This window comes from Streptomyces sp. NPDC051217, from assembly GCF_044455465.1.
Lineage (GTDB): Bacteria > Actinomycetota > Actinomycetes > Streptomycetales > Streptomycetaceae > Streptomyces.
In genome coordinates this window covers 591,701-706,761 of record NZ_JBITEV010000002.1, presented here as the reverse complement: position 1 = coordinate 706,761, position 115,061 = coordinate 591,701, and the positions used below count along the sequence as shown (strand labels likewise).

The 115,061-nt window shown below is 70.8% G+C and carries 93 protein-coding genes and 1 pseudogene (2 of these 94 running past the window's edge); 49 read left to right on the top strand and 45 right to left on the bottom strand.

Annotated elements, in window-relative coordinates; genetic code table 11:
* Positions 1–7,676 carry the 5' end (the start) of an SDR family NAD(P)-dependent oxidoreductase gene (locus tag ACIBBB_RS08200; protein WP_398979992.1) on the bottom strand. Its footprint begins 11,473 nt before the window's first position, so only the first 7,676 of its 19,149 coding nucleotides appear in the window; its start codon is at positions 7,674–7,676; the stop codon falls past the left edge of the window.
* Between the two features lie 214 nt (positions 7,677–7,890).
* Positions 7,891–10,746, bottom strand: coding sequence for an AAA family ATPase (locus ACIBBB_RS08195; protein ID WP_398979990.1), 2,856 nt, complete (start codon positions 10,744–10,746; stop codon positions 7,891–7,893).
* Positions 10,747–12,626: 1,880 nt separating this feature from the next.
* Here ACIBBB_RS08195 and ACIBBB_RS08190 point away from each other — a divergent pair.
* From ACIBBB_RS08190 to ACIBBB_RS08165, 6 genes are all read left to right on the top strand, one after another.
* The gene (locus ACIBBB_RS08190; RefSeq protein ID WP_398979988.1) at positions 12,627–13,265 is read left to right on the top strand and encodes a hypothetical protein; all 639 of its coding nucleotides are present in this window, start codon (positions 12,627–12,629) and stop codon (positions 13,263–13,265) included.
* A gap of 189 nt (positions 13,266–13,454) precedes the next feature.
* Positions 13,455–14,024 carry a hypothetical protein gene (locus tag ACIBBB_RS08185; protein ID WP_398979986.1) on the top strand — a complete coding sequence of 190 codons (570 nt, stop codon included), beginning with the start codon at positions 13,455–13,457 and terminating at the stop codon, positions 14,022–14,024.
* Between the two features lie 38 nt (positions 14,025–14,062).
* Positions 14,063–14,470 (top strand): cupredoxin domain-containing protein, encoded by a 408-nt coding sequence (locus ACIBBB_RS08180; RefSeq protein ID WP_398979984.1) that lies wholly within the window; start codon positions 14,063–14,065, stop codon positions 14,468–14,470.
* A 44-nt stretch (positions 14,471–14,514) separates the two neighbouring features.
* Positions 14,515–14,973: a hypothetical protein gene (locus ACIBBB_RS08175; RefSeq protein WP_398979982.1), complete on the top strand. Its 459-nt coding sequence runs from the start codon at positions 14,515–14,517 to the stop codon at positions 14,971–14,973.
* Between the two features lie 129 nt (positions 14,974–15,102).
* Positions 15,103–15,324: a hypothetical protein gene (locus ACIBBB_RS08170; protein ID WP_189109429.1), complete on the top strand. Its 222-nt coding sequence runs from the start codon at positions 15,103–15,105 to the stop codon at positions 15,322–15,324.
* A 70-nt stretch (positions 15,325–15,394) separates the two neighbouring features.
* Positions 15,395–16,555: an SPFH domain-containing protein gene (locus ACIBBB_RS08165; RefSeq protein ID WP_398979979.1), complete on the top strand. Its 1,161-nt coding sequence runs from the start codon at positions 15,395–15,397 to the stop codon at positions 16,553–16,555.
* 87 nt (positions 16,556–16,642) lie between these two features.
* Here the strand turns inward: ACIBBB_RS08165 and rpmG are convergent, their stop codons facing one another.
* Complete coding sequence (rpmG, locus tag ACIBBB_RS08160; RefSeq protein ID WP_398979977.1) at positions 16,643–16,807, bottom strand: 50S ribosomal protein L33; 165 nt, start codon at positions 16,805–16,807, stop codon at positions 16,643–16,645.
* Between the two features lie 72 nt (positions 16,808–16,879).
* A complete protein-coding gene (locus tag ACIBBB_RS08155; RefSeq protein ID WP_398979975.1) occupies positions 16,880–17,383 on the bottom strand; it encodes an Lrp/AsnC family transcriptional regulator in 504 nt (167 codons plus the stop codon).
* Between the two features lie 73 nt (positions 17,384–17,456).
* Between ACIBBB_RS08155 and ACIBBB_RS08150 the strand changes: the two genes are divergently transcribed.
* Positions 17,457–17,930, top strand: coding sequence for a DUF2000 domain-containing protein (locus ACIBBB_RS08150; RefSeq protein ID WP_398979973.1), 474 nt, complete (start codon positions 17,457–17,459; stop codon positions 17,928–17,930).
* 7 nt (positions 17,931–17,937) lie between these two features.
* Here ACIBBB_RS08150 and ACIBBB_RS08145 read toward each other — a convergent pair whose 3' ends face one another.
* Positions 17,938–18,909 (bottom strand): NADP-dependent oxidoreductase, encoded by a 972-nt coding sequence (locus tag ACIBBB_RS08145; protein WP_398979971.1) that lies wholly within the window; start codon positions 18,907–18,909, stop codon positions 17,938–17,940.
* Positions 18,910–19,043: 134 nt separating this feature from the next.
* Here ACIBBB_RS08145 and ACIBBB_RS08140 point away from each other — a divergent pair, with 134 nt between their 5' ends.
* Positions 19,044–19,484 (top strand): winged helix-turn-helix transcriptional regulator, encoded by a 441-nt coding sequence (locus ACIBBB_RS08140; protein WP_398979969.1) that lies wholly within the window; start codon positions 19,044–19,046, stop codon positions 19,482–19,484.
* 45 nt (positions 19,485–19,529) lie between these two features.
* Here ACIBBB_RS08140 and ACIBBB_RS08135 read toward each other — a convergent pair whose 3' ends face one another.
* The 11 genes from ACIBBB_RS08135 to ACIBBB_RS08085 all read right to left on the bottom strand — a co-directional run bounded on the left by ACIBBB_RS08135 (position 19,530) and on the right by ACIBBB_RS08085 (position 31,731).
* Positions 19,530–19,694, bottom strand: a complete 165-nt coding sequence (locus ACIBBB_RS08135; protein ID WP_189109423.1) for a hypothetical protein — start codon at positions 19,692–19,694, stop codon at positions 19,530–19,532.
* A 67-nt stretch (positions 19,695–19,761) separates the two neighbouring features.
* The gene (locus ACIBBB_RS08130; protein WP_398979967.1) at positions 19,762–20,712 is read right to left on the bottom strand and encodes a cytochrome c oxidase assembly protein; all 951 of its coding nucleotides are present in this window, start codon (positions 20,710–20,712) and stop codon (positions 19,762–19,764) included.
* A gap of 148 nt (positions 20,713–20,860) precedes the next feature.
* A complete protein-coding gene (locus ACIBBB_RS08125) occupies positions 20,861–21,886 on the bottom strand; it encodes a 6-phosphofructokinase (RefSeq protein WP_398979966.1) in 1,026 nt (341 codons plus the stop codon).
* Between the two features lie 138 nt (positions 21,887–22,024).
* Positions 22,025–22,753: a type 1 glutamine amidotransferase gene (locus ACIBBB_RS08120; protein WP_398979963.1), complete on the bottom strand. Its 729-nt coding sequence runs from the start codon at positions 22,751–22,753 to the stop codon at positions 22,025–22,027.
* Between the two features lie 32 nt (positions 22,754–22,785).
* Complete coding sequence (locus tag ACIBBB_RS08115; protein ID WP_398979961.1) at positions 22,786–24,024, bottom strand: MurT ligase domain-containing protein; 1,239 nt, start codon at positions 24,022–24,024, stop codon at positions 22,786–22,788.
* 368 nt (positions 24,025–24,392) lie between these two features.
* The gene (gene nagA / locus ACIBBB_RS08110) at positions 24,393–25,598 is read right to left on the bottom strand and encodes an N-acetylglucosamine-6-phosphate deacetylase (RefSeq protein WP_398979959.1); all 1,206 of its coding nucleotides are present in this window, start codon (positions 25,596–25,598) and stop codon (positions 24,393–24,395) included.
* 197 nt (positions 25,599–25,795) lie between these two features.
* Entirely contained in the window at positions 25,796–27,265 is a 1,470-nt protein-coding gene (locus tag ACIBBB_RS08105; protein ID WP_398979957.1) for a glycoside hydrolase family 3 protein, read from the bottom strand.
* Between the two features lie 66 nt (positions 27,266–27,331).
* Entirely contained in the window at positions 27,332–28,159 is an 828-nt protein-coding gene (locus tag ACIBBB_RS08100) for a carbohydrate ABC transporter permease (RefSeq protein WP_398979955.1), read from the bottom strand.
* Entirely contained in the window at positions 28,156–29,130 is a 975-nt protein-coding gene (locus ACIBBB_RS08095) for a carbohydrate ABC transporter permease (protein WP_398979953.1), read from the bottom strand. The genes ACIBBB_RS08100 and ACIBBB_RS08095 overlap by 4 nt, the downstream gene beginning before the upstream one ends.
* A 16-nt stretch (positions 29,131–29,146) precedes the next feature.
* A complete protein-coding gene (locus ACIBBB_RS08090) occupies positions 29,147–30,436 on the bottom strand; it encodes an extracellular solute-binding protein (RefSeq protein WP_398979951.1) in 1,290 nt (429 codons plus the stop codon).
* A 5-nt stretch (positions 30,437–30,441) separates the two neighbouring features.
* Positions 30,442–31,731, bottom strand: a complete 1,290-nt coding sequence (locus ACIBBB_RS08085; RefSeq protein ID WP_398979949.1) for an ROK family protein — start codon at positions 31,729–31,731, stop codon at positions 30,442–30,444.
* A 277-nt stretch (positions 31,732–32,008) separates the two neighbouring features.
* On the opposite strand from ACIBBB_RS08085, the gene def reads away from it, so the two are divergent.
* Complete coding sequence (gene def, locus ACIBBB_RS08080; RefSeq protein ID WP_398979947.1) at positions 32,009–32,545, top strand: peptide deformylase; 537 nt, start codon at positions 32,009–32,011, stop codon at positions 32,543–32,545.
* A gap of 34 nt (positions 32,546–32,579) precedes the next feature.
* Here the strand turns inward: def and ACIBBB_RS08075 are convergent, their stop codons facing one another.
* On the bottom strand, positions 32,580–33,224 hold the full coding sequence (locus ACIBBB_RS08075; protein WP_329390915.1) for a TetR family transcriptional regulator: 645 nt from the start codon (positions 33,222–33,224) through the stop codon (positions 32,580–32,582).
* Between the two features lie 153 nt (positions 33,225–33,377).
* Here ACIBBB_RS08075 and ACIBBB_RS08070 point away from each other — a divergent pair, with 153 nt between their 5' ends.
* Positions 33,378–34,628, top strand: coding sequence for an acyl-CoA dehydrogenase family protein (locus tag ACIBBB_RS08070; protein ID WP_398979944.1), 1,251 nt, complete (start codon positions 33,378–33,380; stop codon positions 34,626–34,628).
* A 20-nt stretch (positions 34,629–34,648) separates the two neighbouring features.
* Here ACIBBB_RS08070 and ACIBBB_RS08065 read toward each other — a convergent pair whose 3' ends face one another.
* From ACIBBB_RS08065 to ACIBBB_RS08050, 4 genes are all read right to left on the bottom strand, one after another.
* Positions 34,649–35,158, bottom strand: coding sequence for an excalibur calcium-binding domain-containing protein (locus ACIBBB_RS08065; protein ID WP_398979942.1), 510 nt, complete (start codon positions 35,156–35,158; stop codon positions 34,649–34,651).
* A gap of 193 nt (positions 35,159–35,351) precedes the next feature.
* Positions 35,352–35,840 carry a glutathione peroxidase gene (locus ACIBBB_RS08060; RefSeq protein ID WP_398979940.1) on the bottom strand — a complete coding sequence of 163 codons (489 nt, stop codon included), beginning with the start codon at positions 35,838–35,840 and terminating at the stop codon, positions 35,352–35,354.
* 51 nt (positions 35,841–35,891) lie between these two features.
* A complete protein-coding gene (locus tag ACIBBB_RS08055) occupies positions 35,892–36,764 on the bottom strand; it encodes an acyl-CoA thioesterase (RefSeq protein WP_398979938.1) in 873 nt (290 codons plus the stop codon).
* A gap of 40 nt (positions 36,765–36,804) precedes the next feature.
* Positions 36,805–39,327, bottom strand: a complete 2,523-nt coding sequence (locus tag ACIBBB_RS08050; protein ID WP_398979936.1) for a DEAD/DEAH box helicase — start codon at positions 39,325–39,327, stop codon at positions 36,805–36,807.
* A 167-nt stretch (positions 39,328–39,494) separates the two neighbouring features.
* Here ACIBBB_RS08050 and ACIBBB_RS08045 point away from each other — a divergent pair, with 167 nt between their 5' ends.
* Complete coding sequence (locus ACIBBB_RS08045; RefSeq protein WP_398979934.1) at positions 39,495–40,286, top strand: metal-dependent hydrolase; 792 nt, start codon at positions 39,495–39,497, stop codon at positions 40,284–40,286.
* A 253-nt stretch (positions 40,287–40,539) separates the two neighbouring features.
* Here the strand turns inward: ACIBBB_RS08045 and ACIBBB_RS08040 are convergent, their stop codons facing one another.
* The 4 genes from ACIBBB_RS08040 to ACIBBB_RS08025 all read right to left on the bottom strand — a co-directional run bounded on the left by ACIBBB_RS08040 (position 40,540) and on the right by ACIBBB_RS08025 (position 46,565).
* The gene (locus tag ACIBBB_RS08040; RefSeq protein WP_398979932.1) at positions 40,540–42,330 is read right to left on the bottom strand and encodes an ABC transporter ATP-binding protein; all 1,791 of its coding nucleotides are present in this window, start codon (positions 42,328–42,330) and stop codon (positions 40,540–40,542) included.
* Positions 42,327–44,207 (bottom strand): ABC transporter transmembrane domain-containing protein, encoded by a 1,881-nt coding sequence (locus tag ACIBBB_RS08035; RefSeq protein ID WP_398979930.1) that lies wholly within the window; start codon positions 44,205–44,207, stop codon positions 42,327–42,329. Before ACIBBB_RS08035 ends, ACIBBB_RS08040 begins: the two co-directional genes overlap by 4 nt.
* A gap of 196 nt (positions 44,208–44,403) precedes the next feature.
* On the bottom strand, positions 44,404–45,906 hold the full coding sequence (locus ACIBBB_RS08030; RefSeq protein WP_398979928.1) for a Gfo/Idh/MocA family protein: 1,503 nt from the start codon (positions 45,904–45,906) through the stop codon (positions 44,404–44,406).
* A 203-nt stretch (positions 45,907–46,109) separates the two neighbouring features.
* Positions 46,110–46,565, bottom strand: coding sequence for a MarR family winged helix-turn-helix transcriptional regulator (locus tag ACIBBB_RS08025; protein ID WP_398979926.1), 456 nt, complete (start codon positions 46,563–46,565; stop codon positions 46,110–46,112).
* 129 nt (positions 46,566–46,694) lie between these two features.
* Between ACIBBB_RS08025 and ACIBBB_RS08020 the strand changes: the two genes are divergently transcribed.
* Complete coding sequence (locus ACIBBB_RS08020; RefSeq protein ID WP_398979924.1) at positions 46,695–48,554, top strand: ABC transporter ATP-binding protein; 1,860 nt, start codon at positions 46,695–46,697, stop codon at positions 48,552–48,554.
* Between the two features lie 36 nt (positions 48,555–48,590).
* Positions 48,591–49,439, top strand: a complete 849-nt coding sequence (gene mltG, locus ACIBBB_RS08015; RefSeq protein WP_398979922.1) for an endolytic transglycosylase MltG — start codon at positions 48,591–48,593, stop codon at positions 49,437–49,439.
* A gap of 64 nt (positions 49,440–49,503) precedes the next feature.
* Here the strand turns inward: mltG and ACIBBB_RS08010 are convergent, their stop codons facing one another.
* Positions 49,504–50,604 (bottom strand): NAD(P)-binding domain-containing protein, encoded by a 1,101-nt coding sequence (locus ACIBBB_RS08010; protein ID WP_398979920.1) that lies wholly within the window; start codon positions 50,602–50,604, stop codon positions 49,504–49,506.
* A gap of 73 nt (positions 50,605–50,677) precedes the next feature.
* Between ACIBBB_RS08010 and ACIBBB_RS08005 the strand changes: the two genes are divergently transcribed.
* Complete coding sequence (locus ACIBBB_RS08005) at positions 50,678–51,100, top strand: YjbQ family protein (RefSeq protein ID WP_398979918.1); 423 nt, start codon at positions 50,678–50,680, stop codon at positions 51,098–51,100.
* A gap of 33 nt (positions 51,101–51,133) precedes the next feature.
* On the opposite strand, the gene ACIBBB_RS08000 is transcribed toward ACIBBB_RS08005, so the two are convergent.
* A complete protein-coding gene (locus tag ACIBBB_RS08000; protein WP_398979916.1) occupies positions 51,134–51,979 on the bottom strand; it encodes a hypothetical protein in 846 nt (281 codons plus the stop codon).
* Positions 51,980–52,100: 121 nt separating this feature from the next.
* Positions 52,101–53,639: an FAD-binding oxidoreductase gene (locus ACIBBB_RS07995; protein ID WP_398979914.1), complete on the bottom strand. Its 1,539-nt coding sequence runs from the start codon at positions 53,637–53,639 to the stop codon at positions 52,101–52,103.
* 162 nt (positions 53,640–53,801) lie between these two features.
* Here ACIBBB_RS07995 and ACIBBB_RS07990 point away from each other — a divergent pair, with 162 nt between their 5' ends.
* Positions 53,802–54,758: a GlxA family transcriptional regulator gene (locus ACIBBB_RS07990; RefSeq protein ID WP_398979912.1), complete on the top strand. Its 957-nt coding sequence runs from the start codon at positions 53,802–53,804 to the stop codon at positions 54,756–54,758.
* Between the two features lie 112 nt (positions 54,759–54,870).
* Entirely contained in the window at positions 54,871–55,863 is a 993-nt protein-coding gene (gap, locus tag ACIBBB_RS07985) for a type I glyceraldehyde-3-phosphate dehydrogenase (protein WP_398979910.1), read from the top strand.
* 39 nt (positions 55,864–55,902) lie between these two features.
* Here gap and ACIBBB_RS07980 read toward each other — a convergent pair whose 3' ends face one another.
* A complete protein-coding gene (locus ACIBBB_RS07980) occupies positions 55,903–58,152 on the bottom strand; it encodes an Ig-like domain-containing protein (RefSeq protein WP_398979908.1) in 2,250 nt (749 codons plus the stop codon).
* 250 nt (positions 58,153–58,402) lie between these two features.
* Here ACIBBB_RS07980 and ACIBBB_RS07975 point away from each other — a divergent pair, with 250 nt between their 5' ends.
* The 6 genes from ACIBBB_RS07975 (at position 58,403) to ACIBBB_RS07950 (ending at position 68,352) form a co-directional block, all read left to right on the top strand.
* The gene (locus ACIBBB_RS07975; RefSeq protein ID WP_398979906.1) at positions 58,403–59,404 is read left to right on the top strand and encodes a LacI family DNA-binding transcriptional regulator; all 1,002 of its coding nucleotides are present in this window, start codon (positions 58,403–58,405) and stop codon (positions 59,402–59,404) included.
* 214 nt (positions 59,405–59,618) lie between these two features.
* Entirely contained in the window at positions 59,619–60,908 is a 1,290-nt protein-coding gene (locus tag ACIBBB_RS07970; RefSeq protein ID WP_398979904.1) for an extracellular solute-binding protein, read from the top strand.
* On the top strand, positions 60,905–61,876 hold the full coding sequence (locus tag ACIBBB_RS07965; protein WP_398979902.1) for a carbohydrate ABC transporter permease: 972 nt from the start codon (positions 60,905–60,907) through the stop codon (positions 61,874–61,876). The genes ACIBBB_RS07970 and ACIBBB_RS07965 overlap by 4 nt, the downstream gene beginning before the upstream one ends.
* Positions 61,873–62,694, top strand: a complete 822-nt coding sequence (locus tag ACIBBB_RS07960) for a carbohydrate ABC transporter permease (protein ID WP_398979900.1) — start codon at positions 61,873–61,875, stop codon at positions 62,692–62,694. The genes ACIBBB_RS07965 and ACIBBB_RS07960 overlap by 4 nt, the downstream gene beginning before the upstream one ends.
* Before the next feature lie 10 nt (positions 62,695–62,704).
* Complete coding sequence (locus ACIBBB_RS07955) at positions 62,705–65,599, top strand: glycoside hydrolase family 2 TIM barrel-domain containing protein (protein ID WP_398979898.1); 2,895 nt, start codon at positions 62,705–62,707, stop codon at positions 65,597–65,599.
* Positions 65,596–68,352, top strand: coding sequence for an alpha-mannosidase (locus tag ACIBBB_RS07950; protein WP_398979896.1), 2,757 nt, complete (start codon positions 65,596–65,598; stop codon positions 68,350–68,352). Before ACIBBB_RS07955 ends, ACIBBB_RS07950 begins: the two co-directional genes overlap by 4 nt.
* 127 nt (positions 68,353–68,479) lie before the next feature.
* On the opposite strand, the gene ACIBBB_RS07945 is transcribed toward ACIBBB_RS07950, so the two are convergent.
* From ACIBBB_RS07945 to ACIBBB_RS07930, 4 genes are all read right to left on the bottom strand, one after another.
* A complete protein-coding gene (locus tag ACIBBB_RS07945) occupies positions 68,480–68,722 on the bottom strand; it encodes a hypothetical protein (protein WP_398979893.1) in 243 nt (80 codons plus the stop codon).
* Between the two features lie 39 nt (positions 68,723–68,761).
* Positions 68,762–70,060 carry a VWA-like domain-containing protein gene (locus tag ACIBBB_RS07940; protein WP_398979891.1) on the bottom strand — a complete coding sequence of 433 codons (1,299 nt, stop codon included), beginning with the start codon at positions 70,058–70,060 and terminating at the stop codon, positions 68,762–68,764.
* The gene (locus ACIBBB_RS07935) at positions 70,057–71,322 is read right to left on the bottom strand and encodes an AAA family ATPase (RefSeq protein WP_398979889.1); all 1,266 of its coding nucleotides are present in this window, start codon (positions 71,320–71,322) and stop codon (positions 70,057–70,059) included. The genes ACIBBB_RS07940 and ACIBBB_RS07935 overlap by 4 nt, the downstream gene beginning before the upstream one ends.
* Positions 71,323–71,426: 104 nt before the next feature.
* Positions 71,427–72,869 (bottom strand): hypothetical protein, encoded by a 1,443-nt coding sequence (locus ACIBBB_RS07930; RefSeq protein ID WP_398979887.1) that lies wholly within the window; start codon positions 72,867–72,869, stop codon positions 71,427–71,429.
* Positions 72,870–72,968: 99 nt separating this feature from the next.
* On the opposite strand from ACIBBB_RS07930, the gene ACIBBB_RS07925 reads away from it, so the two are divergent.
* Positions 72,969–73,796, top strand: a complete 828-nt coding sequence (locus tag ACIBBB_RS07925) for an endo alpha-1,4 polygalactosaminidase (protein ID WP_398979885.1) — start codon at positions 72,969–72,971, stop codon at positions 73,794–73,796.
* Between the two features lie 16 nt (positions 73,797–73,812).
* On the opposite strand, the gene ACIBBB_RS07920 is transcribed toward ACIBBB_RS07925, so the two are convergent.
* Positions 73,813–74,571: a dienelactone hydrolase family protein gene (locus ACIBBB_RS07920; protein WP_398979883.1), complete on the bottom strand. Its 759-nt coding sequence runs from the start codon at positions 74,569–74,571 to the stop codon at positions 73,813–73,815.
* 62 nt (positions 74,572–74,633) lie between these two features.
* Positions 74,634–74,894, bottom strand: a complete 261-nt coding sequence (locus tag ACIBBB_RS07915) for a hypothetical protein (RefSeq protein WP_398979881.1) — start codon at positions 74,892–74,894, stop codon at positions 74,634–74,636.
* A gap of 390 nt (positions 74,895–75,284) precedes the next feature.
* Between ACIBBB_RS07915 and ACIBBB_RS07910 the strand changes: the two genes are divergently transcribed.
* Both ACIBBB_RS07910 and ACIBBB_RS07905 read left to right on the top strand, forming a co-directional pair.
* Positions 75,285–75,512: a DUF397 domain-containing protein gene (locus ACIBBB_RS07910; RefSeq protein ID WP_398979879.1), complete on the top strand. Its 228-nt coding sequence runs from the start codon at positions 75,285–75,287 to the stop codon at positions 75,510–75,512.
* A gap of 77 nt (positions 75,513–75,589) precedes the next feature.
* Positions 75,590–76,471 (top strand): annotated as a pseudogene (locus ACIBBB_RS07905) (helix-turn-helix domain-containing protein); the annotation flags it as partial.
* A gap of 22 nt (positions 76,472–76,493) precedes the next feature.
* Here ACIBBB_RS07905 and ACIBBB_RS07900 read toward each other — a convergent pair.
* Both ACIBBB_RS07900 and ACIBBB_RS07895 read right to left on the bottom strand, forming a co-directional pair.
* Positions 76,494–77,285 (bottom strand): SAM-dependent methyltransferase, encoded by a 792-nt coding sequence (locus tag ACIBBB_RS07900; RefSeq protein WP_398980074.1) that lies wholly within the window; start codon positions 77,283–77,285, stop codon positions 76,494–76,496.
* 182 nt (positions 77,286–77,467) lie between these two features.
* Positions 77,468–78,019 (bottom strand): hypothetical protein, encoded by a 552-nt coding sequence (locus tag ACIBBB_RS07895; RefSeq protein ID WP_398979877.1) that lies wholly within the window; start codon positions 78,017–78,019, stop codon positions 77,468–77,470.
* Positions 78,020–78,405: 386 nt separating this feature from the next.
* On the opposite strand from ACIBBB_RS07895, the gene ACIBBB_RS07890 reads away from it, so the two are divergent.
* Entirely contained in the window at positions 78,406–80,913 is a 2,508-nt protein-coding gene (locus ACIBBB_RS07890; protein WP_398979875.1) for an alpha-L-fucosidase, read from the top strand.
* A 28-nt stretch (positions 80,914–80,941) separates the two neighbouring features.
* Here ACIBBB_RS07890 and hypB read toward each other — a convergent pair whose 3' ends face one another.
* Together hypB and ACIBBB_RS07880 are read right to left on the bottom strand one after the other, a co-directional pair.
* On the bottom strand, positions 80,942–81,796 hold the full coding sequence (hypB, locus tag ACIBBB_RS07885) for a hydrogenase nickel incorporation protein HypB (RefSeq protein WP_398979873.1): 855 nt from the start codon (positions 81,794–81,796) through the stop codon (positions 80,942–80,944).
* A gap of 3 nt (positions 81,797–81,799) precedes the next feature.
* Positions 81,800–82,183: a hydrogenase maturation nickel metallochaperone HypA gene (locus tag ACIBBB_RS07880; RefSeq protein WP_398979871.1), complete on the bottom strand. Its 384-nt coding sequence runs from the start codon at positions 82,181–82,183 to the stop codon at positions 81,800–81,802.
* 133 nt (positions 82,184–82,316) lie between these two features.
* Between ACIBBB_RS07880 and ACIBBB_RS07875 the strand changes: the two genes are divergently transcribed.
* The 15 genes from ACIBBB_RS07875 (at position 82,317) to ACIBBB_RS07805 (ending at position 96,348) form a co-directional block, all read left to right on the top strand.
* A complete protein-coding gene (locus ACIBBB_RS07875; protein WP_398979869.1) occupies positions 82,317–83,372 on the top strand; it encodes a hydrogenase expression protein HypE in 1,056 nt (351 codons plus the stop codon).
* A 113-nt stretch (positions 83,373–83,485) separates the two neighbouring features.
* On the top strand, positions 83,486–85,258 hold the full coding sequence (locus tag ACIBBB_RS07870; protein ID WP_398979867.1) for a nickel-dependent hydrogenase large subunit: 1,773 nt from the start codon (positions 83,486–83,488) through the stop codon (positions 85,256–85,258).
* Between the two features lie 19 nt (positions 85,259–85,277).
* Complete coding sequence (locus tag ACIBBB_RS07865) at positions 85,278–86,243, top strand: NifU family protein (protein WP_398979865.1); 966 nt, start codon at positions 85,278–85,280, stop codon at positions 86,241–86,243.
* Positions 86,240–86,974, top strand: a complete 735-nt coding sequence (locus tag ACIBBB_RS07860) for a DUF5947 family protein (protein ID WP_398979863.1) — start codon at positions 86,240–86,242, stop codon at positions 86,972–86,974. The genes ACIBBB_RS07865 and ACIBBB_RS07860 overlap by 4 nt, the downstream gene beginning before the upstream one ends.
* Positions 86,971–87,669 (top strand): DUF6084 family protein, encoded by a 699-nt coding sequence (locus ACIBBB_RS07855; protein WP_398979861.1) that lies wholly within the window; start codon positions 86,971–86,973, stop codon positions 87,667–87,669. The genes ACIBBB_RS07860 and ACIBBB_RS07855 overlap by 4 nt, the downstream gene beginning before the upstream one ends.
* The gene (locus tag ACIBBB_RS07850) at positions 87,666–89,171 is read left to right on the top strand and encodes a hypothetical protein (RefSeq protein WP_398979858.1); all 1,506 of its coding nucleotides are present in this window, start codon (positions 87,666–87,668) and stop codon (positions 89,169–89,171) included. The genes ACIBBB_RS07855 and ACIBBB_RS07850 overlap by 4 nt, the downstream gene beginning before the upstream one ends.
* Positions 89,168–89,287, top strand: a complete 120-nt coding sequence (locus tag ACIBBB_RS07845) for a DUF6893 family small protein (protein WP_398979856.1) — start codon at positions 89,168–89,170, stop codon at positions 89,285–89,287. The genes ACIBBB_RS07850 and ACIBBB_RS07845 overlap by 4 nt, the downstream gene beginning before the upstream one ends.
* A 28-nt stretch (positions 89,288–89,315) precedes the next feature.
* Complete coding sequence (locus ACIBBB_RS07840; protein WP_398979854.1) at positions 89,316–89,522, top strand: hypothetical protein; 207 nt, start codon at positions 89,316–89,318, stop codon at positions 89,520–89,522.
* Positions 89,523–89,594: 72 nt separating this feature from the next.
* Complete coding sequence (locus ACIBBB_RS07835) at positions 89,595–89,915, top strand: hypothetical protein (protein ID WP_398979852.1); 321 nt, start codon at positions 89,595–89,597, stop codon at positions 89,913–89,915.
* A gap of 1 nt (position 89,916) precedes the next feature.
* On the top strand, positions 89,917–90,468 hold the full coding sequence (locus ACIBBB_RS07830; protein WP_398979850.1) for a hydrogenase maturation protease: 552 nt from the start codon (positions 89,917–89,919) through the stop codon (positions 90,466–90,468).
* Positions 90,469–90,470: 2 nt separating this feature from the next.
* Entirely contained in the window at positions 90,471–93,053 is a 2,583-nt protein-coding gene (gene hypF, locus ACIBBB_RS07825; RefSeq protein ID WP_398979848.1) for a carbamoyltransferase HypF, read from the top strand.
* A gap of 43 nt (positions 93,054–93,096) precedes the next feature.
* Positions 93,097–93,393 (top strand): HypC/HybG/HupF family hydrogenase formation chaperone, encoded by a 297-nt coding sequence (locus ACIBBB_RS07820; protein WP_398979846.1) that lies wholly within the window; start codon positions 93,097–93,099, stop codon positions 93,391–93,393.
* Positions 93,390–94,493, top strand: a complete 1,104-nt coding sequence (hypD, locus tag ACIBBB_RS07815) for a hydrogenase formation protein HypD (protein WP_398979844.1) — start codon at positions 93,390–93,392, stop codon at positions 94,491–94,493. The genes ACIBBB_RS07820 and hypD overlap by 4 nt, the downstream gene beginning before the upstream one ends.
* A gap of 128 nt (positions 94,494–94,621) precedes the next feature.
* Positions 94,622–95,614: a hydrogenase expression/formation protein HypE gene (hypE, locus tag ACIBBB_RS07810; RefSeq protein ID WP_398980073.1), complete on the top strand. Its 993-nt coding sequence runs from the start codon at positions 94,622–94,624 to the stop codon at positions 95,612–95,614.
* Between the two features lie 11 nt (positions 95,615–95,625).
* A complete protein-coding gene (locus tag ACIBBB_RS07805; RefSeq protein ID WP_398979842.1) occupies positions 95,626–96,348 on the top strand; it encodes a DUF6390 family protein in 723 nt (240 codons plus the stop codon).
* A gap of 23 nt (positions 96,349–96,371) precedes the next feature.
* Here the strand turns inward: ACIBBB_RS07805 and bla are convergent, their stop codons facing one another.
* On the bottom strand, positions 96,372–97,343 hold the full coding sequence (bla, locus tag ACIBBB_RS07800; protein ID WP_398979840.1) for a class A beta-lactamase: 972 nt from the start codon (positions 97,341–97,343) through the stop codon (positions 96,372–96,374).
* A 165-nt stretch (positions 97,344–97,508) separates the two neighbouring features.
* Here bla and ACIBBB_RS07795 point away from each other — a divergent pair, with 165 nt between their 5' ends.
* The 3 genes from ACIBBB_RS07795 to ACIBBB_RS07785 all read left to right on the top strand — a co-directional run bounded on the left by ACIBBB_RS07795 (position 97,509) and on the right by ACIBBB_RS07785 (position 100,543).
* Entirely contained in the window at positions 97,509–98,462 is a 954-nt protein-coding gene (locus ACIBBB_RS07795; protein WP_398979838.1) for a LysR family transcriptional regulator, read from the top strand.
* Positions 98,459–99,391, top strand: coding sequence for a serine hydrolase (locus ACIBBB_RS07790; RefSeq protein ID WP_398979836.1), 933 nt, complete (start codon positions 98,459–98,461; stop codon positions 99,389–99,391). Before ACIBBB_RS07795 ends, ACIBBB_RS07790 begins: the two co-directional genes overlap by 4 nt.
* A 135-nt stretch (positions 99,392–99,526) precedes the next feature.
* A complete protein-coding gene (locus ACIBBB_RS07785) occupies positions 99,527–100,543 on the top strand; it encodes a hypothetical protein (RefSeq protein WP_398979834.1) in 1,017 nt (338 codons plus the stop codon).
* Positions 100,544–100,549: 6 nt separating this feature from the next.
* On the opposite strand, the gene ACIBBB_RS07780 is transcribed toward ACIBBB_RS07785, so the two are convergent.
* The 4 genes from ACIBBB_RS07780 to ACIBBB_RS07765 all read right to left on the bottom strand — a co-directional run bounded on the left by ACIBBB_RS07780 (position 100,550) and on the right by ACIBBB_RS07765 (position 106,497).
* Positions 100,550–101,281, bottom strand: a complete 732-nt coding sequence (locus ACIBBB_RS07780) for a beta-glucanase (protein WP_398979832.1) — start codon at positions 101,279–101,281, stop codon at positions 100,550–100,552.
* A 79-nt stretch (positions 101,282–101,360) separates the two neighbouring features.
* On the bottom strand, positions 101,361–103,472 hold the full coding sequence (locus ACIBBB_RS07775) for a bifunctional serine/threonine-protein kinase/ABC transporter substrate-binding protein (RefSeq protein ID WP_398979830.1): 2,112 nt from the start codon (positions 103,470–103,472) through the stop codon (positions 101,361–101,363).
* Positions 103,472–105,634: a bifunctional serine/threonine-protein kinase/ABC transporter substrate-binding protein gene (locus ACIBBB_RS07770; RefSeq protein WP_398979828.1), complete on the bottom strand. Its 2,163-nt coding sequence runs from the start codon at positions 105,632–105,634 to the stop codon at positions 103,472–103,474. Before ACIBBB_RS07770 ends, ACIBBB_RS07775 begins: the two co-directional genes overlap by 1 nt.
* Positions 105,631–106,497 carry a hypothetical protein gene (locus ACIBBB_RS07765; RefSeq protein WP_398979826.1) on the bottom strand — a complete coding sequence of 289 codons (867 nt, stop codon included), beginning with the start codon at positions 106,495–106,497 and terminating at the stop codon, positions 105,631–105,633. The genes ACIBBB_RS07770 and ACIBBB_RS07765 overlap by 4 nt, the downstream gene beginning before the upstream one ends.
* A 384-nt stretch (positions 106,498–106,881) precedes the next feature.
* Here ACIBBB_RS07765 and ACIBBB_RS07760 point away from each other — a divergent pair, with 384 nt between their 5' ends.
* From ACIBBB_RS07760 to ACIBBB_RS07740, 5 genes are all read left to right on the top strand, one after another.
* Positions 106,882–108,390, top strand: coding sequence for a PHB depolymerase family esterase (locus tag ACIBBB_RS07760; RefSeq protein ID WP_398979824.1), 1,509 nt, complete (start codon positions 106,882–106,884; stop codon positions 108,388–108,390).
* 67 nt (positions 108,391–108,457) lie between these two features.
* Complete coding sequence (locus tag ACIBBB_RS07755) at positions 108,458–109,996, top strand: 3-hydroxybutyrate oligomer hydrolase family protein (protein ID WP_398979822.1); 1,539 nt, start codon at positions 108,458–108,460, stop codon at positions 109,994–109,996.
* 131 nt (positions 109,997–110,127) lie between these two features.
* Positions 110,128–110,925 carry a 3-hydroxybutyrate dehydrogenase gene (locus tag ACIBBB_RS07750; protein ID WP_398979820.1) on the top strand — a complete coding sequence of 266 codons (798 nt, stop codon included), beginning with the start codon at positions 110,128–110,130 and terminating at the stop codon, positions 110,923–110,925.
* Positions 110,926–111,079: 154 nt separating this feature from the next.
* A complete protein-coding gene (locus ACIBBB_RS07745) occupies positions 111,080–112,525 on the top strand; it encodes an MFS transporter (RefSeq protein WP_398979819.1) in 1,446 nt (481 codons plus the stop codon).
* Positions 112,526–112,590: 65 nt separating this feature from the next.
* Positions 112,591–114,531, top strand: a complete 1,941-nt coding sequence (locus ACIBBB_RS07740; protein WP_398979817.1) for a helix-turn-helix domain-containing protein — start codon at positions 112,591–112,593, stop codon at positions 114,529–114,531.
* A gap of 50 nt (positions 114,532–114,581) precedes the next feature.
* Here the strand turns inward: ACIBBB_RS07740 and ACIBBB_RS07735 are convergent, their stop codons facing one another.
* On the bottom strand, positions 114,582–115,061 hold the 3' portion of the coding sequence (locus tag ACIBBB_RS07735; RefSeq protein WP_398979815.1) for a phosphoesterase. 1,029 nt of this gene lie beyond the right edge of the window; the window shows 480 of its 1,509 coding nt (coding positions 1,030–1,509); its start codon lies beyond the right edge, outside the window; it ends in the stop codon at positions 114,582–114,584.

Here is a 115,061-nt window from a genome sequence, read left to right as displayed (position 1 = left end):
TTGGCGGCGGCGTAGTTGGCCTGTCCGGGAGAGCCCAGGACACCGACCACCGACGAGAACATGACGAAGGCTTCCAGGTCCATGTCCTGGGTCAGCTCGTGCAGGTTCCACGCGCCGTCCACCTTCGGACGGAGCACCGTGTCCAGCCGATCCGCGGTGAGTTCCGTGACCACGCCGTCGTCCAGGACACCGGCGCAGTGGACCACCGCGCCGAGCGGGTGCTCCTCCGGGAGACCCGCGAGCAGGGCTTCGAGCGACTGCCGGTCGGCCGCGTCGCAGGCCGCGACCGTGACCTCGGCGCCGAGTCCGGCCAGCTCCGCTGTGAGGGTGCTGTCCGCCGGACGGCCGCTCCGGCTGGTCAGCAGCAGCTTCCTGACGCCGTGCCGGGTGACCAGGTGGCGCGCGAGGATGGAGCCGAGGGCGCCGGTTCCTCCGGTGATGAGCACGGTGCGCCGCGCGTCGAACGTCGCGGGAACCGCGCCCGGGGTCAGCCGGGCGAGGCGCGGTACGAAGAACCGCCCCTCCCGCACGGCCAGTTGGCGCTCTCCGGTGGAGAGGGCGGCCACGACTGCCTCGTCGGAGGCCCGCGAGCCGTCGACGTCGACGAGCGTGAACCGGTCCGGGTGCTCGGACTGGGACGACCGGATCAGTCCCCAGACGGCCGCACCGGCCATGTCGGCCGACGCGTCGCCGGTTCCGGTGGACATCGCGTTCTCGGTGAGGATCACCAGACGCGAGTCCGGCGCTCCGTCGGCCAGGACCGTCTGGAGCAGGTGCAGTGCGTCGCGTGTCCGGGCGTGTGCCGCCTCGACCGGGTCGGCGCCGCCGGTGGCGAAGCGGGCGACGACCGTCGAGGGCCGGGCCGCGCCGGCTCGCTGCGAAGCGCGCAGCGCCTCGGCGTCCGGGTATGACTCGGCCGCGGAACCGAGCGCCGCGAGTACGGCGGCGAGGCGCGGATCACGGGTGTCTCCGACCACGGCCCAGCCGGCGCCGTCGGGGCGGGAGGCGGCGCGCGGCGGCGCGGGTACCGCGCGCCAGGCGACCTCGTGGAGCGCGCCGTCGCGGTCGGGCCTGGCCGCTTCGAGCTGCTCGGAGCGGACCCCGCGCATGGCGAGGGAGTCCACGGTCAGGACCGGTGCACCGGACGGGTCGGTCACCGTCAGGGCGACCGTCTCCGGCGTCGAGCGTACGAGCTGGACCCGCAGGGCGCGGGCGCCGTTCGCGTGGAGGGCCACGCCGCTCCAGGAGAACGGCACCAGGAGCGTGCCGTCCGTCCGGGTCGAGGCCAGGGCGATCGGGTGGAGCGCGGAGTCGAGCAGGCCGGGGTGGACGCCGTACGAGCCCGGGGCGGTCCCCGCGGGCAGGGCAACCTCGGCGTACAGCGTGTCGCCGTCCTCCCAGGCGGCGCCGAGCCCCTGGAAGACCCCGTTGTAACCGAATCCGGCCTCGGCGATCCGCCGGTAGAAGCCGTCGGTGTCCAGAGCCTCGGCGGAGGCCGGGGGCCAGGCCGCGTCCGCCGCCGGAAGGGCCGGCGGTACGGCGGGGGCCGTGCCGAGCGCACCGGTGGCGTGGCAGGTCCAGTCGGCGCCCAGCGGGGCGTCCTCGGGCCGTGAGTGGACGGCGAAGGTCCGGCGTCCGGAGTCGTCCGCCGGCCGGACGACGACCCTCAGCTGGAGGGCGCCGTGCTCCGGCAGGGCCAGGAAGACATGATGGGTGAGCTCCTCGATACGGGGGCGCCCCACCAGGGCCGCGGCGTGCAGCAGCATGTCGACGAAGGCCACGCCCGGCATGACCGGGGTCCCGAAGACGGCGTGGTCCGCCGCCCACGAAGGCGCGGAGGCGTTCACCCGGCCGGTCAGCAGGAGCCCGCCCGGGTCGGGAAGCTCGGCGGCGGTGGTCAGCACCGGGTGCCCGGTGGCGGTCAGCCCCGCCGAACTCACGTCCCCCGTGGCAGCGGGGGCCGTGAGCCAGTAGCGCTGGCGCTGGAAGGGATACGTGGGGAGGTCGGGCCGGCTGTCGGGGATGGGGAGGTGGGTGGTGAGGTTCGCCGGGGCGCCTGCCGTGTGCGCGGTGGCGAGGGCGGTGAGGAGCGTGGTGGCCTCGGGGTGGCCCTTGCGGAGCAGGGCCGTGGGGCTGGTGGTGCGACGAGACTTGGTGAGGGTTTCGTTGACCAGGGTGGTGAGGACCGGGTCGGGTCCGAGTTCGAGGTAGTGGCGGGTGCCGAGCCCGTCGAGGGTGGTGATGGTGTCGGCGAAGCGCACGGCGTCGCGGACGTGCTGGACCCAGTACCGCGGGGTGGTGATGCGGTGATCGGCGAGCTCTCCCGTGACGGCGGAGACGATCGGGAGGGTCGGGCTGTGGTACGTCAGATCCGTGGCGACGAGTTCGAACTCCTCCAGCATGGGGTCCATGTGGGGCGAGTGGAACGCGTGGGAGACCGTCAGGCGCTTGGTCTTGACACCGGTTTCGGCGAGGGCGTCGGCGATCTGGGTGGCTGCCTTCTCGTCGCCGGAGATGACGACCGAGGTCGGCCCGTTCACGGCCGCGATGGTGACGTGGTGCTCGTGGCCTTCGAGGAGCGGGAGGATCTGTTCCTCGGTGGCGCGCAGGGAGATCATGGCGCCGTTGCCCGGGAGGGCCTGCATCAGTGAACCGCGGGCGGCGACGAGTCGGCAGGCGTCGTTCAGCGTGAAGATGCCGGCGGCGTGCGCGGCGGTGATCTCACCGATCGAGTGTCCGGCGAGGTGGTGCGGCGTGACGCCGAACGACTCGACGAGCCGGTACAGCGCGGTCTCGACGGCGAAGAGCGCGGACTGGGTGTACCGGGTCTGGTTCAGAAGTGCCGGGTCGTCGGCGAACACGACGTCCTTGACCGGGACTTCGGCGTTCAGGTGCCGGTCGAGCGTCGTGCAGACCTCGTCGAACGTGTCCCGGAACACCGGGTAGGTGTCGTACAGCTCACGTCCCATACCGGCCCGCTGCGCACCCTGCCCGGTGAACAGGAACGCGGTCGTGCCTTCCCGTGCCGTTCCGGTGACGACCGCGCGGGAGGACTCGTCGTTGCTCAGCGAGCGCAGACCCGCGAGGAGTTCGTCACGACCCTCACCGACGACCACGGCACGGTGCTGGAACCGCGCACGGGTCGCGGTGAGCGCCTGACCGATGTGCGCGGGGTGGAGTTCGGGCTGCGCGGTGACGTGGTCGAGCAGCTGCCGCGCCTGGTCGCGAAGCGACTGTTCCGTCTTGGCCGAGAGGAACCAGGGCACGAGGCCCGCCTCGGGCGTGTCCCGCTCCTGGTCGTCCTCGGCGGGCTCCGGCGTGAGCGGGGGCTGCTCGATGATGAGGTGGGCGTTGGTGCCGCTGATGCCGAAAGAGGAGACCGCGGCCCGGCGGGGATGATCCGTCTCGGGCCAGGCACGGGCCTCGGTGAGGAGCCGCACATTGCCGGACGCCCAGTCGATGTGCGGGCTGGGCTCGTCCACGTGGAGCGTCCGCGGCAGGGTGCCGTGGCGCATGGCCTGGATCATCTTGATGACCCCGCCGATACCGGCGGCCGCCTGCGTGTGCCCGATGTTGGACTTCAACGACCCGAGCCACAGGGGCTCTTCACGGTTCTGCCCGTACGTCGCGAGAAGCGCCTGGGCCTCGATCGGGTCACCGAGAGGCGTTCCCGTGCCGTGCGCCTCGACCGCGTCGACCTGGTCGGCGGTCAGACCCGCGCCGGCCAGAGCCGCGTTGATGACACGCTGCTGGGACGGACCGTTCGGGGCGGTGAGGCCGTTGCTCGCGCCGTCCTGGTTGACCGCCGAGCCGCGGATGACGGCGAGCACCGTGTGTCCGTTGGCCTTGGCGTCCGACAGGCGCTCCATGAGCACCATGCCCGCGCCCTCGGCCCAGATGGTGCCGTCGGCAGCGCCCGCGAACGACTTGCACCGGCCGTCGGGCGCCAGTCCGCGCTGCTGCCCGAACTCCACGAACATGCCGGGGGTCGCCATGACCGCGACGCCGCCCGCCAGGGCCAGCGAGCAGTCACCGACACGCAGCGCCTGCGCGGCCTGGTGCATCGCGACGAGGGATGACGAGCACGCCGTGTCGACCGTGACCGCCGGGCCCTCCAGACCGAAGGTGTACGAGATACGCCCGGAGACGACGCTCGCGGTGTTGCCGGTGAGCAGATAGCCGCCCAGCCCGTCGTCGCCCTCGTGCAGCCGCGGGCCGTACTCCTGCGACATCGCGCCCACGAACACACCGGTGCTGCTGCCCTGGAGACCGTCCGGGTCGATCCCGGCGCGCTCCAGCGCCTCCCAGGTGACCTGGAGGAGCACCCGCTGCTGCGGGTCCATCGCCGTGGCCTCGCGCGGGCTGATGCCGAAGAACTCGGTGTCGAACTCGGCGGCCTCGTCGAGGAATCCGCCGTGCCGCGTGTACGTCTTGCCGCGCACCCCGGGCTCGGGGTCGTACAGGGCTTCCAGGTCCCAGCCGCGGTCGGTGGGGAAGCCCGAGATCGCGCTCACCCCGTCGTCGACGAGCCGCCACAGCTCGTCCGGCGTGCTGGCGCCGCCGGGGTAGCGGCAGGCCATGCCGACGATCACGATCGGGTCGTCGGCGTCCAGCACCGATCCCGACCGCGACAGCGCGGACGCGGCCGACGAGATGTCGTCGCCCAGGGCCAGCTCTATCAGCCGCCGGGCGAGCCGGGACGGGCTCGGGTGGTCGAAGACGACCGTCTCCGGCAGGTTCAGCCCGGTGATGTCCACGAGGTTCTGACGGAGCTGGACCGCCATGGTGGAGTCCATGCCCAGCTCACGGAAGGCCTGCCCGACCTCGACCGTGTCCGTGCTCAGGTGGCCGAGGACGATCGCGGTACGCAGCCGGACGAGCTCCAGCGCCACACGGGCGCGCTCGTCCGCCGGAAGACCGGCTATCCGTCCCGCCCATGACGAACGTGCCGCAGGGGTCTTCTCCGGTACTGCTTCGGGGAGTTGGGCGGTGCTCCGGGTGCCGGGCTCGAACGCGGTCGAGACGTCCGGCCAGTAGCTCTCGCGCTGGAACGCGTACGTCGGCAGCGCCACACGGCCGGGCGCCCGGCCGGCGAAGACGGCGGACCAGTCCACGGGCAGACCGCGAACGTGCAGCTCCGCCAGCGAGGTCAGCAGCTGCGGCCACGGAGTCTCGTTGCGGCGCAGCGAGTCCACGACGACCGCGTCCGGCAGCGTCGCGCGCAGTCCGACCGTGAGTACGGGGTGCGGGCTCGACTCCACGAACGTGCCGAACCCGTCCTCGGCCATGGCCCGGAGGGTCGACTCGAAGAGGACGGGCCGACGAAGGTTGGAGAACCAGTACTCGGCGTCGAGCCCCGCCGTGTCGATGGCGCCCGCGGCGACCGTCGAGTAGAACGCGATGTCGCACGAACGCGGCGTCACTCCGGCGAACTGCTCCAGCAGCCGGTCCTTGATGGCGTCCATGTGCGGCGAGTGGGAGGCGAAGTCCACGGCGGAGACGGCCTTCGCGCGGATCCCGTCGCTCTCGCAGCGGGCCAGCAACTCGGCGACCGCCTCGGGGGTTCCGGCCACGACCGTGGTGCTGGGCCCGTTGACGACAGCGATGCTCAGCGCGTCGCCGAAGGGCTCGATGTACTCGGCGACCCGGTCGGCCGCCAGCGGCACCGACGCCATCGCTCCGGTACCCGCCAGCGTCATGATCGTCTGGCTGCGCAGGGCCACGATCCTGGCGGCGTCCGCCAGGTCGAGCGCGCCCGCGATGTGCGCCGCGGCGATCTCGCCCTGCGAGTGACCGATGACCGCGTCGGGCCGTACGCCCAGCGACTCCCACACCCTGGCGAGCGAGACCATCACCGCGAACAGCACCGGCTGGACGACGTCCGCGCGGTCGAGGGCCGTCGCGCCGGACTCGGCCGTGAGGGTGTCCAGCAGCGACCAGTCGACGTACGGGGCGAGGGCTTCGTGGCACGCCTCGATCGACGCGCGGAAGACCGCCGACGTGCGCATCAGCTCGCGCGCCATGCCTTCCCACTGCGAGCCCTGCCCCGGGAAGACCAGCGCGATCTTCCCGTGCTCGCCGGTGACGCCGGTGACGAGCCCCGGCACCTCGGCGCCGGTCCTCAGCGCCTCCAACTGCGCGTCGTGGTCGAGCCCGAGGGCGACGGCGCGGTGTTCGAAGTGGGTACGTGTGCCGGCCAGCGACCGGCCGATGTCGAACGCGTCGGCGTCCCCGGTCCGCCGCTCCAGCAGCCGCCCGGCCTGGGCGCGCAGAGCGGCCTCGGTACGCCCGGACACCAGCCACGGGGCCAGCGGCATCTCGGGCTCGTCGGCCCCCGGCGCGGCCTCGGGCGCGGCCCGCTCGGGCGCCTCGGCGAGGACGACGTGGCAGTTCGTTCCGCCGACGCCGAAGGAGCTCACACCGGCAAGCAGCGGCGCGTCCGGCCAGGGGCCGGACGCGGTCTGGACGCGCAGATTGAGCGCCTCGGGATCGATGCGCGGGTTCGGCGTCTCGTAGTTGAGGCTCGCCGGGATCTCCCGGTGCCGGATGCTCAGCGCCGTCTTGATCAGGCCGACGATGCCCGCCGCGCCTTCCAGGTGCCCGACGTTGGTCTTGGCGGAGCCGACGAGGACGGGTGAGCCCGCGGGGCGCGCGCTGCCGTACGTGGCGCCGATACCGGCCGCCTCCAGCGGGTCGCCGGTCGGGGTGCCCGTACCGTGGAGTTCCACGTAACGGACCTCGGCCGGGTCCACGCCCGCGTCCTCGCACGCCTGGCGCAGCACCGTCGCCTGCGCCTCGGCGCTGGGCACGGTGAGTCCGTCGGTGGAGCCGTCGTTGTTGACCGCGCTGCCGCGGATGACGCCGTACACCGTGTCGCCGTCGCGCACCGCGTCCGCGAGCGGCTTCAGTACGACGACGCCGCCGCCCTCACCGCGTACGTAGCCGTTGGCGCGTGCGTCGAAGGTGAAGCAGCGTCCGTCGGGCGACAACCCGCCGAACATCCCGGCGACTTCGGCGCTCTCGGGCGCGAAGTTCAGCGCCACACCGCCCGCCAGCGCCAGGGTGCTCTCGCCCTTGCGCAGGCTCTCCACCGCCAGGTGCACCGCCACGAGGGACGACGACTGGGCCGAGTCGACCGCCATGCTCGGGCCGTTGAGGCCCAGCGCGTAGGAGACCCGGTTGGCGATGACGCCGCGGTTCAGACCCGGCAGCGAGTGCTGCGTGATCGCGCCGCCCCGGTGGGCCAGCGCGGCGTAGTCACCGGCGATCGCGCCGACGATGACGGCGGTCGCGGTGGACCGCAGCGTCTCCGGGACGATGCCCGCGTCTTCCAGCGCCTCCCAGGCCAGCTCGGCGAAGAGCCGCTGCTGGGGGTCGATCGCCACGGCCTCGCGCGGTGAGATCCCGAAGAACGCCGCGTCGAACTGGTCGACGCGGTCGAGGAACCCGCCGTGACGCAGCGCGGCGCGGTGCCGCTCCGGCGAGTCCGGCAGCACCTCGTCCGGGTCCCAACGGTCCTGTGGTACCTCGCCGATCGCACTCCGGCCCGACCGCAGCAGCTCCCAGAAGGCGCTGGCGTCGGGTGCCTGGGGGAGGCGGCATGACATGCCGGTGATAGCGATTGCATCCGTACCGTGAACAAGATCACTCGACATGATGGCGAGTGCCTCCCTCATCGCGCGCTTCGAAAACGCCGGGCAGGCGTTCGTCTTGAGGGAACGATCATCATCTCCGCCGCTCGCCCCCAGCTACCCGTAGAGCCCCCTAGGACGGCTTTGGCAGGGGTACCCCTGGAAACCGTCCCCCTCTCGGCCCTCCGTACAGACAGAAGTCCGCCTGCCCGTTGGAGAACGGGCAGGCGGACGGGGCCCCTTGCGGGGATGGTAAGGATCAGACGGACTCGTAGCTGACCGCGTGCGCTCCCTGGAGGAGCTGCTCGCGGTTCCTGATGCCCATCTTGCGGTAGACGCGGGTCAGATGCTGCTCCACGGTGCTGACCGTGATGAACAGCCTCTCGGCGATCTCACGGTTGGCGTACCCCTGGGCGGCCAGCATCGCGACGCGTCGTTCGGACTCGCTGAGGGTGCCGAAGCTGTCCTGCGCCACGCGCTCGGGGCCGCGGGACCCCTCGGCCGGCCTCGTCTCCATGCTCTGCGGCATGGACGTCGGCAGCAGGGCCTGGCAGAGGGACTCCGCCTGGCAGCTCTTGGCGAGCCGCCACGCCCGCCGCGCGGTCGGCCGCGCCCGCTTGTCGCCCAACTGCTGGTAGGCGCGGCTGAGATCGGCCAGCACGGCGGCGGCCTCGTAACGCGCCCCGCTCGCCTCCAGCAGCCGGAAGGCGTCGCGCAGGATCGGCGGCTGCTTGGCGGTCGCCTGGACCAGCGCCAGGGTGTGCAGGGTCATCCCTCGCGAGCGTGTGAGCCCGGTGTCGGGATTGGTGAGCTGCTTCTCGATGAGCCGGGCCGCCTGCTCCCGGTCGCCCAGCCGCAGCCACACCTCGGCCTCTCCGAGCCGCCAGGGCGCCAGGGAGGGGGAGTCGATGTTCCAGCGCCGCATCAGCGTGCCGCACTCCTGGAAGTCCGACAGGGCGAGATAGGTGTTGCCGGTCGCGAGGTGGTGACGGCCGCGCGCGTAAAGGTAGTGCAGCCCCGCGCGGGTGAGGAACAGCGCGGGCGGCGGCTCGGCCGCCAAGTGCTTGGCCGCGGCCTGGTGGTTGCCCATGGCTGTGTGGGCCTCGACGAGTACGGTCAGCGCCAGCGCGCTGCTGACGTTCCACCTCGGCCCGGACAGCCGGGCGTAGGCGGTCTCCGCCTGGCGTACGGCGTCCGCCAGACGTCCGCGCCGCAGCGACAGGAGCGCTCCGACGCTTTCGATCTGGGCGCGCCAGCCGGGGGCGTCATGGCCTTCCATCTCGGCCGCGATCAGCTCGTACCACGTCGCGGCGGAGTCGAGTTGATCCGCGTAGCACAGGGCCAGCAGTGCCTTCGGCAGGCCGCTGAGCCTCGATGTCGGCCGGCTCTGGCTGCCCTGGAACACCTGCTCCGCCAGCGCGATGGCGTACTTGTCGGCGCCGTTCTCCAGGACGAGGGCGAGGGCGTGGCGTGCTCTTAATTCCGCGTGGGACGTCGCCGGGGCGGTCGTCGCCGGGAGCGGGCGGCTCAGCCGTTCGAGCAGGCCGGGCACCTCCGCGGCCATGAGCATCCGGGTGCTGTGGAGTGCGTTCGACAGCTCCTCGTCGCCGGTGTTGATGTGGTCGATGACTTCCAGGGCCTCGTCGAAGTTGAGGTGGAACAGCATCCCCTCGGCGACCCACAGGGCGTCGTTGCCCGCGAGCTTCCCTTCGAGGATGGGGCCCTTGAGCGCGCGGAAGTGCGGGCCGGACTCGGAGGGTCTGAGCTGCCACTGGCCGTACGCGTAGAGCGACTTCGCCGACAGACGCTGTCCCTCGTCCGAGGAGCACTCGCAGGCCAGCTCCAGATACCGGATGCCCTGCGGTACGTCCCCGTCCTCCATGGCGTGGGAGGCGGCCTCCTGTAGTACGGGCAGCACCCATCCGTCGTGCAGCGGACCGACGCTGAGCAGGTGCATGGCGACGGCTTGCGGCGGCGCCCCGCCCTCGTTCAGCAGGCAGGCGGCGCGATACCGCTGCTGGGTCGCCTCGCCGTGCGGCATCTCACCGAGGACCGCTTGCCGTACGCCCGCGTGCCGCAGCCGCGCGCCGTCCAGCACGCCCATGCTGGTGAACAGCCGTACATAACGTTTCAGCAGTTCGGGGTCGATGCCGCTCAAGCGGCTCAGCAGAAGGGGTGTGGTCGACTCGTCCAGCAGGGCGACGCACCGGGCGAGACGGACCGCGCGCGGACCGAGCCGGTGCAGATAGGCGAGGACCGCCTGGTAGAAGACGGGGCCGATCGACGCTCCACCCTCGGTGGTCGTCTGGCGGCCGGGACCCTCGGTCGTCTGCTGGGGGACCGGCCCAGGGACGGACTCGGACGCGGCGCGCAGCCGGTGCTCCTCGATGAGCGCCAGCGCGAGCAGCGGATTGCCGCCGCTCAGCCGGTGGATCTCCACGATGAGCCGGTCCGAGGGCAGGACCGGGAGCCGGCTCGCGGCCAGCCCCATCAGGTCCACGCGCGAGAGCGGCTCCAGATGGAAGTGGCGCGCGCTGGTCCGGTACAGGAGGTCGTCCAGGATGCGAGCCGGCTGCTCGTCGACGGAGACCCCGTGCGTGAAGACGAGCGTGAGCGAGAGCTGGGTGAGCCGCTGCGCCAGGTGGCGCAGGCAGGTCAGGGTGGCCGTGTCGGTGTGCTGGATGTCGTCCACGGTGATGAGCACGGGACGCCAGGTGGTCAGTTCGGCGATGACCTGGTAGGTCCGCCGAGCGACGGTGAGTGGATCGTCGTGTGTCCCGGGCGGCGCGAGCGCGGCCGCCACATCAGCCTGCCTGCCGGTACGGAGGCTCCCCGGGCCTCCGTTGCCCGGACCTTCGGTGGCGACGCACTGAGCTTCGATCGAGTGCAGCAGCTGCGCGAGCGCGCTGTACGGCACCTCGCGCTCGTGGGGCGAACTCACCACGCTGAGCACCGTGCTGCCCGCCGAAGTCGCCCGCTCCGCGAGCGCGTTGAGTGTCGTGGTCTTCCCGACCGCGGTCGAACCACTGATCGCGGCGATGGCCCCCCTGCCTCGCGTGGACTGGATCAGCAGATCGTCGAGCTGTTCGAGTATCTTGTCCCGTTCCTTCAACACTACGAGCCTTCCCCCCCTGTTTACACCTTTTGGTCGTGCACCTGGACTCCGTTTCCGGCGCAGCCGGAAACGGAACCCAGTCGTCAATATGAGAAGCATGGTGACCGTATTCGGTCACCACCCGGCGATAGGATAATCGCTGTCGCGCTAGGGAGTGGTAAGAGCCGCTGTGCGAAATCTCCTAGTAACCTCAGCGGCGATTACCGGCTCGTAGGGGAACTTTCGAGGGCCCGCGGAGCCTGGTCTGGTGCCGTACGGGGCGAATTGCGAGGGTGCCGACGCCTGGAGTCGGCCGCTTCACGGGGCGCCTGTACTACGATACGGTCCTCACCGTCGGTCGCGGTTACCAAAAAACGTACTGTCGTCGATTCAAGCGCGTCGGCTTGCTTTCGGCCAAAACCCGAAGACCAGCGATGATCTGGCCCCGGCGACCAAGACGGAATCCATACGCGAAGGGTTCCGGTCGTGACGTGTTCATCACCCGGATAGGTGAACTCGGTGTTACCGGTGAGTTCGTACGGCCCGAGCGGCGCAGCCGCGACGCGGCCCCCGGTGCGCACGTGCGGAGGCCGCCGCGGCGGGGCCGACAGGAGCCGGGCGGAGCCGCGGGACGGCCGACGCCGGTTGCGGGGAACGGAGTTGAGGACGCCGTAATCCACCGTTGCCTGTGCGGTGACCGTGCGGCGCCTATCACACCACGGATGCGCGACGACGGTGCGAACACCCTGGTGGGGGTGGCTGGACGGTCGGTCCCAGGTCCTGGGTTCTGGCTGTGCGGTCCCGGTGGACACCGGGCGGCGCGCGGCCGGCGCACCACGCGCACAAACGCGCCGATCATGCCCCCTTGGCAAATCGACCTGCCTCGGGTTCGGACATCCCGGCGCGCTTTTCTTGCAAGATGATGACGGATCGAAGCGTGCGGCAGACGGACCCTTTGGGCGCACGGGATGAACGGCTGTCGGCCTTAAGGTGCCCAGACCGCATGCCCCTGGTCGGTGAACTGCCCGGTCTCCGGCATTCCGTTTGCCACGGATAGTGCGGTGGGCGCGGGGCCGACGGGAGCTGCGTGGCGCGAAATTAAGATAGCAGGCGCACGGGGGCGCGAGCAGCGCGCGGCTGAGCTGTTTACCTTGCTGTTGAAAAACAATAGGTACGCCTTTTCCCTCGCGCCATAGTCCACACCGGTCAGGGGATACCGGTCACGTGCGGGTACTTGCGGGCGACGAGGCGGCCCGTTCGGGCAAGGGCGCTCCTGCGGTGAAAACATAGCGCATGGCCGTTGTGGAACTCGCCGAGTTCCGCACCCTCGAACAGCGCCCCGCAGGTGGACTGTCGGGTCCGGCCTCCGCCACCGGGTCGGGCAGCCGCGGCAGCGCCGCGAGACCGGTCAGGGACCGGCCTCCGCCCTTCGCTCCCCCAGACCGGAACCCGCCCGTCAGGATGGGCCGCGGCCTCAACTGGAACCGAAATAGGGGTCGGAAAATAGGGGTGAATAAATAGGGGGTGAGTAGGGGGCGTATCCGTACGGGCCGGCTCGCGCCCAGGTCGAATCGCGCGCCGTCGGTGCCTCAACACATGGACGCGAGTCTCGATCCCCGGGCCCCGCCCATACCCCCCGGCCGGGGGTGCCGGGGCCTCGTCGCGCACCTCACGAGCCGTCAGGTCCCGCCGTACGGTGCCGTCTTGGAGATCCGCACGGGAGTCCGGACGCGACCTCGGCGTACCGGCCGGCATGCCCGACGCGCATTGGCGGGGTCTTTGTCGGGAATGGGCCGGTACTCGCCCTCAAGAGGCATGCGGCTCGTCACATTCACCGTAATTGGGGGGTCCTGCGCCTACCGAGTGTTCCTCGCACAGGTTTATCGGCCATACTGCCAGCCGTGGAGCGCATCGATCCGATAATCCAGCCCGTACCCGCCGCGGGGACCGATCCCGGATACATCCCTGGGCTCATGGCACCCCGCCTCGTAGAGGAGGCTGACGACGCCGCCAAGGACGTTCCTCGGGAGGCCGCCGACGAGGAGACGGCCGAAGAGCTGACCGAAGGGGCCGGGGCCTCCCGGGCAGCGGCCGCCGACGACCCCGAATCGACCGACGCGAAGGCCGGAACGGAGGCCGGCTCCGGGGCCGGTGCGACGCCCGACGCGGAGACCGGCGACAAGGCGGACGACGCGGACGACGCGGACGGGGCTGTCTCCTTCAGCAAGGACGCCTCGGACGACCTCGACGCCGACAAGGACGGTCCTGTCTTCGACGTCAGCGACCGCCGCGCCTCGATGACGGCCGACCGCACCGGTGTCCGCCTCCGGCTCGACGAGACCGAGGCGGAGTTCGGCTGGGACGAGATCGGCGCCGTGGAGATCGAGACCCCCAGATTCACTCGCCGGTTCACCGTCACCCTGCACACCACCGGGCGCCGTCGCTACCAGTCGGAGGTCGACGCACCCTCCCGGAGCAGCCTCAAGAAATGGACGGCCGACCTCGACGCGGTGCTCGACGCCTACTTCGAGGAAGCCTGACCGAACGGGCTCGGGACGCCCCGTCCCCACCCCGACTCCTCGGTACTCCTCGGTCCCGTCCGGGCCGCACTCCGACGGCTCAGCCCAGGTGGCCGGTCCGTCGGCCCTGCTGTGCACTTGGGGCGAGCGGCCCCGATCGGGCGGGCCGTGTGCTGCCCGGCCGGGCGGCCGACGATCGAGGAGTTCCTGATGAGACGGCACACCAGGACAGTCACCGCACTGGCCTCCGCCCTGCTGCTCGCCACCGCGGCGGCCGGCTGCTCGGACGGCGGTGGCGACAATGGCAGCGCCGGCGACACGGACACCGGCAGCAACCAGGCCGACAGCCGTGAGGCAGAGGTGGTCCCGGCGGTGTCGTCGTCCGCGGCGCCGACCGTCGACGTCAAGAACAACAGCTCCCTCGGCAGGATGCTCGTCGACAACAAGGGCATGTCGCTCTACGAGTTCGACAAGGACACCAAGAACAAGTCGATGTGCAACGGCGCGTGCGCCCAGCAGTGGCCGCCGTACACCGTCAAGTCGAAGCCGGCCGCCGGCAGCGGGCTCAGGGCCGATCTGCTGAAGACAACGAAGCGCGACGACGGCAGCATGCAGGTGACCTACAACGGACGCCCGCTGTACCGCTTCGCCGATGACACGAAGGCCGGCCAGACCAACGGGCAGGGACTCAACGCCTTCGGCGCCAAGTGGTACGTCATGGGCCCCAACGGCAAGAAGATCACCAAGAACTCGGGGAACAGCAACGGTGGCGGTTACTGATCGTCGGTAGCTCCGGTCCACAACCGCTCGGAGACATCATGCCGTTCTCGTTCCCCACCGGCCGGGCTCGGTTCGCCGTTGCCGTCGCCGCCTGCGCCCTCGCTCTGACAACCCTCGTCGGATGTTCGGACGGCGAAGACGGCGGAGAAGGCGGCGACAGCGCGACGAAGTCGGCCACCCGCCCGTCCACGGGCGGGACGCGGGTCACCATCGACAACTTCACGTTCCGGCCGGCCTCCCTGACCGTCGCGCCCGGGGCGAGGATCACCGTGGTCAACGACGACTCGACCACGCACACCCTGACGGCGACCAAGGGTGCCTCCTTCGACACCGGCGACATCGCGCCCGGCAAGAGCGCCACCGTCACCGCGCCGGCGAAGGCGGGGGAGTTCCCCTGGGACTGCACGATCCACCCGTTCATGAAGGGCACGCTCACCGTCAGGTGAGCCCGGCAGGCGGCTCCGTCCCGGGGGCGCGAATGGAGACCTCCATGTCATCACAGCCCACCGCCGCACACGCCGCGCCCCGGCGCCGGGGCGGTGCCGGCCGCATCGTGCGGGGTGTGGTCCGGGTGCTCGCGGCGGCGGCCCTGGCCCTCGACGCGTATTACCACGCGGATCTCGCGCCCCAGTACGACGGCATCAGCGAGGACATCAGCCAGGGCGATCTGTTCCGGATCGAGGCGGGCCTCTCCGCGCTGGCCGCGCTGCTCGTCCTCGTCTGGCGCCGGTTCCTGGGCGACGCCTTCGCCTGGGCGGTGGCGGCGGGCGGACTCGCGCTCCTGCTCGTGTACCGGTACGTGGACGTCGGCGTCCTCGGACCGTTCCCGAACATGTACGAACCGATCTGGTTCGGCGAGAAGCAGGCCACCGTCGCGGTCGAGGCGGTCGCCGTCGTGGCCACGGCGTATCTGCTGATCTTCCGTCCCCGGAGCAGACGCATGTACTGACCCGGATCACCGGTCCGCCGCTCCGGCCGGCCGTCCATTGACACATCCTTGACCGGCCGTCCGCACGCCCCCGGAGTAGCCTGAGATTACCGGGGGCGTGCTGAGCGCTGGAGGTGAGGGCAACGATTCATGTCCGTCACAGATGACTCTGCGCAGAGCCCGGTGGGAGCGGTCGGACGCATCACGGTCCCGATCCCGCCGGACGGCCCCGGAGAAGTACTGGTGGCCGTACGCGGCGGTTCAGAAGCCTACGCGGCCTGGTGCGACCGGCCGATCGCCACCAACGTCCGGGTGCTGGTGACCGACCGCGTCTCGGCCCGCTCGGTGATGGTGGAGCCCCTTCCCGACTGAAGCAGGAATTCCACCGGAGGCCGATCACGGCGTGTGAGTGTGAGTGTGTAGTGAGGACAGGAGTTCGCTCATGTTGTTCTGGCGCGTTCCAGCACCGAACGAGGCGATGCTCATCTCCGGTTCCAAACGGCAGGTCCAGGACACCCAGTTCCGGATAGTCACCGGTCACGGCAGTTTCGTTCTTCCCATCAAGCAGAAGGCCCGCATGCTCTCCCTGGCGTTGCGGGAGGCGGAGATAGCCGAGGACTGTGTCACCCAGCAGGGCATCCGGCTGACCGTACGCGCGGTGACCGTCTTCAAGGTCGGTGACGACGCGGTGTCGATCGCCAACGCGGCGCGGCGCTTCCTCGCCGAACAGGACCGGATGGAGGAGCTCGTGGGCCGGATCTTCGCCGGTCACCTGCGGTCCATCATCGGTGGACTGACCGTCGAGCAGATCATCCGGGAGCGGGACCGGGTCGCCCAGGAGGTGAAGGCGGCCAGCCACAGCGAGATGGAGAAGCTCGGCATCGTGGTGGACGCCCTCCAGATCCAGGAGATCGAGGACGCCACCGGCTACATCAACAACCTGGCGGCGCCGCACGCCGCGGCTGTCGCGAGCCAGGCCCGTATCGCCGCGGCGAGGGCCGATCAGGAGGCCGCCGAGCGCGAGCAGCAGGCGGAGGCGCTGAAGGCCGAGTACGAGAGGGACACCTCGATCAAGCGGGCCGGCTTCCAGGCGGAGACCGAGCAGGTGCGGGCGCGTGCCTCCCAGGCCGGTCCGCTCGCTCAGGCGAAGGCCTCGCAGGACGTCATCGAGGAGCAGACGGCACTGGCGGAGCGGCAGGCGATGCTGGCCGCCCAGCGGCTGGAGGCGGAGGTCAGGCGACCGGCGGACGCGGAGGCGTACCGCCAGCGGACGCTCGCACAGGCGCAGGCCGACGCGAACACCGCGCGCGCCCTCTCGCTGCGGGACGGGAACCAGGAGCTTCTCGCGGCCAACCGTGTCGTGGAGGTGCTCCCGGAGCTCGCCGACGCGGCGGCGAAGGGCCTGGCGGACTCCAACCTCACCGTCCTCAACGGCACCGACGGGGTCAACGAGATGGCGGCCGGGCTGGTCGGCCAGGGCATGACCATCCTCAACTCGCTCCAGCATCACAACGGTTCGACCCGGGCACCGGCCGATCAGACCCGGGACCAGGCGCCGAATGTGAACGGACAGGCACCGGCGAAGGTGGACACCACCAACTGACGTGACGGGCTTCCTGCCCTCGGCGGGTGTCGGGCGGGCTCGGAAGAGTCCGCCCGACGCCTGGCGATGGGGGAGCCGGTACGGCGATCAGCGCTCTTCGCGGAAGTCGACGTGCCGACGGGCGATCGGGTCGTACTTGCGCAGGACCATACGGTCCGCGTCGCTGCGGCGGTTCTTGCGGGTGACATACGTGTGGCCGGTGCCCGCCGTGGAGCGGAGCTTGATGACCGGACGGAGTTCGTTGTGTGCCATGGCCACACCGTACGATAATGGTTCCCATTTTCAAAATGGCCGCCCCGGACTTGTCGCCCCGGGCCGGCTGAGCTATGCCGGTCGCCGTCGTCCGGAGCCCCGTCGGCGGGGCTCCTCGGCGGGCCGCGAGATCGACCGCGACTGGACGTGCTCGTAGACCATCGTCGTCTGCACGTCCGCGACCTCGCGGCGCTCGGTGAGACGGTCGATGACGAAGGCGTACAGTCCGTCGACGTCGGGGACCGCCACATGCAGGAGGAAGTCGTGCGGGCCCGATGTCACGAACAGCCCGATGGTCTCCGGCAGCCCCGCCGCCCATTCGCGGAACCCCTCGATGACGGGCCGGGACGGCGGCCTGATCCGCACGGAGATCAGCGCCTGTACGGGGCGGCCTACCGCCTCCAGATCGAGCGCGGCGTGGAACCCGTCGATCACCCCCCGCTCACGAAGGATCTTGACCCGCTCCAGCGAGGTGGAAGGCGAGACGCCGGTCCTGGCCGCGAGATCGCGGTTGGTCTGCCGTGCATCGTGCTGGAGCTCCCGCATCAGGGCCCAGTCGAGCGCATCAAGTTCCACGTTTCTGTCTCTCAGCCGTACGAAGTGCGCCGGAACTCCCCATCGTACGCATGGCTGCCTACCGTTTCGAGGCATGACCGTTCAGAACGACATCTCTCAGCTCCGCACGGACGCGACGACCGGCCTCTCCACCCGCCAGGCCCCGCTCAAGTGGGTCGTCGTCATCGACGAGTCCCTGCCCGCCGGGCGTGCGGTGAACGCGGCTGCCTGTATGGCCGCCGCCGTCGGCCGGGCCCTGCCGGACCTGCTCGGCGCCGACGGCCGGGACGGCTCGGGCCAGGTGCACCCGGGACTGCCCTGGGCGGGCTGTTCCGTCCTGTCCGCCGACGCCGTCACCCTCCACGCCCTGCGGGAGAAGGCGACCGCCAAGGGGGACGTCTTCGTGGTCGACATGCCGGAGCCCGCCCAGACGTCCCGGATCTACGACGAGTACCTCGGCCTGCTCGCCGGTACCAGGCGCGAGGATCTGACCTACCTCGCGGTCGGCCTCGTCGGCCCGCGCAACAGGATCGGCGAGCTCGTCGGCAAGCTGCCACTGTTGCGCTGACGATCCGTCAGGACGTCACGCTCAGCACGAGCTTCCCGCGCGTGCGTCCCTCCTGGACCCGTCGGTGTGCCTCGGCCGCGTCCGCCAGCGGCAGGACGCCCTCCACCTCGACGCGCACCGCGCCCTCGTCGATCAGCCCGGCGATCCGGGCGAGGGAGACGCCGTCCGGCTCCACCAGGAAGGCGGTCGCGTTCAGCCCCCGCGCACGGGCGCTGTCGAGCAGTTCCGGCGCGACGCCGGACGGCACGGCGACGATCGTGCCGCCGGGCCGCAGGGTCTCCAGCGAGCGGCTGGTCGTCGCGTCGTGCCCCTCGCCCACCAGGTCGATGACGACGTCGACGTCGCTCACGGCCTTCTCGAAGCGGACCCGGGTGTAGTCCACGACCTCGTCCGCGCCCAGCTCGCGCAGCCAGTCGTGCTTCGCCGCGCTCGCCGTCCCGATGACATGCGCCCCGAGGTGCTTCGCGATCTGCACCGCCAGATGGCCCACGCCGCCCGCCGCCGCGTGGATCAGCACCCGCTGCCCCGCCTCCACGTGGGCCGCGTCCACCAGCGACTGCCAGGCCGTCAGTCCGGCGAGCGGCACGGCGGCTGCCGTGTTGTGGTCGAGCGTGCGGGGCTTGAGCGCGAACTGCCGTGAGGGCGCCGTCACATACTCGGCGTACGCGGAGGCCGGACGCGGGAACCACGGCATCCCGTACACCTCGTCGCCCACCTTCAGCGTGTGCACACCGAAGCCGACCTCCTCCACCACACCGGACACGTCCCAGCCCAGGACGAACGGGGGTGCGCCGAGAAGACCACCCATTCCGCCGCTCTCGCGCGACTTCCAGTCGACCGGGTTCACGCCGGCCGCGTGCACCCGTACCAGCACCTCGGTCGGGACCGGGCGGGGCCGCGGACGGTCGGTCAGACGCAGCACCTCGGGCCCCCCGAGGGAGTCCTGGGTGATCGCGCGCATCGTCGGCTCACTGCTCATGTCGGTCAGGTCTCCTGAAAGAGTGCGTGCCGGGGGAGCGCGGAGGACGCGGCCCCGGTCGGTGGATCTTCGACACCGCGAAAGTACTCCCCGGGTACTGCTTTCCCGCAAGGGACACTACTATCCAAAGGGAAGTGTCCAGTTCGGTGGCGCGGGTGCGCGGCACGGCAGCGGAGGCGGATCCCATGGCTCACCCCTGTACGACGGGGCGGCACGACAAGCACGACGTCTACGCCGCACAGTGCCCCTGCCGGGACGTCCTCGGCCTGCTGGCCAACAAATGGGCCGCCCTCGCCATCGGCGCCCTCGAAGAGGGCCCGCAGCGCTTCGGCGCGCTCCAGCGGCGGCTCCAGGGAGTCAGCCCCAAGGTGCTCACGAGCACCCTGCGCCGACTGGCGGACCACGGCTTCGTGGACCGCACCGTCTACCCGGCCGTCCCGCTCCACGTCGAGTACGAACTGACGCGGCTGGGGCGTGGAGTCGCCGTGCCGCTCGGTCAGTTGCGTGCCTGGGTGGAGAACAACCTGGACGAGACGCGGACACCGGAGCCGGGTCTCTCACCGGCCGCCGACTGACCGCGAACGACTGACCGCGAACGGCCGAGCGCCGCCGAACCCGCGTCAGTTGCCGCGCGCGGCGACCATCGCGAGCGTCACCAGCACCAGTACCACCCACCCGAACCAGAGCCAGCCGCTGCTCCCCAGCGCCGCCGTGTAGGCCGTCACGACCACCAGCGCGCCGACGGTGATGATCCCCATCGTCTTCGTGGATCCGGATCCGGACATGGCCGTCCTCCTCCCGGCCGTGATCGTGGCCGTAAGGACCATCGTCACCCGAAAGGGGGGTTCCGCGCTACTGTCCGCGTGCCTGCAACGACGCGAGGTAGGCGTTGTACGCGGCCAGCTCCTTGTCACCGTCCCGGTCGGCGGCCCGGTCCGAGCGCTTCGCCTGGCGCTGGTCGGACCGGTACCACTGGTACACCAGCGCGATCAGCACAAGGACGGACGGGATCTCGCTGAACGCCCAGGCGATGCCGCCGGCGGCGTTCTGGTCGGAGAGCGCGTCGATGCCCAGGGACGCCGGGGGGTTCTCGTACGCCCGCACCATCGGCTCGCTCGCCATCATCAGCGCGATCCCGAAGAACGCGTGGAACGGCATCCCGGCGAACAGCTCCAGCATCCGCATCAGATGGCCGGGCCGGTGCGGCCCCGGGTCCACCCCCATGATCGGCCAGAAGAAGATCAGGCCGACGGAGAGGAAGTGCACCATCATCGCGATGTGCCCCGGCTTCGACTCCATGAGGAAGTCGAAGAGTGAGGTGAAGTAGAGACCGTAGAGGCTCGCGATGAACAGCGGGATCGTGAAGGCGGGATGCGACACGAATCGCAGGAACCGGCTGTGCAGCAGCGCCAGCAACAGCTCACGCGGCCCCTTGCGGCCCCGGCCCGCGACCGGCAGTGCCCGTAGCGCCAGGGTCACCGGCGCGCCCAGCAGCAGCAGGATCGGGGAGACCATGCTGATCACCATGTGCTGCACCATGTGCACGCTGAACATGACCATGCCGTAGTCGTTCAGGGCGGTGCACATCACCAGGGCCACACTCAGCACGCCGAGCACGAAGGGGATGGTGCGGCCCGGCGACCAGCTGTCGCCCCGCGCGCGCAGCCGCAGGACGCCCCAGCCGTACAGCGCGAGCGCCAGCAGACACCCGACAAGGAAGAAGGCGTCGGGCGAGAACTCCAGCGCGCGGCCCAGCGTGAACGGCGGCAGATCCATCGTCGTGCCGTGCCCGCCGTGATCCATACGTGCTCTCCCGCTGCGACGATCCCGAATGGTGCGATGTGTCCGCACCCGGAACCAGACTAGAACCGCCCCCGGCGCCGTTCGCGGCCGGGGGCGGTTCCTCGTACGAATATGGGCGGTTCAGCCGGCGAGGCGGGGGATCAGCGCCTCAGAGCACGCACTCCGCCTCGGCGTAGCGCTCCGCCGGCACCGTCTTCAGCGTCTCGACGGCCTCCGCGAGCGGCACCATCCGGATGTCCGTACCGCGCAGCGCCGTCATCATGCCGAACTCGCCGCGGTGCGCCGCCTCCACCGCGTGCCAGCCGAAGCGCGTCGCCAGCACCCGGTCGTACGCCGTCGGCGTCCCACCGCGCTGCACGTGGCCCAGGATCACCGGCCGCGCCTCCTTGCCCAGGCGCTCCTCCAGCTCGACGGAGAGCTGCCTGGCGACGCCCGCGAAGCGCTCGTGACCGTAGATGTCCTTGCCGCCGACGTCGAACTCCATCGAGCCCTCGCGGGGCTTGGCGCCCTCGGCGACCACCACGATCGCGAACCGCTTGCCCGCCGAGAACCGCTTGCCGACCAGCTCGGTCAGCTCCCCGATGTCGAAGGGCCGCTCCGGGACGACGATGGCGTGCGCACCGGCGGCCATGCCCGAGTGCAGCGCGATCCAGCCCGTCTGCCGCCCCATGACCTCGACGATCAGCACGCGCTGGTGCGACTCGGCGGTGGTCTTCAGCCGGTCCAGCGCCTCCGTGGCGACACCGACGGCGGTGTCGAAGCCGAAGGTCACATCCGTGGAGGAGATGTCGTTGTCGATGGTCTTCGGTACGCCGACGATCGGCAGCCCCGCCTCGGAGAGCAGGTTGGCGGCCTTGAGCGTGCCCTCACCGCCGATCGGGATGATCGCGTCGAGACCCAGGTCGGCCACATGCCCCTTCGCGCGCTCCACGCCGTCACGCAAGTGCGCGGGCTGGACCCGGGAGGAGCCGAGGATCGTGCCGCCACGGGCCAGGATGCCGCCGACCGCGTCGAGGTCGAGCTTGCGGTAGTCGCACTCCAGCAGACCCTTCCAGCCGTCGTGGAAGCCGATGACCTCGTCACCGTGGTCGACGACGGCGCGGTGCACCACGGACCGGATCACCGCATTGAGACCGGGGCAGTCGCCGCCGGAGGTGAGCACACCAATTCGCATTGCCCGGAGAACCTTTGCAACGTGGGCCGACGGCCGGACCACGTCGTCCGGCTGAATCCCCGCCACCCTACCGGCGCGGAGTGGCGGGGCCGAACCAGGCGTCCGACTGCTGGACACCCCTCGGTTGAACGGAAGGCGTCAGGCCGGCTGCGTCGCGGCGGCGATCCGCTCGGCGCGCAGAGCGTCGTACCACCGGTCGTCGGCCGGCGGCAGCGCGTTGACGTCGAGCGCCAGCTTCAGCAGCAGATCGGCGATCAGCGGGTTCCGGGCCAGGACCGGGCCGTGCATGTACGTACCGAACACCGTGTCGTTGTACGCGCCCTCCGTGCCGTCACCCGTGCCGTTGCCCCGGCCGAGCGAGACCCGCGCGAACGGCCGGGCGCTCGGTCCGAGATGGGTGATGCCCTGGTGGTTCTCGAAACCGGTCAGCGGCGGCAGCCCGAGATGCGGGTCGATGTCGCCCAGTACGTCTCCGACACAGCGCTCGCCCTCGCCACGGGTGGAGATCACGTCGAGCAGTCCGAGACCACCCTCGCGCTCGCCCAGGTCGTTGACGAACTCGTGGCCCAGGATCTGGTAGCCGGCGCAGACCGAGAACACGATCGCGCCGTTGGACACCGCCCGGTTGAGACCGCCGTCACGGCGCAGCCGCTCGGCGGCCAGCCGCTGCGGCCGGTCCTCGCCGCCGCCGATGAGATAGATGTCGCCGGAGGTCGGTACGGCCTGGTCGCTGCGGACGTCCACGCGCGTGACGTCGAGACCCCGCTGCCGGGCGCGGCGCTCCACCACCAGCGCGTTGCCCTGGTCGCCGTAGGTGCTCAGCAGGTCCGGGTAGATCCAGACCAGCCGCAGACTGTTGTCGCTCATTCTTCGCTCGTCCCTCTCGGACTTCATCTGTCTCAGTTGCCGACGCGGCGGCGCAGGTCCTGGAAGGACGTGTAGTTCGCGATCGCCTCGATGCGTCCGGGGGGCGCCATCTGCACGGCCTCGTCGGCGGTCGCGCACACCCGGAAGTCCAGACCCGCGACCTCCAGCCGCACGGCCAGGTCCAGCTTGCGGTCGCCGATGACGAAGATCGGGTGACCGGCCAGCCGGGTGTAGTCGACGTCCCACAGCCAGGAGGTGTCCGTGCCGTCGGCGCCGCGGGCGTTGACCGCGAGGATGACGGGCGTGGGCGGCGGGTCGATGAGGGAGAACGTCTCCAGCCAGCCCGCCGGGTTCTTCGCCAGCAGCAGCCGCAGATCACGGCCGAGGAAGGACACCACGTCGTACCGGCCCGCGACGGCCTGCACCTGGTACATCCGCTCCAGGGCGACCTGCGGGGGCACTCCGAACGTGGCGGCGACGGCGGCGGAGGTGGCGGCGTTCGCGCGGTTCGCGCGGCCGGGCAACTGGAGGTGGATCGGCCAGGCGGAGCCGTGCGGGTCCAGGACGTGGTCGCCGTGCAGCGCCCAGCTCGGCGCGGGCCGGCGGAAGCCGCACTGAGCGCAGAACCAGTCGTCGCCCGGCCGCTGCATCACACCGCCGCAGGCGGGGCAGGACCAGGCGTCGTCCTTCCACTCCTGTCCGGCGGCGACCCAGACCACGTTGGGGGACGACGAGGCGGCCCAGACGATCAGCGGGTCGTCGGCGTTGGCGATGACCACGGCCTTCGTGCCGGCCAGGCCCTCACGCCAGTGCTCGGCGAGCATGCGGGTCTCGGCGGCGCGGTCGAGCTGGTCGCGGGAGAGATTGAGCAGGGCGATCGCCTTGGGTGTGGTGTCGCGCGCGACCCCGGCGAGGTACTTCTCGTCGACCTCGATCACGCCGTACTTGGCGTCCGAGCCGCCGGCGAGGGCGGAGGTGATGCCGGCCGGCATGTTCGCGCCCAGCGCGTTCGACACCACGGGGCCGCTGGCCCGCAGGGCCTCGGCGATCAGGCGTGTCGTGGTCGTCTTGCCGTTCGTCGCCGACACGAGCACGACGTCCAGATGCTGCGCCAGAGCCGCCAGCAGATCCGGGTCGAGCCGCAACGCCACCTTGCCGCCGATCACCGATCCGCTGCCGCGCCCCGCAGCGCGCGACACCGCCGCTGCGGCCTTGCCTGCCGTCACGGCCAGCTTGGCCCGTGGCGACAGCGGGTCCGTGTTGCCTGCCATCGTCCTTGATCCTCCTCGCGTCGGTCCGGGCTCAGCCTATCGAGATACGCGCACAGGCCCGAACCACGGCACCGGAGATGGGACCGATCGTTGTCACACGTACGCCTGAACGAAGCCGCCGGGAGGGCGTGCCGGGGAGCGGCCGGTGGCCCCGCGCGACAGCTCCCGGCCCGGAGAGCTGCGCGTTTCCGCCGGCGGTGTGCCCCGCGCGCGCGGGGTACGGCCCCGTTCCCGCCGGTCCGGCCGCCGTACGGCGTGGAGCCGGGCCGCGTGCGGCGGTGCTGGACCACTCCGGCCGGCCCGACGCGTCAGCCGGCCCCCGACGGTCCGTCAGATCCCCGCCGGGGGCCAGGTATCGCGCCGGATGTTCACCCCACCTCCACACCACCCAGCCACACCCGGGCGGGTCGCAGGTCCGGGCCGAGCTCGACCAGGTCGGCCCGCAGGCCGGGCCGCAGCTCACCCCGGTCGCTCAGCCCGAGCAGCCGGGCGGCCGTTCCGGACGCCATCCGTACGGCGTCCGCCAACGGAATGCCCACCGTCGCCACGGCTCGGCGGAACGCCTCCGCGACGAACAGCGTCGACCCGGCGAGCGTGTCGGTGCCGCGCAGCCTCGCCACCCCGCCCGCCACGGTCACCTCGCGGTCCGCGAAGGCGTACTCCCCGTCCGGCATCCCCGCCGCCGGCATCGCGTCACTGACCAGCACGAGCCGATCGGGGCCCGCGACCCGGTGGGCCAGCCGGACGGTGTCGTCGGCCAGATGGTGCCCGTCCAGGACGAGTTCGCACACCAGCCGCGGGTCCAGCAGCGCGGTGGCGACCGGGCCCGGCTCCCGGTGGTGCAGCGGCGGCATCGCGTTGAACAGGTGCGTCACCGCGCGGGCACCGAGATCGGTGGCCCGCGCGAACCGGGCCGCGTCCGCGTCGGTGTGGCCCAGACAGCAGACCAGCGTGTCCGCGTAATCCCGGATCAGCTCCGGCGCGCCGGGCAGTTCCGGCGCCACGGTCATCGACACCGCGTGCCCGCCCGCCGCGTCGATCAGCCGCGCCAGCAGGCCGGGGTCGGGGTCGCGCAGCGCGGAGCGGGTCTGCGCGCCGCGCCGCAGGGGCGACAGGAACGGGCCCTCGAAGTGGATGCCCGCCAGACTGGGCGCGGACCCGTCGTCGATGACCGACGCGACCGCGCGTACGGCCCTCTCCATCGCGGACGGCTCGACCGTCGCGACGGACGCCAGCATCGTGGTCGTTCCCCGCGCGAGATGACCCGCCGCCGCCCCCCGTACAGCGGCGGGATCCCCTGTGTAGACCGAGTGCCCGGAGCCGCCGTGGCAGTGCGGGTCCACGAACCCCGGCACGACCGTCCGGCCGCCCAGGTCCACCACGGTCTCCCGCCCGCCGGGCGGGGCGCCCGTACCCATCGAGTGGATACGGCCGTCCCGCACGAGGAGCCACCCGTCCATGACACCGGCGTCAGGCGTGACGAGCCTGCCGCCGGTGAACAGCCGCCCGCCACCGGCACCGTCCGGCCCCGGGGTCTGTCGTTCGGATCTTGCCGGGGTCGCGGTCCCCGGCACGCACGCGCTCCCCCGTAGCCCCCGAGGGGGCACGGGAGGTGCCCCCTCCGTCGTCGTCGGTCGGCATGGCTCCGCCGTGCCTCCCTCCTCCGCCTCGCGATCCACGGCACCCACCGGGACATCGGCCGCCGCCGCGGCGGGCGCTCCCTGAACCGGCCTGATCCGAACGCCAGACCCTGGCACCGGACGGCCCGCCGTCATCGCGTGTCCAGCAGCGCGTCCACCGCGGCTCGCGCGCACACGCGCGAGGCTCCGAAGGTGCGGACCCAGCCCCGGAAGCCGCCGAAGTCGTGGCCCGGCACGCCCATGTCGACCACGACACAGCCGGGGTAGCGCTCCAGCAGCTCGTCCAGGACCGGCCGCTGCCAGGGGAACCGGTGCGAGCTGCGCACCAGCAGTACCACATCGGCGTCCGGCCCGAACTCGTCGAGATACAGGCCCACTTCGGCCTTGATCATGCCCTCGGCGTTGTAGGTGTCACCCGCCACCGCGAGGGCCTCGACGTCGATGCCCGCCGCGCGCAGCGGCGCCTCCACGCCCCAGGAGGCGCCGCCCTGCGCGGGCGAGTGTGTCGGGTCGAGCCGTACGACCAGGGCCCGCTTTCCCTTGAGCGCCACGTCGCCCCGTACCTCCAGGACGTCGCGGGCCTGCTGCTCCCCGACGGTGTCGTCGTGCGCGACGCCGGTGGCGCGCGGCCGGGTGCCGAGCTTCGCGAGCCGGGCGTTCGCCTCGCGCAGCCGCTCCTCGGGCAGGGTGCCGTCCTCCACGGCGGCCACCAGGGCGGCCGCCGCCGCGTCCACGTCGTCGCCGAACGCCCACGCGCCCAGGCACAGGGCGTCCGCGCCGGCGGCGATCGCCCGGACGGCCGCCTCGGGCAGACTCGCCACGTCGGCGATCCCGCGCATCTCCAGCGCGTCGGTGATCACGACGCCGTCGAAGCCCAGCTCGTCGCGGAGCAGACCGGTGAGTACGGCGGGGCTGATCGTGGCCGGGACGTCGTCCAGCCGGCTGAGGTGGACGTGCGACACCATGATGCTGTCGACCCCGGCGGCGATGGCCGCGCGGAACGGGTCGAGGTAGTGGTCCACCAGTTCCTCGCGGGACAGGTCCACGGTGGGCGTGCCGAGGTGGGCGTCGGTGGAGCTGAGACCGTGGCCGGGGAAGTGCTTGGCGCAGGCGCTCACCCCTGCCGCCTGGAGCCCCTCGACCCAGGCGGCCGCGTGCTTGGCGACCAGCGCGCGGTCGGCGCCGAAGGTGCGGATGCCGTTGGGGGAGAGGGGGTTGACGGCCGCGTCGACGGCGGGCGCCAGGTCCCAGTCGATGCCGGCCTCCACCAGGGAGAGGCCGATCTGGTAGGCGGACTCACGGGTCCGGGCGGGATCGTCGAGGCGGCCCAGGGCGTGATTGCCCGGTACGGACGTACCGCCGTGGTCCTCCAGCCTGTTGACGTCGCCGCCCTCCTCGTCGACGGAGAGCAGCACATGGTCACGGAGGCCGTGCAGGGCCGTGGTCAGCTCCCGCACCTGTTCGGCGGAGGCGATGTCCTTGCCGAACAGGACGAAGCCGCCGAGTCCTTCGGCGACCCGGGCGCGCGCCCACCTGGGGACGGTCCTGCGTCCGAGCGCGGGGAACAGCACGCCGTGGGCGAGCCGGGACAGCTCGGTCATGATTCGATTCCTCACCTTGCGGTTGATCGTCGTGCGGTGATGTGTGATGTGTGGGCCGGGGGCCGGTCAGCCCTTGACGGCGCCGCTGGTCATGCCGCCCACGAGGCGGCGCTGCACCAGCAGGAAGAAGATGAGTACGGGGATGGAGAAGATCGTCGAGGCCGCGATCATCGCGCCGTAGTCGACGCTCTCCGAGGTCTTGAACGACACGAGCCAGACCGGCAGCGTGTAGTTCTCCTGAGATTTCATGATCACGTAGGCGAAGATGTAGTCGTCCCACGCGTTGACGAAGGCGAAGATCGACGTCGCCACGATGCCCGGCATCAGCAGGGGCAGCAGAACCCGTACGTACATCTGGAACCGCCCGCACCCGTCGACGAGCGCGGCCTCCTCCAGCTCTACGGGAACACCCTCCACGAATCCGCGCAGCGTCCAGATCGTGAACGGCAGCACGAAGGTCATGTACGTCAGGACGAGGCCCGGCAGGAAGTCCAGCCCGCCGACGGACCTGAGCATCAGATACACCGGGATGACCATGGCCGCCGCCGGGACCATCTGCACCAGCACCAGGATGGTCAGTACCGCCTTGCGGCCGGCGAAGCGGAACCGTGCGATCGCGATCGCCGCGAACAGCGAGATGATCAGCGAGAGGACCACCGAGGAGAGCGTGACCGTCAGCGAGTTGCGGACGAACACCCAGAAGCCCGGCTTGTCCAGCGCCCGGGTGAAGTTCTCCAGGCTGACCGGCCAGGGAATGAACTTCGGTACCGAACTGAGGATGTCCGACCGCTCCTTGAGCGCGGTGGCCACCATCCAGTAGACGGGGAACACCATCACGGCGGACACGGCCATCGCGATCGTGTTGTTGACGCCGCGCCGTCTGCTGGTTCTCATACGACATCTCCCTGCCGGGACAGCCTGCGGACGTAGGCGACGGAGAACAGGGCGAGGATCACCACGGTCACCACCGCGACCGACGCGCCGCTGCCGTACTCGTTACGGCTGAACGCGGTGATGTACGCGTACACGCCGAGCGTGGTGGTCGCCCCGTCGGGACCGCCCTGCGTCAGCACCCAGATCGGGGTGAACGAGTTCACCGACCAGATCACTTCGAGGATGGTGAGGATCGCGAGGACGGGCCGCATGATCGGAATGGTGATGTTGCGGAACATCTGAAGGGTCCCCGCACCGTCGAGGCGGGCCGCCTCGTACAGGGACTCGGGTATCTGGCCGCGGGCGGCGAACAGGGTCAGCGCGACGAACGGCAGCCCCTTCCAGACGGTCAGCAGGATGATCAGGCCCAGGGCCTGGGTGGGATGCGAGAACCAGTCGTAGACCGACATGTCCCCGAACACCCGGGCCTGGGTGAGCAGCCAGTTGGCGACGCCGTACTGCGGCTGGAACATCCACTGCCAGACCAGCGTCGCCGCCACCATGGGCATCGCCCACACCAGCACCAGACAGACGGTGGTGACGACGCGGGCCCACGGCGAGATGCCCATCAGCAGGTGCGAGATCAGGAATCCCAGCACCATCAGCAGCGTCACGCACACCAGCGTGAACACCAACGTCCGCAGCAGGACCGCCAGGAAGTCGGCGTCCGTGAAGATCCGGGTGAAGTTGTCCAGGCCGATGAAGTCCGACTGTCCGGTGAACAGTGAGCGGGGGCCGAACTCCTGCGTCGACAGGGTCAGCAGCCGAACCAGGGGATAACCCTGGATCAGCAGGAGCGCGGCCAGCGCGGGGGCGATCATCGCCCAGGGCAGCATCCGGGACCGCCGTGCCGGACCGCGCCGGCCCGGTGGCCCGGTGCGGCGGTCCCTGTCCGGGGCGCGCACCGGACGGTGCTTCTCAGTGAGTGCCATCAGGCGTCCAGGGGTGTCAGTCGCTCAGCGAGTTGAAGGCTTCCGTCGCGTGCTTGTCGTACGCGGCGGACGACGAGGCGATGTCCGCACCGCTCGCGATCTTCGAGAAGAACTGTTCGTTGTAGCGCTCGGTCTCCAGCGTGGCTTCGCCGGGACTGTTGGGCAGCGGCCGGCTCACCTTGCTGGCCCCCGAGGCGACGGTCAGCTGCTCGGGCACGCCGGCCGGGGTGAACTCCGGGGAGATCGGCAGCAGATTGAGCTTCAGCGCCATCCGCTGCTGGAACTTCTCGCCGGAGACGACCCGCAGCCAGTCCTCGGCGGCGTCCCGGTCGGGGCTGCCCGCGGCGATACCGATGGTCGACCCGGAGACGATCACGGGCATCGTGCTGTTCGCGTCGTAACCCGGCATCGCGAAGAAGCCGATGTTCTCCTTCATCTCCGGGTTCTTCTCGATGACGGCGGCCGGCTCCCACGCCTTGACGTACGCCATGGCGGCCTTGCCGTCGGCGAACAACTGGTCCTGGTCGGGGCTGTCGGTGTTGACGCCGCGGGAGGACGGGGTGGAGCAGGTGTTCTGGAAGTTCTTCCACGCCTTGAGGCCGGACTGGTTGGCCGCCGAGGACATCTCGGCCTTCCACTTGCCGTCCTTCTGCGAGGCGACCTCGCCGCCCTTGGCGAAGAGGAAGGGCATGCCGTTGAACCAGTACTGGCCCGGCAGGTAGAAGCCGGAGAAGTTGGCCGTCCCCTTGTTCGACTCCGCCAGCGTGCCGCAGTGCTCCTGGAGTTCGGCGAGGGTCTTCGGGGGTGAGGTGATGCCCGCGTCCGCGAACATCTTCTTGTTGTACATAACCACTTTGGTGCCGCCGTAGAGCGGGACGGCGTACAGCTTGCCGTCGAACTCGGAGGGGGCGGAGAGACCGTCCAGCCAGCCGTCCGAGCCCTCGAAGGACTTCTTGTCCTCCGTGAGATCGGCGAGGCCGCCGGAGTAGGTCTGGAGCGGGGTCTGGGTGTTGCCCATCTCCACGATGTCCGGCGGGTTGCCGCTGGCCAGCGCCGTGGTGATCTTGGTCGCGACACCGTCCCACTGCTGTATCTGGATGTCGACGTCGATGTCCGGATGGTCCTTCTTGAACTCGGCGGTCGCCTCCTTGATCAGAGGGTTGTCGCCGGGCCCGCCGGTCATCATCCAGATCGTCAGCTTGTTGTCGGAGTCGGACTTCGCCACCCCGCCACCGCCGCACGCCGTGAGCGTGAGCGCGAGGACCGGAAGTGCCGCCAGTGCGCACCGGGTTCGTGATCGATTCATCGTTGTCACCCTTCTGCCATCTGCTCGTCGTGGGTGGTGCGGGAGGTCGCGTCGGTGTTGCCGGAAGCGCCGCCGTCGGCGCCGGAGCCGGCCGCCGGGGCGGCAGGGGATGTGGGACAGTCCGCGAGGCGGCGGATGATCAGATCGCGGTCGACGGCCACGGAGGCCGCGTCCTCCGCGCTGACGCCCAGCGAGTCGTAGAGGCGGCCGAGCGAGGTCGCCATCGAGCCGAGCAGGCCCGCCGAGTCGCCGAGGTCGGCTCGGCGCACCACGCTGCGGACGCCGACCGTGTCGGCGACCTGGTCGCTGATGGCGGCCAGGCGCGCGGTGTCGAAGGACTCCGAGAAACCGCCGGTGAGGACCACCGTGGCGGGCTCGTAGGAGAGCGCGACGATGGTGACGAGATGGGCCAGCGCGCCGTGCACCTCGGACAGCAGCGGCGCATACGCCTCCGGGTCCGCGAACAGCGCCCGCGCCGTCGGTACGTCCACCCCTCTGCCGCGCGCGTACGCCACCAGGTCGGCCCCGGACAGCAGATCGCGCAGCCGCTCCTCGCGGCCGGGCAGGGGGAGCCGGCCGAACTCACCGAGGAGACCGGTCCTGCTGAGCAGCACCTGTCCGTCGATGGAGACGGCGGAACCGAGGCCGGTGCCCATGGCGAGCAGTACGGCGGTCTCCCGGTCCGGCAGCGATCCGTACTGGAGTTCGCCCCGCAGGGCGAGGTTGGAGTCGTTGCCGACCTCGGTCTCCACGCCCACGAGGGCGGAGACCTTCTCGATGAATCCGGTGCCCTTGATCTGGCCGAGATTGTGCGACGCCACGACGGCCCGTCCGTCGCCGGTGACGACACCGGGCAGGCCGATCGTGACGGTGTGCAGGGGTACGCCGTCGCCGTGCCGGTCGACGAGATCGGTGATCCGGCCGGCCACCCAGGCGGCGAGTTCGTCCGCCGTCGCGTCGCGCGGCGTGGTGTCCCGGCTCCTGATGATCGCGCGGCCCAGCGCGTCCGCCACCACCACACGGCAGTTGGTGCCGCCGAGGTCGACTCCGCAGACGAGAGCGGAGCGGTGGTTGAAACTCACGGACGTCGACTGTCTGCCGGGGCCTTCCCGGAGCACCCGGAAACCCTCCAGGGCGAGGGACTCGGCCATCAGGTCGTCCACGATGCGGAACACCGTGGCCCGGCTCAGGCCGGTGTCCGCGATGAGCCGCTGACGGTCCATGTCCGCGCCGGACAGCAGGGCCGCGATCACGGCGCTGCGGTTGGAGGTGCGGGGGAGCGAGGTAGTTGCCACAATTCCTCTCACTCTGAGATTAATTTGGTGGCGCAACTTTAGGCACAGGTGAGCGATGAAAACCAGACATGCGGCGCATCACATTCAGGTAACCGTGACGACCCACCCGCCACGCCCGTCACGGACTTCGGGCCGGTGCTTCCCGGTGCGGAGCCCTCACCCGTACGGCTCTCGCTCCCGCCGGCGACGACGTACCCTGGCGCGACGGCGACGATCGAACACGGCACCCACCGACGGCCGGTGCGCCGGCAGTCGGCCGGGACGGAGCGTCGAGACCATGCGAAACCGGCCGATCCCCGGCAGCGCCGGACGGGTCCGCCCTCTGCGGCTGCTCGGTGACCCGACCCTGCACGCCCCCTGCGGGCCGGTCACGGACTTCGGGCCGCAGCTCGCTCGGCTGGTCGAGGACCTGTTCGCGACGATGTACCGGGCGAGCGGGGTCGGTCTCGCGGCCAACCAGATCGGTGTGCCGCTACGGGTGTTCGTGTACGACTGCCCCGACGACGAGGACGTCCGCCATCTCGGACACGTCGTCAATCCCCGCCTGGTGGAGGCGGACGGGGTCACCGTACGAGGGCCCGAGGGCTGCCTCTCGCTGCCCGGCCTCGAAGCGGGCACGGAGCGGTTCGACCACGCGGTGGTGGAGGGCGTGACGGTGGACGGCGAGCCCGTACGGATCCACGGCACCGGGTTCTTCGGGCGCTGTCTCCAGCACGAGTGCGACCACCTGGAGGGGCTGGTCTACGCCGACCGGCTGACGGGCCTGCGCCGGGCCAGGCTGCTGCGGGCGGCGCGGCGCGCGTCCTGGAGCTGAGCGCCGGGCCGCGCCGTACCTCCGGTCGGACGTGTCAGAGCCCGGGGCTGCCCGCCCGGTCGGCCACCGCCGACAGCCTGCCCCACAGCAGATCGGCCAGGCTGCTCACCAACTGGGCGCGGGAGCAAGGGCGTTCGCCCAGCCACCAGTCACCCGCGGCATGCATCATGCCGACGATCCCATGGCCCCAGACCCGGGCCAGCTGCGCGCTCTCGGGGCCGAGGTCGACCCGTTCCTCGATGACGATGGCCAGCTCCTCGCCGAGTCGGCGCAGCAGCGGCGCCGAGTGCCGGCCCACGTCGAAGCCCTGCTCGGGGAGTTGGCTGTCCTCGGCCGGATGCATCAGGAACCGGTACACCTGGGGGCGCGCCTCGATCGCCGCGAGATAGGTGTCGAGCGTCGCCTCCACCCGCTCGCGACGGTCGGCGGGCGCGTCGAGCGCCGCCTTCAACGCGCTGAGCAACGCGTCCGTATGACGCTTCGCCAGGGCGCGGTAGAGCCCGCCCTTGTCACCGAAGTGGCGGTAGAGGATCGGCTTGGTGATACCGGCCTCCGCCGCGATCGCGTTCATGGAGGCTTTCGGTCCGTCACGCAGCACGACCCGGTCGGCGGCCTCCAGGAGTTGGCGGCGCCGCTGATGGGCTGAGCGGTGCTGGTCGGCCTGCTGTGTGGTCCCCATGGGTGTCTCCCCGCCCGAGCGATTCCGTGACGCCACGGCAACGTAACACCAAGGCCACCACCCCCGCAGATCAGCCTGCCGCAGGTTGACATCCTCTACTTGCCGGTAACAGACTGTTGTTACCGCAAGTAACAGCAGTGCTGGAGGATGACGATGGCCGAGTTCACGTTCGAACTCAACGATGACCAGAGGCACGTACGCGACTGGCTGCACGGGTTCGCCGCCGATGTCATCCGCCCGGCCGCCGCCGAGTGGGACGAGCGGGAGGAGACTCCATGGCCCGTGATCCAGGAAGCCGCCAAGGTCGGTGTCTATTCCCTCGACTTCTACGCACAGCAGTACTTCGACCCCACGGGCCTCTCCATCCCCATGGTGATGGAGGAGCTGTTCTGGGGTGACGCGGGCATCGCCCTGTCGATCGTCGGCACCGGACTCGCCGCCGTCGGTGTGCTCGCCAACGGCACCGAGGAGCAGATAGGCACCTGGATACCGCAGATGTACGGCGACGCGGACGACGTGAAGGTCGCCGCGTTCTGCTCCTCCGAGCCCGACGCCGGATCGGACGTCGCCGCCATGCGCACCCGCGCGGTCCACGACGAGGCGAAGGACGAGTGGGTCCTGAACGGCACCAAGACCTGGGCGACCAACGGCGGCATCGCCAATGTGCATGTCGTCGTCGCCGTCGTGGACCCGGAGGCCGGCTCCAAGGGGCACGCCTCCTTCATCGTCCCGCCCGCGACGCCCGGCCTCTCCCAGGGCCAGAAGTTCAAGAAGCACGGCATCCGCGCCTCGCACACGGCCGAGGTGGTCCTGGAGGACGTCCGCGTCCCGGGCCACTGCCTGCTGGGCGGCAAGGAGAAGCTGGACGAGCGGCTGGCCCGCGCCCGCGAGGCCAGGGCGGGGGCCGGGGCCGCAGGGGCGGCGGCCGGCGGCGAGCGTGTGAAGAACGCGGCCATGGCGACCTTCGAGGCCTCGCGCCCGGCGGTCGGCGCCATGGCCGTGGGCACGGCCCGCGCCGCGTACGAGGTGGCGCTCGACTACGCCAAGACCCGCCGCCAGTTCGGCCGCCCGATCATCGACAACCAGGGCGTCGCGTTCCAGCTCGTCGACATGCGCACCCGGATCGACGCGGCCCGGCTGCTCGTGTGGCGCGCCTCCTGGATGGCGGCCACGGGCAAGCCCTTCACCGCCGCGGAGGGCTCCATGTCGAAGCTGTACGCGAGCGAGACGGCGAAGGAGGTCACCGCGCGGGCGGTGCAGATCCTCGGCGGCAACGGCTTCACGCGGGAGTACCCGGTGGAGCGGATGCACCGCGACAGCGCGATCTACACGATCTTCGAAGGCACCAGCGAGATCCAGCGCCTGGTCATCGCGCGCACGCTGTCGGGGATGCCGATCCGCTGAGACGATTCAGGCCGGGTGGCTCACTCGCAGGCGACACCGTCGCCGTCGCGGTCCAGGTGCGAGCCGTAGCCGGGGTCTCCGGTGCGGATGGGGTCGGCGCCCGCGGCCCTGACGGCTGTGCAGTTGGCGTAGTACGTGGAGCCGCCTCCCGAGCCGCCCGTGTCCGAGCCGGTCGACCCGCCGCTGTCACCGTTGTCGTCGGCGGCGGGGGCGACCGTGACCCTGACGGACTTCGTCTCGGTGACGGTCGGCGCGGGCTTCGGGGTGGCCGTCACCGTCTCGGTGGCCGCCGGTTCCGGGGTGGCCGTGGCGGTGGCCGTCACCGTCGCCGCGGGACCCGGCTTCGCGTCGGCCTTGTCCTGAGCCTCCGTGGTCCCGCCCGCGCCGCCGATCGCGATGCCCAGGAAGAACAGCAGCGCCACCAGAGGAAGCAGCACGCGCTTGCGCGTCCACTTCGGACGGCCGGGCGGCGGTGCCGGCGGGCCGGTATACGGGCTGGGACCGGGCGCGGCGGGTGGTGAAAAGCTCATGTGTCCCCCAAGGGCTGCTTCGTGAGGGGATGACCGTAGCGGCGTGACTTGCCCCCTTGTACGACCCTCGCTCCGGTTGTGGCGAAACCGTGATGAACACGTGGATGCATGGTGTATGAACCGGTGTCGGGTCCGGACACACCGGTGCCCGGCCCCCCTGTCAGGGGCCGGGCACCGGTCCGAAGAGCGCGCGCTACGCGGGGAGTTGAGCCTCGATCGCCGCGACGACCTCAGGGGCCTCCGGCTCCGTACGGGGACGGATACGGCCCACGACCTCACCCTCCGGGGAGATCAGGAACTTCTCGAAATTCCACTGCACGTCACCCGCCTCGCCCCCGGCGTCGGCCCGCTCGGTCAGCGCCGCGTACAGCGGGTGCCGGTTCTCGCCGTTGACCTCGGACTTCTCCAGCAACGGGAAGCTCACGCCGTACGTCGTCGAGCAGAACGTCTCGATCTCCTCGGCGCTGCCCGGCTCCTGGCCCGCGAACTGGTTGCAGGGCACTCCCACGACCGTCAGGCCGCGCTCGCCGTACGTCTGCTGGAGCCGCTCCAGGCCCTCGTACTGCGGAGTGAGACCGCACTTCGACGCCACGTTCACCACCAGCACCGCCCGGCCCTTGTACGCGGCGAGGGATGTGGGCTCACCGCTGAGAGTGCGCAGCGGGATGTCGTACACAGTCATCAAGGTCTCCTCGGAGCAGTCGGTCCCCGTAATCCCCACCATTGTCGCGCTTCACCCGCCGAGCTTGCGGAACAGCCCCTCCTGGACGACCGAGACCAGAAGCCGGCCCGAGCGGTCGTAGATACGGCCCCGGGCCAGACCCCGCCCGCCGGTCGCGATCGGCGACTCCTGGTCGTACAGGAACCACTCGTCCGCCCGGAACGGCCGGTGGAACCACATCGCGTGGTCCAGCGACGCCATGTCGTACCCGCGCGGCCCCCACAGCGGCTCGACCGGGATACGGACCGCGTCCAGCAGCGTCATGTCGCTCGCGTACGTCAGCGCGCAGGTGTGGACCAACGGGTCGTCGCCCAGCGGTCCCACCGCCCGCATCCACACCGCGCTGCGCGGATCCGCGTCCTCGATCTCCTCCGCCGTCCAGCGCAGCCGGTCCGCGTAGCGGATGTCGAACGGCTGACGGCGCGCCATCCGCTCGAACGCCTCCGGCAGCCCGCCCAGATGCTCACGGACCTCGTCGGACACCGTCGGCAGGGACTCCGGGTCCGGGAAGTCGAGACGCGGCGGCAGCTGGTGCTCGAAGCCGCCCTCCTCGGGGTGGTGGAAGGACGCCGTCAGATTGAAGATCGTCCTCCCCTCCTGCACGGCGGTGACCCGGCGCGTGGTGAACGACCGGCCGTCCCGCACCCGTTCGACCTGATAGACGATCGGCACACCGGGCCTGCCGGGCCGCAGGAAGTACGCGTGCAGCGAGTTGACCGGCCGGTCGCTCTCCGTGGTGCGCCCGGCCGCCACCAGTGCCTGGCCGGCGACCTGGCCGCCGAAGACCCGTTGCAGCGACTCGTGCGGGCTGCGCCCGCGGAAGATGTTGACCTCGATCCGCTCCAGATCGAGCAGGTCGACCAGCCGCTCGGCGGGATTCGTCATGGTTCTCGTACTCCACAGGTATCGATCGGCGGGGGGACTCTCAGACGCTGGACAACTGGCCCACGGAGGTGACGCGGACCACGGCCCGGCCCTCCTCGTCGGACGCGGCGAGGTCGACCTCCGCGCTGATGCCCCAGTCATGGTCGCCGTTCGGATCGGCGAACGACTGCCGGACGCGCCACAGGCCGTGGGCCGGGTCCTCCTCGATACCGAGCAGCTTCGGGCCACGCGCGTCGGGACCGGTGCCCAGCTCCTCGTACTCGTCCCAGTAACCGTCCATCGCCTCGCCCCAGGCGTCCGCGTCCCAGCCCGAGTCGGCGTCCATCTCGCCCAGCTCGTTCACCCTGTCCAGCGCCGCCAGCTCCACCCTGCGGAACATCGCGTTGCGCACCAGCACCCGGAAGGCACGGCCGTTCGCCGTGACCGGCTTGACCTGGTCGGCCTTCTCCCGCGCCTCCTCGGCGGTCTCCACCTCCGGGTTGGCCAGCTGCTCCCACTCGTCCAGGAGGCTGGAGTCGACCTGCCGCACCATCTCGCCCAGCCAAGCGATCAGATCCTCCAGGTCCTCCGACTTGAGGTCGTCCGGGATGGTGTGCTCGAACGCCTTGTACGCGCCCGCGAGATACCGCAGCACGATGCCCTCGGTGCGCGCCAGCTCGTAGTGGGACGTGAACTCCGTGAAGGTCATGGCCCGTTCGTACATGTCACGGATGACGGACTTCGGAGACACCGGGTGGTCGCCGACCCACGGATGGCTGGTGCGATAGACCTCGTACGCGTGCCACAGCAGCTCTTCGAGGGGCTTCGGATACGTGAACTCCTGGAGCCGCTCCATCCGTTCCTCGTACTCGACGCCGTCCGCCTTCATCTGCCCGATCGCCTCACCCCGCGCCTTGTTCTGCTGCGCGGCGAGGATCTGCCGGGGATCGTCCAGCGTCGATTCGACCACCGAGACCATGTCCAGCGCGTACGAGGGCGAGGCCGGGTCCAGCAGTTCGAACGCGGCCAGCGCGAAGGTCGACAGCGGCTGGTTGAGCGCGAAGTTCTGCTGGAGGTCGACGGTGAGCCGGATGATGCGGCCCTCGGCGTCCGGGGTCTCCAGCCGCTCCACCACACCGCCGTCGAGCAGCGACCGGTAGATGGCGATCGCGCGTCTGATGTGCCGCAGCTGCTGCTTGCGCGGCTCGTGGTTGTCCTCCAGGAGATGGCGCATCGCCTCGAAGGCGTTGCCCGGCCGCGCGATGACCGACAGCAGCATGGTGTGGGTGACCCGGAAGCGGGAGGTCAGCGGCTCCGGATCGGAGGTGATGAGCTTGTCGAACGTCGTCTCCGACCAGGCGACGAAGCCCTCGGGGGCCTTCTTGCGGACCACCTTGCGGCGCTTCTTCGGGTCGTCGCCCGCCTTGGCGAGCGCCTTCTCGTTCTCCACGACATGCTCGGGCGCCTGCGCGACGACGAAACCCGCCGTGTCGAAACCGGCCCGGCCCGCCCGGCCCGCGATCTGGTGGAACTCGCGGGCGCGCAGGGTGCGCACCCGCGTGCCGTCGTACTTGGTGAGGGCCGTGAACAGCACCGTACGGATCGGGACGTTGACGCCGACGCCGAGCGTGTCCGTACCACAGATCACCTTCAACAGACCTGCCTGCGCGAGCTTTTCGACAAGCCGGCGGTACTTCGGCAGCATCCCCGCGTGGTGCACCCCGATGCCATGGCGTACATAGCGGGAGAGATTGCGGCCGAACTTGGTGGTGAAGCGGAAGTTGCCGATCAGATCGGCGATCCGGTCCTTCTCCTCACGCGTGCACATGTTGATGCTCATCAGCGACTGCGCGCGCTCGACGGCCGCCGCCTGTGTGAAGTGCACGATGTAGACCGGCGCCTGACGGGTCTCCAGCAGTTCGGTCAGTGTCTCGGTGATCGGGGTGAGCCGGTACTCGTAACTCAGCGGCACCGGGCGTGACGCCGAGCGGACCACGGAGGTCGGCCGGCCCGTGCGGCGGGTCAGGTCCTCCTCGAACCGCGACACGTCGCCGAGCGTCGCCGACATCAGGATGAACTGCGCCTGCGGCAGTTCCAGGAGCGGGATCTGCCAGGCCCAGCCCCGGTCCGGCTCCGCGTAGAAGTGGAACTCGTCCATCACGACCTGGCCGATGTCGGCGTGCTTGCCGTCGCGCAGCGCGATGGAGGCCAGCACCTCCGCCGTGCAGCAGATGACCGGCGCGTCGGCGTTCACGGACGCGTCGCCGGTGAGCATGCCGACGTTCTCCGTACCGAAGAGCTTGCACAGGTCGAAGAACTTCTCCGACACCAGCGCCTTGATCGGGGCGGTGTAGAAGGTGACCTTGTCCTGGGCCAGCGCCGTGAAGTGCGCACCCGCCGCGATCAGGCTCTTTCCGGAGCCGGTGGGGGTGGACACGATCACGTTCGCCCCGGAGACCACCTCGATCAGCGCCTCCTCCTGAGCCGGATAGAGCGTGATGCCCTCGCCCTCGGCCCATGACGAGAAGGCCTCGAAGAGGGCATCGGGGTCGGCATCCGGCGGCAGCTGATCAATAAGGGTCACGCCCCCATCTTGCCTGCCTTCCGCCCGGAAGCGGGAACCGGACGACCGGCGGAAGATCACTCCCGGTACGCTGCTCTGTCAACTGGGCCTTGCCGCAACGGCGGTGGGCCCATCGCACGTACCACCACAGCGACGACGGGGCGGGGATCGATCATGCGGGGACGACCATGATGGGGCCGGCGCACTCGCTGTCGGGCGCGGCGGCCTGGCTGGGGGTGGGAGCCGCCGCGGCGGCGGCCGACCGCACCATGCCCTGGCCGGTGCTCGTCGTCGGCGCGCTGATCTGCGCGGGGGCGGCGCTCGCCCCCGACCTGGACCACAAGTCGGCGACGATCTCGCGGGCGTTCGGGCCGGTGTCCAAGGCGGTGTGCGGCATCGTCGACAAGCTGTCGTTCGCCGTCTACAAAGCGACGAAGAAACCGGCCGACGCCCGCAGGACGGGCGGTCACCGCACGCTCACCCACACCTGGCTCTGGGCCGTCACGATCGGCGGCGGCGCCTCGGCGATAGCGATCCTCGGCGGACGCTGGGCGGTGCTCGCGCTGCTCTTCGTCCATATGGTGCTGGCCGTGGAGGGGCTGCTCTGGCGGGCGGCGCGGGTCTCCAGCGACGTGCTCGTGTGGCTGCTCGGGGCGACGAGCGCGTGGATCCTGGCCGGTGTGCTGGACAAACCCGGCAACGGCTCGGACTGGCTCTTCACCGCCCCCGGCCAGGAGTATCTGTGGCTGGGGCTGCCGATCGTCCTGGGCGCGCTGGTGCACGACATCGGCGACGCGCTGACGGTCTCGGGCTGCCCGATCCTGTGGCCGATCCCGGTGGGACGCAAGCGCTGGTACCCGATCGGCCCGCCGAAGGCGATCCGCTTCAGGGCCGGGAGCTGGGTGGAGCTGAAGGTACTGATGCCGGTGTTCATGCTGCTCGGCGGGGTGGGCGGTGCGGCGGCGCTGAACGTGATCTGACGGGCCGGGGCGGGTCCGGCCGGGGTCTCGGGGCGCCACCGCTGAAGGACGTACGGCGGCACGCCGTCGCCGAGCGCATGGACGTCCGGTCGGCGATCACCTTGCTGCCCGGCCCCGGCAAGTCCCCCGCCATCACGGTGAGTTCGCGTACATCACGTGATGGCGGGGGGACAGCCCGGCCCGCGCCCGCCGACGCGCGTCATGGAATACGCGGGTACGCGGGCCGGCGGACCCGCGCACGACGCGGACCCGCTCAGCCGTGCCAGGAGCGCCACAGCGCCGCGTAGGCGCCGTCCGCCGCCACCAGTTCGTCGTGACTGCCCAGCTCGCTGATCCGGCCCTCCTCGACCACGGCGATCACGTCCGCGTCGTGCGCCGTGTGCAGGCGGTGCGCGATGGCCACGACCGTACGGCCGTCCAGCACCTTCGCCAGCGACCGCTCCAGATGCCGGGCCGCGCGCGGGTCGAGCAGCGACGTCGCCTCGTCCAGGACCAGCGTGTGCGGGTCGGCCAGCACCAGCCTCGCCAGCGCGATCTGCTGCGCCTGCGCCGGCGTGAGCGTCGCGCCGCCGGAGCCGACCTCGGTGTCGAGCCCGTCGTCGAGCGCGCGGGCCCAGCCGTCCGCGTCGACCGCCCCGAGCGCCGCCCACAGCTCGGCGTCCACCGCGTCCGCGCGGGCGAGCCGCAGATTGTCGCGCATCGAGCCCACGAAGACGTGGTGCTCCTGGTTGACCAGCGCGACATGGCCGCGCACCCGCTCCGCGGGCATCCGTGACAGCTCGGCCCCGCCGAGGGTGATCCGGCCCGTCCGCGGCCCGTAGATCCCGGCGAGCAGCCGCCCCAGCGTGGACTTGCCCGCGCCGGACGGTCCGACCAGCGCGACACGGGTGCCGGGCGCGACGTCCAGCGTCACCTCGTGGAGTACGTCGACGCCTTCGCGGTAACCGAAGTTGACATGGTCGGCGCTGACATCGCGGCCGTCCGGCACGACCGTCTCGTCACCGTCGTCCGGCTCGATCTCGCGTACGCCGACGAGCCGGGCGATGGAGACCTGCGCCACCTGGAGTTCGTCGTACCAGCGCAGGATCAGACCCACCGGGTCGACCAGCATCTGCGCGAACAGCGCGCCGGTCGTCAGCTGACCGACCGTGATCCAGCCCTGGAGCACGAAGACGCCACCGCCCACCAGCGTTGCCGCGAAGATCGTGACGTGGGTGAGGTTGATGACCGGGAAGAGCACCGAGCGCAGGTAGAGCGTGTACCGCTCCCATGCCGTCCACTCCTTGACGCGCTGGTCGGACAGCGCCACCCGGCGGCGGCCGAGGCGGTGCGCCTCGACCGTACGGCCGGCGTCGATCGTCTCGGCGAGCACCGCGGCCACCGCCGCGTACCCGGCCGCCTCCGAGCGGTACGCCGCCGGCGCCCGCCTGAAGTACCAGCGGCAGCCCACGACCAGCAGCGGCAGCGCCACGACCACCGCGAGCGCCAGCGGCGGGGCGGTGACGCCGAGGGCGCCGATCAGCAGCGCGGCCCACACGACGCCGATCGTGAGCTGCGGTACGGCCTCCCGCATGGCATTGGCGAGCCGGTCGATGTCGGTGGTGATACGGGACAGCAGGTCGCCGGTGCCGGCCCGTTCCAGGACGCCGGGCGGCAGCCGTACCGACCGTACGAGGAAGTCCTCGCGCAGGTCGGCCAGCATCTCCTCACCGAGGATCGCGGCGCGCAGCCGCATCATCCGGGTGAAGACGGTCTGGATGATCAGCGCGCCCGCGAAGATGGCGGCGGTGCGCTCCAGATGGAGTTCCCCGGCCCCCTTGGCGCCCTCGGACAGGTCCTCGACGATGCCGCCGAGCAGATACGGCCCCGCCATGGAGGCGATCACCGCGACCGCGTTGACGACGATGAGCAGGACGAACGCCTCGCGGTGGCGCCGCAGCAGCTCCACGACGTAGCTCCGCACCGTCGCCGGGCGGGCGACGGGCAGGGTCGTGGCCGACTCCGGGGCCGCCGGGTCGTACTCCGGTGGTGCCACGCCGATCATGCGGTTTCCTCGATCTCTGCCAGTTGTTCCCGTGTCTTCAGCGGAGTCGGCACCTGCGCGTCGTCGCCCGGCTCGTCGCCCGGCTCGGGGCCCGGCTCGGCGGCGGCCTCGGTCCCGGCCGCCTCCGCCTCCTCGTCCGTCCGGCGCGTGACGACGCTCAGATAGCGCGGGTCGTCCCGCAGCAGCTCCCGGTGCGACCCCACGGCCGCGACCTTCCCGTCGTGGACGAACACCACGGTGTCCGCCCGGTCGAGCAGCAGCGGCGACGACGCGAACACGACCGTCGTACGGCCGCTCCGCAGGCGCCGTACACCTTCCGCGATCCGCGCCTCCGTGTGCGAGTCCACGGCCGACGTGGGCTCGTCCAGGACCAGCACCTCCGGGTCGGCGACGAGCGAGCGGGCGAGCGCGAGCCGCTGGCGCTGCCCGCCGGAGAGCGACCGGCCGCGCTCGGTGATGCGCGAGCGCAGGGGGTCGCCGCTGCCGTCCACCGACGCCTGGACGAGCGCGGCGAGCACGTCGTCGCACTGCGCCGCGTCCAGCGCGTCCCGGGGCTTCACCGCGCCGGACGCGGGCACGTCCAGCAGCTCGGTGAGTGTCCCGGACAGCAGCACCGGATCCTTGTCCTGTACGAGGACGGAGGCACGCGCCGCGTCCAGCGGAAGGTCGTCGAGCGCCACCGAACCGAGCAGCACGGAAGCGCTCTTCTCCTCCTCGGCGGCGTGTCCGCCCAGCCGTTCGGCCAGTCGCCCTGCCGCGTCGGGGTCGCCGCACACGACGGCGGTCAGCTGCCCGGCCGGGGCGAGCATGCCGGTGGCCGGGTCGAAGAGGTCACCCGTGGGCCGGGCGTCGTCGAGACCGCCGCGCTCGTCCTCGTAGGAGGTCCGCTCCAGCCGCAGCACGCGGGCCGCGCGCGTCGCCGAGGGACGCGAGAAGGAGTACGCCATGGCGATCTCCTCGAAGTGACGGAGCGGGAAGAGCAGCAGTGTGACCGCGCTGTACACGGTGACCAGTTCGCCGACCGAGATCCGGCCGTCGCCCGCGAGGATCGCGCCGTACCAGACCACAGTGATCAGCAGGATTCCCGGCAGGAAGACCTGGATCGCCGAGATCAGCGCCCACATGCGGGCGCTGCGGACGGCCGCCGCGCGGACCTCCTGGGAGGCTTCGCGGTAGCGCGTGAGGAACAGCTCCTCGCCGCCGATGCCGCGCAGCACCCGCAGTCCGGCCACGGTGTCGGCGGCCAGCTCGGTGGCCCGGCCCGCCTTCTCGCGCTGGACGTCGGCGCGTTGGGTGGCGCGGGGGAGCAGCGGCAGCACGGCCAGGGCGAGCACCGGCACCCCGACGGCCACGACCGCGCCGATCGAGGGCAGATAGAACACGAGGCTGACGCACACCACGACGACCGCGATGGCGGCCGCCAGGAAGCGCGACAGCGCCTCGACGAACCAGCCGATCTTCTCGACGTCACCCGTCGAGACGGCGACCACCTCGCCGGCCGCGACCCGGCGGGTCAGCGCCGACCCCAGCTCGGCGGTCTTGCGGGCCAGCAACTGCTGTACGCGGGACGCCGCGGTGATCCAGTTGGTGACCGCCGTCCGGTGCAGCATCGTGTCGCCGAGGGTGATCGCGCAGCCGAAGAGGGCGATGACCGCACCGGCCAGCGCGAGCCGCCCGCCCGAGCGGTCCACGACTGCCTGTACGGCGAGTCCGGCTCCCAGCGGCAGCCCGGCGACTCCCAGCTGGTGCAGGAGCCCCCAGGAGAGCGATTTGAGCTGGCCACGCAGTTGTCTGCGCCCGAGCCAGTACAGGAAGCGCGGTCCTGACCGGGCGTCGGGTCTCCCCGGATCGGGGTACGGAAGATCGCGAATCTGCATGACGTCCCAGTGAGTCGTGGAGTGGCCCAAACCGTCCAAGGTTGTGCTTCGGGCACGGTCCGGGGCAATCGATTATTCGCTTCTCGGCCACATGGGTGACATGCGACGAGGCCCGGCCGGCGCGCTCGCGCCGACCGGGCCCGCTCAGTGTCCGCCGAGTCCACGACTTCTTCCACGAATTCCGGAACTTCCGCTTCTACGACTTCCGGGACGACTCCTCGGCCGGCTTCTCGGAATCCGTACCGGGGCGGGACTTCTTCCACTCGCCGCGGGTGAAGTCCGGGATCTGCTGCGGTGCGCCGTTCGCCTTGATGGACGCGTGGCTGAGCGGTACGGGAGCGGTCCAGGTCGCCGCGTCGTAGACGTCGAAGTCGGGCACCAGACCGAGCCGGACACACTGCATCAGCCGGAAGACCATGATGTAGTCCATCCCGCCGTGCCCGCCCGGCGGATTGGCGTGCTCCTTCCAGAGCCAGTGGTCCCAGTCGGCGTACGCGCCGAAGTCGCCCCACTCGTCGTTCGCGTGATCCGGCTCGATGTAGATGCGCTCGGGGTAGTCCTCGAAGACGCCCCTGGTACCGCCGAGACTGTTGATACGGCTGTACGGATGCGGCGTCGAGACGTCGTGCTCCAGCCGGACGACCCGGCCCTTGGCCGTCTGGACCAGACTGATCGTCCGGTCGCTGTTGACGTAGGTCTCCTTCCAACTGGGGTCGCCCGGCGGCATGTTCTCCTCGCGGTACTGCGCGAGGGTGAGCGCCGGCGTACCGATGCTGGTGATGCTGACGGCGCGGTCACCGCGGTTGATGTCGAGGTAGTTGGCGACCGGGCCGAAGCCGTGGTTCGGATAGAGGTCGCCACGGAGCCGGGTGTGCCACAGCCGCCGCCAGGGCCCTTCGTAGTAGTCCGGGTCGAACATCAGGCCGCGCAGGTCGTGGTTGTACGCGCCGGCGCCGTGGAGCAGATCGCCGAACAGGCCCGCGTGCGCCATCCGTAGGACGCGCATCTCGTTCTTGCCGTACGCGCAGTTCTCCAGCTGCATGCAGTGGCGCCGGGTGCGCTCGGAGAGGTCGACCAGTTTCCACAGCTCGTCGAGCCGCATCGCGATCGGACACTCCACGCCGACGTGCTTGCCGCTCAGCATGGCGGTCCTGGCCATCTCGAAGTGGAAGTCCCACGGAGTGGCCACGTAGACGAAGTCGACGTCACCGCGCGCGCAGAGGTGTTCGTAGTCGTGCTCGTCCTTCGTGTAGACGGCGGGCGCCGGCTGCCCGGCCTTGACGACCTTGGCTGCGGCGGCGAGGGCCTTGTCGCGCACCGTGTCGCACAGGGCGACGACCTGGACGCCGGGCACCGCGAGGAACAGATCGATCATGCTGCCGCCGCGGTTGCCGAGGCCGACGATGCCGACACGGACCGTCGAGCGGCCTTCGAAGGGCACACCGGCCATCGTGCGGCCCTGGCGCTCGGGGCCGGCGGATTCGGCGCTGTCGGGGGCGGCCTGTGCGGCCGCCGCTCCCGCTCCGGCCGCCGACGTGGGCTCCGCGGCGGAGACGGTGCCGGTGCCCAGGGCGCTGAGCCCGAGGCCGGCGCCGGCGACGCCCGCCGTCGTTCTGAGAGCGGAACGGCGGCTCATCGAGCCGCCGTTGTCCTTGTTCGCGTCGTCCTCGCCGGGGTTCTGCGGTGCTGCGTCGTTCATGAAGCCTCCATAGGAGCTGACGTGCGCGGCGGAATTGAACCTCGTTGAGGACCTTGGTAGTTGGGGCTGGTGATGCGCAAGGGGCCTCGTTTGGACTCTTCGATCGAACCCTTGGACTCTTCGGCCGGAACCACGCCCGGGGGCGCCCCGGTCGGCGGCGCGGCTCAACGGCGCGGCTCAGTAGCCCCGTTGAACAGCGCCCTTCAGCAGCGCCGCTCCGGCACGCCGTCGACGGGCCCGCCCACCAGCGTCGACAGCAGCACGCCGAGCATGTCGCGCTGGTCCGACGTCAGCGGGGCCAGGATGTCCTCGGCGGCCGACCTGCGCGCGTCGCGCAGCGCCCGCAGCACGCCGCGTCCGGTGTCGGTGAGTTCGATCCGGATCACCCGGCGGTTGGTCGGGTCCGGGGCGCGGCGGACGCAGCCGCTCGCCTCCAGGCCGTCGACCAGGCTCGTCACGGCGCGGGGCACCACTTCCAGGCGCTCGGCGAGGTCCGCCATCCGCGGCGGGCTGTCGTAGAAGGCGACCGTGCGCAGCAGACGGGACTGCGCGGGGGTGATCCCGATCGGCTCCAGATAGCGCTTCTGGACGCGGTGGAGCCTGCGGGTCAGCCTCAGGAGCTGTTCGGCCAGCAGGCCGTCGGCGTCGGGGGTGCTCATGGCGGAACAATAACAGGACCTCATACATTGTGAGGGTAGGTAACAGTGAGCTATGCTCCTCCAAGAGTTTCCTGTACGTCCTGAAACTCTCGAAACTCCTGAAACCCATCAGAATCCTCGAAGGAGCCCATGAAGTCCGAACTGTCGACCTGGAAGCCCTCGGCCCGCCCCCTGGATCCGTCGCAGCCCGAGCCGCCGGCCCAGCTGCGCCGTATCTTCCGGCTCTTCCGCCCCTACCGCGGCAGGCTGGCCGTCGTCGGCGTGCTCGTCGGTGCGTCATCCCTCGTGGCCGTGGCCTCGCCCTTCATGCTGCGCGAGATCCTCGACACCGCGATCCCCCAGGGCCGCACCGGGCTGCTCAGCCTGCTGGCCCTCGGCATGATCCTCACCGCCGTCCTCAGCGGCGTCTTCGGCGTCGTCCAGACCCTCATCTCCACGACTGTCGGCCAGCGCGTCATGCACGATCTGCGCACGGCCGTCTACGCGCAGTTGCAGCGCATGCCGCTCGCGTTCTTCACCCGCACCCGCACCGGCGAGGTCCAGTCCCGGATCGCCAACGACATCGGCGGCATGCAGGCGACGGTCACCTCCACCGCCACCTCGCTGGTCTCCAACCTCACCGCCGTCATCGCGACCGTCGTCGCGATGCTCGCGCTGGACTGGCGGCTGACCGTCGTCTCGCTGCTCCTGCTGCCGGTGTTCGTGTGGATCAGCCGCCTCGTCGGCCGTGAGCGCAAAAAGATCACCCTCCAACGACAGAAGCAGATGGCGACGATGGCCGCCACGGTCACGGAGTCGCTGTCCGTGAGCGGCATTCTCCTCGGCCGCACGATGGGCCGCGCCGACTCACTCACCAAGTCCTTCGCCGAGGAGTCCGAGCAGCTCGTCGACCTCGAAGTGCGGTCGAACATGGCGGGGAGGTGGCGGATGTCCGTCATCGGCATCGTCATGGCCGCCATGCCGGCGGTCATCTACTGGGCGGCCGGCTTCGTCCTCCACTCGGGCGGCACCGGCGTCACCATCGGCACGCTCGTCGCCTTCGTCTCCCTCCAGCAGGGCCTCTTCCGCCCGGCCGTGAGCCTGCTCGCCACCGGCGTGCAGATGCAGACGTCGCTCGCGCTCTTCCAGCGCATCTTCGAATATCTCGACCTGCCCGTCGACATCACCGAACCCGAGAAGCCGGTCCCGCTCGGCAAGGTCCGGGGCGAAGTGCGCTTCGACGGCGTCGACTTCAGCTACGACGAGAAGGACGGCAAGACCCTCCACCGAGTGGACCTGACCGTCCCGGCGGGCGGCAGCCTCGCCGTCGTCGGCCCCACCGGATCAGGCAAGTCGACCCTGAGCTATCTGGTGCCGAGGCTGTACGACGTGACGGGCGGCCGGGTCCTGCTCGACGGGGTCGACGTACGCGACCTGAGCTTCGCCACCCTCGCCCGCGCGGTGGGTGTCGTCTCGCAGGAGACGTATCTCTTCCACGCCTCGGTCGCCGACAACCTGCGCTTCGCGAAGCCGGGGGCGACGGACGAGGAGATCGAGACGGCGGCCAGGGCGGCGCAGATCCACGACCACATCGCCTCGCTCCCCGACGGGTACGACACGCTGGTCGGCGAGCGCGGATACCGGTTCTCCGGCGGCGAGAAACAGCGCCTCGCGATCGCCCGCACCATCCTGCGCGACCCGCCGGTCCTGGTGCTCGACGAGGCGACGAGCGCGCTCGACACCCGTACGGAACACGCGGTCCAGCAGGCCATCGACGCGCTCTCCGAGGGACGTACGACCATCACCATCGCGCACCGGCTCTCCACGGTGCGGGACGCGGATCAGATCGTCGTGCTCGACGCGGGGCGAATAGCCGAGCGCGGCACGCACGAGGAGCTGATCGACCACGACGGCCGGTACGCGGCGCTCGTCCGCAGGGACGGCAGGCTTTCGGCGGCGCAGATAGCCTCCGAGGCGACGTCCGAGGACGCGCGCGCCAGCGCGGCCTGACCGAGTAGCGCGCTTTGTCCGGGTTAGCGTGCCCGCATGACGAACGAGCCCCCACGCGCGACATCCGGGCGCAGGACCCGACTGACGCGCCGTGGCCGACTGGTCCTTATCGTGACGGCGGCGGTGGCCGTCGCGGTGGCCGTCCTCGTGCCGGTGCTGCTCATCGGAGAATCACCCCCCGAGGAGAAGAAGACGGTGTCGCTGCTCGTCCCGGAGGGACGACGGGCGACCCAGGTGTACGCCTCCGTCGACAAGGTCCTCGGCGTCCCCTCCGGTACGACCGCGAAGGCGGCGACCGGGGCCCGCCTCCAACTGCCCGGCGCGGCCCGGCGCAACCCGGAGGGATATCTCTTCCCGGCCACCTATCCGGTCGAGGCCGGAGCGACGCCGGCCGGTGTGCTCGGCTACATGGTCGACACGGCGCGGGAGCGTTTCGGCGCCGACAACATCACCGAGGGCGCGCGGCGCAACGGGATGACGGTCTATCAGACGGTGACGATCGCCAGCATCGTGCAGGCCGAGGCCGACACGGCCGCCGACATGGGCCGGGTGGCGCGCGTCGTGCACAACCGACTGGCCCAGGACATGCCGCTCCAGATGGACTCCACCCTCAACTACGCCCTGAACCGGAGCACGCTCGACACCTCGCACTCCGACACGAAGGCCGAGAGTCCTTACAACACCTACGAGTTGAGGGGTCTGCCGCCCACGCCGATCGGCAATCCGGGGGAAGAGGCGATGAAGGCGGCGATCAGCCCGACACGGGGCGACTGGCTGTACTTCGTGACGGTGGCGCCGGGGGACACCCGCTTCACCGCCGACTACGCGGAGCACCGGAGCAACGTGGCGGAGTTCAACGCGAACAGAAGCTCCACCGCGCGGTAGCTCGCCTGCCCCGTGAATCGACGACCGCGGCCTCGGGCGACCGCGCTCTCGGACGAGGGCGGCCTCAGACGAGGGCGGGCTCGTGTTCCAGCAGTGCCCTGATGTCGTGTACGGCCGCGCGGCCCGCCCGATTGGCCCCGATCGTTGAGGCCGAAGGCCCGTACCCGACCAGATGGACCCTCTCGTCCCGTACCGCACGCGTGTTCTCGACCCGGATACCGCCACCCGGCTCGCGCAGTCCCAGCGGTGCCAGATGGTCGATGGCCGGGCGGAAGCCGGTGGCCCAGAGGATCACATCGGCGTCGACGCTCCGACCGTCGTCCCAGACCACACCGGACGGGGTGATCCGGTCGAACATCGGCAGCCGGTCGAGCACACCCTGCTCGCGCGCCCGGCTGATCGCCTCGTTCACGGGCAGCCCGGTCACCGAGACCACGCTCTGGGGCGGCAGCCCGGCCCGTACCCGTTCGTCCACCAGCGCGACGGCGGCCCGCCCCTGCTCCTCGCCGAACGGCCCCTCCCGGAAGACCGGCGGCCGGCGCGTGACCCACGTCGTCTCCGCGGCCACGTCCGCGATCTCCATCAGATGCTGCGTCCCCGAGGCCCCGCCGCCGACGACAACCACCCGCAGCCCGGCGAACGCGGCGGGCCCGGGATAGCGGGAGGTGTGCAGCTGGCGGCCCCGGAAAGTCTCCTGCCCCGGACAGCTCGGCCAGAAGGGCCGGTCCCAGGTCCCCGTGGCGTTGATCAGCGCCCGCGTCGACCAGACGCCCTCCGACGTCTCCACCCGCAGCCTCCCGCCCTCCCCCTCACGCACGGCCGCCACATCCACCGGCCGGCGGACGCGCAGACCGAAGCGTTCCTCGTACGCGGTGAAGTACTCCCCGATCACCTCGGACGACGGCCGACCTCCGTCGGCGCCGGTCAGCTCCATGCCGGGCAGCGCGTGCATCCCGTGGATCTTCTCGTACGTGAGCGAGGGCCACCGGAACTGCCAGGCGCCGCCCGGCCGCGGGGAGTGGTCGAGCGTGACGAAGTCCCGGTCGGGCACCAGCCCGGAACGCCGCAGATGGTAGGCGCTCGACAGCCCGGCCTGCCCCGCGCCGACGACCACGACGTCCACAGCTCGTGTGTCCCGCGCCTCCGCCACCCCGAAATCGTTCACGTTTCTACCAACAGCCGGGGGTGCGCGGATCATCCCGCACGCGAACGCGCCCGCGAGACGGCAGGATGGATGCATGCCCGACGCCTTCACCACCAGGATCGTGAACATCGCCACCGGCACCGACGAGACCGTGGCGGACCTGACGCACCTGTGCGAACAGTTCCTCCGCGAGACCGCGTCCGGCCGCGACGGCCTCCTGCACGTCTTCGTCCCGCACGCGACGGCCGGCGTGGCGGTCATCGAGACGGGTGCGGGGAGCGACGACGACCTGCTCGCCGCGCTGCACACCCTTCTCCCCGCGGACAACCGCTGGCAGCACCGCCACGGTTCCCCGGGCCACGGCCGCGACCATGTCCTCCCGGCCCTGGTCCCACCCCACGCGACACTCCCGGTGATCGCCGGCCGCCTGGAGCTGGGCACATGGCAGTCGGTCTGCCTGGTCGACACGAACACCGACAATCCGGACCGGAAGGTGCGGCTGAGCTTCCTGGGCTGAACCAGGGCCGACCGAGATCGGGGCGAGAGGGACTCAGCGGACGGGCGCGCCGCCGGGCGACGGATACGAGACGAACGCGAATCGCCCGGAGTCGGGACTCCAGCTGTTGACGTTGATCGTGCCCTGACCGCCGAACAGCGGCACTCGCGCCAACGGCGCGGACCAGTCCGATGTGCGGACGACGACCAACTCCACATCGACGTCCCCGGGATGGCCCACCGTCCCCGCCGGATACCGCAGATACACGGCCAGGCGGCCGTCCGGTGACAGATGGGGGAACCAGTCCACGGTGCCGGTCGAGATCAGCCGCTCGACCTTCTCCGCGGAGGGGTTCTCACTCGGCACCCTGGCCAGTTGGGCGTGCCCGGGTTTCGATGCCCAGCGCTCGGTGTTGAAGTAGATCCATTCACCGTCGGGGGACCACTCGGGACCGTCGACATGCCCCGCGCCCGTGTCCACCACGGTGACCGGACCACCGTCGGAGGCGATCAGAGCGAGTCTGCCCGGACCGCCTGACCCGTCGATTTGTACGAAGCCGAGCCTCTCCCCGTCAGGCGAAACCCCGTGGAGGTAGTGCCGGACGTCCTGCTCGTCCGTGACCCGGCGGTGGCCGCCGCCGGCCAACGGCCCGTGGTAAATGTGCCCGTCGTTCGCGGACATGTAGATGGCCTCACCGCGAGGATCGAGCACATGGTCGTTGTTGAGATCCGGCAGCCCCTCGTACGCGACGCGACGCGGCGAGAGCGGGGAGTCGAGGGAGAAGGCCCAGAGTGCGCCCGCACCGTTCAGATAGAGCGTGTTGCCGTCAGCTCCCCAGTTGGGCGCCTCGAAGGACATTCGGTCGAACTCGGCGACGACAGTGGCCGAAAGAGACGCCACATCGAATACATGGACTCGGCAGGTCCGGCCCTCTCCCGGATCTCGCGAGGGACCCGAGGGGTCCTGCTCGACCGGACGCGCCGTTTCACGCGGTGAAGGTGTGGTCATCTCCGGTATCTCCTCACGTCGCGGACAGGTGTCCACCCTGCCTGATGAACGCCGGGGCGGGTCCGCCGACCGCCTGCGCGTAGCGGAACAGGCCGGCCGGGTCGTAGCGGCGCTTGACCTCCACCAGGCGCTCGTAGTTGGCGCCGTAGTAGGCGTGCTGCCAGTCGCGCAGATCCGGGTCGGGGAAGTTGACGTACGCCGCGTCCGTGCGCAGGCGGTGGCCGAGCTCGCGGTGCACGGTGCGGGTCTGTCGCAGCAGGGCGTCCACCTCGGCGGGTGCGGCGCCGGGCTTCCACTGGGCGCCGATGTCGATCACGAAGGTGGCCCCGCGGTGGGGGTAGGCCGTCTCGTCCGGGCGGGGTGCGTCGCTGGAGCCGCCCATCGCGAAGAGCGTCACATGCCCGGTGGCGCGGGCCGGTCCCGGGCGCCAGGTGCGGGCCCACTCGCCAATGGCCCTCACCGTGTCGGGGCTCAGCCACCGGTCGGGGACAAGGGACTTGGTGGCAGAGGAGACCAGCGTGGTGTTCCCCATGAGGTAGTCCTGCGCGGACCAGAAGCCGCGCTCCTCGATGAACTCCTTCGCCGGGCGCAGCTTCAGCAGTGGCCCGACGGCACGGCGAAGTGCCTCCCGCGGGCCGAGCCGTTGGCCGAGCACCGACAGCGACGTGGTGCCGTCACCCGCGTGCCTGAAACCGATACGCAGATCGAAGTCGCCGCCCCGGTCCCCGTCGAGAATGTGCTGCACCTCGTCCATGACCTTCACGGCCGCGCCCAGGCCGAAGGCGAGGTCGAAGACGGTCGCCCGCAGCCGGCCGACCGGTACGGCGTCGAAGACGAACGAGGTGTTGATCCCGAAGTTGCCGCCCGCCCCGCCCCGGCACGCCCAGAACAGGTCCGGGTTCTCGTCGTCGGCCGCCCGCACCACGCTCCCGTCGGAGAGAACGACGCGGGTCTCGGCGAGCCGGTCACACGTCAGGCCCCACTTGCGGTCGTTGAAGCCGAGCCCGCCGCCGAGCGTCAGACCGGCCACGCCGACGCCGGGGCAGCGCCCGCCGGGAAAGTACAGGCCCGCGTCGCGGGCCTGGTACACGTCGGAGTTCGTGGCGCCGCCGCCGAGGTGCAACCGCCGTCCCCGCGGCACCACTTGCCTGATCGGCCGCAGGCTGATCACCAGACCGCCGGTGGTGGAGAATCCGGCGTAGTTGTGGCCGCCGGAGCGGGGCGCGAACGGCACCCCGTGCTTCGCGCACCAGCGGACGGCGGCTGTCACATCGTCCTGCGAGGCGCAACTGAGCACTCCGGCGGGGCGGATGGAGGCGTAGCGCTGGTTGTTGGGGGCGGCATGGGCCGCGTAATCCATGTCGCCCGGCCGGTACAACCGGGCGGCGACGCTCACCGTACGGCGCAACTCCCGCCAGGCGGCGGGCTCGGGACGCCGACCGGTGGCCGCCGCGGGCCGGCTTCCGTACCCTCCGGCCAGCGTGGCCCCGGCCGCCGAGGCCACGCCACCCCGCAGTACGACTCGTCGGCTGATTTCCACAGTCGCTCCCATTCGCAGTCCTCACATGGGCCCGCCCCGTGGCGGGCAGGCCCACGATGGAGCGGCGCGCGGACGGGAACGGCCCACGACACTCACGGATGATCACTGTTCACGCGAACGGGCACGGCGGAAGCGTCCGCCCAGGTCCGGAAGGAGCCGCGTAGCCTGGGCCTCGTGCCTGCCCCCCGCCCGCATCGTGTCGCCGTCCTCGTGCTGGAGGGTGCGAAGCCGCTCGACGTCGGCATTCCCGCGCAGGTGTTCACGACCCGCGAGAGCATGCCGTACGAGGTACGGGTGTGCGGCGCGGCGCCCGGTCCGGTGACCGGTGGTGACGGGCTCTCGTACCACGTCGCCGACGGTCTCGACGCTCTCGCGTGGGCCGACATCGTCTTCATCCCCGGGTACCGCTTCCCGGACCGCGACGATCCGCCGCAGCCGGTCGTGGACGCGCTGATCGCGGCCCACGAGAGGGGCGCGCGGCTCGCCGCCATCTCCACGGGTGCCTTCGCGCTCGCCGCCACGGGCCTGCTCGACGGCAGACGCGCCACGACGCACTGGCACTACACGCGGGCGCTCGCGGCGAAGCACCCGCTCGTCCGGGTCGACGAGAACGTGCTGTTCGTGGACGAGGGCAGCGTGCTGACATCGGCCGGCGCCGCCTCGGGCATCGACCTGTGTCTGCACATCCTGCGGTCCGATCTCGGCGTGGCCGCGTCGAACCACGCGGCCCGGCGCCTGGTCGCGGCTCCCTACCGCAGCGGCGGGCAGGCGCAGTACGTGCCGCGCCGGGTGCCCGAGCCGCTCGGCGAACGGTTCGCGGCCACCCGCGAATGGGCGCTGCGCCGCCTCGGTGAGCACCTCACGCTCAAGGCGCTCGCCCGGCACGCGGCGGTGTCGCCGCGCACGTTCTCGCGGCGCTTCGTCGAGGACACCGGGTACACACCGATGCAGTGGGTCATGCGCGCCCGGATCGATGTGGCCCGCGAACTGCTCGAACGTTCGGAACTGAGCATCGAGCAGATCGCCACCGATGTCGGTCTCGGCACCGGTGCGAACCTGCGGCTGCACTTCCGGAGCACGCTCGGCACCACGCCGAGCGCGTACCGGCGAACCTTCGGCCAGGGCGAGTAGCCCGATCGGCCCGCCCCCACTGGCGTGATCCTTTCGAACCATGGCGTTCGCGCCGCCGCCATGGGCGGATGCCGCGCGCGAACACTGGAGGGGAATCGAAGGGACATCACTCATGACTCGTATCGCCATCAACGGATTCGGCCGCATCGGCCGCAACGCGCTGCGCGTACTGCTCGAACGTGACAGTGACCTCGATGTCGTCGCCGTCAACGACCTCACCGAGCCCACCGACCTCGCGCGCCTGCTCGCCTTCGACACGACGGCCGGCCGGCTCGGCCGCCCGGTCACCGTCGACGGGAACGCCCTCGTCGTGGACGGCCGCCGCATCACCGTCCTCGCCGAGCGAGAACCGGCGCGGCTGCCGTGGGCGGAGCTCGGCGTCGACATCGTCCTGGAGTCGAGCGGCCGCTTCACCTCGGCCGACGCCTCCCGCGCCCACCTCGAAGCGGGCGCGAAGAAGGTGCTCGTGAGCGCGCCGTCGGCCGGTGCCGATGCCACGATCGCGTTCGGGGTCAACACCGAGGCGTACGACCCGGACACGCACACGATCATCTCGAACGCCTCGTGCACGACCAATGCCCTCGCCCCGCTGGCCGCGGTCCTCGACGACCTCGCCGGCATCGAGTACGGCTTCATGACGACGGTGCACGCCTACACCCAGGAACAGAACCTCCAGGACGCTCCCCACCGCGACGCCCGCCGCGCCCGCGCCGCCGCGGTCAACATCGTGCCGACCACGACGGGCGCCGCCAAGGCGATCGGCCTCGTCCTGCCGAACCTCGACGGCAAGCTGTCGGGCGACTCGATCCGCGTGCCGGTGCCGGTGGGCTCGATCGTGGAACTCAACACGACGGTCGCCCGCGACGTCTCGCGCGAGGACGTGCTGGCGGCGTACCGCGCGGCAGCCGAAGGGCCGCTGGCCGGCATCATCGAGTACTCGCAGGACGCCCTCGTGTCGTCCGACATCACGGGCAACCCGGCCTCGGCGATCTTCGACTCGGCCCTCACCCGGGTCGAGGGCCGCCACATCAAGGTGGTCGCCTGGTACGACAACGAGTGGGGCTTCTCGAACCGGCTGATCGACACGCTCGAACTCCTCGCCTGACGCGCCGATCAACCCCTGCCCCGGCAGGCCGGTCAGTCCCTACCCGCAGGCGGGCGAGGAGGGGTCACCGCCGACCGTGAGTGTGACCGGGGCGCCGGAGACGGTCCCGAGCTGGCTGCTCGTCCTGGGCGTGATGGTGGTTTCGCCGGCCCGCTCCGCGGTGACCTCGCCGTTCCGGTCGACGGTGGCGACCCCCGGGTCGCTGCTGGACCAGCGCGTCGAGGGCAGCAGCGGCAGGATGTTGTCGGTGTCCAGGACCACCTCGTCACCGGTGACCTGGGCCGCGTCGGTGGCGTTCAGGTCGGCGCGCAGGTTCAGGCCGTTGTCGAACCGGTTGTCCTCGATCAGGGCGCCGGACGAACCCCGGTAGGCGAACAGTGAGGTGGTGTACGCCGACGCCTTCGGGACGGCGCGCACCCGGGTGGTGGTGCCCGGGGCGGGGCAGGGGTTCGTCGTCCCGGCGGCGAAGGCGGTGTCGCGGTCCAGGCGGGAGATCTTGTTCCGTTCGAAGGAGATACCGCTGACGCTCTTCGCGTCGAGCAGCCGTACGTCCCCGGTCCGGAAGGTGTTGTCCCGTATCCGGATGTTGTGGTGCACCGGCGTCGCCGGGTCCACCACCTGGTTCGTCGGTTCCACGAGGATCACCGGGGAGGCCGGCCGCAGGAAGGTGTTGCGGCTGATCAGGACATCCTTGACCGGGCCCGACTCGTACCACTGGTAGGCGTCGGAGGAGATGAAGACGCTCGCCATCGTCATCCCGTCGAAGACGTTGTCCTTGATGACCACGGGCTTTCGGGTGGTGACCAGGATGCCGCGGGTGGGGATGTTGCGGAACGTGTTGCCGCTGACGGTCACCGACGGGGTGTACGTGGTGTTCTCCACCACGAAGTTCCCGGCGGTTACGGAGCTCGGGACCGCCCGGTCGAAGGTGACCGTCATCGTGGTCAGCGGCTTGTCGTGGTCCTTGCCTGACGGGCCGTCGACGGACACGACCCTGGGCGTCGGGCCGGGCACCGGCGCCATGGTCCGCTTGTCCACGATCTCCACCTCGTCACCGGGGTAGAACTGCGGGAACCCGGCCGTCTCGGGGTGTTTGTACGCGAGGGTGAGTGCCTTCGGATCCGCCGGCCGCCCGGTGACCTCCAGGTAGGTGCCGTGGATGTTGATCGCGTCGTCGTGCGCGCCGTCGAAGACGTTGCCGGTGACCTTCACCCTGCCCCCGACCCCGGACATCTGGACGAAGTCGGCGAACGCCGCCGTGCTCCGTCCGGAGGCGGGGTCGGTGCGGAACTCGTTGTCCTCGACGGTGATGTTCTCGCTGAACTGGCCGACGAAGCCGAAGCCGTGCAGATACCGCGCTTCGAGTCCGCGGACCGTGACGTCCCGCGACTCCCAGAACAGCGCGGAGGGGGTGTCCCGGGTGGTCTCGCGCATCTGGTAGACGAGGCCGCGGTCGGTGGGGGCGGCCGAGGTGCTGTAGTCGATACGCAGCCTGTCGCCGCCGAGGTCCTTCACCGACGCGACGTCGGAGAACAGGGGGTTGTCGCCGCGCCGGCTCCGTTGTTCGCCAGGGTCGTGGATCTGGGTGTAGTCCATGCCGTCGACGCCCGACCAGTACGGCTCGCCGGTGGCCGGGCTCTTCTCCCCGAGCCACGTCACGTGGCTGTCGGCCACCGAGAAGCCGTTGCCCGGGGGGACGGTCAGGACGCGGTAGGCCTTGCCGTCGGACACCCCGGAGTCGCTGACGGTCGCGTCGACGACCTTCGGCGCGGTGACGTCGTAACTGAAGTCCTCGACCACGACGTCGCGCGAGCGGATGACGGCGAAAGTGGTCATCAGCCCGTGGAACTGCAGGTGTGAGCCGTCGCCGTCGATCGTGAGGTCGTGCATGTCCTCGGCGAGGATGCCGATCCGCTTGTCGCGGTAAGTCTGGTCGGCGCCAACGGTGTTGGAGACGTACAGCTCACGGCGCTCGGCGTGCTCGGGGTAGATCTGATAGGTGCCGCGCGGAAACAGGACGCGGACCGGGCCCTTGACCCGCTTGGCCTGTCGCATGGCCTTCGCCACCGCGCCGGCGCTGTCCCGCCCGCCCGTCGGGTCGGCGCCGAAGGCCGTGACGTCGACGACCGTCTCGGACGCCGGCCCGGTGGCGGTCCTGGGGCTCGACGGATCGGTTCCGGCCGCGAACACCGTGGGGGCCGGGGCCGTCAGTGAGAGGACGACGGCCAGGGTCAGCAGAATCTTCCGCGACGGCGGGCGGGTGCTGTGCAGGCGCACGAGTGGCTCCATGGGGGAGAGGGGAGCGTGGATCAACACAGACGAACGGAAGTGAACGAATTCGAACAGGCTGGGTTTCACATGAGAACGTCGGATCTATGGCCCTGTCAATACGCGGGCGGCGCATTGGTCTGCTGTCTACGGAGGCCAGTGATCCCATGTATGGCGACCGGACGGCAGAGGCATGCGCTGCCGCGCCCGGCCGAGGCATACTCAGACCCCTGTCGGCGCGCCTGCGCCGGCAGATGCGCGGAGGTGAGTGATGGCGTCGTCGGGGACCGAATCCCGCAGGGTGACGATCCACGATGTCGCCCGGTCCGCCGGGGTGTCCCGGCAGACCGTGTCACGGGCCCTGAACAACAAGGGCGAGATCCACGGCTCCACCAAGCAGCGGGTGCTCGACGCCGCCCTCGCGCTGGGCTACCGCCCGAGCCGGTTCGCCAGGGGGCTGGTCAGACAGGACACCATCAGCGTCGGTCTTGTCATTCCCGATCTGCTCAACCCGTTCTTCACCGAGGTCGCCGCGGCGGCGCTGGAAGCCGCGCGGGCCCACGGCTGGCACGTCCTCGTGTACGACACCGCCGACAGCGCGGAGGAGGAACGCGGCACCCTCCAGGTCATCGCCTCGCAGGTGGACGCCGTCGTCGGATACTTCAGCCGGTCCGAGGACGAGATCGAGAAGTTGACGCGCGGCGTCCCGGTCGTGCTCATCGACCGTGAGGGGCGCACCGACCGGTTCAGCGCGATCCGGATCGACGGCGAGGCCGGTGTCCAGGCGGCGATCACCCACCTGGTGGAGAGAGGCCACCGGCGCATCGGCATGCTCGACCACGCCGGCCGGGCCGAACCGAGCGTCCGGCACGCCTGGTTCGCGGCCGCGATGGCGGCCTGCGGCCTGGACGAAGGGCCGGTGCGCCGCGCGGACCAGAGCGTCGAGGGCGGCGAGAGCGCGCTGGAGACGCTCCTCGCCGAACATCCCGACGTGAGCGCCGTCTTCACCTTCAACGACATCATCGCCATCGGCGCGCTGCGCGCCGCGCGCCGCCTCGGCCGGAGCGTCCCCCGGGATCTCGCCGTGATCGGTTTCGACGGTCTGCGCCTCGGTACGCTCGTCGAGCCGCCGCTCTCGACCGTGGCGCTGGACACCCGCCGGCTCGGGGCGCTCGCCGTCGAACAGGCCGCCCGACTGCTGACCGGCAGCGGCCCGCTCACCCCCGACGAACTGGTCGTCCGGGCGGAGTTGCGGCTGCGCGAGTCCGGGTGAGCGGGTCCGGATGACCACGAGGTACACGGCGGTGCCCTTACCGTGCTCGCGCGAGCCCGCGCCCCGGCCCGGACCGTAACCCGAACCGTCCGCCGAGGGCCCTCCACAGGTCTCGGACGTGCGGCCTCTTGACATATCGGCGTAGTCCGCCAGAGACTTCCCGGCAATTCGTGAACGTTCACGGGAACGTTCACGGGCCTTGGAAGGGTCCTCAATGACGCTGACTCGACGAAGGCTCCTGGCAGGCGCGACCGCTCTCGGCGCCGCCGCGTTCGGAGCCGGTGGATGTTCAAGCCCCACGACCGCGAATCCCGGTCACCTCACCTTCTGGTACACGTACAACGGCTTCTCCGAGAACGTGCTCAAGGCCGCTCGGAAGCGCTTCGCCGACGACAAGTTCGTCCCCTCACAGGTGAGCGGCGACCTCACCCAGCGGCTGCTCGCCGCGCTCGCCGGTGGCGCCTATCTGCCCGACATCACCATGATCGGCGACAACATCTCGCGGTACTTCAGCGACAGCGACCGCTTCGTGAACATGAACGATTACGGGGCGCGGGAGCTGGCCCAGGGCTATCTGCCGTGGAAGTGGCAGGCGGGTGCCACCCCCGACGGCTTCCAGCTGGGCTTCCCCATCGACATCGGCCCCGCGGCTCTCTACTACCGGCACGACATCTTCGACAAGGCCGGCCTGCCCAGCGAACCGGACGACGTCGCGGCGGCCGTACCCACATGGGAGAAGTACTTCACCTTCGGCGAGCAGATCCGGAAGAAACTTCCCGGCCGCTATCTGATCACCGACACCAAGACGGTCTTCACGTACTCGATGGCCCAGGAGCAGCAGAAGTACTTCACCCCTCAGAACAGCTACCTCGACGACCAGTCCCACGTCAGGCTGGCCTGGGACCGCTCGGTCGAGGCGTTCCGGCGCCGCCTCACCGCGGGATTCGGCGGGTCGCAGACGGCCAGCGGCCAGTCCGTGGACAGGCACGCGGCCTGGAACACGGGCCAGGAGGTCAGCCTCGTCAACGCCTCCTGGATCACCGGCGAGATCAAGCAGTCGGCCCCCGGCACCGCCGGCAAGTGGCGGGTCTGCGCACCGCCCGGCGGACCCGGCAACCAGGGCGGTTCCTTCCTCGCCATCACCGCCGCCTGCCCCGACCCGCAAGCGGCGTTCGACATCATCAGCTGGCTGCAGAACCCGGCGAACCAGGCCTCCAACTACGCCGAGATCGGCCTCTTCCCGTCCAGCCCCGCCGCGGCCGGGGACGAACGCATCACCGCCCCGGACAAGTTCTTCGGCGGCCAGTCGGCCGTGAAGGTCTTCGCCGACATCGCCGACCAGGTGCGGTACGCCTACTTCAGCCCCTGGGACATCACCATCAGCGACACCTACACCGACGAGCTCACCAATGTCGAACTCGGCGGCAAGGATCCGGAGCGCGCCTGGAAGGACGCCCGGAACCGGATCGAACGACTTCTGCGCCGACAGGGTGTGCTCTCATGACCGCGACGTCCGACCTCGACGCGCCGGCGATCGCCCGGCGGTCACCGGCGGAGGAATCCGCCCGGCGGCGCAGGCGGTGGCGCCATCTGCCGCAGTACGTCGCCGTCTCCCCGTTCTTCCTGCTCTTCGCCGTCTTCGGCCTCTACCCGGTGTTCTACTCGCTCTACCTGTCGCTCCAGCGCTGGGACGGCGTCGGCCCGATGAAATTCGTCGGCCTGGAGAACTTCCGCTATCTGCTCACCGACAGCCAGTTCTGGGACTCGATAGCCAACACCCTGATCATCTGGGTGATGTCGACGGTCCCGATGACCGTGCTCGCCCTGCTCATCGCCCTCGGCCTGAACTCCTCGATCCGCTTCAAGGGCGTGCTGCGCGTCGCGTACTTCATGCCCAACGTGACGTCGATCGTGGCCATGTCGCTGGTCTTCGGCTCGATCTTCAGCGGTGAGTTCGGCATCCTCAACTGGATCCTCGACCTCTTCGGATTCGGCCATGTCCCCTGGCTGACCGATCCCTGGGGAATCCGGTGCGCCATCGCCATCATGATCATCTGGCGCTGGACGGGCTACAACGCGATCATCTTCCTCGCCGGACTCCAGGCCCTGCCCACCGACGTCTACGAGGCGGCGCGCGTCGACGGCGCGAGCCCCGTGCAGACCTTCTTCCGGATCACGCTGCCGCTGCTCCGGCCGGTGCTCCTGTTCTCCCTGGTGATGTCCGCCATCGGCGGCCTCCAGATCTTCACCGAGTCGCAGGTGCTGCTCGGCGACCGCGGCGGCCCCGGCGGCGCGGGACTGACGATGGTCCTCTACTTCTACGGAACCGCGTTCGCGGACAACGACTTCGGCTACGGGGCCGCCATCGCCTGGGGCATCTTCGTCGTCGTCGTGCTGTTCTCCATCCTCAACTGGCGGCTCGTGCAACGCCCCGAGCGCGGCCAGGTCACCATCAAGGAGGACCTGCGATGAGTACCCGCGGACGTGTCCTGACGTACGCAGCGCTCCTCGTCGGCGCGGCGATCACCCTCTTCCCCTACTACTGGCTCGCCGTGATGGCGTCCAACACCACCCCGGACATCTACTCCAGCCCGCCCAAGCTCATCTTCGGCGACCAGCTGTTCCACAACATCGGCGAGGTCTTCTCAAAGATCGACTTCTTCGGATCACTGCTCAACACGCTGGTCGTCGCGATCGTGACGACCGTCGCCGTGCTGTTCTTCGACTCGCTCGCGGCCTTCACCTTCGCCAAGTACACCTTCCCCGGCAGCAAGATCCTCTTCGGGATCCTCCTGGCCACCTTCGTGGTGCCCACCCAGCTCGCAGCCATCCCGCAGTTCTCCCTGATGGCCGACCTCGGATGGGTGGGAAGCCTGAAGGCGCTGATCGTGCCCGCGGCGGCCAACGCCTTCGGCATCTTCTGGATGCGCCAGTACGCGGCCGGCGCCCTGCCGGACGAACTGCTGGACGCCGCACGGATCGACGGCTGCGGATTCTTCCGCACCTACCTGTACGTCGGACTGCCGGTGCTGCGCCCGGCGCTCGCGTTCCTCGGCATCTTCACCTTCGTCAACGTGTGGAACGACTTCCTGTGGCCCCTGGTCGTCCTCATCGACTCCCGCCACATCACGCTCCAACTCGCGCTGGCACAGCTCAACGGCCTCTACGTCACCGACTACAGCGTGGTCATGGCGGGCACGCTCGTGGCCATCGTCCCGCTGATCATCATCTTCCTGTTCGGCGCCCGGCACTTCATCCGCAACATCGCCGCCGGCGCCCTCAAGGGCTGAAGGGAATCCATTGCCCTCCTCGTACGTCGAAGATCCGGCCCCCGGCCACGGCTCGTCGGCACCCCGGTCCGCCTTCCGCTCCGACGCACCCGCGCTCGGCCTGGGCGGCAGCTGGCGGTTCCTGCTCTCACCGGCGGTCGACGCGGCGCCGGAAGGCATCGAACGGGACGACTTCGACGACGGGGGGTGGTCGGACCTCCAGGTCCCCGGCCACTGGCAGTTGGCCGGCCACGGCGCTCCCGCCTACACCAACGTCCGCTACCCCTTCCCCGTCGACCCGCCCCATGTGCCCTCCGACAACCCGACAGGTGACCACCGGCTGGTCTTCGACCTGCCCGGCGACTGGCCGGACGAGCCGGCGGTGCTGCGCTTCGACGGCATCGACTCCTGCGGGCGGGTCTGGCTCAACGGCGTCGAACTGGGCGTGACCAAGGGCAGCAGGCTGCCGACGGAGTTCGACGTCGGCCCACTGCTGCGACCGCGCGGCAATGTCCTCGCCGTCCGCGTCCACCAGTGGTCGGCGGGCAGCTACCTGGAGGACCAGGACATGTGGTGGCTGTCCGGCATCTTCCGCGACGTCACCCTGCTCGCCCGACCGGCGGGCGGGGTGCGGGACTTCACGGTCGACGCCGGATTCGACCACCTCACCGCCCGAGGCACACTCCGCCTCGACGCCGACAGCGGCGTACGCGTCAGCGTCCCCGAACTCGGCATCGTCGGCCTGCCCGCCGGTCAACAGGCCGAGGTGGCCGATGTGGAGCCGTGGAGCGCCGAGGCGCCCCGGCTGTACGAGGGCGAGGTCCACACCGACACCGAGCGCGTACCCGTACGCATCGGCTTCCGTACCGTCGCCGTCGAGGACGGTCAACTCAAGGTCAACGGCCGCCGCATCGTCTTCCGGGGCGTCAACCGCCATGAATTCCACCCGGAGTCGGGACGCGTCGTGCCCCGCGAGTTCGCCGTCGCCGACATCGAGCTGATGAAACGGCACAACGTCAACGCCGTCCGCACCAGCCACTATCCGCCGGACTCCGCGTTCCTGGACCTGTGCGACACCTACGGCCTCTGGGTCATCGACGAGAGCGACCTGGAGACGCACGGCTTCTCCGAACTCGACTGGCAGGGCAATCCCAGCGACGAACCCCGGTGGGCGGACGCCTACGTGGACCGTATGCGCCGCATGGTCGAGCGGGACAAGAACCACCCCTCGGTCGTCATGTGGTCGCTCGGCAACGAGGCCGGCACCGGCCGTAACCTCGCGGCCGCGGCCGAGTGGACCCACCGGCGCGACCCCACCCGCCCGGTGCACTACGAGGGCGACACCGACTGCTCCTACACCGACGTGCACAGCCGGATGTACGCGAGCCACGACGAGGTGGACCGCATCGGGCAGGGCGTCGAGGGGCATGAGCGCGTCCGCGAACGGCCCTTCATCCTCTGTGAGTTCGGCCACGCGATGGGCAACGGGCCGGGTGGTCTGCTGGAGTACCGCGACCTCTTCGAACGCCATCCGCGCTGCCAGGGCGGCTTCGTGTGGGAGTGGCTCGACCACGGCATCGCCCAGCACGACGCGGAAGGCCGCGCCTACTTCGCGTACGGGGGCGACTTCGGCGAGTCCCTCCACGACGGTAACTTCGTCATCGACGGACTGGTCCGTCCCGACCGCACGCCGTCACCCGCTCTCGCGGAGTTCGCGAAGGTCTTCGAACCGGTGCGGATCACGGCCGTCGACGGCGCACTGCGCGTCACCAACCACTACGACATCCTGTCGACGGCGCATCTCGACTTCTCCTGGGTCCTTGAGGAGGAGGGGATCGAGGTCGCGCACGGTGTGCTCACCGTGCCGCCGGTCGCCGCGGGCGCCGGCACCGACCTGCCTCTGCCCGGCCTTCCCGCCACCGGCGCGGAGAGCTGGCTCACCGTACGGGCCGCACTCGGCGCCGACACCTCGTGGGCGCGGGCCGGTCATGTCGTGGCCTGGGGCCAGACACGCGTCGGCCCGGAGCCGGTCCCCGCCGCTCCCGCCACCGGTGCGGCTCCCTGCCTGACGGAGACCGAACTGCGCCTGGGACCGGGCGTGTTCGACCCGGTGACCGGGCAGCTGACCGCACTCGGCGGCCTGCCCGTCGAAGGGCCCAGGCTCGACCTGTGGCGTGCCCCCACCGACAACGACCGAGGCTCCGACGACCCCGAGGAAGCCCGGTGGCGGGCCGCGGGCCTGCACCGTCTGCAGCACCGCGTCGTGGCCGTCGAACCGCTCGCCGACGCCCTCGTCGTACGCACCCGGGTCGCCCCGCCCGGTCTCGGCTTCGGTATGCGGGCCGACTACCGCTGGAGCGCCGACGAACGACGCCTGCGACTGGACCTGGACGTCGAGCCGGAGGGCACCTGGCCGTGCACACTGCCCAGGCTCGGTGTGCGCATCTCCCTGCCCGCCGCCCTCGGCGCCGCCGAGTGGTTCGGGCGTGGACCGGGTGAGGCGTACGCCGACAGCCGCCAGGCCGTCAGGATCGGCCGCTTCACCGGCACCGTCGACGCCCTTCAGACGCCGTACGTCTTCCCCCAGGAGAACGGGAACCGTATCGACCTGCGATGGCTGCGGCTGACGGACGACGACGGCGCGGGTCTGCGCGTCGACGGAGAACCGGCCTTCGCCTTCACCGCCCGCCGCTGGACGTCGGAGCTGCTCGACGCCGCGACCCACACCACCGACCTCGTACCGGGCGGCACGATCGTGCTCAACCTCGACCTCGCGCAGAACGGACTCGGTTCGGCGTCCTGCGGCCCCGGTGTCCTGCCGCGGTACCGGCTCCAACCGGAGAGCGCCTCCCTGACGCTCACCTTCACCCCTCAAGCCCCCACCCCGGCGGGTACTTCAGCCGCAGAGGAGACACCGTCCCGATGACCGCCCGCGCCCACGCCCCCGCTGTGTCGCTCGTCCCGCACACCCACTGGGACCGCGAATGGTACGAGCCCTTCCAGCGCTTCCGTCTGCGTCTGGTCGACCTGCTCGACGAGGTCCTGGACCGGGCGGAGGCCGACGAACGGTTCCGCTTCACCCTCGACGGCCAGATGGCCGCCGTGGACGACTATCTGGAGGTCCGCCCGGAACACCGTGACCGCGTGCTCCGGCTGGTCCGGAGCGGCCAACTGGCCGTCGGCCCCTGGCAGATCCTCCTGGACGAATTCCTCTGCTCCGGCGAGAACATCATCCGCAACCTGGAGCTCGGCCACCGCCGCGCCACCGAACTGGGCAGCCCGATGCCCGTCGGATACCTCCCCGACATGTTCGGCCACTGCGCGCAGATGCCGCAGATCCTCTCCGCCGCCGGTCTCGACCACGCCTGCGTGTGGCGCGGCGTCCCCGCGGGCGTACCCGGCCACGCCTTCCGCTGGCAGGCACCCGACGGCAGCTCCGTACGTACCGAATATCTCGCCGGCGGCTACGGCAACGCCGCCTATGTCTTCTCCGACCCCGGCCACTTCGCCGGGCGCATGGCGGACCTCGGCAGGCGGCTGGCACCCGCCTTCGGCGCCGACCCGGTCCTCGCGATGTACGGCACGGACCACTCGGCCCCGGTCGGCTCCCTGGTCAAGCTGGTCGCCGGCCTGGACCCGGCGGATGTCGACGTAACGATCACCACCCTCGCCGACTACATCGGCGAACGCGACCCGCACGACCGGTCGTTGCCCGTCGTGGAAGGCGAACTGCGCAGCCACGCCCACGCGAACATCCTGCCCGGTGTGCTCTCCGTGCGCCCTCATCTGAAGCAGGCGCTCGCGCGCTCGGAGCGACTTGTCGAACGCTACGCCGAGCCCTTCGCCGCGCTCTGGTCGGCCGAGTGGCCCGAGAAGTTCCTCGACATGGCGTGGTGGAGGCTCATCGACGCCTCCGGCCACGACTCGGTCACCGGATGCGGTGTGGACGAGACGGCCACCCAGGTGTTCGCCCGTATCAGCGAGGCCGGACACCTCGGTCAGGCCGTACGGGACAGGGTCGCCGGCGGCCTCGCACGGCAGGTGTCGCGGGACGCCGTACTCGTACTGAATCCCACGCCGGCCGCGCGTGAAGACCTGGTCACCGTCGATCTCGAAGTCCCGGACGAGTGGGAGGACGTCGCCGTCGAACTGCCCGACGGCAGCAGGCTGCCCGCCCAGACCGAAGTGCGCGGTGAGCGGCTTCTGCTCTCCGAGGCCCTGCCCGGTGAGGAACTGCCCGCGTTCCTGCCACGCGTCCACGGGCGGGAGCTCTTCGGCAGCGAGATCACCCACTGGACCTGCGACAACGAGCGGCGCGTACTGGAATTCGGCGTGGCCCGGCACGGCGGCGACACACCCTTCGACGTGGAGGCCGTCCGCACCGCCGTGACCGGCGCGAGCGGTGACTGGACCGTCCGTATCACCCGGGCCGCGCACCGCACGCTCACCTGTCTGGCCCGGGTACCCGCGCTCGGCTGGACGTCGCTGCGGCCGGTGCCGGGCGGGCGGCCCGTCGAGCAGGCCGACGCGCGGACCGAAGCGGTGCTCGGGTCGGGGACCGTACGCGCCGAGGGACGGACGCTGTCCAACGGACTCGTCAGCGTCACGGCCCTGGACGACGGCACGCTCCGCGTCACGTCCGCCGACGGGACCGTGCTCGACGGCGTCGGCCGCATTGTCGACGGAGGCGACCGCGGCGACAGCTACAACTACGCCCCGCCGGGCACCGACCAGCTCGTCGAGACCCCCCGCTCACTGCGCGTCGGGACCGCCGTCGGCGGCCCGCTGCGCGCCTCGCTCACGGTGGAGCGCGGGTACGACTGGCCGGAGGCGGTGGACCGGGCAGCCGACCGGCGTACGGCGACGACCCGGCCCGGCAGCGTCCGTCTGGACGTCGAACTGCGGGTGGGGGAGCCCTTCGTCCGCCTCGGTCTGACCCTGGACAACGCCTCGCTCGACCACCGGGTGCGCTGCCATGTGCCGCTCGCCCGGCCCGCCAACTCCTCTCACGCCGAGGGCCAGTTCGCGGTGGTCGAACGGGGGCGCACCGCGGAGGGCGGCTTCAGCGAGCGCCCGGTCCCGACGTTCCCCGCGCACGGTTTCGTGGACGCGGGCGGTGCGGGTCTGCTGCTCACCCAGGCCTGCGAGTACGAACTCCTCGACGACGAAATCGCGTTGACCGTCCTGCGTGGCACCGGCTGGCTCAGCCGCAACATCCATCCCTACCGCGCGGAGCCCGCCGGGCCACAACTCCCCGTTCCGGCCGCCCAGATGACCGGAACGAGCACCGTCTCGTTCGCGGTACTGCCGCACGCGGGCGACTGGCACGAGGCGGGGCTTGTCGAGGCGGGCGAACACTTCCGCCACCCGCTCCATGCCGCACCCGGCACGGGACCGCTCGAAGCCCCGCCCGCCTCGCACGACGGCCTGTCGGTCGAGGGCGCGGTCATGACCAGCCTTCGCCGCCGCGACGGAGAGCTGGAACTTCGTCTGGTCGCCGCCTCGCCCGAGCCGGCCACGGCGGTCGTACGCGGCGCGTTCCGCGGCGCTCGCCGCGTCGGCCTCCTGGGCGACGACGACAGCCGTGCGGACGGGGCGGACGCGCCGGTTGTCGATGCCGGAACGGTCCGGATTCCCCTGCGGGCGTGGGAGATCGCGACGGTGCGCCTCTCCGAGTGAGCTGCTTTCCGCGTCACACCACGTGGACGACACGCTCACCACGGACGCCGCCCGCCCCCACGGGTTCAGGAGCACGGCGGACAGGCCCGGCGGACATGGCGTCCGCCGGGCCCGGGGTGGGGCGGGGTCAGCTGTGCTTGACGCTGACGTTGTAGAGGGTCGTCTCGCCGTAGTTGCTCGTGTCGCAGGGTGAGGAGTTGCCGCAGTTCGCCTGGGTGTAGACGCCGGCCTTGAAGTAGCCGGTGGTGAACTTCACCGGGATGGTGGTCTGCGGGGGCAAAACGGCGGTGGAGACGCTCGAACTCCTCATGACGTCGGAGTCCGACGGCGAACCGAGCCTGATCCCGATGAACTTGATCCTCCGCGACACGAGCGCCCCACCGCCGCCTTCCTGAGGCGCGATCGCGGCTCACCGCCCGCTGGACGACACTCGCGTGGACGAGGGCCCGATGGAGACCACGCGTGCCCAGTCGGGTGGCGAGTCCGGTACGTACTCGGGATCGTCCTCGTCCCACGACCGGGAGGAGGACTCCCGGTCGAACACTCCCACCACCGTCCGGCACGGCGGCCGGGTGTCGGGCCAGGGCGTCTGACCGTCCGTCAGGACAACGATCACATCGGGCCGGGGCCCCTTCCGCAGCACCCTGGCGAAGCCCGTACGCAGATCCGTACCCCCACCGCCCACCAGTGGGATCCCCGCGGCCAGGCACAGCGGATGCGCGATCTCGGCCGACGCGTCGCAGGGGAGGACGGTGATCAGATCCCGACGGCCGCCCACGGCGCGGGAGATGGCGGCCACCTCGTTCAGCGCGCCGCCCAGTTCGGAGTCGCTGACCGACCCCGACGTGTCGATGATCACCGCGACCCGCGGCGGCCTGCGCCGCAGGCTCGGCAGTACAGCTCCGGGCACCCCGGCCGAACGCCGCGAGGGCCGGCCGTACGTGTAGTCCTCGCCCGCACCGGAACCGGAAGCCGCCGAGCGGACCGCAGCCCCCAGCAACTCCCGCCACGGCTGCGGCGGATGGAACGCCTCCTCCGCCCACCGCTGCCACCCCCTCGGCGCGCTCCCGGGTCGGGCCTTGATGCCCCGCGCCACCCGGAACCGGACAGCGTCCCGCTCCTGCGCACTGAGACCGTGCGCGCCGTCCGGTCCGAGATCCCAGTCCCGCGCCAGCCCGTCGGCGCCACTGCCGCAGTCCAGCCAGGCCATGCTCTGTGTACGCGGGCCGAGGCGGAACTGGAGCAGGTATTCCTCCATCAACTCATTCGCGGGCAGCCCCAGAACGCCCGGATCGACGGCGCCCTCCGGCCGGGCCAGCCCGTCGCCGAACACGTCGTCGTTGATCTCGCAGTCCGCCGCGATGTTCATCCGCAGCCGTTCCGCCGGGCCGGTCAGCCCGCGGGCCCGCGCGACCCGGTCACCTCGGCCGTGGTGGTCGCGCAGCAGGTGCGACACCTCGTGCACCCAGACCCCGGCCAGTTCCTCCACCGGCGTTCGGGCCACGAACGCCGGCGATACGTAGCACCGCCAGTGCCGGTCGACGGCCATCGTCGGCACCCGCCGCGACTCCACCACATGCAGGGCGAACAGGGCGGTCGCCATGAAGGGACGGACCCGGACGGCGTGCAGCCGGGCGGCGAAGAGCTTGTCGAGATCCAGCTTCCCCCGTGCGTCCACGGCGGGGTCCGCGGCCGTGTGCGGGCTCATCGGGCGGCCTTCGCGACGGACGCGGTACGGGCCGCCACCCGGTCCGCCCGCCGGGACAGGGAAACCGCCCCGGCGAGCCGGTCGATCGACGCCGGAACGTCCCACTCCTCCCGGCGCAGCGAGGCGAGGGTGGTCGCGGGGACAACCACCAGGTCCGGTGCGCCGGTCTCCATCGCGCGGACCAGGAGCGCCCACGCCGCGTCCCAGCGGGACTTCTCCGGGCGCTCGCGGACCGCCCGCACCACACCGTCGAGGACGGCCTGCCGCAGGTCGCCGCGTTCGGGCAGGGCGGCATTCGCCGGGTCGGCGAGAAGCGTCTCCGGGTCCGGGAGATCCATCCGGTCGAGACTGGCCAGCAGTTCCAGCCCCGGACCGTCCCCCACCGTGCCTCTGACGAGCAGCGAGAGTACGTCCCGGGACGAACCGGCCGCGGTGGCGAAGGCGATCAGCCGCAGCGACATCTCCCAGCTGCGGGGCGACGGCCAAGGGCCGCCCCGGCGGGTCTCGTTGCTGGGCAGCCGGTGCACGAGTCCGGCCCGGGCGGCGAGCAGCCCGCACACGGCACGGCGGGCGAAGCCGACGGCCTCGGACAGCCGCTCGGGGTCCAGTCGCGGCAGGGTAGCCAGGGGCCAGGTCCCACCGAGGCCGCGTACGACGACCTCGTGGTCGTGGGTCCACTGAAGATGAACGAACCGGTTGGCCAGCGGCGGGCTCAGCTCCCACCCGTCGGCCGCCGACGAGCGCGGATTGGCCGCGGCCACGATCCGTACGCCGGGCGGGAGTTGGAGGGAGCCGATCCGCCGTTCGAGTACGAGGCGGAGCAGGGCGGCCTGTACGGCCGGCGGCGCGGTGGACAACTCGTCCAGGAACAGCAGCCCGCGCCCCGCCCTTACCAGCCGAACGGCCCAGTCCGGCGGGGCCATCGGGACACCCTGGGCGGCGGGATCGTCTCCGACGATGGGCAGGCCCGAGAAGTCGGAGGGCTCGTGCACGCTCGCGATCACCGTGGTCAGCGGAAGTTCCAGCGACGCGGCGAGCTGTGTCAGGGCGGCGGTCTTGCCGATCCCCGGCTCACCCCACAGGAGTACGGGGATGTCGGCGGCGACGGCCAGGGTCAGGGCCTCCAACTGGGTGTCGGGGCGCGGTTCGGTGGTCGTGTCGCGCAGCAGGGCCAACAGCTCACCGGCGACGTCGAGTTGAGAGGCAGGGGCGAGGACGTCGGCGGTGGCGGGGGCGTCGGCGAATGTGGTGCGAGCGGTCAAGTGTCATCACCTTTGGGTTCGATGGTTGGTCGAGTGGTGTGAACGCGGGCAGCGGAGATCCAGCCATGTCGGCGGGACCGCGGCATCGCCGGTTGGTGTCGGGCTCAGCGAGTGGCTACGTCGCGCGGGTGCGAACGGAGGTCACGCGGGCGCTTGTCACGCGGCAGGTTGCGGCCGGACCCGGGACCGGGACCGACCATGCCCGCCCTGAACAGGCCGTAGGTGACCCGCCGTTCGGCGGCGGCCTCCAACTCGTCCCGCAGAGCGCCGCCGCGCAGCAGTGCGTCGGGGCCCAACAGGCCCTCGACGACGGCCAGCGCACCGGCCGCGTCGCCGTGGTCCAGGCGTTCACGGACCCCCATGAGGCAGTCAGGACTCCGGTGCGCCTCGTCGATGGCCACCAGGCAGGCGAGCGGAGTGCCCGTCAGCGCGGCCAGCAACTCCTCCCGCCGGATCTCGTCCGGGCCGTGGTCGAGCGCGGCCAACACCCCGTCGACCAGGCCGATCCGATGGCGCGCTCCCCGGCACTCCACGAGGCGTGGCTGTCCCGACCGCTCCGGAACCGGCGCCGGACCGGTCGGCGAACAGCCCGGTACGAGCGCGGAGGCGACCAGCGGGTGCAGCCGGTCGACGTCGACCGCACCGGCGCGGATAAGTTCCAGGTCGGGCGGTACCCAGGTCGCCGCGTCGGGCAGGAGAGGCGGCGCCGGGGCGGAGCCGGTCCCGCCCGGCTCCGCGAACCGCAGGACCGGCGGGCCTCCGCCGTGCTCGTCCGCGACGAGCTCCAACTCCAGCCGCTGCTTGGCCCCGAGCCGTACGGCGACGGCACCGGTGGACCGCCCCTCGGCCCGGAGGAGAATCCCGGCCTCCGCCGCCCACCGGTCAACGGCACAGCGGTGCCCTGGCGGCAGCACCTCCAGCACGACCGGATCCAGGACCGGATCCACGACCGGATCCAGGACCGGATCCCGCGGGGAACCACCCTCGCCCGGCGGCGAATCGGCCCCGGACCGGGTCCGCAACTCGTCGGCCCTGCGCGCGTCCCACAGATGGCGGTGCAGATCGAGCCGGAACCGCCGGTCGGGATGGGGATGCGGATGGCGGCGGGCGCCGGCATCCGCAGGGGACCCGTCCCACAGCGCGAGGCTGATCCGCTGACCGGCGTCCGCCCAGGCCGGCGGAGTCCGGGCCACGAGGTGGACCGGGCCGACGCCGCTGAGCCCGTCGCCGTAACGCGCCAGAGCGACGGTCAGACCGGGGCGCAGCAGACCGTCAGGAGCGATCCTCGGCATGTGCCAGCGCAACAGGTCGGGCGCCAAGTGGCTCAGATCGGCCCGGAGTCGGGCCGCGAGTTCCGGGCCATGGGTACGCACCACGGAACGTGGGCTGAGATCGACATCGACGCGTGCCGCGGCGCATGCTCCGGCCCAGTCGCCGACATGACGGCGGGCGGTCGCGGTCTCGATCATGGACGGCGGCACGGCGAACTCACGCACGCGCGGCCAGAAGGAAAGGCGGGAATACCCGTTCGCGGTCTCGGTGAGCATCAGCACTCACCTTGCGCGGACGGGACCCCCAATCTGACAGCAGAATAGGTAGTCATCGCGGTGACCATATCGCTCCTGCCCCCGATAGGCCAGATTCTCTTGACCGGACCAGACGTTCACACGCTGAAGGCCCGCTCGATCCACGCGGTCGCGGCCCTCACCATCGCATTGATCACCCCCCTCCTCGTTTCGTCCTCCGCGGCTTCGCGGACAGCCGCCGCGCCCCTTCCCCCGGTCCACGCCGGGTTCGACTACCAGATCGGCGGCGCCTACCCGCCGCCCGCCGGGGTGAGCGTGGTCAGCCGTGACCGCGAGGACTCTCCGGCGAGGGGGATCTACAACATCTGTTACGTCAACGCCTTCCAGGTCCAGCCCGACGAACTGGACGCGTGGGAGCCCGATCTCCTGCTCCGCGACGACAACGGCGACGTCATCATCGACGAGGAGTGGGACGAGGCGATCCTGGACGTCGGCACCGCCGGCAAGCGCGACCGCATCGCGGCCAGGGTGAACGGCTGGATCGACGGGTGCGCGGACAACGGTTTCCAGGCCGTGGAGCCCGACAACTACGACAGTTACGAGCGCAGTCGGGGCCGGTTCGGCTCCTCCGCCGCCATGGCCTACATCACCCTGCTCTCCGAGCACGCGCACGAAAAGGGCCTGGCGATCGGCCAGAAGAACACCGCCGGTCTCGCCCGGTTCCGCGACGACACCGGACTCGACTTCGCCGTCGTCGAGGAGTGCGGGGAGTACGAGGAGTGCGACTCCTTCACGGAGTACTTCGATGACAACGTGATCGTCATCGAGTACACGTCCAGGGGGCTGGCGACCGCGTGCGCGGGCTGGCAGGACAGCCTCAGCATCGTCCGTCGTGACCTGGACGTCGCCCCTGCCGGCGGTGACGGTTATCTTCGCCGGACCTGCTGACCACCGCGCGGTCCGCTCAGAGGTTGCGCCCGAGGAGGTCCAGCAGGGCCGTCCAGTGCCGGTCCGCCGCGTCGGCGTCGTAGGAGGCGGTGTCCGCCTGGGTGTAGCCGTGGTGGGCCCCCGCGTAGACCTCGGCGCGGTGGCGGACACCGGCTTCGGTGAGGGCCTTTTCGAGCCGGTCGACCTGCTCCGGGGGAAGCGCGGCGTCCTGGTCGGCGTGGCCGAAGTAGAGCTCGGCGGTGATCCGGTCGGCGCCGAGGTGCGGGCTGTCGGGTGCCTCGGTGGCGAGGAACGCGCCGTGGAAACCCGCCATCGCCGCCACCCGGTCCGGATACGCCGCGGTGGTGCGCAGCGCCAGACCGGCTCCCATGCAGTAGCCGGTGATACCGATCGGTCCGTCGGTGGTGAGGGGACTGGCGGCCAGCCAGTCCAGGTACGCGCCGGCGTCCCGTACGGCCGGCTCCGGGGTCAGCTCCCGCGCCGCGGGGAGGATGCTCTCGAAGATCTCCGAGCGTCGTTCCGGGGAGATGAAGTCGGGCAGTTCGACCAACGGGGCGCGTCCGGCGCGGTAGAGGACGTTGGGGAGCAGGACGGTGTAGCCCGCTGCCGCGATCCGGTCCGCCATGGCTTTGAGGCTCGGGCGCGGCCCGAAGGCGTCCATGTAGAGCAGCACGGCCGGGTGCGGGCCGGGGGATTCGGGCTGCACCAGGTAGGCGTCGGCGGTTCCGTCCGGGGTGGGGACGTCGACGGACGATCCGTGTACAGCGGTGGCCATGGGTCTCTCACTTCGTGGGAAGAACGGTGGTTCGGGTGGTCGCCACGGTCGGGTCCGGCGGGTCAGATGAGCGAGGCGCGTACGTCGGCGAGTGCCTCGTCCAGGGTGTCCGCGGTGTTCTCGTGCCCGCTGAATCCCTCGTCGTCGCCAGGGTCGACGGTCCAGCCCCAGCCGCTCTCCGGGTGCCCGTCGATCGTCGCCGCGTGCTCCCCCTTGGTGAGGGTGATCGACACATTGCCTGCCGGGAAGGTGGCCACCTCGGCGTGCGCGCTGTCGCCGAACGCGTGGTGGATGGCGTCCATTGCTTCCTGCTCCGTGGTCATGACTGCTCCTGGATGGTGAGGAAGGCCGGTCGCGCGGCCGTCGGGACCGGCGCTCGGTCGTGGGGCTGTTTCATGGTTACCCGAGTCGTTCGGCGAGGCGACGGTCGACGCGCTGCCGGGGGCGGTTCGGACCGGCTCCGCGGACCCCGGCCTGGAGAATCGAACGTTTTTCTGTGGGCTGATGTCGAGCTCGGCGCACCGCGGCTACCACCCTTCCGGGGGACAGTTCTGTTCGAGTATCCAAGTCTAGTATCGCCGTGTTCCTGCCCGTGCAATTGCGTGACGGGATTGCATGGGGCCCCTGCCTGCGACGTCACCGCCGAGTGGGCGGGAAGCCGGCAGAGGTCGACGCGAAGCCAGATCTTCGAACACACAGCCAGGGAGAAGCGTATGGACGGATATCGCAACGGTGTCTCCGCGGGTTCCATCACGGCGGACTGGATCAAGAGCGCGAAGAGTTCGGCCAACGGTCAGTGTGTGGAACTGGCGGCCCTGCCGGGCGGTAAAGTGGCGATGCGCAACTCGACCGATCCCGACGGGCCGGCGCTCATCTTCGAAGCGCGCGAGATGGAAGCCTTCCTGGACGGAGCGAGGAAGGGCGAGTTCGACGCCCTGTAGTTCAACTCGCCCGGTGTGAGAACCAGTTCGGTGGGACACGCGAGCTTTTGTCGTGCCATGATGAGCCACGCTTATTCATGAACGGAGCACGCGTGTCCCAGCTGTCCGGCACCCCGGTCCCGCTTTTCGCCCCCGTTCCTCGACGGAGTCTCAATCCGACAGCGGCCGGTATCGTGCTCGGCGCGGAGCTGCGCAGAATGCGCGAGGCGCATAAATTCACCGCGACCCACTCCGCGAAATTGATCAACGCCTCCGTCTCCAAGGTCAGTCGGCTCGAACGGGCGGAGAGCCCGCCGGATCCGCGGGACGTCGAAATCCTCGCCGACAGGTACGGCGCGAACGCGGCCGAGCGCGCGGAACTCGAACGCCTCGCCGGCCGCGCCCTTGAACCCGAGTGGTTCGACCGCTATTCCGACTACGCGGCCTCATGGATGCAGCGGCTGATCTCGCTGGAGTCGGAGGCCGTGTACTTCTGCACCTACGAGGCGCGGATCGTGCCCGGTCTCCTCCAGACCGCCGCGTACGCGCGCCAGATCATCAGCGACGGTCTCCGGCTCTCCGAAGGCGAAGAGGTCGAACAGCGTGTCCGGTTGCGGGGGGAGCGCCAGCGCCGGTTCTTCGAGCAGCCGGACCCGCCCAAGGGAGTCTTCCTGCTCGATCAGTCCGTACTGCTCCGCCGGGTCGGCACCCGGCAGACCATGGCCGAGCAGTTGCGCAAGCTTCTGCGCTTCAGTGACCGGCCCGGCGTCACCGTCCGGTTCGTACCGCTGAACAGCAGCGTCGTCTCCAACCACGGCTCCATGGCACATCTGCGCTTCGCCCCCCTCGGTCCACCCGCCATGGTGTATGTCGAGGGGGACGACGACGCGACGTACTACGTCAAGCCGGACGATGTGGAACGGCGCGTGGAGCTGATGCTGCGCCTCAGCCACGAGGCGGCCGCGACCTGGCGGGACAGCCGGGTCATACTGCTGGACGCCATCACGCGGTACGAGACCGAGGAACCGTGCCCTGCCGACTCGCCGGCACTTCGGCCAGACCGCCGTACTCCGTCCACTCGATGCTGCGCTGGCGCCGCTGGAGCTCCGAGTCCGGACGCCAGTCCGTGACATCGACCAGACCGGGTTCCTGAATCACGAGCCCGTCGAAGTACCGGTCCACCTCCGCCCGTTCGCGCACCCGGCCCCATCGGCCATGGGTCTGTTCCAGCATCATCTCCGTCACCTGCCGGCGCAGGTCGGCGTCGTCGCTGACGAGCTGGCATATCACCACGAAGCTGCCGGGGCTCAGGAGATCCACGACGCGCGTGACGAGGTCGGCCGGTCCCGCCGCGTCGGGAATGCAGTGCAGGACGGAGTTGAAGAGGACACCGACCGGCTGTTCAAGGTCGATGAGACGCTTGAAGTCGGCATGCTCCAGGATGTATTCGGTCTCCAGCATGTCCGACGCGATGACCACGCTCCGGTCGTTCTCGTCGAAGATCGCCTGCCCGTGCGCGAGAACGACGGGATCGTCGTCCACATAGACGACATGTGAGCGGGGATCAACGGCCTGAGCGATCTGATGAACGTTGTTCTGCGTCGGCAGGCCGGACCCGAAATCGACGAACTGCCGAATTCCGTGCTCCGCGGCCATGACACGCACCACGCGTTCCAGGAACCAGCGGTTGTTCCGTGCCAGCTCCTTTGTCGTCGGCGCGACCTTCAGGAGCTGCTCGGACGCCTTCTGGTCCACCTCGTAGTTGTAATGGCCGCCCAGCAGCCAGTCGTACATTCTCGCCGCACTGGGAACGGATAAATCGACACGCCTGTTGTCCGCCAAGGGACAGACTCCTCCCGGTTCGAGCCACGATCTCGCCAGGGAATACGAGCCCATCCTAGGAGCGTCGCGCAAGGCGCACCACCACTGGTCCGGGTGATGATGTGGCCGTTCGTGCCAGGGGAGTCGGGCGCGCGTCACGGACGGGAGGGAGTCTGCTCCAGTTGTCGAAGTGCCGTGGCGGGGAAGTGCCGCTGAACGGTCAGGAGGGACGCGGCCACCGCCGGAGGGTCGATGCCCATCAGATCGGCGACCGCCTCGGTGGTCATGGACAGCCGCCACCGCAACAGGGCGGTGTCCGCGGTGTCCGGGGGAAAGGCACCGTACAGCCGCGCCACGGCCGGATCCGTTACGTCGGCCGCGCGGCTCACACTCTGAATCCGCGTACGCAGCTGCCGCCACGCGTCCGCCGCGGGACGCGCGTTCCGCAGGAAATCGCTCCATCGGCCGCCGATGGCCGCGATCGTCGCCTCGACGGCGGCCTGGCTCGCGGTCTCGTCGAGCAGTCGCGCCCGTGCGTAGCGGAGATAGCGGGGCCGGTTCCGCTGGACGAAGGCGGTGAGGCCGAGGAGGCTGTGCTGATCCGCCGGCCGGCTGTCGGGAATCGCCGAGGGGATGTTCCGCTCACCGATATCGTGCGATTTCCCGGTGGGTGGGTCTATCCACCCTCGGCGAAACGGGTCAAGCATCAGCTCTCCGCTTGTGATCGCTTCGCGCCCTGGGGTCAGGCGCATTCCCATTCCCCGGGGCGGCTCCTTACGGGGAGCTGAATCGACCGTACCGGCTGCGACTCCACGGCTGCCGTGAAAAGTCCCTCATGCAAAGTCAGGTTTCCCCGGGTGCGTAAAAGGTGTTACACGTCGCGGCATTCGAAACTCGATTCGAATGCCGACTTCCCTTTCCCTCGGCGGTGGTCCACAAGGGGTGGACGGTGTCGGAGGGGGTGACGTGGCGTCGACTCGCCTCTAACATCCGATGTGTTGACCTGGCCGACGGTCAAATGTGGGCACAAAGTGCCTGATTGGGGCCTCAGGGTCGGATGTCTCCACAGGATCGCTCGCGGAGGAGTGTCGGAATGCGCAAGGTGATCGGCGTCGTACTCGCGTTGCTGCTCGCCGCCGGGGCGGTGGCGACGAGCCCTCCCGCGGCGGTCGCCACCTCGGCGGACCGGCCCGACGGGCCATCCGTCCGTGGCATACCCGGCGCCATCGATCTGAGCGCCGACAAGGATCTCGCGGCCTGGCAGCGGCTCCAGTTCGGGATGTTCATCCACTGGGGTCTCTTCTCCGAGCTGGGCGGTGTCTGGGAGGGCGAGCCGGTCACCTCCGGATACAGCGAGCAGATCCAGATGTGGGCCGACATCTCCGAGGAGGAGTATCTGGACGTGGCCGCCCGCTTCCGGCCCGACCGCTTCGACCCCGCCGGGATCTGCTCCCTCGCCAAGCGGGCCGGCATGCGTTACGTCGTCATCACCAGCAAGCACCACGACGGCTTTTCCATGTTCGACACCGCCACCACCGAGTACGACGTGACGGACGCGACCCCCTACGGCAAGGACCCACTGAAGGCGCTCGCCGACGAATGCCGAAGCCAGGGACTGAAGTTCGGCTTCTACTTCTCCCTCGTGGACTGGCACCAGGGCCACGAATTCGACGGCAACAACAACAATCCGATCCCCGCCTCGATGGAACCCGTGATCAAGGCGCAGATCCGCGAGCTGATGACCAACTACGGTGACATCGCCGAAGTCTGGTTCGACATGTCGTCACCCACCGACACACAGAGCGAGGAGTTCGCCGGCATCGTCCGCGAACTCCAGCCGAAAGCCGCGGTCAACAGCCGGGTGTGGAACAACAAGGGCGACTTCCGCACGCTCGGCGACAACGAGATTCCCTCCGTGGCGCTCGACGGCGCCTGGCAGACCCCCGCGTCCGTGTACCACGACACCTGGGGCTACCGAAGCTGGCAGGTCCGTGACGACCTGCCCGGCAAGATCCGGGACCTCGTCGTCGGACTCACCGGCGTACGGGCCCGCGGCGGAAACTACCTGCTCAACATCGGCCCGCGCGGCGACGGTTCGGTGGTCGAGTTCGAGGCCGACGTCCTGCGCGGGATGGGCGACTGGCTCGACCGCCACCCCGACGCCGTGCTCGACGCCTCCGCCACCCGGTTCGGTGGCCGGCCGTGGGGCGAGGTGACGGTCAAGGACCGCGACCTGTTCCTGCACGTGACCGACTGGCCGGAGTCGGGCGAACTGCGCCTGCCCGGCCTGGCCACCTCCGTACGGAAGGTCACCGAGGACGGCGCCACGCAGCGGCTCGACTGGCGCCGGGACGGTGACGACCTCGTCGTCACACTGCCCGAAACGCCACGCGACCAGGTGCTCCCCGTGATCAGGGTCGAACTCGGCGGCGAGCTCCGCGTCATCCCGGAGAACACCGTCCCCCTGGGCCGCGCCGACACCGGCGGCAACGGCGCCGTGGTCCTCGGCGCCGGGGACTTCGAGGACGGCTACAGCTACGCGGACGAGGGCAGCTACTCCAGCACCCGACGGACGACCGTACGCCACACCGGTTACGTCACCGCCGACCGCGCCGGGCAGGTGTCGCTGGCGGTACGGGGAGAGGCCCGGCCCGAGGCGCTCTACCGCGTCCAGGTCGGGGAGCGGACGCGGCTGGTGAAGGGCGAGGAGCTGACCCGGGAGGCCATCGGCCCCTTCTCCGTACGACCCGGCCGGGTCACTCCCGTCACCCTCACGCTCGCGAAGCCCGAACACGCCGGCGAGGACCTCGGGCTGAGTCTCGACGCGGTGCTCGTCGCACCTACCGGAAGCCTCGTCTCCTGGGTCGGGGCGCCGGAGCGGCTCACGGTCGGCACGGTGACCGACGTCCCGGTCCATGTGACGAACCTGGGCCACGGCACGGCGCACGGCACCCTCGCGCTGAGGGCGCCCGCGGGCTGGACCACCGGTGGGGACGTGAGGTTCAGCGGCCTGAAGCAGGGCCGCACGCACACCGTCCGGGCCCCGGTGTCGGTGCCGGCCGAGTCCGAGACCGGCCCGGCCGCCCTTGAAACCGTTGTGACCGGCGGCGGACGACGGGTCCTGGAACTCACCGGCGACATCGAGGTCGTACTGCCCAACGTGGCGCGCGACAGGACGGCGACCCAGTCGAGCACCGCGTGGGACGGGGTCCCGAGCCGCGCGGTGGACGGCGACACGGCTGGGGACTACCTGCGCGACAACACGACCACCCACACCGCGGAACCGTCCAGCCAGGCCTGGTGGCAGGTGGATCTGGAGCGGTCCCGCTCCATCGACACCGTCGAGATCTGGAACCGCACCGACTGCTGCGCCGAACGCCTCGCCGACTACTGGGTCCTGGTCTCCGACACCCCGTTCACGGCCGACTCGCTGGAGGAGGCGCGCACCGCGCCCGGTGTGAGCGCCGTCCACCTTCAGGACCAGGCGGAGCGCCCCACCGCCGTCGGTCTCGGCGGAGCGAAGGGACGTTACGTACGCGTGCAGCTGGCGTCCATGACGAACCCGCTGTCTCTGACGGAGGTCGTGGTGCGGGCCCGGTAGGAATCCGGGAAGCGGTGGCCGGCGCGGCTCAGTACTGCCCGGCCACCCAGTCGTACCAGTCGCCCATTCCCTCTCCGGTGGTCGCGGACACGGCCAGCGACCGCAGGCCGGGGTTGACGGAACGGGCGTACTCCTCGCAGCGGGTGACGTCGAAGTCGACGTACGGCAGGAGGTCGATCTTGTTGATGATCACCAGGTCGGCGGCGGCGAACATATAGGGGTACTTGAGCGGCTTGTCCGTGCCCTCGGTGACCGAGATGATCACGACCCGGCTGCGCTCGCCGAGGTCGAAGAGGGCGGGGCAGACCAGATTGCCGACGTTCTCGACCAGGACGAGCGATCCGGACACCGGGGCCAGGGTGATGAGCGCGTCCCGCATCATCTCCGCGTCGAGGTGGCATCCCGCGCCGGTGTTCACCTGGACGACGGTGCTGCCCGCGCGCTTGATCCGGTCGGCGTCGAGCATCGTCTCCTGGTCGCCCTCGATGACCGCGACCGGACGCTGCCCGGCGAAGTCCCGGATGGTGCGTTCGAGGACGGTGGTCTTGCCGGCGCCGGGGGAACTCATCATGTTCACCGCCACGATGCCCTGTTCGGCGAGCCAGGAGCGGTTACGGGCGGCGAGATCCTCGTTCTTGGCGAGGACCCGCTGTTCGAGGGTGATGGTCTCGCCGCCGCCGGCCGCCCCGCGGATCGCGACCGGCCGGGCGTGGCCCCGGTGCGGCCCGGCGTGCTCGCGGAGGTGACTGTGCTCGTGCCCGTTCTCGTGCTCGTGTCCGTGCCCGTTCTCGTGATCGCCGTCGTGCGGGTGCGCGTGGGGTACGGCGATCCGCGTCCCGGTGCCCCCTTCGCTTCCGCCTGAGCAACCGCACGTACCGCACATAGGTCAGCCCACTCTCATGGAGATGATCTGGAGTTCCTGTCCCGACGTGATCTCCACATCGGCGCTCCCACACGGACACAGCAATACAAGATCCGCCAGGGTGAAGTCTTTCGAACACGCCCGGCAGCGCGCAGTTCCCGGCGGCTGTTCGATTTCGAGTGCCGCGCCTTCGGCGACCGTGCCCGCCGTGGTCAGGTCGAAGCAGAAGCGCATGGAGTCGGGCACCACGGCGGTCAGCATTCCCACCCGGACACTGACGGTACGCACCGGCCTTCCCGCGGCGCGCTCACATACCGCGTCGACAATGCTCTGCGTGATCGACAATTCATGCACCGACTGACCGGCCTTCCCTAAGTCACCCAATTGGCTCAGAAATTCCTGACGCAAAAGCAGGGCCGCCCGGACGAAACCCGTGTTGACAGAACGCTCAGCCGGATCCTAGATGGTAGCAATGTGAGTGACGCCACACCCATGAGATTCATGGGTATCGGGTGGGCCAATCGCGGAAGGCAGCGGTGCTATGCCGACAGAAGCGGCGAAAAAAGCAGAGGACACGCTGATCCATGTGCTGTGGATCAATGCGGGACTGAGCTGTGACGGGGATTCGGTCGCGCTGACCGCCGCGACCCAGCCCAGCATCGAGGAGATCGCACTCGGCGCGCTGCCCGGTCTGCCACAGATCGCCGTGCACTGGCCGTTGATCGATTTCGAGTGCGGCCCGAACGGTGGCGCCGACGATTTCCTGGAGTGGTTCTTCAAGGCGGACCGCGGCGAACTGGAGCCTTTCGTCCTGGTCGTCGAAGGCTCGATCCCCAACGAGAGGCTGCACGAAGAGGGTTACTGGTCGGGCTTCGGCAACGACCCCGCGACCGGTCAGCCGATGACCACCAGCGAGTGGCTCGACCGGCTGGCGCCCAAGGCCACCGCGATCGTCGCGGCCGGGACGTGCGCCACGTACGGCGGCATCCACGCCATGGCGGGCAACCCCACGGGCGCCATGGGAGTCCCGGACTACCTGGGCTGGGAGTGGAAGTCCAAGGCCGGGATCCCCATCGTGTGCGTCCCCGGCTGTCCCATCCAGCCGGACAACCTCTCGGAGACCCTCACCTATCTGCTCTACATGGCCACCGACCAGGCCCCGATGATCCCCCTCGACGACGAACTGCGTCCGACCTGGCTGTTCGGCCAGACCGTGCACGAGGGCTGCGACCGGGCCGGCTACTACGAGCAGGGCGACTTCGCGACGGAGTACGGCTCGCCCAAGTGCATCGTGAAGCTGGGCTGCTGGGGTCCCGCCGTGAAGTGCAACGTGCCCAAGCGCGGCTGGATGAACGGAATCGGCGGCTGCCCCAACGTCGGCGGGATCTGCATCGGCTGCACCATGCCCGGATTCCCGGACAAATTCATGCCGTTCATGGACGAGCCCCCTGGCGGGAAACTCTCCACGAATGCCGTCGGTATGTACGGGGCGACAATGCGGCGCCTGCGTCATATCACCACCCACACGCTCGACCGCGAACCGAAGTGGCGTAAGCGCGGCAAGGAACTCACCACCGGCGCCACCCGCACCTGGTAATCCTGCGAGTGCCCCATCGGCCGCCGATCCGGCGGCCGATGGGGCACTCACCTGGACACCACCTGGTAACTCACCCCTCCACGAAACCCGAAACGGAAAGAAGAGGCGGCCCCATGACGGCGACGAGCCAGGGCAGAGACGAACTGGTGGAGATGGCGTGGGACCCCATCACCCGAATCGTCGGGAGTCTGGGTATCTACACGAAGATCGACTTCAAGCAGAAGGTCGTCGCCGAGTGCCACAGCACCAGCTCGATCTTCCGTGGCTATTCGGTTTTCATGAAGGGCAAGGACCCGCGCGACGCCCACTTCATCACTAGCCGGATCTGCGGAATCTGCGGTGACAACCACGCCACCTGTTCCTGCTACGCGCAAAACATGGCGTACGGCGTGAAGCCGCCGCATCTGGGTGAGTGGATCGTGAATCTCGGCGAGGCCGCCGAGTACATGTTCGACCACAATATCTTCCAGGAGAATCTGGTCGGGGTCGACTACTGCGAGAAGATGGTCGCCGAGACCAACCCCGGCGTACTCGAACTGGCCAACCGCACCAACTCCCCGCACGCCGAGGACCACGGGTACAAGACCATCGGCGACATCATGCGGTCGCTGAACCCCTTCACGGGCGAGTTCTACCGCGAGGCCCTTCAGGTCAGCCGGATGACCCGCGAGATGTTCTGCCTCATGGAGGGCCGCCATGTGCACCCCTCCACGCTCTACCCGGGCGGGGTGGGCACCGTGGCGACCATCCAGCTCATGACGGACTACATCACCCGGCTCCAGCGCTACGTGGAGTTCATGAAGAAGGTCGTGCCCATGCACGACGACCTCTTCGACTTCTTCTACGAGGCGCTGCCCGGCTACGAACTGGTCGGCAACCGCCGCATCATGCTCGGCTGCTGGGGCTCCTTCCAGGACCCGGAGCACTGCAACTTCGAGTACAAGGACATGACCGACTGGGGTCGGAAGATGTACGTGACCCCCGGCATCGTCGTGGACGGCAAGCTCATCACCACCGACCTGGTGAAGATCAACCTCGGTATCCGCATCCTGCTCGGCTCGTCGTACTACAACGACTGGGACGAGCAGGAGATGTTCGTGACCCACGATCCGCTCGGCAACCCCGTCGACCGCCGCCACCCGTGGAACCAGCACACCAACCCGCAGCCGCAGAAGCGGGACCTCGGCGACAAGTACAGCTGGGTCATGTCGCCGCGCTGGTTCGACGGCGAGGACTACCTCGCGCTCGACACCGGCGGCGGGCCCCTCGCCCGGCTGTGGGTCACCGCGCTGGCCGGTCTCGTCGACATCGGCTACATCCAGGCCACCGGCAAGAGCGTGAAGATCAACCTCCCCAAGACCGCGCTCAAGGGCCCGGTCGAGCTGGAGTGGCACGTCCCGCGCTGGAGCAACACCATCGAGCGCAACCGGGCGCGGACCTACTTCCAGGCGTACGCGGCGGCCTGCGCCCTGCACTTCGCCGAGAAGGCGCTCGTGGAGATCCGGACCGGCCACACCAAGACGTGGGAGAAGTTCGAGGTCCCGGAGGAGGGCGTCGGCTGCGGCTTCACCGAGGCCGTACGCGGTGTGCTCTCGCACCACATGGTGATCAGGGACGGCAAGATCGCCAACTACCACCCGTATCCGCCGACCCCGTGGAACGCCAGCCCGCGCGACATCTACGGGACGCCGGGCCCCTACGAGGACGCGGTGCAGGGCCAGCCGATCTTCGAGGAGAACGACCGGGAGAACTTCAAGGGCATCGACATCATGCGTACGGTCCGCAGCTTCGACCCCTGCCTGCCCTGCGGTGTGCACATGTATCTCGGTGAGGGCAAGAAGCTGGAGCTGCTGCACTCGCCCACGCAGTCCGCGGGCAGTGAGTGACGTGGGCGACGGTCACGCCATGGCGGAGCGGCACGCCCACCAGTCCCCGGGGTCCGAGGAGTGGCGGGCGACCGGCGAGCGTATCGACACGCTGATCGCCGCGAGCGCGGCCGGCGGCGTCGTGGCGCGCGAGCGCAGCGAGGAACTGGTGCGGCTCGTCACCGACTTCTACGGCGCCGGCCTCGAACGCCTCCTCGACCTCGTCCACGAGCAGGGGCGGCTGGACGACGAGACCCTGGCCGCCATCGCCGCCGACGACCTGGTGGCGAGCGTGCTGCTGGTGCACGGACTGCACCCGTACAGCGTGGTGACGCGGGTCGAGAAGGCGCTGGACAGCGTACGGCCGTATCTCGGCTCGCACGGCGGCGACGTGGAGTTGCTGGCCGTGACGGACGAAGGGGCCGTGAAACTGCGGCTGTTGGGCAGTTGTGACGGCTGCCCGTCCTCCTCCGCCACCCTGGAACTCGCCGTACGGGGCGCGGTCGAGGCCGCCGCACCGGAGATCACCACGATCGAGGTCGAGGCCGCCGACGAGAGCGCCGCCGAGGCCACGGGCCCGCTGGTACCGGTGGACGCCCTCTTCGCCCGGCTGCATGACGCGGATCCCGGCGCCGGTGACGCGGGCGCGACCTGGGAACCTGTCCCCTCCCTGCTCGCCCTGGAGTCCGGCGGTGTCGAGCGCTTCACCGCCGGCGGGCTGCCCGTCGTGGCCTGCCGGATCGGCCCTGACCTGTTCGCCTTCCGCGACCGGTGCGCCCGGTGCGAGCGCCCGATGGAGGGCGCCACGCTGGCCCGGCGGCTCGGGGGCGGCTCGGGTGACGGGGTGCTGCGCTGCTCCGCCTGCCGCGCGCACTACGACGTACGGCGGGCCGGTGCCTGTCTCGACGCGGAGGCCGACGGGGCGCACTTGGATCCGCTGCCGCTGCTGGCGGACGGGGCGTCCGTCTCGGTCGCCGTACCGGTCCGGGCCGTGGTCACGACATGAGCGCACCCCAGGGCCGCACCGTGTCCCCGGTCGCCGCGCTGCTGCGGGTCAGCCGGAACCGGCCCGAGCCGGCCGCCGGTGAGCGGTGCGAGATGTGCGCCGCGCCGATCGGCGAGGACCATCAGCATGTGGTGAATCTGGAGAGCCGCACCCTGATGTGCGGCTGCCGGGCCTGCTATCTCCTCTTCACCGACGAGGGCGCGCGGCTGCGCTACCGCGCGGTCCCGGACCGCTATCTGCGGTTCGACGGGCTCCCGTTGGACGCGCGCACCTGGGACGAGCTCCAGATCCCGGTGGGGCTCGCCTTCCTGTTCCGCAACTCCGTGCAGGAGCGCACCATCGCGTTCTACCCCGGCCCGGCCGGGGCCACGGAGTCCGAACTGCCCCTCGACGCCTGGGCGACCATCGTCGAGTCCAACCCCGAACTGGCTGTGCTGCGCCCGGACGTCGAGGCGCTGCTCGTACGCCGCACCGCGGCGGGTGGGAGCGGCGACGGGCGCGAGTCGGTCGCGTCCTGCCATCTGGTGCCGATCGACGCGTGCTACGAACTGGTCGGGCGGCTGCGCACGTTGTGGCGCGGCTTCGACGGCGGCCAGGAGGCACACGCCGCGATGGACGCCTTCTTCGAGCACGTCGAGGGCCGCAGCCGGCCCGCGGGTCCCGTGCCGGCGGCCGTGGACGCTTCCGCGGCGACGGTGAACGGTGCCTCGACCGGCGGCGGGGCCTCATGAGCGGCGCCACGGCCCCCGGCCTGGAGTTCTCCGTACAGGACATCATCGCCGAGCCGTACACCGCCACGCCGCAGCTCACGGCCCGGCTGCGCGTCGAGGACGGCACGGACGAGCGGATCCACGCGATCGTGCTGCGCTGCCAGGTCCGTATCGATCCGCAGCGCCGCCACTACGGACCGGCCGAACAGGAGGCGCTGCGCGGGCTGTTCGGGGAGCGCGAGCGGTGGTCCGACACCCTGCGGCCGTTCCAGTGGATGCAGTGCCACACGACCGTGCAGGGCTTCACCGGCTCCACCGAGGTCGACCTCGCGCTGCCCTGCACCTACGACTTCGACGTCATCGGCTCCCGCTATCTGCACGCGCTCGGGGAGGGGACGGTGCCGATGAGCCTGCTCTTCTCGGGCACCGTCTTCACCAAGGGCGGTGGCAGCGGCGGCGGTTCGGGGTTCGGCGTACGGCTGGTGCCCTGGGACTGCGAGGCGCGGTACCAGCTGCCGGTGGCCGTATGGCGGCAGATGATCGCCTTCCACTTCCCCAACTCCGGCTGGATCAGGCTCGATCACGACGTCCTCGCCCGCTTCGCGGACTTCCGTGAGCGGCGTGGACTGATCAGCTGGGACGAGACGGTGACCACGGTGCTGGCGGACGCGCGGGCGCGCGCCGCCGCCGACGAGATCGGCGAGGTGGTCACATGACCCCCCTGACGCCCACCGCCCCGGTGGGCCTCGACCATGTCCGTGCGATCGCCGACGCGGTCCTGTACGAGGGCTACTTGCTGTACCCGTACCGGGCCGGGTCCCACAAGAATCAGTCGCGCTGGCAGTTCGGCGTCCTCGGCCCGCCGGGCGCGGCGCCCGGGAGCTTCGCCGAGGATCCGGGAATGGCGATGCAGGTGCTGCTGACGGTTCCTGACGGGGTGTCGGCCGTCGGCGCGGAGGTGACCGTCCGGCTCAGATTCCTCCAGCTTCAGGTGCGTGAGGTGCAGCGGCTCGACGAGGACGGCGGGCACACTCCCGTCGGTCGACTCGACGTGGCCGGTGTGCCGGTCCTGAGCTGGGACGAGGCGGTCGAGTGCGAACTCGACCCGGCCACCGTCCCGTTGGACCGCCGGGGCGGCTCGACGGACGAACTGCTGACCGTCCCCGGTGGCGAGGAGACCGAGCCGCTGACCGACGAACACGGTGTGACGGTCGGCCGCGTCGTACGGCGCCGCGAACCGCTGGCGGCCCGCGTCCGTACCAGTACGACGTGGGACGACGGCTTTCTGCGGCTGTCGGTGTCGGTGGACAACGAGCACACCGGGACCGCCACCGACAAGGACACCGCGATCCGCGCCTCCCTGATCGGCACGCACCTGCTCCTCCAGGCCCACGGCGCCGGCTTCGTCTCCCTGCGTGAGCCGTCGGACGAGGCCGCCCCCGCGGCCGCCCGGTGCGAGCAGCGCGGGTGCTGGCCGGTCCTGGCCGGGGCGAAGGGCTCCACGGACACGGTGCTGGGCGCGCCGATCATCCTCTACGACCACCCGGAGATCGCCGAACAGAGCCCCGGCGCCCTCTTCGACTCCACCGAGATCGACGAGATCCTCACCCTCCGCGTGATGACCATGACGGAGGAGGAGAAGGCGGAGGCGCGGGCCACCGACCCCCGGGCCCGCGAGATCATCGACCGCTGCGACACGATGTCGGCGGACGACCTCCAGCGACTCCACGGCCTTCTCCGCGACCCCCACGGCCCGGCCGCCAGAGCCGCCGCCACAGCCACGGCACCCGTCGCCGACCTGCGGGACGCCGAGCCGGCCGCTTTCGACACCGGCGGGGTGCCCTGGTGGGACCCGGCGGCCGACGCCGCCGTGTCGCCGGAGTCCGACGTCGTGGTCATCGAGGGGGTCCCGGTCACCAAGGGCAGCCTCGTACGCGTACACCCGTCCCGCCGCGCCGACGCGCAGGACCTCTTCTTCGCCGGGCAGGTGGCACGGGTGACCGCCGTGCTCTCGGACGTCGACGGCGGCGTGCACGTCGCCCTCGTCCTGGTCGACGACCCGGCGGCCGAGATGCACGACTGGTACGGCCGCTACTTCTACTTCGCCCCCGACGAACTTCAACCGCTTCCCGCCGGTGACCCCCGGCAGGCCGACGAGAGCCGCGATACCACCGACAGCCCCCGTCAACCGGAACACCGGAAGGAGAACCCCTCGTGAGAACCCTCGGAATGATCACCACGGGTGTGGCCGCCGCCGCGGCGATGGTCGCCGTCGCCGTCGGCGTGCGATCGCTTCCCGACATCCGCAGATACGTCCGCATGCGCTCGATGTGAGCGCCGCCACGAGTGAGAGGAGCATCCGATGACCGACGCAGCACGTGGACGCCACGACGAGGAACCGCAGGAGGAGCGGGGGCCGAAGGGCTCGCGCGACACCGGCTCGGACCAGCCGTCCGCAGGCCCCGCCGACCGCCCGGCCGGCCGCTCCGACGAGAAGTCGGACACCTCCGTCAAACCCAACAAGCCGATCGACCCGGACTCCCCGAACCTCCAGTCCGGCGGCAACTGAGACCCCTCAGCGGCCCGTAGCGCCCACCGGCCCGCCGAGCGGAGACCGGGAACCCCGCCCAAGGAGCACACCATGACGAAGGAACCGAACCGCCCCGACGACGCCGACACCGGCGGTCGTGCCACGCCGCCGTACGAGGGCCGCCGGAAGGCCGCGGGACGCGGAGACGGCGAGAAGCCGGCCAAGGGCGGCGCCAGGACGGGCGGCGCGACCGGCCCCGTCGAGGACCCCGACATGAAGTCGGCCGACCCCGAGGCGACCGAGAAGGGCGCCACCCGTTCGCCGGCCGACGAGCGGCCCGCCGACCGGGCGAAGAAGCCGCGGACCGGAGACGACAAGGGCACCGGTCCCTCGCACCTGCGCGGTACGCCGCGTGCCGAGGACCAGACCTGACGTGAGCGGCGGCGTGCTCGTTGCCGGTATCGGCAATCTCTTTCTCAGCGACGACGGTTTCGGGCCGGAGGTCGTACGCCGGCTCGCCGGACCCGGGGCGCCGCTTCCCGACGGCGTCCGGGTCGTCGACTACGGCATCCGGGGCATGCACCTCGCGTACGACCTGCTCGACGGGTACGACGCGCTCGTGCTGGTCGACGCCTGCCCCGGCGGCGGCGCGCCCGGCGAGCTGACCGTTCTGGAGGTGGGTCCGGACGACCTCGGGACGGGTGAATTCGACGCACACGGGATGAATCCGGTATCTGTCCTGGCAAATCTGGGCCAACTGGGCGGTACGCTTCCGCACACCCACGTTGTGGGGTGCACCCCCGCCGACGTCGAGGAGGGCATCGGCCTCAGTGAGGCCGTCGCCGCCGCCGTCCCCGAAGCGGTGGCGGAGGTGCGCGCGTTGGTCCGGCGGCTGCTCGCCGCGGGACCCGCGCCGTCGTCACGCACGGCGGACCCCGCGACGGCCGCACCCGCACCAGTACCCGCCCGGACCCGGAGGTCCTGATCATGTGTCTCGGCATCCCTGGGCGAGTCGTGGAGATCGTCGAGGGTTACGCGGACCAGCTCGCACTCGTCGACGTGGAGGGCGCCCGGCGCCGTATCAACGTCGGCATGCTCGACTCGCCCCCGGCCGCCGGTGACTGGGTCCTGCTGCACATGGGCTTCGCAATGGAGATCATCGACGAGGCGAAGGCGGCCGAAGCGCTGTCCGGTCTTCGGATGATGGGCAGCGGCGCAAAGGAGCCGGAGGCCGTCGAGGCCCAACAGCCCCGCGTCCGCCGCCGGTTCGAGGTGCGTGGTGTCGTCCAGGGTGTGGGCTTCCGCCCGTTCGTCTACGTCACCGCCTCCGAACTCGCGCTCACCGGTTCCGTTGCCAACACCGGCTCCGGCGTCGTCGCCGAGGTGGAGGGCGACGCCGAAGCCGTCGCGGAGTTCGGCCGCCGGCTGCGAGCCGACCCGCCCCCGCTGGCCGCCGTGGAATCCGTGACCGAGACGGACCAACCACCAGCCGGGGGAGCGGAGTTCGTCATCGCCGCCTCCAGCGCCGCCGACCGCGTCCGCACCCTGGTCTCGCCCGACACCGCGACCTGCCGGGACTGTCTGGCCGAACTGCGCGACCCGGCCGACCGCCGGTACCGCCACCCCTTCATCACCTGCACCCACTGCGGCCCGCGTTTCACGATCGTCACCGGTATGCCCTACGACCGCGCGGCGACGACCATGGCGGCGTTCGAGATGTGCGACGACTGCCGCGCGGAGTACGGCGATCCGCGCGACCGCCGCTTCCACGCCCAGCCGATCGCCTGTCACGCGTGCGGCCCGCGTCTCGAACTCGTCGGCTCGAACGGCAAGGTGGTCCGCGAAGGGGGCCGGGCACTGCGCGCGGCACGGCGGTTGCTCGCCGAGGGAAAGATCGTCGCGATCAAGGGACTCGGCGGCTACCACCTCGCTTGCGACGCCCGTGACGAGGCGGCCGTCTCCGAACTGCGGCGCCGTAAGCACCGCGGGGGCAAGCCCTTCGCCGTCATGGTCGCGAACCTCGGCGTCGCCGAAGAACTGGTGACGGTGACGGACGACGAGCGGGCGCTCCTGGCCGGCCCCCGTGCGCCGATCGTGCTGCTGCCGCGCCGTGCACCGGCCGCCGGCGCCGGCCTCGCGGCCGACGTGGCCCCCGGCAACCCGGACCTCGGTGTGCTCCTCCCGTACACCCCCCTGCATGTCCTCCTCTTCGGTATCGGCGACGACACCCCCGGCCCCGACGCGCTGGTGATGACCTCCGGCAACCGCTTCGGCGAGCCGATCGTCACCGACGACACGAAGGCGCTGACCGAACTCGCGCCGCTGGTGGACGCCTGGCTGCGGCACGACCGGCCCATCCAGGTGCCGTGCGACGACTCCGTCAGCGGGTTCGTCGCCGGCGCCGAACTGCCCGTACGCAGATCGCGCGGGTACGCCCCGCTGCCCCTCGCGCTGCCCTTCGACATCCCGCCGCTGCTCGCCGCCGGCGCCGACCTGAAGAACACCTGCGCGCTCGGCGAGGGCGGCTACGCCTGGGTCAGCCAGCACATCGGCGACATGGACGACCTCTCCACGGTCGACGCGCTGACCCGCACGGCGGCCCACCTGGGCCTGCTGACCGGGGTCGAACCCGAACAGCTCGTGGCCGACGCCCACCCCGGCTACCGCTCCGGCGCATGGGCCCGCACGCATGCCAAGGGCCGGGCGGTACGCACCGTGCAGCACCACCACGCGCACATCGCGTCCGTCCTGGGCGAGCACGGACGCGGCCCCGGTGAGCGCGTCATCGGCTTCGCCTACGACGGCACCGGCCACGGCCCCGACGGCGCGGTGTGGGGCGGCGAGACGCTGATCGCCGACTACACGTCGTACCGCAGGGCCGCGCACCTGGGTTACGTGCCGTTGGCGGGCGGTGACGCGAGCGTGCTGCGGCCGTACCGGATGGCACTCGCGCATCTGCACGCCGCCGGGATCGACTGGGACGAGAAGCTGCCCGCCGTGGCCGCGTGCCCCGACAAGGAACGCGACGTGCTGGCGCACCAGTTCGCGACGGACTTCGGCTGTGTGCCGACTTCGAGCATGGGCCGGCTCTTCGACGCGGTGGCGTCACTGGCGGGCGTACGGCACGAGGTGGCCTACGAGGCGGAGGCGGCGATCGCGCTGGAGGGCCTGGCGAGATCGGTGCCGGGCGAGGTCGCGGGAGACGCCTACGTCTTCACGCTCGCTGTGCCGACCGCGCCGGGTGCCGGTGAGCCCGTCGTCGCCGACCCCGCTCCGGTGATCCGCGCGGTGGTCCGTGACGTACGCGCGGGTGTTCCTCCGGAGCTGATCGCCGCGCGCTTCCACGCCGCCGTCGCGGCCCTCACCGTCGAGCTCGCGGAGCTGTGCCGGCACCGGACCGGGCTCGGGGTGGTCGCGCTCGGCGGCGGGGTCTTCCAGAACGCCGTCCTGCTCGAAGCGACTCAACAGGCTCTCAGCGCAAAGGACTTCACCGTCCTGCGCCCTCGCCTCCTGCCACCCAACGACGGCGGCATCGCCTTCGGCCAACTGCTGATCGCGGCGTCCGGCTGACTCCGCGTCAGATCACCCCATCCAGAGAGAAGGAAGAGGCACCATGTGTCTGGCAGTCCCCGGGCGGGTGCTCAGTACGGCCGAGGTCGACGGCGCCCTGATGGCCCAGGTCGACTTCGGCGGCGTACGCAAGGAGGTCTGCCTCCAGTACGTCCCCGACGCGGAGACCGGCGAGTACGTCGTCGTCCACGTCGGATTCGCCATCCAGCGGCTCGACGAGGAATCGGCCCTGCGGACCCTGGCGAACTTCGAGCAACTCGGGCTCCTGGAAGAGGAGTTCGGCGACGGCTTCGAACTCGCCGCCAGGCAGCGGGAATCAGTGGAAGGCACGGTCAAGTGAAGTACCTCGACGAGTTCAGCGACCCCGCTCTCGCCAAGCGGCTGGTCGACCAGATCCACGCGGCCACCACCCGCCCCTGGGCCATGATGGAGGTCTGCGGCGGCCAGACGCACTCGATCATCCGGCACGGCATCGACCAACTGCTGCCCGACGGGGTCGAGATGATCCATGGACCGGGCTGTCCGGTGTGCGTGACCCCGCTGGAGATCATCGACCGGGCGCTGGCGATCGCCGCCCGCCCAGGTGTCATCTTCTGCTCCTTCGGCGACATGCTGCGGGTGCCGGGCAGTGGGCAGGACCTGTTCTCGGTGAAGAGCGCGGGCGGTGACGTACGCGTCGTGTACTCCCCGCTCGACGCGCTGAAACTGGCCCGCGAGAACCCCGACAAGGAAGTCGTCTTCTTCGGCATCGGCTTCGAGACGACCGCCCCCGCCAACGCCATGACGGTCCATCAGGCCCGGCGGCTCGGCGTACGGAACTTCTCCCTGCTCGTCTCGCACGTGCTCGTACCGCCCGCGATCGCCGCCATCATGGAGTCCCCCACCTGCCGGGTGCAGGCGTTCCTCGCCGCCGGGCACGTGTGCAGCGTGATGGGGACCTCCGAGTACCCGCCGCTGGCGCGGAAGTACCAAGTCCCCGTCGTCGTCACCGGATTCGAACCTCTCGACATCCTCGAAGGTGTCCGCCGCACGGTCCTCCAGCTCGAACAGGGCCGCCACGAGGTGGAGAACGCCTACCCCCGCGCCGTGCGTGACGAGGGCAACCTTCCCGCCATGGAGATGCTGCGGGACGTCTTCGAGGTCACCGACCGGACATGGCGCGGCATCGGCATGATCCCGAGCAGCGGATGGCGACTCTCGGAGAAGTACGCGGAGTTCGACGCCGAACGCCGGTTCGACGTGGCCGGCATCCGTACCGCCGAGTCGTCGCTGTGCCGGTCGGGCGATGTGCTCCAGGGGCTGATCAAGCCGCACGAGTGCGCGGCCTTCGGCAAGGAGTGCACCCCCAGGAATCCGCTGGGCGCCACGATGGTGTCCTCCGAGGGCGCGTGCGCCGCGTACTTCACCTACCGCCGACTGGAACTGGTCGATGCGAAGTGACTGAGACCGAGACGACGAATCACCTTCCCGCCCCGGTGGCCGCTCCCGCGACCGTCCCCGGGGGCAACGGCCTCGACTTCGAGAGCTGGACCTGCCCCGTTCCCCTCCGCGGGACCCCGACGGTCGTCATGGGCCACGGCGGCGGCGGAGCGATGTCCGCCGAGCTGGTCGAGCACCTGTTCCTCCCCGCGTACGGCTCCGCCGCCGCACCCGAACTGGGCGACTCGGCCGTACTCACCGTCGGCGACGGCACCCGGCTCGCCTTCTCCACCGACTCGTTCGTGGTCAGACCGATGTTCTTCCCCGGCGGCTCCATCGGGGACCTCGCCGTCAACGGCACTGTCAACGACCTGGCCATGTCGGGCGCCACACCGCTCTTCATGTCGTCCGCGTTCATCGTCCAGGAAGGCACCGCGCTCACCGAACTCGGCCGGATCGCCCAGGACATGGGCGCGGCGGCGCGAGCGGCCGGGGTCAGACTGGTCACCGGCGACACCAAGGTCGTCGACAGCGGCAGCGGGGACGGCGTCTACGTCAACACCTCCGGGATCGGGGTGATCCCCGCGGGAGTCGACATCGGCCCGCGCCGGGCCATGCCCGGGGACGCCGTGCTGATCAGCGGCGACATCGGGGTGCACGGCGTGGCGGTCATGAGCTGCCGGGACGGCCTGGACTTCGGCACGACGGTCGAGAGCGACACCGCGCCGCTGCACGGTCTCGTCGCCGCGATGCTCGTCACCGGCGCCGACGTGCACGTCCTGCGCGACCCCACACGCGGTGGCGTCGCCGCCTCGCTGAACGAGATCGCCACCGCCTCGGGGGTCGGCGTCGAACTGATCGAGCGGGACCTGCCCGTACCGGACACCGTGCGCGACGCGTGCAGCCTCCTCGGGCTCGACCCGCTCCAGGTCGCGAACGAGGGCAAGCTGATCGCGATCGTCCCCGGTGACCGCTCCGACGAGGTTCTCGCGGCCCTCCAGGCGCATCCCCTGGGCGGCGCGGCCCGCCGGATCGGCACCTGCGTACCCGACCATCCCGGCATGGTGGTGGCCAGAACCGGGCTCGGCGGCTCGCGGGTCGTCCCTCTCCCCGTCGGCGAACAGCTCCCGAGAATCTGCTGAATGAGCGAGCGATGAGCGAGCGCGGCGCGATCCTCTTCGCGCGGTACGCCTACCCGCCCAACGAACTCGGCTACTGCGGCCCGGCGGACTCCGCCGCGCTGCTGCGCCCGGCCGACCCCGAGGGCATCGAGCGCGGCGCCCGGCAGTTCGACGGCGCCTGGTGCTATCTCGAATTCCTCGCCGAGACGGCCGGCCTCGACGACCCGCTCGACGAGCGCGTGGTCGAGGCGTACTGGATCGGCAACGATCTCCTCGACCGGGCCGACCCGGCGGCCCTGCTGGCCCGTATGCGTGACCGCTTCCGCGGCCAGCTGGGCGGCACCTGGCGTGACGCCTCCGACCGCGCCCTCGCCCACCACAGCTTCCAGGTCTTCGACGTCTACCCCTGGGCGGAGTTGCTGCGCGCCTCGGGTCATCCGACGGCGCTTTCGGTCCTCGACCGGTGCCGTATCCGGACGGGCGTCGTCCGCTCGGTCTGGGGCGAGTCGGCCACGGTCGAGTCGCGCCCGCTGACCTGGACGGGTACGGCCCTGATGCCGGGACCGCCCCGCGAGGAGACCGTCCGCTGGTCGACGGGAGGCCGGTCCCTGATCACGGGGCTCGCTCCCGGCGACCTCGTGGCGCTGCACTGGGACTGGGTGTGCGACGTGCTGACCCAGACCCAGGCGGCGCGCGTCGAGTCGACGGAGGCGCGCCGGCTCGCGGTGCTGGAGTGTGTGTCCGCGACGGGGTGATTCGCCGAGGGGCGCGGTCCGCTCTACGCGAAGGCGTCGAGGGTGACCTCGGCGGCCTCGGCGATGAGGGCGTCGTCGGGCTCGGCGTCCTTGAAGTCGCGGCGGGACAGGACGGCGATGGCGATCGGGTCCGCCTTGGGCGGCCAGACGATGGCGATGTCGTTGCGGGTGCCGTAGCCGCCGGTGCCGGTCTTGTCACCGACCTGCCAGCCCTTGGGGGCGCCCGCGCGGATGACCGTGTCGCCGGTGGTGTTGCGCTTGAGCCAGTCCGTCAGCACGGCCCGTTTGCCGGTGGGGAGGACGTCCCCGAGGACATACGTACGCAGGTCGGTGGCCAGCGCGCGGGCGGTGCTGGTGTCGCGGAGATCGCCGGGGACTGCGTCGCTGAGCTCGACCTCGTAGCGGTCGCACCGGGTGACGCGGTCGCCGATCCCGACGAGCGCCTTTTCGAGGCCCTTCGGGCCGCCGAGTTCGTCGAAGAGCACGTTGGCCGCACCGTTGTCGCTGTAGCGGACCGTTGCGTCGCACAGTTCGCGCAAGGTCAGCCCCGTGGCGAGATGCCGTTCGGTGATCGGCGAATGACCTTCGAGGGAGTCGCGGTCGTACCGGACCAGGCGGTCGAGTTCTCTGAGGGAGTTCTTCTCCAGCATCACGGCGGCGAGCAGCGCCTTGCAGGTGGAGGCGTACGCGAAGCGTTCGTCGGGCCGGTGGGTGATGGACCGGCCGCTGCCGGTGTCGATCGCGTAGACGCCGAGCCGGGCGTCGAACTTCCGCTCCAGCCCGGCGAACGCCCGCGCCGGCTGGGGGTCGGTCTTGGACGAGGCCCCCGACCGGGCCGGGGCCGACTTCGAGGGGGTGGAGTCGGAACGGGACACAGACCCGTCGTCGGAGGAGCCACCGCCGCAGCCGGCGAGAGGGATCGTGGCGAGGCCGGTGAGGGTGGCGAGTGCGGCACGGCGGGGGACCTGGATACGGGTGCGGGTACGGCTGGACATACGGTGGCGGCTTTCCTTCCAGGGGCGGTCTGATCGGACCCTTCACGTGGGGGTACGGGCCTGGGGCCCGCACCTCCTTCGACCCGAGGAGATCAACGCCCGCCCGTTCACGTCCAAGACCGGTATCGCTCATGGATCGATCAATCATCGGTATGATTGCTGGTCGTGGACCTGATACGACACCTCCAGTGCTTTGTGGCTGTAGCGGAAGAGTTACATTTCGGCCGCGCCGCCCAGCGACTCGGTGTCGCCCAGCCACCCCTGTCGCAGCGCATCCAGCGGCTGGAGCGGGAGTTGGGCGTACGTCTCTTCGAGCGCTCAAGCAGGCAGGTCACGATCACCAAGGGAGGCGCGCTCCTTCTGGACGAGGCACGCCAGTTGCTCGCCCACTCCGAGGCGCTGATGGCCACCGCCCGCCGTATCCAGGACGGTCACAGCGGGCTGCTGCGCGCCGCGCTGCCGCCCGACATCACGGGGGAGACCGTGGCCGCGATCCTGGCCGGATTCCAGGAGCGGGAAGGGGGAGTGGAACTGGAACTGCACGAGCTCGGGACCTCCGAGCAGCTCGCCCGGCTCGCCTCGCACGAACTCGACGTCGGGCTCATCCACCACCCCTGCGACGTGTCCGGCCTGGAGCTGGGCCCCGTCCTGCGCCATGAACTCGGCGTCCTGCTGCCCCACGACGCCCCTGAGGCGCGCCTCGAAACGGTCCCGCTCGCCGCGCTCACCGGATACGACCTGATCCTCTTCCCCCGCGCCCACGCGCCCGCCGTCCACGACGACCTCCTGACCACCTGCGCGCGGCACGGCTACACCCCCGCCGCAGTCCGGCACGGCCAGGGCCCGAGCTTCATACGCGGCCTGCTGCTGTCCAGCCGCGCCGTCGCCTTCGGACCGCGCGACGCCCACCACGCCGGGGACCCGGGCCTCAGCTGGCGCCCGCTGAGCGGCGCCCCGCTGGCCTGGCGCCACTCGGCCGCCTGGCCCAAGGGGCGGGGCGACGCCGCCGTACGGGCCTTCGCCGACACCGTCACCGACGCCCTGGGCCGTACTGCCGCCGGCCCCGACCTGTCCACCGGTCCGCTGCATCTGCGCCCGGCGGCGGAGTACTGGATATGACCGAGCCCCCCGCCCGCACCCACCCACGCGACCGGATCCGCGCCGCCTTCGCCGAAGCCGGTGTCACCGGCTGGCTGCACGCCGTGGACATCGACTCAGGCGCCCAGATCGACGTGGGCGCGGACCAGCCCGTGGTGACCGCGAGCGTCCACAAGCTTCCTCTGCTCGTCACGCTCCATCAGCACGCGGAGGCGGGGCACTTGGCCCTGACGGACCAGGCCGATGCACCGGCCGAAGGCCGTACGGCGGGACCCACGGGGCTTTCCGCCATGCTCGACCCGGCACGTCTCTCGCTGCGCGACGCGGCCTATCTGATGATGGCCGTCAGCGACAACACCGCCGCCGAACTCCTCCTGGAACGCGTCGGCCTCGACGCCGTCAACGACACCACCGAGCGTCTGGGACTCACCCGTACCCACGCCGTCCAGACCTTCCGCGAGTTCATCGCGGGCATCAGGGAGGACGCCGGGCACGGCGGCTCGCAGGCGCTGGCGGACCCCCAGGTCCTCGCCCGCCTGCGCGCGCTCGACCCGGCCCGCACCAACCGCAGCACCGCACGTGACATGACCCGCCTGCTCGGCGCGATCTGGCGCGACGAGGCGTGCGGCCCCGAGCACAGCGCGGCCGTCCGCCGCCTGCTGGGTCTCCAGGTGTGGCCCCACCGGCTGGCATCCGGCTTCCCCTTCGACGAGGTGCACGTCGCGGGCAAGACCGGCAGCGCGCCCACCCTTCGTAACGAGGTCGGCGTCATCGAATACCCCGACCGCGGCCGCTACGCCGTCGCGGTCTTCACCCGCGCGGCCAGCCCGGCCGCCGCCCTGCCGGCGGCCGACGCAGTCATCGGTACCGCGGCGCGCCTCGCGATCGACGCGCTGCGCAGCCCCGATCCGCGTTCGGCGGGCGGTCCCCGGAAGCGGCCAAGTTCGTAGCGTGGCGCGACTTGGACGGTGGAGGGCTGGTTCTCGTCGTCTACTCGGGGAGGTGGCCGTTGGTGCGGTAGTACTAGTCTCATCGGCGATGCTGGATGTCCGTCGTACGACTGGGAAGCACTGAGCGGGGCGGTTGTGGAAGAGCACCGAGCAGACGGCGATGCCGAGCGGGAGGAGGCCCCCCGCGACGACCAGTCGGACCTGAGCGACCGGCTCGGCCGGCTGGAGCGGGTGGTCGCCGGGATGGCGGCGGAGGCGTCGGAGCGCGGCAGGGCTTCGGAGGCGCCGACGGAGTCGCGGGCGCCCGGCAACCCGGCGCCTGACGCGGCACGTGCCGCGGCAGATGACGAACGGGCGGCGGGCGAGGGCGAGTTGGAGAAGCCCGAGACCGCGGAGAGGTCCGTGGCGGGTGGTTCCGGGGGCGAAGACGCCGGCGAGTCACCGAGTCCGGCGGAGCCGGGACCTTCCGTGGCCGCGACGGTTGAGATCGAGGCCCTGCCCGCGCTGTCGGCGGAGCCCGGTCCGTCCGTAGCGGCGGCGGCCGATTCCTCCGCCGCGCCCGCCAGACCCCCGGAGTCGGGTCCGGCCCTCGGGTACGACGCGTCGCTGCCGTACGACGACACGCCCCACTCTCCCCCGAAGCGCCGTCGGCGGATCGGGTGGGTTCTGGCCGGCGCGGGTGTCTGTTGTGCCGTCGTGCTCGGGGGCGCGGTGATCGGCGGCGGCTCGCCGCCGCCCTGGCTCTCCATACCCGGGGTCACCGAGAGCGACGACCGGGATCCGGCGAACACCTCGCCCGCTCCCGCGGATTCGGTTTCGGGGGCGCCGGAGGCCGGGCAGGGGCAGAGCGGTGAACCGGAGCCGGGCGAGACCCCGCGGAGCGGGGAAGCCGCGGAGCCCTCGGCCGGGGCGCGGTCCGGTGGCAGTGGCTCACCCGAACCGCTCCCCACGGAGAGCGGCGCCGTATCGCCGTCCGCGACGTCGGGCAGCCCGAGCGCCCCGGAGACCACGACCCCGCAGTCACCCAGCGCCGGCACGAGCAGCGCCGGTGCGGGTACCGGCACACCGACACCGTCCGGCGAGTCGAGCGAACCCCCACCGGACGACGACGACCCGCTCGGCGGACTTCTCGGCGGCCTCTTCGGCGACTGACCTGAATCAGGGGCGGTACACGAGGAGTTCGGCCACCTCGTAGGACATCTCCCTCGTGGCCGGTTCCGGGCGGGGGTGGTAACGGCCCGCGCAGACCGAGAGGTTCACGATCAGGTGGGCCCGCCAGTCCCGGCCCACGCCCTTGCCGTCGGCGAAGGCGCGGGTGCCGTTGATGTGCCAGTCGACCGAGCGGGCGCCGAGGCGGACCTCGAAGTCCACCCAGGCGCCCGGGTGGATCGACCGGTCGCGGTAGTAGCGCCCGCCGCCGTTCACATGGTTCGACAGCTCCAGGAGATCCGGGTTGTCCGGGTGGTACTCGAACACGTCGATCTCGTTGCCGCCGTCCAGCCAGGTCCAGATCGCCGGCCAGGCCCCCAGCTCGTGGGGGAGGCGGACGCGGGCTTCGAGGATGTCGCCCGTGCGGACCATGAAGTCGTCCACGCTGCCCTCGGTGGTCAACAGCCCGGTGTACCAGGTGCCTTGGGGCCTGCGCGTGGCGCGGAAGACACCGCTTCGGCTGTACGCGGGGTCCGGGGTGAGGTAGTCGAGTTTGTCGTCGTCCGGGTTGGTCGGGCCGCCGCCGGGATAGGCCCAGGAGCGGCCTGCCACCCATTGGTCCTCCGACGAGAAGTCGGCCGTGAACACCGGCCGGCCGTAGGGGGAGAGGGAGTTCGCGGACTCGTCCGCCGTACCTGAGGATCCGCACATGACGTAGACCGCCTCGATCTCGCACAGCACCGCCCCGCACCAGGCATACGTACCAATGGCGTCGGCCGACGAAACGCCATAAAAGACCGCACACTTACTCGACCACGTCCTACCGGTCCAGAAAGCGGAAGCTCTGGTCGTCCGCCTGGAACAGGAAGTACATGGGCACCGCCGGCACCAGGGCGTTCGTGCCGTCCGTGGAGAAGTTGAGAGTCTTGGCGATCCCCTTGTACGCGCCGTACCCGGCGTCGAACAGACGCTGGGCCACGGCGCCCGGTTCGATGTCGGCCGTCCCGCCCAGATTACTGAGGGTGCCGGACACGCTGCCCGGGTCGGTGAAGGGGGTGGCGAACACCCAGCCCCTGCCCGCGCCTCCGGCCTGCTGGAGGAAGACCGGGCTCATGCTGGGCCAGATGCCCAGGCACGGTCCGGTGAAGCGCGCCTCGGCGAGTGCGCGGGCGCAGCGTGCGGCGCGCTCGGGCTGTGTGCCGCTGAAGACGACGGCCTGAGCCTTCGCTGCGAGGGCCTTGCCCACGGCGGCAGCGAAGTCGTCGCTGCCGGCGGCGACGGGGTGGACGCTTGTCTCGCCCTCGCCGGGCGGCGACAGCGCGAGCCCATTGATGAGGTCCAAGCCGGTTCGGCCCGCAGTCTTGTCGTCGATGAGGGCGGTGCGGGCGACCTTCGGCAGAGAGGCCAGATACGACGCCAGTGGCAGGGCCAGGGACGATTCGGGGCCCCGGGTGACGCGCAGCGTGGTCAAGTTCAGTTCGGACCCGGTGAGTTCGGCGCCGTCCGCGGAGATCAGCACCATCGGCGTGCGCGCCTCCTGGTAGACCGGCGCGGCGGCGAGCGCCGCGTCAGCCGTGCCGAGGCCGAGGACCGCGCTCACCCCGGCCTCGGTAAAACGCCGGGCCACCTCCTCGGCACGGGCCGGACCGCCCCCGTCGTCAAGGGTGTTGAGGGCGAGGCGGAAGGTGATCCCCGGGCGTTCGTTGTGCTGTTCCACGGCGAGCCGCGCCGCGCGCTCCTGCGCCACGCCGTCCGCCTTCTCCGTGCCGCTCAGGTCGGCCTGGAAGCCGAGGGTGTGTACGGGAAGGCCGCCGCCCGAGCCCCCGCCGGCGCCCCCTCGCCCAGCCCTCAGATACGCGGTGACTCCGCCGCCGACGGCGACCGCGGAAGCCGCCGCGCCCCCCATCAGCAGAACACGCCGCCGGGTCGGCGGGCGGGCGTCCCGTGGACCCGAGGACGCCGAGGGAGCGGCGGTCGGGGCGTCGTCGTCCGTCTCCGGCCGTGGCTCGCGCCGGGGGGTGGGCACGTCCAGCGCCCGCGCGGAGCGTTCGGCGACCACGCGCAGCAGCGCGGCCGGCAGCCGGCCCACGTCCGGGCCTTCGGCGATGTCCCGTGCGAGCGAGACCCGTGGGTCGTCGAGCGTGGCCGCGACCTCCCTGACCGTCGGCCGCCCGGCCGGGTCCTTCGCCAGGCACGCCCGGATCAGTGCCTGTAGTTCGCCGGGCACCTCCGTCAGGTCGGGCTCCTCGTGCACCGTACGGAAGAGGACCCCCGCCGCGTTCCCGCCGCCGAAGGGGCGCCGGCCGGAGGCCGCGTACGCCAGCACGCAGCCCAGCGAGAAGACATCGCTCGCCGGTCCGACCTCCCCCGCGCGGGCCTGTGCCTGCTCCGGCGCGAGGAAGCCGGGCGTTCCGACAACCGCGTCGGGTGCGGTGAGCGCGGTGGCGCCCCCGGCATAGGCGATACCGAAATCGATGAGGCGGGGGCCGTCGAGGGCGAGGAGTACGTTGCCCGGTTTCACGTCGCGGTGCACAAGTCCCGCGTCGTGTACGGCGGTCAGCGCCTCGGCCAGCCGGGATCCCAGGGTCCGCACGGCGGCGACGGGCAGCACGCCGAAGCCGTCGACGGCCTCGACCAGCGAGGGTCCGGGTACGAACTCCGTGGCCAGCCACGGCTCCCGGGCCTCCGTGTCGGCTGCCACGACCGGCACGAGCCAGCGCCCGGTCAGAGCGCGGACCGCCGCCACCTCGCGCCGGAACCGGGTGCGGAAGGCGGGGTCCGCCGCGTGCTGGGCGTGGATCGTCTTGAGCGCGACGAGCGCCCCGCCCCCCGTACGGGCGAGGTGGACGACGCCCATGCCGCCCGAGCCGAGCCGGGCGAGCAGCCGGTGCCCGCCGATGGACTCGGGGTCCTCGGCCGCCAGGGGGCGCATCAGACGCCGACCTTGCCCGCGTAGGAGTACCGGCCGCCCTTCACCTCGTACCGGAAGATCTCGTAACTCTCCAGCCAGCGGTACTTCTTGTCGAAGGCGTACGTCCGGACGACGCCCTTGTACCTGTCCTTCATCAGCAGGTCGAACAGCTCCTTCTGCGAAGGCCGGCCGCCGGCCTCGGTGAGTCGGGCGATGACCATGCGGGCGACGTCGTACGCCTCGGCCGCCCAGTACGGAGGCGCGGAGCCGTAGCGCTTCCGGTAGGCGGTGGCGAAGGCGCGGACGGGGGAGGCCGACGGGTCTATGTACGGCGCGAAGATCTGCCAGCCGTCGGCGGCCGCGCCCGCGGCGGTCAGGAACTCCTTGTCCGCCGCCGGATAGCCGAGCACGCGCGGGCCGTCGAAGTCCGTCGCCGCGAGAGCGCGTGCGACGGCGGCGGCGCGGGTGGGGGTGCCGGTGAAGACGAAGGCGTCGGGCTTTCTCGCGACCATTTCGGCGACCACCGGCGTGAGGTCCTCGGCCAGCCGTGGTGCGACGCGCGGCTCGCCGGCGATCTTGAGGACGCCGAGGTTCTGGAACATCGTGTTGCCGAGCTGCCAGGCCGGCATGCCGCCGCCGCGGTCGATCAGTACGCCCACGCGCCGGGCGCCCTGCGTCCGGAGGGAGAAGGCGGCCGTCGCGGGCAGATGCGTGTAGGAGGGGACGGCCTGGAGGAAGTGGCGTGGGTCGGAGGTGCCGTACTGGCTCTGCGCGGAGGAGGCCGTGAGCTGGGGGACCTGCCGTTCGTCGTAGCCCCCGAGGCTCGCCCCGGTGGTCGCGTCCCCTGTCGAACCGATGACAGCGAGCAGATCGCGGTCCGCGGCGAGAGTACGCGCCACCTCGGCCGCGCGGGTCGCGTCACCCTGGTCGTCGACCGACTTGAGGGTGAGGGTGAAGGGCTTGTCCTTGCGGGAGTTGAACTCCTCCACGGCCAGCCGTATCCCGCGTTCCTGGCCCTGTCCGACAGCTTTCTGAGGGCCCGTCAGGTCGGCCTGGACACCCAGGACCCAACGGCGCTCGCGGGGCGGGGCGGCGGCCGGTGCCGTGTCGTCGTCGCGCTGAGCGGCCCAGAGGGCGCCGCCGCCACCGGCGGCCAGCAGGGCCGCGCCACCGAGCAGCAGGAAACGGCGGCGGCCGGTGGCTCGTGGCGCCGGCACCGCGTCAGCGGGAACGTCCGCCGGCTGTGCGCCGTCGGGCTGTCCCTCCGCCCCGGCGTCGAGGGCCGTCGCCCCGATGTCCGGGAGGGCGAGCATCGCGGCGGAACGGTCCGCGATGAGCCGTACCACCGCGTCGGGCAGCCAGTCGACGGAGTCCTCGCGTGTCTCCTCGACCAGCGTCTCGTCCACCTCGCGGGCGGTGGGCCGGTCGTCCGGGTCCTTGGCGAGGCAGCGCTCCAGGAGGCCGCGCGTGTCGTCGGGGACGCCGTCAAGATCGGGTTCGTCGTGCACCGTGCGGTAGAGGAGGGCGTCCACGGCGCCGGTCCCGAAGGGCGGGCGACCGGTGACCGCGTAGGCCAGGAGACAGCCGAGGGCGAAGACATCGCCGGCGGGCGAGGCGGGCCGGGCACGCGCCTGTTCCGGAGCGAGGAAGCCGGGGGTGCCGATGACCATGTCGGCAGAGGTGAGCGCGGTCTCCTCGGTGGCGTGGGCGATGCCGAAGTCGATGAGGCGGGGGCCGTCGACGGTGAGCAGCACATTGCCGGGTTTGACGTCACGGTGCACAAGCCCGGCCTCGTGCACCGTGGTCAGGGCGCGGGCCAGCATCCGGCCGAGGATACGAACACCGCGCGACGGCAGCGGGCCGCAGGCCGCGACGGCCTCGGCGAGCGAGGGGCCGGGAACGAACGCGGTGGCGAGCCAGGGCGCGGACGCGTCCGGGTCGGCGCCGGTGACGGACACGGCCCAGGGGCTGACCACGCGCCGGGCGGCGGTGACCTCACGCCGGAAGCGGGCGCGGAACTCGGGCTGGTCGGCGTACTGGGGGAGGATGACCTTGACGGCGGCCAGCTCACCCGACTCGGCGCGGCCGAGATAGACGACGCCCATGCCGCCTGCGCCCAGCCGGGCGAGCAGCCGGTGACCCCCGATGCGCGCCGGGTCGTTGGGGGTGAGCTTCTCGGTCATCGGCGGTTGCCCCTCGTATCGCCCTTGGCGTCACCCTTCGAGTCGGCACCCGGCTCCGACGGGTTCCGCTCGATCGCGGCCCTGAGGCGTGAGCGCATGCCGACGTGCGGATCCCTCAGCCGGTCGAACAGGTCGGCCTGGGACCAGCCGTTGGCGCCCTTGGCGGAGACGGCGAGGGTGAACTGGCCGATCCGGGTCTGCTCCCAGATGTACGGGTTGGTGCCACCCGTTCCCTTCTCGGTACTCGTGTAAGTGCCGAGCTCGGTGAGGGAGTCCTCGGCGAACTCGTTCCCGGACTCGCCGAAGGAGGCGGGGACGTTCCTCAGGTCCGTGATCAACTCGTCGGAGCGCGGCATCTGTTCGGGGCAGCGCATCATTTCCTCAAGGACCTCGGCGTTCTCCCAGTCGGCCTGCTCGGGAGTGCGGTGCACCGTGACGACGGCGCTCAGCCGGAGCGGGCCCTTGCCACCGCTCGCCGGTACCTCGTAGGAGCGCGTCAGCGTGGCGAGGACGTCCTTCGGGAGCGCCCGCTGCTCCCAGACGCAGTCCTCGCCCAGGACCGGCCAGCGCCGGGGGTCGCTCTCGTACGGGCTCCGGCGTACGGCGCCGGGGCCGAAGTCGGTGGGGCCCGGGAGGAGGTCCCGGATCAGGACGGCCGCCTGCGTCCGCGTGTTCGGGAGCCGGGCGGGGGAGATGTCGACGACCTCGGTCGGAGAAGTCGGGGAAGGGGATGTGGTCGCCGAGGCGCCGTTCTTCTTCGCCGACGCCGATTCCCGCGGTTCGTCGCCTCCGTCCGAGGTGCAACCGGCGAGTGCGACGCACACCCCGACGGCACAGCCAAGGCGCGCCACCCGGCCTGTCACGACCACGAGTCCCCCATACGATCCATCCGCTGACATGCGTCTTGGGCGATCCTAGGCAGCAACGTGCGGGTGGCCTCGTCCGGTTGACGATCTCGTGGCAGAGCCGTACCCCATCTGTCACAGACGGTGCCTGAACACCGCCTGAGCGGTGGGTGGTTGAGGACCAGGTGCCGTGCCGGCCGTCGCGCGCCGGGCGGGATTTGTCAGACACGGCCTAGCACTGTGCCGCGCTCCCCGCAACAGTTGGTGGCCCCCCTGTGGCAGCCGGGTTGTGGAGCGGCGCCACATTCCGTGACGGACCGCGCGCTCCTACTGTGACCGCACCCCACTCCGGCCACCGTCCTTCCTGAGGGACGCGGCCGGGCCCTGTCGCCGGAGGTCACGTTGTCCCACGTATCGCCGTCCCGTACGGATCAGCCGACACCCACCCACGTACGACGGCGCGGACGCCTGCGTCGCGTCCTCGGGCGCGTCGCCGCCGCCCTCGCCCTGGCCACCGGAATCGCGCTGCTCCCGCCCGCGCCCGAGGCGCGGGCGGCCGTCGCCCTTGAGCGGGTGACGAGTTTCGGGGCCAACCCCGGCGGCCTGAACATGTACGTCCACCGGCCCTCGTCCCTGCCGGCGAACGCGCCCGTCGTGGTCGCGCTCCACGGCTGCACACAGTCCGCCCAGATCTACGCGGACAACTCGGGCCTCACCACCTACGCCGACCGGCAGGGCTTCCTGCTGGTCTTCGCCGAGACGACGTCCCTCAACAACGCCAACAAGTGCTTCAACTGGTTCCAGGCCGCCGACATCCGGCGCGGCCAGGGCGAGGCCGCGTCCATCCGGCAGATGGTCGCCCACGCCGTGTCGTCCTACGGCGCCGACGCCGGCCGGGTCAATGTCACCGGACTGTCGGCGGGCGGTGCCATGACGGCGGTCATGCTCGCCGCGTACCCCGACGTCTTCAAGGCCGGGGCGGTGATGGCCGGACTGCCCTACGAGTGCGCCACGGACGTCCTCGCGGCCTTCACCTGTATGAGCCCCGGCGTCGACCGTACGCCCCAGGACTGGGCGCAGCGCGCACGGAACGCCCACCCCGGCTACGCCGGTCCTTGGCCCAGGGTCTCCGTGTGGCAGGGCGACAACGATCCCACCGTCGTCCCGAGGAACGCGGACGAACTACGGGACCAGTGGACCCAGGTGCACGGCCTCGACCAGACACCCGACCGCGGCTCCACCATCGGCCCCAACGGCACGCGCCGGGACGAGTATCTGGCCCCGGACGGCACCGTCGCCGTCGAGGTCAACCGCGTGCCGAACATCGGTCACGGCACGCCCGTCGACCCCGGCACCGGCGCCGAACAGTGCGGGGCGACCGGCACCGCCCACTTCATCGACTCGATCTGCTCAAGCCACTGGGTCACCCGCTTCTTCGGACTCGACACGTCCGCGCCGGACCCCGGTGGCCTGCCCGCCCCGGCCGGGCTGCGGTCCACGGGCGTGACCGGCTCCTCCATCGCGCTGGAGTGGGAGCCGGTGGCCGGCGCGACCGGCTACGCGGTCTACCGAGGCGGTACGCGAGTGGGCCGGCCGGCCGACGCCCGGTACACCGACAGCGGTCTGGGCGCCGGGACCACGCACACGTACAGCGTGGCGGCGCATGGCGCCGACGGTCTCGAAGGCGCCCGCTCGGCGCAGGTCACGGCCGGTACCACCGGGGCGACGGCGACCTGCTGGACGTCGAGCAACTACGAGCATGTGCGGTCCGGACGGGCGACCACCGGCGGGGGATACGTGTACGCCAAGGGCTCGAACCAGAACATGGGCCTCAACAACACGTTCGTCATCCGCACGCTGAAGGAGTCCCCGACGGGTTATTACGTCCTCGCCGATGCTCGGTGTCCCTGACAGGCGGGTAGCGTCCCGCCGCCCTGTACGTGTCGCGTGTCGTGTCCTTACAACGGAGTGATGGCCCATGCCAGTTGTCCCGCAGAACGTCCCACCCGCCTCGACGGCCGGACCCGTCCGGGCAGTTCGGCGCGTACGGCCCGTCGCCCGTCGCCCGCGCGCCGCTTCCGTCGCCGTGGCGGCCGTGATGGCGGCGGTCTCCGCCCCCGCGATCCCGGCCTCCGCGGTCTCCGCCCCCGCGATCCCGGCCTCCGCGGTCTCCGCCCCCGCGTTCTCGTCCTCCCCTGCGGACGCCGACCGGCGGCCCGGCCACTGCGCCCGGATGGACGCGATCGACGTACCCGGCGCGGAACACCAGCGGGCCGCCTGCCTGGACGAGCTGACAACCGCCGGCACCGTCGCCTCTGGCCACACCGACGAGACCGACTGGTCGGGGCTGACCCCGAAGGATCTCGCCACCCCGAGCGGCGTGCCGGGCATCCAGATCGACGGCTACTTCCCCGACTCCTCCACCACCAACACCACCCACGGCTGGAACCACGACTCCCAGTTCGTGATCCGGCTGCCCGACCGCTGGAACGGCGGCCTTGTGATCGCCGGATCGCCCGGGGTCCGGAAGCAGTACGCCAACGACCGGGCCTTCGGCGACTGGGTGCTCTCCCGGGGCTACGCCTTCGCCGCCACCGACAAGGGCAACACCGGCGCCGCCTTCCACCGCGACGGCGCCGCGCCCGGCGACGCCCTCGCCGAATGGAACAGCCGGGTCACCCAACTCACCCTCGCGGCAAGGAAGGTGACCACCCAGCGCTATCAACGGCCCGTGGCCCGCACGCTCGCGATGGGCATGTCCAACGGCGGCTACCTGGTGCGCTGGCAGTTGGAGAACCACCCCGAGCTGTACGACGGCGGCGTCGACTGGGAGGGCACTCTCTGGCGTACACAGGACCCCAACCCCCTCACCTTCCTGCCGCCCACCCTGCGCGCCTATCCCACCTACGCGGCCGGTGGCGCGGGCGCCGGCGCGGCACACCGGGAGATCGTGGAAGCCGGATTCCCGGCCGGTTCGGAATTCCTCTGGCCGTACCACCACCAGTACTACTGGGATCTCACCCAGCGCATCTACCGCGAGGAACTGGACCCGGAGTACGACGGCGCCACCGAGGCCGGGACGCCCTTCTGCGCCCCGGGAACACCGGCCTGCGACGCCGACTACGACTACGACGCCCGGCCGGGCGCGGTCCGCAGGGCCATCGAGAAGATCGAGCTGACCGGCCGCATCGGCAAACCGCTGATCAGCTTCCACGGCACGCTCGACGTGCTGCTGCCCATCTCCAAGACCTCGGACACGTACGCGAAGATGGTGCGCCGTGAGGGCCGGGGCGCACTGCACCGCTACTACCGGGTCGAGGGCGGCACGCACGTCGACTCGCTCTTCGACACCTTCCCCGACCGGCTCCGCCCGCTTGTACCGTGTCACCGTTCCGCCGTCACCGCGCTGGAGCGCTGGCTGGACGACGGCCGCCGCCCGCCTTCGAGCCGTACGCTGCCGATGCCCGAGGGGGCGGATCCGGCCGCGCTGCTCAACCGGTGCCCGCTCGGCGGGTGAGTGCGTGATTGCGTAGAGTGGCCAACTGGCGCTCTCAGTAACGTATGTGGTGAACAGCGACACCTGATCGGTATCCACTGTGGTGAACCGTCACATGGGATGTCCGGTCAGGTGTCTCTACCGTTCCGGCCATGAAGAGCCCAAGTCACGCAGGCCCCGACCCCTCCGCACCGCGCGCGGACGGCAGGGGGCTCCAGGGTCGCACCGCGCTGGTGACCGGTGGCGGCAGCGGCATCGGACGGGCCTGCGCCGAGGCGCTCGCCGGAGCCGGGGCGCTGGTGCACATCGTCGACCGCGACGCCGACGCGGCCAAGTCGGTCGCCGCCGCGAACGGAGGCGTCAGCCACGCCGTGGACCTCGCCGACGCCGGGGCGATCGACCGGCTCCCGGCCGACGTGGACATCCTGGTCAACAACGCCGGGCTGCAGCATGTCGCCGCCATCGAGGACTTCCCGCCCGACAGGTTCGAGCTGATCCAGAAGGTGATGCTCACGGCCCCGTTCCTGCTGATGCGGCACTGCCTGCCGCACATGTACGCGGCCGGCTGGGGCCGCGTGGTCAACATCTCCAGCATGCACGGACTGCGCGCCAGCGCCTTCAAGTCCGCCTACGTCGCCGCCAAACACGGCCTGGAGGGGCTGAGCAAGGTGGCCGCTCTCGAAGGCGCGCCGCACGGCGTGACCAGCAACTGCGTCAACCCCGGCTACGTACGGACTCCGCTCGTGGAAGGGCAGATCGCCGCCCAGGCGGCGGCCCACGGAATCCCCCCGGACGAAGTCGTCAGAGACGTACTGCTGGACCGTTCCGCGATCAAACGGCTGATCGAGCCGGAGGAGGTGGCCGCGGTCTGCCTCTGGCTCTGCGGGCCCAACACCGGCTACATCACCGGCTCTTCCGTCCCCGTCGACGGCGGCTGGGGCGCCGGCTGACGGGGTCGGCGGCTGTCTCCCCGCATCCGCCGACCCCACCGCCGGCCCCCCCCGCTCGATTCCGCCGTCCGATCCGCTTCATCCCGCTCCGCCCTCGCTCCGATCCACCCGCACCCCCGTCCCTGCCCGCCCAACGAAACGCGGTGACTTCACCATGAGCGTCCCCAGCTCCCCACAACCCCGCCAGGGCAACATCGGCCGCATCGTCGCGGCCAGCCTCGTCGGCACCACCATCGAGTGGTACGACTTCTTCCTCTACGGCTCCGCCGCCGCGCTGGTCTTCAACACCCTGTTCTTCCCCAGCAGCGACCCCCTCGTCGGCACGCTCCTCGCCTTCCTCACCTACGCCGTCGGCTTCGCAGCCCGCCCCCTCGGCGGCATCGTCTTCGGTCACTACGGGGACAAGATCGGCCGCAAGAAACTCCTGGTGCTCAGCCTCCTGTTGATGGGCGGCGCCACCTTCGCCATGGGTCTGCTGCCCACCCACGCGACCATCGGAGTCGGCGCGCCGATCCTGCTGACGGTGCTGCGGCTCGTCCAGGGCTTCGCCCTCGGCGGCGAGTGGGGCGGTGCGATCCTGATCGTCTCCGAGCACGGCGGCGACAAGAGGCGCGGTTTCTGGGCTTCCTGGCCGCAGGCGGGTGCCCCCGGCGGCAACCTGCTGGCCACCGGTGTGCTGGCGCTGCTCGCCGCGATCCAGTCGGACGAGGCGTTCCTCGCCTGGGGCTGGCGCGTCCCGTTCCTGCTCTCCGGGGTGCTGGTCATGATCGGACTGTGGATCCGTATCTCGGTCGAGGAGTCGCCGGTCTTCCTGGAGGCCCAGCGGAAGGCGGCCGAGGAGGTGGCACTGGCGGCCGGGACCGCTGCCAAGGGTGGCGTCCCGGCGGTCAAGGAAGAGGCCCCCGTCGTCCAGGTGTTCCGCAAGAGCTGGCGTGAGGTACTGGTCGCGATCGGCACCAGGTTCGGCGAGAACGTCTCGTACTACATCCTCACGGCCTTCGTGCTCGTCTACGTCACCGTGCACCTGGAGCTCCCCAAGAGCGACGCCCTCAACGCGGTGCTGATCGGCTCGGCGGTGCACTTCGTCACGATCCCGTTGTGGGGCGCGCTCTCCGACAGGCTGGGCCGCCGTCCGGTCACCCAGATCGGCGCGATCGGCATGGTGGGCTGGGCGTTCGCCTTCTTCGCCCTGCTGGACACCGAGTCGTTCCCGGTCATCGCGCTCGCGGTCACGGTGGGCCTGCTGTTCCACGGTGCGATGTACGGGCCGCAGGCGGCCTTCATCTCCGAGATGTTCGACACCAAGGTCCGATACTCCGGCGCCTCGATGGGCTCCCAGCTCGCCTCGATCGTCGGTGGCGCTCTCGCACCGCTCATCGCGGTCGAACTGCTCAAGGACTACGACTCGTCCCTGCCGGTGTCCATCTATCTCAGCGCCGCCGCGCTCGTCACCGTCGTGACGGTGTGGGTGGCCAAGGAGACCCGGGGCCGCGACCTGACCAGGGACGGTTTGGTCGGTTCGATCCCCGCGCCCCCCGCACCGGTCCCGGCTGACAGTCGCGCCGAGAGCGTCAAGGACTCGGCCCGGCTCGGCGGCTGACCTCCCCCGCCCTCGCGGCCCTACTCGCGACGCCGCACCCATGCCCACCTGGAGGTGATCACCGTATGCTCGCCGACGTGACAGCTCCAGGCACCCGGCACTCCGTGGCCGCCCTCCGCCGGCTGCTCGATCTGCTGGCGCGGGGTGCGCCCACGGAGGAGTTCGCCGGTCCCGCCGCCGACGCCCGTGAGGCCGGCGTGCGGGGCGGGGAACTGGCCGCGATCACCGAAGCGACCGATGTCGCCCTGCGGATCAGGCGGACCCTCAGCCAGCACAGGCGCCGCGAGGCCCAGCTCACCGCGCTCTTCGACACCGCGAGCGACCTGGCCGCGCTCCGGGACCTGGACGCGGTGCTGCGTGCCATCGTCCACCGGGCCAAGCTGCTGCTCGGCACCGACGTCACGTATCTGTCCCTCAACGACGAAGCCGCCGGTGACACCTACATGCGGGTGACAGACGGGTCGGTGGCCGCCGCGTTCCAGCAGGTGCGGCTCGGGATGGGCGAGGGCCTCGGCGGACTCGTCGCACAGACGGCGCGCCCGTACGCCACCGGCGACTACCAGCGCGACACCCGCTTCCACCACACCACCACCATCGACAGCGCCGTACTCGACGAGGGTCTGCGCGCGATTCTCGGTGTGCCGCTACGGGTCGGCGCCCGGATCATCGGGGTCCTGTACGCGGCCGACCGCGCACCCCGCGAGTTCGCCGCCGAGGAGGTCGCCCTGCTCTCCTCGCTGGCCGACCACGCCGCCATCGCCATCGACGGCGCGCGGCTGCTGGAGGAGACCCGGGCCGCGCTGGTCGACCTCAACTCGGCCTCGGAGACGATCAGAACGCACAGCAGCGAGATGCGCCGCGCCGAGCAGGCTCACGACCAGCTCACCGACCTCGTCCTGCGGGGCGGCGGAGCCGACGACGTGGCCGGGGCCATCGCCGACATCCTCGACGGCGGGATCCTCATCCACGACGCGGACGGCGCCGAACTCGCCCGCGCCCGCGCCGAGTCGCTCGCTCCACCCGCCCCGGCCGTCGCCGCCTCCAGGGCCAGCGGCCGGGCGGTCCCCCTGAACGGCACGTGGGTCTGCGCGGTCCTGGCGGGTCCCGAACTCCTCGGCAGTATCGCCCTCACCGGGCACGCGGACCTCGCGGACGTCGACCGGCTCCTGTTCGAACGCGCCGGGGTCGTCACGGCACTGCTTCTGCTGCTGCGCCGCTCGGTCGCCGAGGCCGAGGACCGGGTACGCGGTGAACTGCTCGGCGACCTGCTCTCGCGCTCCGGCGATCCGGGCGCGCTGTCGGCGCGGGCACGGCGGCTGGGTGTCAATCTGGCCCGCAGGCACTGTGTGTTCGTCGCGGACAGCGAGACCGCGGACCGGCACCGTCTGCTGGCCGTGGCCGCCAGACACGCGCAGGCCGGCAGGGGTCTGGCCGGTATCCATCAGGGACACGTGGTGCTGGTCGCGCCGACCGACACCCCCGGGCCCGGCGCGCGCAGGCTCGCCGCCGAACTCGGTCAGGCGGTCGGCTCCCCGGTCACCGTCGGCGCCGCGGGCCCGGCAGCCGGCCCCGCCGAACTGCCCACCGCCCACACCGAGGCGCGCCGGTGTCTCTCCGCCCTGCGCGCGCTGGGCCACACCGGGCACGGCGGGGCGACCGACGACCTCGGCTTCGTGGGCGTCCTGCTGGGCGACCGGCCGGACCTCGGCGGTTACGTGCGCGCCACGCTCGGCCCCGTACTCGACTACGACGCCGAGCGCGGCACCGACCTGGTGGGGACGCTCGACGCGTACTTCGCGGAGGGGGCGAGCCTCACCCGGACCAAGACCGCGCTGCACGTCCACGTGAACACGGTGGTGCAGCGGCTCGAACGGGTCGGCCGGCTGCTCGGCCAGGACTGGAACTCCCCGGCCCGCTCCCTGGAGATCCAACTGGCCCTGAGGCTCCACGGGTTGACGCGGGGGCCGGATCTGACATCGCCCGACGTCGATCACCGGACGGGCTGAGATCCGCCCGTCCGGCGACCGATGAATCAGGCGCTTCCCCGGGACAGGACCTAGCGGACCTTGACGAAGACCGGGTTCGAGTAGAACCACAGGTCGTCCCACGGGCTCTCCAGACCGTCCGCGAGCGGCTCGGCCTCGTCCGTGCTCGTACCGCGGACGCGGGCGTACATGTCGCTGTCCACGTCGCGCAGGGTGTGCTTGATGACGTACTCGTCGCCCTGCTTGCGCCAGTCGCTCTTGCCGAACCGCGCCACGACCTTGGTGGTCGGGTTGGTGTCGGAGTCGCGGTCGTCGCTCCTGCCGGTGATCTTGCCGGTGATCAGGTCGACACGACGCACCTCGGGACGGTCGCCGTTGGCGTTCTTTCCGTCCAGCGGGCGGAACCTGATCTCGATCTCGACGTCCGTACGGCCCCGGTTGCTGATCGTGATCGACTCGCCCACGGATGCCTCGTTGCCCCGGTTGCTCGCCGTGACGTCCAGGGTCCGGATGAGGTCGCCGGTGCCGACCCAGATCCGGCCGTTGCGCAG

Excerpts from the sequence above, each read along its gene's own strand:
- ACIBBB_RS08130 (WP_398979967.1), bottom strand. The coding sequence starts at position 20,712 with ATGGATCACGGCGGGCACGGCACGACGATGGATCTGCCGCCGTTCACG.
- ACIBBB_RS07790 (WP_398979836.1), top strand. The coding sequence starts at position 98,459 with ATGACCGAGCCCCCCGCCCGCACCCACCCACGCGACCGGATCCGCGCC.
- ACIBBB_RS07840 (WP_398979854.1), top strand. The coding sequence starts at position 89,316 with ATGACCGACGCAGCACGTGGACGCCACGACGAGGAACCGCAGGAGGAG.
- ACIBBB_RS07980 (WP_398979908.1), bottom strand. The coding sequence starts at position 58,152 with ATGGAGCCACTCGTGCGCCTGCACAGCACCCGCCCGCCGTCGCGGAAG.
- ACIBBB_RS08020 (WP_398979924.1), top strand. The coding sequence starts at position 46,695 with ATGAAGTCCGAACTGTCGACCTGGAAGCCCTCGGCCCGCCCCCTGGAT.
- ACIBBB_RS07995 (WP_398979914.1), bottom strand. The coding sequence starts at position 53,639 with ATGGGAGCGACTGTGGAAATCAGCCGACGAGTCGTACTGCGGGGTGGC.
- ACIBBB_RS08065 (WP_398979942.1), bottom strand. The coding sequence starts at position 35,158 with ATGAGCTTTTCACCACCCGCCGCGCCCGGTCCCAGCCCGTATACCGGC.
- ACIBBB_RS08045 (WP_398979934.1), top strand. The coding sequence starts at position 39,495 with ATGATGGGGCCGGCGCACTCGCTGTCGGGCGCGGCGGCCTGGCTGGGG.
- ACIBBB_RS08125 (WP_398979966.1), bottom strand. The coding sequence starts at position 21,886 with ATGCGAATTGGTGTGCTCACCTCCGGCGGCGACTGCCCCGGTCTCAAT.
- ACIBBB_RS08170 (WP_189109429.1), top strand. The coding sequence starts at position 15,103 with ATGTCCGTCACAGATGACTCTGCGCAGAGCCCGGTGGGAGCGGTCGGA.
- ACIBBB_RS08145 (WP_398979971.1), bottom strand. The coding sequence starts at position 18,909 with ATGAGCAGTGAGCCGACGATGCGCGCGATCACCCAGGACTCCCTCGGG.
- ACIBBB_RS07855 (WP_398979861.1), top strand. The coding sequence starts at position 86,971 with ATGAGCGGCGCCACGGCCCCCGGCCTGGAGTTCTCCGTACAGGACATC.
- hypF (WP_398979848.1), top strand. The coding sequence starts at position 90,471 with ATGTGTCTCGGCATCCCTGGGCGAGTCGTGGAGATCGTCGAGGGTTAC.
- ACIBBB_RS08180 (WP_398979984.1), top strand. The coding sequence starts at position 14,063 with ATGCCGTTCTCGTTCCCCACCGGCCGGGCTCGGTTCGCCGTTGCCGTC.
- ACIBBB_RS07960 (WP_398979900.1), top strand. The coding sequence starts at position 61,873 with ATGAGTACCCGCGGACGTGTCCTGACGTACGCAGCGCTCCTCGTCGGC.
- ACIBBB_RS08095 (WP_398979953.1), bottom strand. The coding sequence starts at position 29,130 with ATGGCACTCACTGAGAAGCACCGTCCGGTGCGCGCCCCGGACAGGGAC.
- ACIBBB_RS07965 (WP_398979902.1), top strand. The coding sequence starts at position 60,905 with ATGACCGCGACGTCCGACCTCGACGCGCCGGCGATCGCCCGGCGGTCA.
- ACIBBB_RS08055 (WP_398979938.1), bottom strand. The coding sequence starts at position 36,764 with ATGACGAATCCCGCCGAGCGGCTGGTCGACCTGCTCGATCTGGAGCGG.
- ACIBBB_RS08185 (WP_398979986.1), top strand. The coding sequence starts at position 13,455 with ATGAGACGGCACACCAGGACAGTCACCGCACTGGCCTCCGCCCTGCTG.
- ACIBBB_RS08040 (WP_398979932.1), bottom strand. The coding sequence starts at position 42,330 with ATGATCGGCGTGGCACCACCGGAGTACGACCCGGCGGCCCCGGAGTCG.
- ACIBBB_RS07900 (WP_398980074.1), bottom strand. The coding sequence starts at position 77,285 with ATGTACGACTGGCTGCTGGGCGGCCATTACAACTACGAGGTGGACCAG.
- ACIBBB_RS08120 (WP_398979963.1), bottom strand. The coding sequence starts at position 22,753 with ATGAGCGACAACAGTCTGCGGCTGGTCTGGATCTACCCGGACCTGCTG.
- ACIBBB_RS07745 (WP_398979819.1), top strand. The coding sequence starts at position 111,080 with ATGAGCGTCCCCAGCTCCCCACAACCCCGCCAGGGCAACATCGGCCGC.
- mltG (WP_398979922.1), top strand. The coding sequence starts at position 48,591 with ATGACGAACGAGCCCCCACGCGCGACATCCGGGCGCAGGACCCGACTG.
- ACIBBB_RS07750 (WP_398979820.1), top strand. The coding sequence starts at position 110,128 with ATGAAGAGCCCAAGTCACGCAGGCCCCGACCCCTCCGCACCGCGCGCG.
- def (WP_398979947.1), top strand. The coding sequence starts at position 32,009 with ATGCGAAACCGGCCGATCCCCGGCAGCGCCGGACGGGTCCGCCCTCTG.
- ACIBBB_RS08150 (WP_398979973.1), top strand. The coding sequence starts at position 17,457 with ATGACCGTTCAGAACGACATCTCTCAGCTCCGCACGGACGCGACGACC.
- bla (WP_398979840.1), bottom strand. The coding sequence starts at position 97,343 with ATGTCCAGCCGTACCCGCACCCGTATCCAGGTCCCCCGCCGTGCCGCA.
- ACIBBB_RS07930 (WP_398979887.1), bottom strand. The coding sequence starts at position 72,869 with ATGCTCACCGAGACCGCGAACGGGTATTCCCGCCTTTCCTTCTGGCCG.
- ACIBBB_RS08165 (WP_398979979.1), top strand. The coding sequence starts at position 15,395 with ATGTTGTTCTGGCGCGTTCCAGCACCGAACGAGGCGATGCTCATCTCC.
- ACIBBB_RS07890 (WP_398979875.1), top strand. The coding sequence starts at position 78,406 with ATGCGCAAGGTGATCGGCGTCGTACTCGCGTTGCTGCTCGCCGCCGGG.
- ACIBBB_RS08005 (WP_398979918.1), top strand. The coding sequence starts at position 50,678 with ATGCCCGACGCCTTCACCACCAGGATCGTGAACATCGCCACCGGCACC.
- ACIBBB_RS07865 (WP_398979865.1), top strand. The coding sequence starts at position 85,278 with ATGGCGGAGCGGCACGCCCACCAGTCCCCGGGGTCCGAGGAGTGGCGG.
- ACIBBB_RS08025 (WP_398979926.1), bottom strand. The coding sequence starts at position 46,565 with ATGAGCACCCCCGACGCCGACGGCCTGCTGGCCGAACAGCTCCTGAGG.
- ACIBBB_RS07975 (WP_398979906.1), top strand. The coding sequence starts at position 58,403 with ATGGCGTCGTCGGGGACCGAATCCCGCAGGGTGACGATCCACGATGTC.
- ACIBBB_RS08070 (WP_398979944.1), top strand. The coding sequence starts at position 33,378 with ATGGCCGAGTTCACGTTCGAACTCAACGATGACCAGAGGCACGTACGC.
- rpmG (WP_398979977.1), bottom strand. The coding sequence starts at position 16,807 with ATGGCACACAACGAACTCCGTCCGGTCATCAAGCTCCGCTCCACGGCG.
- ACIBBB_RS08100 (WP_398979955.1), bottom strand. The coding sequence starts at position 28,159 with ATGAGAACCAGCAGACGGCGCGGCGTCAACAACACGATCGCGATGGCC.
- ACIBBB_RS08090 (WP_398979951.1), bottom strand. The coding sequence starts at position 30,436 with ATGAATCGATCACGAACCCGGTGCGCACTGGCGGCACTTCCGGTCCTC.
- ACIBBB_RS08175 (WP_398979982.1), top strand. The coding sequence starts at position 14,515 with ATGTCATCACAGCCCACCGCCGCACACGCCGCGCCCCGGCGCCGGGGC.
- hypE (WP_398980073.1), top strand. The coding sequence starts at position 94,622 with ATGGGCCACGGCGGCGGCGGAGCGATGTCCGCCGAGCTGGTCGAGCAC.
- ACIBBB_RS07775 (WP_398979830.1), bottom strand. The coding sequence starts at position 103,472 with ATGCGCCCCCTGGCGGCCGAGGACCCCGAGTCCATCGGCGGGCACCGG.
- ACIBBB_RS07860 (WP_398979863.1), top strand. The coding sequence starts at position 86,240 with ATGAGCGCACCCCAGGGCCGCACCGTGTCCCCGGTCGCCGCGCTGCTG.
- ACIBBB_RS07805 (WP_398979842.1), top strand. The coding sequence starts at position 95,626 with ATGAGCGAGCGCGGCGCGATCCTCTTCGCGCGGTACGCCTACCCGCCC.
- ACIBBB_RS07895 (WP_398979877.1), bottom strand. The coding sequence starts at position 78,019 with ATGCTTGACCCGTTTCGCCGAGGGTGGATAGACCCACCCACCGGGAAA.
- ACIBBB_RS08115 (WP_398979961.1), bottom strand. The coding sequence starts at position 24,024 with ATGGCAGGCAACACGGACCCGCTGTCGCCACGGGCCAAGCTGGCCGTG.
- hypB (WP_398979873.1), bottom strand. The coding sequence starts at position 81,796 with ATGTGCGGTACGTGCGGTTGCTCAGGCGGAAGCGAAGGGGGCACCGGG.
- ACIBBB_RS08030 (WP_398979928.1), bottom strand. The coding sequence starts at position 45,906 with ATGAACGACGCAGCACCGCAGAACCCCGGCGAGGACGACGCGAACAAG.
- ACIBBB_RS08035 (WP_398979930.1), bottom strand. The coding sequence starts at position 44,207 with ATGCAGATTCGCGATCTTCCGTACCCCGATCCGGGGAGACCCGACGCC.
- ACIBBB_RS07970 (WP_398979904.1), top strand. The coding sequence starts at position 59,619 with ATGACGCTGACTCGACGAAGGCTCCTGGCAGGCGCGACCGCTCTCGGC.
- ACIBBB_RS07755 (WP_398979822.1), top strand. The coding sequence starts at position 108,458 with ATGCCAGTTGTCCCGCAGAACGTCCCACCCGCCTCGACGGCCGGACCC.
- ACIBBB_RS08060 (WP_398979940.1), bottom strand. The coding sequence starts at position 35,840 with ATGACTGTGTACGACATCCCGCTGCGCACTCTCAGCGGTGAGCCCACA.
- ACIBBB_RS07835 (WP_398979852.1), top strand. The coding sequence starts at position 89,595 with ATGACGAAGGAACCGAACCGCCCCGACGACGCCGACACCGGCGGTCGT.
- ACIBBB_RS07870 (WP_398979867.1), top strand. The coding sequence starts at position 83,486 with ATGACGGCGACGAGCCAGGGCAGAGACGAACTGGTGGAGATGGCGTGG.
- ACIBBB_RS07875 (WP_398979869.1), top strand. The coding sequence starts at position 82,317 with ATGCCGACAGAAGCGGCGAAAAAAGCAGAGGACACGCTGATCCATGTG.
- ACIBBB_RS07820 (WP_398979846.1), top strand. The coding sequence starts at position 93,097 with ATGTGTCTGGCAGTCCCCGGGCGGGTGCTCAGTACGGCCGAGGTCGAC.
- ACIBBB_RS07850 (WP_398979858.1), top strand. The coding sequence starts at position 87,666 with ATGACCCCCCTGACGCCCACCGCCCCGGTGGGCCTCGACCATGTCCGT.
- ACIBBB_RS08135 (WP_189109423.1), bottom strand. The coding sequence starts at position 19,694 with ATGTCCGGATCCGGATCCACGAAGACGATGGGGATCATCACCGTCGGC.
- ACIBBB_RS07940 (WP_398979891.1), bottom strand. The coding sequence starts at position 70,060 with ATGAGCCCGCACACGGCCGCGGACCCCGCCGTGGACGCACGGGGGAAG.
- ACIBBB_RS08105 (WP_398979957.1), bottom strand. The coding sequence starts at position 27,265 with ATGACCGAGCTGTCCCGGCTCGCCCACGGCGTGCTGTTCCCCGCGCTC.
- ACIBBB_RS07770 (WP_398979828.1), bottom strand. The coding sequence starts at position 105,634 with ATGACCGAGAAGCTCACCCCCAACGACCCGGCGCGCATCGGGGGTCAC.
- ACIBBB_RS08075 (WP_329390915.1), bottom strand. The coding sequence starts at position 33,224 with ATGGGGACCACACAGCAGGCCGACCAGCACCGCTCAGCCCATCAGCGG.
- ACIBBB_RS07950 (WP_398979896.1), top strand. The coding sequence starts at position 65,596 with ATGACCGCCCGCGCCCACGCCCCCGCTGTGTCGCTCGTCCCGCACACC.
- ACIBBB_RS07915 (WP_398979881.1), bottom strand. The coding sequence starts at position 74,894 with ATGACCACGGAGCAGGAAGCAATGGACGCCATCCACCACGCGTTCGGC.
- ACIBBB_RS07740 (WP_398979817.1), top strand. The coding sequence starts at position 112,591 with ATGCTCGCCGACGTGACAGCTCCAGGCACCCGGCACTCCGTGGCCGCC.
- ACIBBB_RS07920 (WP_398979883.1), bottom strand. The coding sequence starts at position 74,571 with ATGGCCACCGCTGTACACGGATCGTCCGTCGACGTCCCCACCCCGGAC.
- ACIBBB_RS07910 (WP_398979879.1), top strand. The coding sequence starts at position 75,285 with ATGGACGGATATCGCAACGGTGTCTCCGCGGGTTCCATCACGGCGGAC.
- gap (WP_398979910.1), top strand. The coding sequence starts at position 54,871 with ATGACTCGTATCGCCATCAACGGATTCGGCCGCATCGGCCGCAACGCG.